This is a genomic window from Kosakonia sp. R1.Fl (assembly GCF_023516815.1).
GTDB lineage: Bacteria > Pseudomonadota > Gammaproteobacteria > Enterobacterales > Enterobacteriaceae > Kosakonia.
Genome location: NZ_JAMGSQ010000001.1, coordinates 3730610 through 3843578, shown reverse-complemented (window position 1 = coordinate 3843578; position 112969 = coordinate 3730610). Strand labels below are relative to the sequence as shown.

The window sequence follows — 112969 nt, the reverse complement described above, 5'->3', positions numbered from 1 at the left end:
CTTACCCTGCCCTCGGCGATGCCGAAGCAGGAGCGTGAAATTTTCCGTCGCCGCATGTTTGAGGCCATCGCGCTGGTGTGGAAAGCCATGGGCTGGCATCCACAGGATGAAGACTTTGCTAACCGCAAGCAGCAGGAAAAAAGCGTCGTACCTGTACCGCACATTCAGATGGAGTGGGACGAAGCCAGCTGTGGCCAACTGGTGTGGCTGTATAACGAAGCGATTTCCCGTTTTTCCGGGCAAACTGAAACGTTTTTCGCCTCGCTTGCCCGTCCGGATCGCGAAGAAGCACCGGGCGCGGTAAAAGGCCGTTCGCTGCGCGTGGCCTCCGTCGATATCGGCGGCGGCACGACAGATATGGCGATCACCCATTATCAACTGGATGATGGCACCGGCAGTAACGTCAAAATCACCCCGCAACTGCTGTTCCGCGAAGGGTTTAAAGTCGCCGGCGATGACATTTTGCTGGATGTGATTCAGCGCTGTGTGCTGCCGGCGTTGCAAACGCAGATGCAGAAAGCGGGCATTACCGATGCCGCGGCGATCATGGCGACGTTGTTTGGCGATTCCGGGCGTATTGATACTCAGGCCGTGCTGCGCCAGCAAACAACGCTGCAACTGTTTATGCCGATTGGTCACGCCATTCTTGCCGCGTGGGAAGAGAGCGACATTAACGATCCGCTCGCCGGGTTGCATGCCACATTCGGCGAACTGCTCACGCAACTGCCGACGCGCAATGTCATGAACTACCTGAAACAGGCAATCGACCATGCGCTGCCGTCTGGTTCGGCAGAATTCGATGTGCTGGCTGTCCCGTTGCAGGTGAATTTCCGTGAGTTGCAGGACGCGATGCTGGCCGGGCAATTTACCCTGACCGCTCCGCTGCATGCGGTTTGCGAAGCCATCAGCCACTACTGCTGCGATGTGCTGCTGATCACCGGCCGTCCTGGCTGCTTACCCGGCGTGCAGGCGTTGATTCGTCACCTGCAACCTGTGCCGGTTAACCGCATGATCTGGCTTGATAAATACCGCGTACATGAGTGGTATCCATTCAGCCAGCAGGGTAAGATCGGCAACCCGAAATCAACCGCCGCCGTTGGCGCGATGCTGTGCAGCCTGGCGCTTGATTTGCGTCTGCCGCGTTTTAACTTTAAAGCGGCGGACATCGGTGCCTATTCCACCGTGCGCTACCTCGGTGTGCTGGATAACGTCGTCAATACCTTGCGCGATGAGAATATCTGGTATCACGATATCGACCTTGATAAACCCGGTGCGAAACTGGACGCGCGTTTACACTTCCCGCTGCGCGGCAATGTTACGCTCGGTTTCCGCCAGCTCGCGAACGCCCGCTGGCCGGCTACGCCGCTCTACACGTTGAGTATCAACTCGCAGGAACTGGCGAAAACCATCGCGGGCGACGGCGTGTTGAATGTCCGTTTGCAGTTCAGCGGCGGCAATAAACAGCACGGGCCCGAATCGTTCACCTTGAGTGAGGCCTGGCTCCAGGACGGTACGCCGGTCGCCGCAGACGCGTTAACTTTTAAACTGAATACGCTGGCCGATCGCCGTCATAGCGGCAGCCATTACTGGATCGACAGCGGGAGTGTGTATCTGAAATGAGTGCGAGCGTAAAAACCACCCAGGCACTGGCGACATGGATCAACGAAAACCGCCAACACGCACCTTTGCTGGATGATGATGCCGACGCGCTGCTGTCGCGTCTGACGACTGCCGCCGCCGAGGAAAGCGCGCTGCGTGAAGCGGTCGACGCGCCCTGCACCGTTGGGTTGTATGGTCATTCACAAGCGGCGAAAGCGCATCTGCTGGCCGCCCTGTGCGGCAGCGGTAACGGGCGGCTTAATGTGCGTCCCGGCGAAAAAACACTGGATTACTTCACCCATATCAATCCCGGCCATGCCCTGACCAGCATGGCGTTGCGCTTTAGCCAGCATCTCGCGCCGATGGATGAGAGTTTCCCACTGTGCCTGCGCATTATCAGCGAAGCCGAGCTGGTGCAGATCTTTATTGCTCATGCCGTTCAGCAGCCGGAATTGCGCGCCGTTGATAAATCAGTGATCGAAGACCGCGTCGCGAAATGGCGCGCACTGCGCCAACCGAATGCGGTACCGGGGATCACAGCGGAAGATATCGGCGCGATTGCCCGCTTCTGGCGCGCGGCGGTGCCGTCGTCGCAGCAACAGATGGACGATGCGCTGTGGTATCAGTTTGCCTGCCTGTTGCCTTCCCTCGATCTCAGCGCCCGCGCCAGCGCCTGGTCGCTGTTATGGGGCGAGCAGCAGGAGCTCACGCAGCAGTGGTTGTCGCTGGCACACACCCTTCACCAGACCGGGAACGCGCAGGAACTGGCGGCACCACTGAGTATTCTGGTGGATACTTTTGCCCTGCCAACCGACGGTTTCTTAACACCCTCGGAACCCGGTAGCGGTGAGATCCATGACGAAGTGGTGGTGCATCCGTGGTCAAATGAGCAGTTGCACAACGCGGTCAGTATTCCGCTGGCAACCCTTGCGCTGATTACGCGCGAACTGGTTTTGCCGGTGGAAAACGCGGTGTTAACGGCTGTGGATATTCTCGATATTCCTGCACCGGGCCCGCAAGATGGCCAGCCATTGTGGCGTAGCAAATGCCGCTGGTTGCTGGAAAGCTACCGCCAGCGCCTGCAACCGGATGTATTGATGATTTGCAATGCGACGCTCGAGCGTTCAGCCACCGCGGCCACTGCGCGTGCATTATTAAACTGGGTCAAAGAGACACAATCCGGTCAGGAAACGGCGCTGCCAGGGCTGGTTTGGGCAATTACACCGCAGGATGCGCGCTTTACGCTGGCACAGAATCTGGACGAAGCCGTACAACAGCTCATCGGTAAACCGGGTCAGCACTGGGGAACGTTGCAGGCGCTGGATGCCAGCAGTTTGCAGCGTCTGCTGGAGTGGCTGGTGCAGGCGACAGCGCCAGGCCTGCGTCAGCAGCGTTTGAAAGCGCTGGCTGAGCGCCATCAGCGCGCCCTTCGCGATCTGCTGCAACCCTGGCTTGCCACCGCAGTAAAAGACGCGGCGGCGCAACGCGCGAGCGCGGAGTCCGTGGTGCGGGAACTGCAAGGCCAGGCTTCACGCCACGGTGAGTTGCTGGAAGGTTTACAGCCGGATATGCAGCAGTTCGATACGCTGTGGAAAGTTCAGCAGCCGCGCGAAGAGAAAGTCAGCGGCTTGTTTAATGAATCAATCGATCTGTTTGCTGAATCCGCAGAAAGCAGCGAACCGCAGGCAGTGTCGAAAGATATCGGTCAGCAGGCGCATGCGTTGTGGGTCAACCACGTACGCCAGTGGAGCCGCAACGATGATAACGCCGCGCGTTTGGGGCTCAGCCCTGCAGCGCTGCGCCAGATGGCGGAGATTGTTATCGTCAGCAGCTACCGGCTGAATTTACCCGATCAGTTGCAAAAAATTATGCAGCGCGATACCGCCTGCGCCGCGCAACTGTACGCCGCGATTGGTAACTTTGTCGCCTGGCTGGGTTATGCGGAGATCGCGCGGGCGGATCGCCCTGAAAGCCGTGTCAACAAAGGCAGCACCATTTTTTCCAGCGGTACGGATGGTGCCACTCAGGCGCGGTTAACCCGTCTGAGCGAGCAGCCGGTACACGCCGCCACCCGCTATGTTTATGACTGGCTGGTAGCGTTGTACCACCGGGCTATCGAAAACATTGGTTACAGCCACCCGCTGGATATCAGCCCGGCGGCGCGTAAAAAACTCAAATCCCTGCTTCCCTGAAAATCACCCGGCCATGCACATGTGCCGGGTTTCTTTTTACTCATGTTCCGCAATAAATGCCGCTAACGTCTGCGCCAGTAAGGCTGGCTGTTCGTCAGACATTGAATGACCGGCACGCGGAATAATGCGCAGTTCAATCCCTTGTTGCAGCACACTGTCGGCATCGTTATCCGGTAGTGACAGCTCGCCAAATATCAGCGTTTTGGGGCGCGGGAAATGGGCAAATAACGACATCCATGACGGTTCAATGCCATCGACCAGGCTTTTCGCGCCGCGCCATACTGCCCAGGGCGCGCTGCTTTGCAGGCTACCGGCCCAGGCGGTTTTTTCCTGCGCCAGCATTGCCGCGTAGCCGCAGATGACAAAATCGGCCTCATCCTGGGCCGCGATAACGCGGCTAAACGCCCCGCCACCGGCGTGAAAATTCGGTTCAGAGACGGCCAGCGCGTTGACACGCTGCGGGATACGCGAAGCGACTTCAATGGCGATACTGCCGCCCATGCTGTGGCCGTATAACCAGAATGCATCAAGCCCAAGATGATCCAGCAGTTCAATCACCACTTGCGCCTGATCGCTGGTGCGATAAGAGAAGCTCGCCGGGCGCTCACTGTAACCGTAGCCCGGCAAATCGATAAGAATGGCGCACCTGCCAGCAAACGCCGGATCGGCGACGATGCGCGGGTATTCGTACGAAGACGCGCAACCCAGACCATGAATAAAAACCACCGGATCGCCTTTGCCCGGTAACGCGTGCCAGCGCACCTGCGCCTGCGCGTGGAGTGAATAGAGACTGTTCATACCTGCCCTCTCTGCTGCAACACTGTTTTTATATACAGTATCACAGCATTATGGCAAGGACACGATTAAAAGAGAGAAAAAAGTAACGCGATGGGAAAACTGATGGGCCAGGTCGCACCGACTAACAACGCGCTAAGCAGGCGGATTTTGCGGCTATCTTTGGCGAGAAACCAGGTTGCCACGGCGCATAACACCGCCATGACAACGTAGAAAATAAGCAGTTTGGTGTAGAGTTCCAACGTCTGTCTCCTGTCCTTAGGTAAAACATCCGCCTAACATGTTGCACTAATTTTCAAGGCGTTATCGCTTTCGCCGTCACGCTTTGCTGGCAAAATTTAGAATATGGAAAATAACAGCGCAACCGGGAAGCTCATGGGCCATGTCGACCCCACTAAAAACGCGCTCAGCAGGCGAATACGTTTACGATCGTGAGAAAGAAACCAGGTTATCAGCGCGCAAATCAGCGCCATGACAAAGTAGAAAACCAACATTTTTTGGTATAACGACATAACAAACATTAACCCAGAAATAACAAAACGAACGCAATATGCTCTTTTTATTGATATATATCAAGTCGAATAAGGATTACTACGAAAGGTGTAGCCGCCAGCTTTGATTTAACTGGCTGTGAGAGCGAAAAAAACCACAACTGCTTTCTTTTCTGTGGTCGGATTTTTTCCTACTGATGTGTTTCACGCCACCGTGCAATATCCTCTTTGGTGACTTCTTCGGCGTAGCAAATGGGCGAATAACCGCCTGCACGGCTCCACGCGCTGCGTTTCCCACATGAACTGCCGTTCCGGGCATGGTTGTAGGGGCAGGCACATGGGCCGGGGTAGTTAGCAATAGATTCAGCAATGATCGCTTGTTTCACCTGCACATCCGACAGGCGCAGCGATTTGGCATAACTTTCAGATGTCGTGCATAAACCTGTGGCGGCGAGCGCAGCCCACAACAGCAATATATTTTTCATGTTTATTTTCCGGCGAATCCAGGCCAGGTTGATCATTATTTTGTGGCGGGTGAAAAATGATTAAACACAAACTCCGCGCGTAATGAAATGATATATCCATTAATTTAACTTAAGGATTAACTGATATGTTATTGCGGCCGATAATAACGTCGGGAAATTTGGCGAGCCGGGATCATCTCTGATATTGTCTACCGGCAAGGCAGACATCAGATGAAACAAGGTAAGGTTATGCAGAAATATGACGACCTGTGGCAAGCCATAGAAGTTCGGGTGCGTGAAAACAATGACATAACGCACGTCGATATGACCACTGATACCGCCCGGGGCAATGCGGCCCGGCAGCGCATCGCGCAGATATTCGTCCTCGAAGTGTTGCTCTCTCGTCATCGGGAAAAATATGCCAGCAGTTTCGTTCCGCTTGCCGGTGAAGAGGCGCTTTATCATTTAATATTCAAACGCACCGGCTGGAAACCCTTTGAAGTAAAACAACTCTCGTTTATTGACGCGATGTTCGTACTGGCGGAGTTATTCCGCGAGGAAACGCTGCCAGCGGAAGTGCGCGCCGTTCTGCGTTCGCAGGGCGTAAAAGATGAGCCCTTCTCGACATATGATTTTTCAGAGAAAGATTGGGCGCCGCGCGAAAATGAGGTGTTCCTGAAAAGGTAAGCCTGCAAATTAATTGCATTGTTAAATAAATAAGGGCTCATCTGAGCCCTTATTTTTTAATTCAGCATGGAGGGAATTGTTTCATTACTCGCGAGACTTTCAACGCGGGCAAAATAAAACTCTTCACCTTCGCAATAGTAGGTTTCGATAGGCATGCTGGCACTTGCCGCCCCGCCATCAAGCCCCGCTATCGCCCATTGTACCGAGGTTTCGCCATCTTCAACGGTCAAAAATTCAGACGCGCCCCCTGGTACGAGCACGACTACGATTTTACTCATTACTCTATTTTCCTTGCCTGATTTTTTTAAAAGCCAGACATTCTCACCCACGGCAATGACTGCCATTTTTCGCGTTGATGACATTCATATGACAACCAAACGGGCAATGTCTGTGTGCGGTTTTATTTAAATGTTTTTATTTCGCCACTCCGCTGATGGCTGGCTATTATTAAACCAGTTTTTCATTAATAACAACACACTTAATTTACTATGCGATTTACCTCATGTTTAATAAGGAAATAAACGCGATAAACGCCGTCCCTGGCGTTTATTTGTGGATTAATGTTTGATCATCACATGGCGTACGACGGTGTAATCTTCCAGGCCGTAGAGCGACATATCTTTGCCGTAGCCTGAGAGTTTTTGTCCGCCGTGTGGCATTTCGCTCACCAGCATAAAATGCGTATTTACCCAGGTGCAGCCATATTGCAGACGCGCACTCAGGCGATGCGCGCGCCCCACATCTTTAGTCCACACCGATGACGCCAGCCCATATTGCGAATCATTGGCCCAGCCCAGCACCTGCTCCTCATCATCAAACACCGTGACGCTCACCACCGGGCCGAACACCTCACGCTGTACAATGGCATCCTCTTGTTTTGCGCCTGCCAGCAGCGTTGGCGGATAATAATAGCCAGCGCCGTCATGCCTTTTACCACCAGTCACCACGCGAATATGGCTGAGCGCTTTGGCCTCATCGACTGCCTTGCTAACGCGCGCCAGATGCGCTGCGGAACTGAGCGGGCCAAGTTCTGTTGATTCATCGTCCGGCGCGCCCATTTTCAGGCTGGCGACCGCCGCACCCAGCTTTTCCACCAGCGCATCGTAAATGCCTTTTTGTGCGTAGATACGGCACGCGGCAGTGCAATCCTGCCCGGCATTGTAAAAACCGAAGGTACGAACGCCTTCCACCACCGCATCGAGATCCGCGTCATCAAACACGATCACCGGCGCTTTGCCGCCGAGCTCCATATGGGTACGCTTAATCGACGAGGCGGTATGGCCAATAATGTGCTCGCCAGTGGCAATCGAACCTGTCAGGGAAACCATGCGCACTTTTTCATGGCCAGTCAGCGGATCGCCGACGGTGCTGCCGCGCCCGAACAACACATTCAGCACACCTGCCGGGAAGATATCTTTCGCCAGTTCCGCCAGTTTTAACGCGGTGAGAGGCGTAATTTCCGACGGCTTGATCACCACGCAGTTGCCCGCCGCCAGCGCCGGGCCGAGCTTCCAGGCCGCCATCATCAGCGGGTAGTTCCACGGCGCAATAGAGGCGACGACGCCCAGCGGATCGCGGCGGATCATCGACGTGTGCCCTTCCAGATACTCGCCCGCCGCCAGCCCATTCAGGCAACGCGCAGCGCCGGCGAAGAAGCGGAACACATCCACTACCGCCGGAATTTCGTCATTCAGTACGCAATGAAAGGGTTTACCGCAGTTCAGGGACTCCAGCCGGGCGAAAGTTTCCGCATTGTCTTCAATCAGTTGCGCCAGTTGCAACAGGCATTCGGCGCGCGCCTTCGGCGTCGTTTGCCCCCAGCTGGCAAACGCGCGATCGGCTGCCTGCACGGCGGCGTCGACTTGCGCGGCAGACGCTTCGGCGATCTCCAGCAACACGTCACCGGTAGCCGGGTTATAAACGGGCTGCTTCTCGCCTTCGCCGTTAACCAGTACTCCATTGATAAATAGTTGATGTTGCATAGTTCTGTCCTTTCAGCGTGGTCAGTTATTTGCCGGTTCCGGCAATCGTGTCGGTATCTCGGGTCAGCCACCAGGCCCCCAGAATCGGAATCATCGTCACCAGCATTACCAGCAACGCCACAACGTTGGTAACGGGGACATCGCGCGGGCGTCCCAACTGGTTGAGCAACCACAGCGGCAGCGTACGCTCGTGACCTGCGGTAAAGGTGGTGACAATGATTTCGTCAAATGACAACGCAAACGCCAGCATGCCACCCGCCAGGAGCGCCGAACCCAGGTTGGGTAACACCACATAACGGAAGGTTTGCCAGCCGTTCGCGCCCAAATCCATCGATGCTTCGACCAGGCTCCAGGAGGTTCGCCGAAACCTGGCAATCACGTTGTTAAACACCACCACCACGCAGAACGTGGCATGCCCCACGACAATGGTGAAAAAGCCCGGCTCCAGATTGACCGTTTTAAACGCGGTCAACAGCGCAAGCCCGGTGATAATTCCCGGTAAGGCAATCGGCAACAGCAGTAGTAAGGAAATGGCGTTTTTACCGAAAAACTCGCTGCGCCATAAGGCCATTGCAGCAAGTGTGCCAAGAACCAGGGCAATTGCCGTCGCCAGCGCCGCGATTTGCAGTGACAGTGTCACCGCATCGAGAATATCTCCCCTCGTCGCCGCCACGCTAAACCAGCGCAGCGTAAAGCCCTGCGGCGGGAAGCTGAATGCGGCATCCTCAGTATTGAAAGCATAGATAGCGATGATCAAAAGCGGAAAGTGCAGAAAGATGACGCCGCCCCAGGTGGCGACTTTGAGCAAAAACGGTGCGCGTTCAGAGTGCATCAAACGCTCCCAGGCGTTTCACAAACGCCAGATAAAGGGCGATCAACACCATCGGCACAAGGGTAAACGCGGCGGCCATCGGCATATTACCAATCGCCCCTTGCTGCGAATAAACCATATTGCCGATGAAATATCCCGGCGGCCCGACGAGTTGCGGCACGATAAAATCCCCGAGCGTCAGCGAAAAGGTAAATATCGACCCCGCCGCCACGCCCGGTATCGCCAGCGGGAGCACCACATAGCGGAAAGTCTGACGCGGATGCGCGCCTAAATCGGCTGAAGCTTGCAGCAGCGACGGGGGCAAGCGTTCGAGCGCCGCCTGAATCGGCAAAATCATAAACGGCAGCCAGATATAGACGAACACCAGAAAGCGCCCCAGCCCGGAAGTGGAAAGCGTATTGCCGCCCACGGCGGGTAGCGTCAAAAACGCAGCAAGTAGCGGCTCCAGCCCAAGATGGCTTAAAAACCACTGCGCCACGCCATCTTTCGCCAGCAGCAACGTCCAGGCGTAGGCTTTAACGATGTAGCTCGCCCACATCGGCAACATCACCGCGATATAAAAGAACGCTTTCCATTTGCCCTGCGCATAACGTGCCATATACCACGCCATCGGAAAGGCGAGAATGGCGCTCGCTACCGTCACACATAGTGCCATCAGCAGGGTACGAAGAATGATGTCGTAATTGGCCGGATTAAACAGCGCCAGCAGATTGGCGAACGTTAAATCCGGCGTGACCGACATGGTGAAATCATCGAAGGTGTAAAACCCCTGCCATAACAACGTGAGCAGTGAACCTAAATAGACAATGCCAAACCACATCAGCGGGCCGAGCAGCAGCAAAAGCAGCCCGTACACCGGTTTGCGCCAGAAGATGGCGCTAAGATTGCCGCGGCGCGGCGAACGTTGCGCAATACTCATCACCCTTTCACCCCGCTCCCTGTAACGGCACCATCGCCTCGCGCGACCAGGAAACCCGCACCGATTGGCCCGGTGCCAGCGTTTGTGGCAGTAACGCATCGGAGAGATTCGCCTGGCTGACTAACAGTTTTTCTCCGTGCGGCAGCGCCAGTTCAAAGCGGGTGGCTGCGCCCTGATATTGCACTGCCTGCACCACCGCGCTGGCCTCGATCTCCCCTGGCGTATTCAGGCGAATATGTTCTGGTCGCAGCGAGTAAACCCCGTTCATGCCGCAGAGTTTTTCCGCAAGCGTCGCATCAAACACATTCGAGGTACCGACAAACCCGGCGACAAACGGCGTGCGCGGGCGCAGATAAAGCTCGCGTGGTGTATCGATTTGCTCGATACGGCCATTATTGAACACCGCCACGCGGTCGGACATCGACAAGGCTTCGCCCTGATCGTGGGTGACAAAAATAAAGGTGATGCCGAGATCCTGTTGCAGCTTTTTCAGCTCCAGTTGCATCTGTTCGCGCAGCTTCAGATCCAGCGCGCCCAGAGGTTCATCGAGCAATAACACTCTGGGTTCATTTACCAGCGCGCGGGCGATGGCGACGCGTTGCCGCTGGCCGCCGGAAAGCTGCGAGGGTTTACGCGCATGCACAAAACCGAGCGCCACTTTTTCCAGCGCCTCACGGGCGCGGGCATGGCGCTGTTTTTTGTCCATGCCTTTCACCATCAGCCCGTAGGCGACGTTATCGAGAACAGACATGTGCGGAAACAGCGCGTAATCCTGAAAGACGGTATTCACGTCCCGCTCCCAGGGCGGCAGCTCGCTGGCTTCGCGGCCAAAAATACGAATGGCACCGCCGCTGAGCTGTTCAAACCCGGCAATCAGCCGCAGGCAGGTGGTTTTGCCGGAGCCGGATGGCCCCAGCATGGAGAAAAACTCCCCGTCGTTGACGGCGAACGTTACGCCGTCAACCGCCCGGACATCACCAAAGACTCTGGCGACATCCAGGAATTCTACCGCATAGGTCATAGCGCGCTCCTGGCAGGTTAACGGCCGCCCATAATGGCGATGTAATCCTGCGTCCAGCGGCTGTAAGGCACATATTTGCCGCCTTGCGCTACCGGCGTTTTCCAGAAGGCGATTTTGTCAAAGAAGCTGTAACCGTTGGTTTCGCAGCCCTTTTCACCCAGCAAGGTACTGGCTTTGCACCCTTCCGGCACCACCGGCAACGAACCAAACCACGCCGCCACATCGCCCTGCACTTTTGGCGTCAGTGACCAGTTCATCCATTTATAGGCACAGTTCGGGTGTTTCGCGTCGGCATGCAGCATGGTGGTATCCGCCCAGCCGGTTACCCCTTCTTTGGGAAAGACTGTGGCAATCGGCTGATTTTCACCTTTCAGGGCATTCGCCTGATAAGGCCACGCGCTGGAAGCCACCACGCCTTCATTCTTGAAGTCGCTCATCTGTACCGTGGTGTCATGCCAGTAACGGTGAATGAGCAAATGCTGATCGCGCAGGGTTTTCAGCACCGCCTGATACTGCGCTTCGGTAAGCTGGTACGGATCGTCAATACCGAGTTGCGGTTGCGTAGCTTTCAGGAACAGTGCGGCATCGGCGATATAAATCGGCCCATCGTAGGCCTGCACGCGCCCTTTATTACTTTTGCCATCCGGCAGATTTTGCTGCACAAAGACCACCGCCCAGCTATCCGGCGGCGTCGGGAAGGTTTTGGTGTTATACATCAGCAGGTTGGGCCCCCACTGATACGGCGTGCCGTAAGTTTTCCCCGCAACGTTAAACCATTCGCCTTTCACCAGCTTCGGGTCGAGCGTTTTCCAGTTGGGGATAAGTGCGGTGTTTATTGGCTGGACGCGTTTCCCCATGATCAGGCGTAAAGAGGCATCGCCGGAGGCGGTTACCAGGTCGTAGCCGCCTTTCGCCATCAGGCTCACCATCTCATCGGACGTGGCGGCGGTTTTCACATTCACTGCGCAACCGGTCTCTTTTTCAAAGGCGGTCACCCAGTCATATTGCTTATCGGTCTGACCGCGCTCGATATAGCCAGGCCAGGCGATAATATCCAGCCGACCTTCTCCCTTTCCCACTTCGGTTGGTTCGGCGGCGTGTGCGGTCATGACGGTCAGACCCAGCGCACACAGGCTGCTGCGGGCAAATTTCTTGCTCATTATTTTCTACTCCTGTCGCAATGAAAAAAGTGCGGCAGCCTTGCCGTAAATATATCTCCCTTAATAAAAATAGACGGCGCGCTGACGGCATGAATGTGGCCCGTCGGAAATTTCGCAAGGATGTGACAGATGACGCATTGCGTTAACAATGAAAATGCTACTGCGCGCTCTTTTGGAGTATAGACAAGGGGTTAGCGAACGTCCGTTAATCTGTGTTGCTATTCACATTTCCTATGAATACCAGGTTCGGGAGCGCAGAAAATAATGACGGCGCACGTCATATTTACGCCGCCGTTATTTTTAACAGGAGAATAAGTTATTCAGAAAATAAGAAAGACGGGTGCGGTTAATTCATCATCTGGCGAATTAATTCACCCAATTGCATTGCCGCCCGCTCCTCTTTATCGCCCCAGACCCAGGCGCAATTAAAGCGGAAAAACGAACGCCAGTTGTCGGATGTCGAAAACATTTTCCCTGGCGCAATGCTGATATGGTGCGCCAGCGCCTGCTGGCTCAGTTCACCGGCATCCAGCCCGGCGGGCAACTCCAGCCATAAGAAATAGCCGCTCTCATTACGATAAATTTTCACTTCCGGCGGCAGATGCCGCAGCAGCGCCTGCCAGGCCAGATGTTTGCGCTCGGCAAGCTGTCGGCGCAGGCGGCGCAAATGGGCGTCGTAGTGATGCGTCGATAAGTAATCGACCAGCGCCAGTTGCAGCGGCGAACTGGTGGATAAGGTGCTCATCAATTGCAATTGCTGAATGCGCCTGGCGTGGCGTCCGGCCGCGACCCAGCCGACGCGAAACCCGGCGACCAGACATTTTGAAAAGGAGGAACAGTGCAACGTCATGTCTTGCGTGTCCCAGGCTTTCGCCGGTAACGGCTGTTCGCGCCCGTAGTAAAGCTCGCTGTAGACATCATCTTCAATCAGCGTGACGTTGTGTTGTGCCAGCAGCGCGACCAGTTGCGCCTTTTTCGCAGCACTTAAGGTAAACCCGAGCGGGTTCTGCGCATTGGTCATCAGCCAGCAGGCTTTGACCGGATAGTCGCTTAACGCCTGCGCCAGCGCATCAAGATCGATACCCTCTTTTACATCAGTCGGCACCGACAGCGCTTTTAACTTCAGTCGCTCCAGCGCCTGCAACGCGCCGTAAAAACAGGGGCTTTCAATAATCACCCAGTCACCCGGCTCTGTTACCGCCTGCAAACTGAGGTTCAGCGCTTCCAGCGCGCCCGCAGTGATAACAATTTCCTCCGGCGAAATGTTCATCCCCTGGCGGGCATAGCGTTTGGCAATGGCGTGGCGCAACTGGCTGTTTCCCGGCGGCAGATTTTCTATCACGCTCATGGCGGTGGCGCTTTTGCTCACCTTTGCCAGCGACCGGTTGAGCTGCGGCATCGGAAACAGTTTGGGGTCGGGAAAGGCGGAACCAAACGGCAGCACCGAGGCATCGCAGCTGGCCTGTAACACGTCAAAAATATAGGTATTAATGTCCACCGCTTCATCACGCGTGACCTTAGCCGCCGGCGCGCGCGGTAAGCCGGGCGCTGGCGCGACAAAATAGCCAGACTGTGGCCTGGCAATCACTCGCCCCTGGCTTTCCAGCAACTGATACGCATGACCGACGGTCATAAAACTCAGCCCGCTGCTGGTCACCTGCTCACGCAGCGACGGCAGCTTCTCTCCGGGGCGCCAGACGCCAAGATCAATTTGTTCTGCGATTTGCTGCGCCAGGCGCTGGTATTTTTTCATGATTTTTCACGTGTTAACAAAACGTCTACATCATGGCACGCGGTGCGCCATCTTGCTATATCAGTTTATACAAAACAGCCCATTATGCGCACTGTTATGGTTACGGGTTACCGCTTCGTCTGGACTAATCAGCAACCTGCCATACCCTTTACAGGGAACTGTTATACGAAAATTCCCTGTATCTGTTTCTGCAAGTTCACGCTTGCGCTCATTAACATTGACACCACAACATTGACATTGGGGTTGTGCATGTTTGGTTTAGACGCGTTTTACCTGGCGAGAATACAGTTCGCCTTCACCGTTTCTTTTCATATCATTTTTCCGGCAATCACCATCGGCCTTGCCAGTTACCTGGCGGTGCTTGAAGGTTTGTGGCTTAAAACCCGCAACCCGGACTGGCGCACGCTGTACCATTTCTGGTCGAAGATCTTCGCCGTTAACTTCGGTATGGGGGTAGTGTCCGGGCTGGTGATGGCGTATCAGTTCGGCACCAACTGGAGCGGTTTTTCCCAGTTTGCCGGCAGCATTACCGGGCCATTACTGACCTATGAAGTGCTGACCGCCTTCTTCCTTGAAGCGGGTTTTCTCGGCGTGATGCTGTTTGGCTGGAACAAAGTCGGGCCAGGCCTGCACTTTTTCGCCACCTGTATGGTCGCGCTGGGCACCATTATGTCCACCTTCTGGATCCTCGCGTCCAATAGCTGGATGCATACGCCGCAGGGCTTTATTGTCGAAAATGGCCAGGTGGTGCCGGTCGACTGGTTCAAGGTTATCTTTAATCCCTCCTTCCCGTACCGGCTGATACACATGACCATTGCGGCATTCTTAAGCAGTGCGTTGTTTGTCGGCGCGTCTGCCGCCTGGCATCTGTTACGCGGCAATAACACACCCGCTATCCGCAAGATGTTTTCCATGGCGATGTGGATGGCGCTGGTTGTGGCGCCGATTCAGGCGATGGTCGGCGATATGCACGGGCTGAATACGCTTGAACATCAACCGGCAAAAATTGCCGCCATTGAAGGCCACTGGGAGAACCCGCCCGGAGAAGCGACGCCGCTGCTGCTGTTTGGCCTGCCTGATATGGAGCAGGAGCGCACGCGTTACGCCGTGGCGATCCCGGCGCTCGGTAGCCTGATCCTGACGCACAGCCTCGATAAGCAAGTGCCGGCGCTAAAAGATTTCCCTAAAGATCAGCGCCCCTATTCCCCGATTGTTTTCTGGTCGTTTCGCATTATGGTCGGGCTCGGCGTGCTGATGATTGGCCTGGGCGTCGCGGCGCTATGGCTGCGTTTTCGCGACCGACTCTATCAGTCGCGACCGTTTTTACACTTCGCGCTATGGATGGGACCCGCGGGTTTGATTGCCATTCTTGCCGGTTGGGTCACGACAGAAGTGGGTCGCCAGCCGTGGGTGGTATACGGCTTGCTGCGTACGGCCGATGCGGTTTCCGCCCATGGCGATCTGCAAATGAGCCTCAGTTTGCTGGCGTTCTTTGTTGTGTATTGTTCCGTTTTTGGCGTGGGTTACAGCTACATGGTGCGGCTTATTACCAAAGGGCCGCAGGAGCGTGATGAGCGCGCCACGCAAGGCACGCCAGCACGACCGCTGTCTGCGGCAGGCGAACATCTCGACGCGGATGAGGATAAATAATGGGCATTGATCTTTCGTTAATCTGGTTTGTCATTATCGTCTTCGCCACTTTGATGTATATCGTGATGGACGGTTTTGACCTTGGTATCGGCATCCTGTTTCCCGTCACGCGTGACGCGCACGATCGCGACGTGATGGTCAACAGTGTCGCGCCGGTCTGGGATGGCAACGAGACCTGGCTGGTGCTCGGCGGCGCGGGGTTGTTCGGCGCGTTTCCGCTGGCCTATGCGGTGATTGTCGATGCGCTGACCATTCCGCTGACCTTAATGCTGATCGGTCTTATCTTTCGCGGCGTGGCCTTTGAGTTTCGCTTCAAAGCCACACCCGCGCACCGGCCGTTCTGGGACAAAGCGTTTCTCTCCGGCTCGCTGCTTGCCACCTTTACCCAGGGGGTGGTGGTGGGCGCGGTGCTTAACGGTTTTCCGGTGACGGGCCGCACATTTAGCGGCGGTGCGCTCGACTGGCTGACGCCGTTTAACCTGTTTTGCGGCGTCGGGCTGGTCATCACTTACGCCCTGCTCGGCGCGAGCTGGCTGGTGATGAAAAGCGAAGAGCCGTTGCAGGGGAAAATGCGCAAGGCCGCGAGAAAACTGTTGCTGGCGATGTTGGTGGTGATTGCCGTGATTAGCCTGTGGACGCCGCTGACGCATTCTGCGATTGCCGATCGCTGGTTCAGCTTGCCGAATCTCTACTTCTTCTCGCCGGTGCCGCTGTTAGTTGTGGTACTGAGTGCCTGGCTGTGGCGCAGTCTCGGCAACCCGGACTCCCACACGCTGCCATTTGTGCAGACTCTGGGGCTGATTTTCCTCGGGTTTAGCGGCCTTGGCATCAGTATCTGGCCGCACATTATTCCACCGGATATCACGTTGTGGCAGGCCGCAGCACCGCCGCAAAGCCAGGGCTTTATGCTGGTCGGCGCCCTGCTGATTATCCCGATTATTCTGGTTTATACCTTGTGGAGCTATTACGTGTTTCGCGGCAAGGTGCAACATGGCGAGGGGTATCATTGATGAAACACTCCTTCTTCAACCGCCTGATGTGGATGCTTTTAATCTGGGGCGGCAGCGTACTGGCACTGTTTGCGGTCAGTATGGTGTTCCGGCTTCTGATGTCGGCGGCGGGGTTTAAATCGCACTAATTGGCCATTCGCAACGAACGATCCTGGCTAGAAATTTCCGGGATCGTTCACTACGCTTTTTGTTGTCCAATTTACATTAGGGCTGCGATTTTTCATGCGTTTAGGGAGAAATAATGATTAACCTCGTTCAGACGCCTTACAACCTCAGATCGGGTTACCCGATTGTCCGCCGTACGCTGGAAGACAAAAAGAAGCTGGTTAAACAAGATGGTTTTGGCCCGGAATCGTGCTGCGCCACCGTCGAATACACGTTGCGCGGTAATTCCCGCTATGCCTTTGGTAATAGCCAGATGCGCATTGAGATGCCACCGGATATTTACACCAATAACTGGGTAAAATTGCATGGCGAAATGGCGGCACTGATTGCGGCGATACGACGCATTGAGAAATCGGGCAATGGTGATGAACAGTTGCCGATCACCAGCGTTTATATCGAATTACGCCCCTGCGAAGCCAACTGCATGCAGGCGTTGCAAAATATCCTTCCTGACAACACCACCGTTTATTTCTCCTTTCTGCACCCCGATCAGGTTGATGAGTGGAAACAAAGCGCCCGCGCGCTTTGTGCGGCGTAACACCGTCCAGAGACGCTCGCGATTAGCGTCTCTGGTCATCTGCGACGTTACCCGTGCATCACCACACTTTGCTCAACGGGAATGCGCGGCATGCGTGTTTTCGCAGACGGCGCAGACATATCGGCATAGCCAAACGAGATGCCGAACAGCAGACGATAATCAGCGGAAACACCGAGTTCTTCGCGGATCATATCCGCGTGAAAACCCAGTAAGGTTTGCGGAATTCCGGCAAAACCACGCGCCGTCAATGACAGCAAAAAGCTCTGCGCATACATGCCAATGTCGGAGGCAACGCGGATGTTGTCGCCAAAAGACGGCATAAACAGAAAAGCGGCGTGTGGCGCGTTAAAAAACTGATAATTTCGCAGATAAGCCTCCTGGCGCCGCGCTTTATCTTCACGCGCCACGCCTATCGCCTCGTAATAAATCCGCGCTTGCTCATGAGCGCGCTCGAAATAGTCGCCGTGAAAATCATCATAGGAAAAGGTGAAATCCGGCGTCTGGCGCCCCTGCAGATCGTTTTCCGTCATCCTTTTTCCAAGGCGGTTTTTCGTTTCACCGGAAACCACATGCACATGCCACGGCTGCGTGTTGCAGTTAGACGGGGAAAATTGCGCATCCTGCAACACGTCCCGAATTTGCTCGTCCGTTAACGGGGTTGGTAGAAATGCGCGGGCGGAAAAACGCTGGCGGACGGTTTCATCGAAGGCTTTCACTACAGTGCTCATGATTCTTCTCCGTATTAATTGTTCGCGTAGCTTAACGATGAAACCTGTTCGCAAAAACACTACAATGCGCCATGGACCTTTGCGGATTACGCACAGATGAATAAGCTCAGTCAAATTAGCGCCCGCTCAATGCAGCTGTTTCTTGCCATTGTTCGCGAGGGGAATTTATCCGAAGTCGCACGCAATGAAGGTCTGGCGGCCTCATCGCTATCGCGCGTGGTTCAGCAACTGGAGCAGGCGCTGGAAACCCAGTTGTTGTACCGCAACACGCGCGCGGTGATTGCCACCGAGGCGGGTCATATCTATGCCGACACGTTTCGCGCCATGTTACAGCAGCTTGCGGACGCGCAAACCCAGGTGGACGAGCGTCGCGATGAGCCTGGCGGGCGCATTCGTATTAATGCGCCGATCTCGTTTGGCCTGCGCCATATTGGCCCCAAAATCAGCGAACTGAGCGAGCGTTATCCGCGTCTGCATATCGAACTGAATCTGAACGATGACTATATCGACCCGTTTGCCGACGGTACCGATCTGCTGCTGCGTATTGCGGCGCTGCAGGATTCCGAGCTGCACGGTCGTCTGATTGCGCATCAGCAGTGCCATTTGGTGGCGACACCCGCCTACGTGCGCCGTTATGGTCAACCGAAAACACCCGAGGAGTTGCAGTCGCACCGGTTACTGGCGTATCGCGGGAAAAGTGGTTTGCAGCGCTGGCGTTTTCAGCGAGGGGAGAAATCCTGCCAGTTTTCGCCGCAGGCCAAAATCGTTTCCGATAACGCGGAATTGCTGTTACAGGCCGCTCTGAGCGATGCGGGAATATTGCTCTTCCCGGACTGGCAAGTGGGTGAAATGCTGAATCGCAACGAGCTTGTGGCGCTCATGCCCGATTTCACCGCCAGTTATTCGGCAACGCCGCAGTCGCTATGGTTGCTCTATCCTGGCGGGAAATACCCGTCGCTTAACACCCGCACAGTGATCGATTTTTTACTGGCGAGTTTCGGTTCACCGCCTTACTGGCGCTATCTTGCACCGCGCCGCCAGGAATAATCCCGAAGGCGTAACGCTCCATAATCCCTTCACTTTTTTATCGTCAAATCGTCGCCACGCAATAGAACGAGTAAGGATGTAAAAGATGAAAAAGATTGCACTGGTGTCTGCCATTCTGGCGGTGAGCTTCTCTTCGATGGTGTTTGCTGACGAACGTCCGCCGCTACCACCGGAACAGTACCAAAATGACCAGCACCATAAAGGTGATAAAAAACCGTCGCACGATGCGCCGCCGCCGAAACATAAGCAAGATAAGCCGCCGCGCCCGGATAATAAACACAACGACAAACACAACGGCAAGAAACCGCCACTGCCGGAAGAAAGTCGTCCGGGTGACGACCGCTAATCTATCCTGAAATGCAAACAGGCCTTTCGCTATCACGAAAGGCCTGTTTTTTATCTGGCAGACACGGTTTTTAAGGCAGTTTGCTTAAAAGATTACGAGCCCATCGCTTTGGATAACCAGGACTTACAGATGCCACGGCGTAAGTTCCACGGTTTCGCCGGTTTATCCTGATAGCGGTCATACACTTTATCCAGATCGTCCTGGCTGGTGATATTCAAATCTGCCGGAATTTCAACCGCACCACGGGAGCTGATCGCCACATAGTGTTTGCCTTTTTCAAGGAAAAATGCGGTCTCATGGATCCACATCCTGCCGCTGGAATTATCCTGTACGATTAATGTCCAGTATTGATCGCCTTTCAGTCGGCTGGTAAAAAGCCGGTCAACTACGCCCTCCAGCATATTATTGCTGATGTAAATCATCTCGGCGGAATTAAAGCAGTCACCCTTTTTGTTATAACGCTGGAAATAAAAAAGCCCCTGATGAGCCTTATTAGCCTGCGTGTAGACCACTGTCGCGTCGCTACCGGTATAGGCCTGATAACGCTGCGTTCCGAGCGGGCCTGGCGTACAGGCAGACAACAAAAATGCACCCGCGACAAGCAAGGCGCTTAACGTAAATTTACGCATTTCCTCTCCATGAATATCATCAATAAGCCATTTCTTATTATTTCCGCCCGACCAGATTAACGTATTACGGTTATTTACGCATGATTGTTCTTAGCGCGACGGGATAATTTATGGCTATTCAGGAGAATTGTTTTAGGGACAGTAAAAAAACAGGGTGGCAGAGTGCCACCCGTTGTTTATTTGCGTTTTGGCAACGTTTTTACTAAGTCGTCGGCGCTTATCGACGCCACGACGCTGCCCGGCAGAGGCATTTTCAGAATATGGTTCTTAATTTTGCCAATCACATGCATTTCACACGGACGGCAGTCAAACTTCAGCGTCAGCACTTCGTCGCCATGCACCAGTTGCATTGGCGTCGCGCGCCAGCTTTTGATGTTGCCTTTCGCCTGTTTCGGGCACAGGTTGAAGGCGAAGCGCAAACAGTGTTTGGTGATCATCACCGGCACATCGCCCTTCTCTTCATGCGCTTCGAAGGCGGCGTCAATCAGTTGCACACCGTAGCGATGATAAAATTCACGCGCTTTGTGGTTATAGACGTTTGCCAGGAACGATAAATGTGTTTCCGGGTAAATCGGCGCGGGTGTTGCCACCGGTTTGCGGCTGCCGCGCTGGTAATTCGCCAGCCGAGCCTCTTCCAGCATCTCTACCGTTTCGCGACGCAGCTGGTTGAGCAGGCTGTTGGGCACAAACAGCGCACCCGGCAGATTCACGGTGATTGCCTGCGCGTAATAGCGGGTTTGACCCAGTTTCGCCAGCCCGTCTTTCAGGCTTTCCAGCGCTTTTTGCGCATTATTGGCTTCGTCAAACTGCCCATCCAGCGTGTGCGTCACGCTGACACCATCTTCGCTGGTCAGCGTCAGCACCAGTTGCTCCTGCCAGCCGCCAAGCTCAATATCCACGCCGATGCGACGCTCGCTGGAGGTTTTCAGTAATGCCTGCTGCCAGTTATGGTCAAGGTTACGGTTCAGCGCATGGTGCGGGCGCAGCGTTCGCAGCGCGTCCGGCATTTCATTCGGGAACACGCGGTAACGGTTCTCGCCCGTTTTCTCGGCGACGTTGACACGAAAACCTACCACTTCACGCTTCACCAGTACGTTCAGGCCATCACCGTTGGCCAGCGGTTCGGTCACTTCAACATCGAGGTGATCTTTCGCCACTTTCAGCACTTCACCGACCGGCAGGCCGATAAATTTCGGTGAATCAAACGCGCCGATATCAATTTTGCGCGCATTGACAAAATAATCGGTGCTGCCGCGATGGAAAGTTTTGTCTGTCGACGGAATAAAGAAGTGCTCTGTACGCCCGGCAGACGCACGCGCCAGATCGCCGCGATCGTCAATAATGGCATCCAGCATCTGGCGGTAATGCGCAGTGATGTTCTTCACGTAGCTCATATCTTTGTAGCGCCCTTCAATTTTGAAGGAGCGCACACCGGCATCGATCAGCGCTGCCAGGTTGGCGGTCTGATCGTTATCTTTCATCGACAGCAGGTGTTTTTCATAAGCCACCACGCGGCCCTGATCGTCTTTTAGCGTATAAGGCAAGCGGCACGCCTGGGAGCAGTCGCCGCGGTTGGCGCTGCGCCCGGTCTGCGCATGAGAGATATTGCACTGCCCGGAGTACGCCACGCACAGTGCGCCGTGGATAAAGAACTCAATGGTGGCGTCGGTCGCGTTATGAATGGCGCGGATCTGCTCCAGGTTCAGCTCACGCGCCAGCACAATCTGGCTAAAACCGACATCGGAGAGGAATTTGGCTTTTTCCACGCTGCGAATGTCGCACTGCGTACTGGCGTGCAGCTCAATCGGCGGAATATCCAGCTCAAGTACGCCCATATCCTGCACGATCAGCGCATCAACCCCGGCCTGGTACAGGTCATGGATCAGGCTCTGCGCCGGTTCCAGCTCGTCATCATGAAGGATCGTGTTCAGAGTGATAAACACTTTCGCGCCATAGCGATGCGCGAACGGCACCAGTTCGGCGATATCGCGCAGGCTGTTACCGGCGTTGTGGCGCGCGCCAAAGCCAGGGCCGCCAATGTAGACCGCGTCAGCGCCATGAAGGATCGCTTCACGGGCGATGGCGGTGTCGCGGGCCGGGCTTAACAGTTCAAGATGATGGGGGTGCAGGCGCATACAATCGTCGTTATCCATTATGTACAAAATGGCGGCTATTGTAGTCACAACCGGGGCGTTTCACCACCTGCCGCAGGGGGAATTTGCGTCTGTCGGCAATGCAATGTCGAAATTGCTATTTCCGCTGCGTTTCATGCGGCGATAGAGTGGTGGCTCGGACATTCCTCGTCACGTTTTATCCACCGTACTGCCGGTTGCAGGTGAGGCTGAACTTTCCTGCAGCCCGAAGTATCGCGGGTCAACGTTGTCATGTTATTTATCGTCGTCGTTTTTAGCCGCAGGCGTGCTTGCGGCTTTTTCTTTTGGATAATGGATCAACGAGTGGAAATGCACGGTGTGTGCGGAACTGTTGCGATAGGCATGGGCCTCATCGCCCGCAAAGCGCACACCCATTCCGCTGGTAAATGTTTTCCACTGCCCGCCGAGACATAAATCCAGCGCGCCATTAATGACAATCACATGCTCAATCACCCCGCTTTCGTGCGGCGTCGATTCACTTATCGCCCCCGGCGCCAGCGCAATTGAGAAGAGATCAAAGTGCAGCTTTTCATCCCACGGGAAAATGGGCGTGATCACCATCGCCTGCTGTTCAGGATCGTAGGCGTGCGGGGTATCGCTCTCCGGTGGCGCAATAAAGGTAGAAAACGGCACATTCAGGCCGGTGGCGATTTTCCAGAGTGTCGCCACCGTCGGGCTTGATTCATTACGCTCAATTTGCCCGAGCATCGCTTTGGAAACGCCCGTCTCTTCTGCCAGCCTGGAAAGGCTCCAGCCACGGCCCTGACGGAGAAGTTTTAAGGTGCTTGCCAGGTAGTCTGCGATGTTCATTACGCCTCCGGGAAGAAAAATCCGGGGCAGTATAGCGCAGCGTTTCTTTTTTAGAGAGCGAAACTATAACCACGCTAAATACCTTATTGCACTGCCAGCTTGTGCGCTATAACGGCCAGTGATACTTTATGCGGATGCTATAACGCACAAGGATTATTTCATGTCACATGCCGCCTTTTCTCGCGCGTCTGCCCTGCCTTTTTCCAGCCTGCTGGCTGGCTTTGTCGCGGTGCTGGTCGGTTATGCCAGCTCCGCCGCCATTATCTGGCAAGCGGCCTCGGCGGCGGGCGCAACTGCAACGCAAATTGCCGGCTGGATGACCGCGCTCGGTCTGGGTATGGGCATCAGCACGCTGGTGTTAAGTCTTTGGTATCGCATGCCGGTGCTTACGGCCTGGTCAACACCAGGCGCCGCGCTGCTGGCGACCAGCTTACAAAGGGTTTCACTGAATGAAGTGGTGGGCGTATTTATCTTTGCCAATGCCTTAATTGTCCTGTGTGGCATTACCGGGCTGTTCGCCAGGCTGATGAAAATCATTCCCCACACGCTGGCGGCGGCCATGCTGGCGGGCATTTTGCTGCGCTTCGGTTTGCAGGCGTTTAGCAATATTCAGGGGCATTTCGTCTTGTGTGGCAGCATGCTGCTGGCCTGGCTTATCTGCAAATCGCTGGCACCGCGCTATGCCATTGTCGCCACACTTCTGGTCGGAGGGCTGGTGGCGTGGCTAAGCGGTGACGTTGTCACGAAAAATATCACTATCGCGTTGGTTGTACCGACGTATATCGCGCCGGAATTTCACTGGTCGTCGCTGGTGAGCATCGGTATTCCCTTCTTTCTGGTGACAATGGCCTCGCAGAATGCGCCCGGTTTTGCCACGATGCAGGCGGCGGGATACCACGTGCCGGTTTCACCGTTGATTATTTTTACCGGCGCGCTGGCACTGGTGTTCTCGCCGTTTGGTGTCTATTCCATCTGTATTGCCGCCATCACGGCGGCGATTTGCCAGAGCCCGGATGCTCACCCGCAGGCGGAAAAACGCTGGGTGGCCTCGGCAGCAGCCGGGGTGTTTTACCTGCTAGCCGGTCTGTTTGGCGGCTCGATAACCTCGCTGCTCACCGCCTTGCCATTAAGCTGGATCCAGACGCTGGCAGGGCTGGCACTGCTGGGCACGATGAGCGGCAGCCTGCACCAGGCGCTGATCACCGAACGCGATCGCGATGCCGCGATGGTCACCTTTCTGGTTACCGCAAGCGGCGTCACGCTGCTGGGGATTGGGTCTGCATTCTGGGGCTTAGCGATCGGCGGGATCTGCTACAGCGCATTACGCTTAGCGCGACGCGCGTAACTGCGAGGGCGTAATGCCTTTCGCCGCTTTGAAGCGGTTACTGAAGTGGCTGGCCGAGTTAAAACCGCAGGCCAGCGCAATGGTGGTCAGCGGCTGATCGCTATGAAGCAGCAGATCTTTCGCCCGCGCCATGCGCCGTTGCATCACGAACTGGTGCGGCGCCACGCCCATTGACTGGCGGAACATGCGGGCAAAATGGTATTCGCTCAGCGCGGCCTGCGCGGCCAGATCCGCCAGCAGCAGCGGTTCTGCCAGATGCGCATCGATATACTCCAGCACCGTGCGAAGCACCACGGGTGCTAAGCCGCCCGTTACCGTCGGCAGTTGCCACAGCACGTTGCTGTAGTGCTGCACCAGGTGCGTCAGTAACAGCGTCGATGCGGTACTCAGCGTTAACTGGTTGGCGTTTTGCTGCCAGTCGCAACCGAGCAAAAACTGGCGATAAAGCGCGGTAATACGCGCATCCTGGGAGAATGTTTTCTCATCCAGCGTGAACGATGCCGGGCTGCGATCCCACACCTGCTCACCCACTTCACGCAGATGCTCATCGGTGCAGTAAAGGTGGACAAAGGACAACGTATCGCGGATATCCCACACCGATTCGCTCTCTTTCGGCATCAGGCAAAAGCGATCCGGCCCGCCGCCATTTTTCCAGCCGTAGGCGGTTTTGTGATAGCTCTCATAGCCGTCGGCAACGTACAAACTCAGGGTATGGTGATTGCAATATTGGGTAATGTTGTCGCGTTTGTTCGACCAGGCCGCCAGTTGAATGCCAGAGTGCAGCGCCACCGAGTTGTGCAACACGGCGTTGTGTTTACTCAAGTTTTCAAAGGCTTCGTAGTGTTCAGACATTCACGGAAATTATCATAAATTCACCAGAACCCCAGTCTATGAATAGCTGGCGGCGGATACCAGCGTTGTGTAAAGAAAAGCGCAAGAATATGCAAGTCCGGCGCAAACCTGTGCAATCGCCTGCGTGCGTGTTTTGCCACACTCAGCATTCGTTTTACGCACTGGAACTCAACATGAACGCATTGCTGTACGGTTTGGTGGTAGTTATCTGGGGAACAACCTGGATTGCGATTTATCTACAACAAGGGCCGGTCGCCGCGCCGGTGTCGATCTTCTGGCGCTTTGCACTGGCCACAGTGGTAATGATGCTGGTGCTGCTGGCGCAGCGAAAATTGCGCGCCCTGCCGCTGCGCGATCATCTGTTTTGCCTGCTCCAGGGCTGCTGCGTGTTTGGTTTTAACTTCTGGTGCTTCTATACCGCTGCGGCGTGGATCAGCACCGGGCTGGAGTCGGTGATCTTCTCCATGGCGGTGTTATTTAACGCGGTAAACAGTTATCTCTTTTTTGGTCAAAAGCCCCCGGCGCGCTTTTTTGTTGCCGCGATCCTCGGCCTGACGGGGATTGTGACGCTGTTCTGGCAGGATCTGGTAAACAGCGGCTGGAGCATAACGCTACTGATGGGAATTGGTCTGTCGGCGCTGGGCACGCTGGGTTTCTCGTTTGGCAATATGATAAGCCTCCGCCATCAGCGCAAAGGGCTGGAAACCATCACCACCAACAGTTGGGCGATGCTCTACGGAACGTTGATTATGGGAGCGATTGGCCTGCTGCGCGGTGACGATTTCACCCCGCAATGGACGGCCAGTTACCTTGGCGCGCTGGTCTACCTGGCGCTGTTCGGATCGGTGATTGGCTTTGGCGCCTATTTTACGCTGGTCGGGCGCATTGGCCCCAGCAAAGCGGCTTACAGCACCCTGCTGTTTCCACTGGTCGCGCTGACCGTTTCGACATTCTTCGAAGGCTATATCTGGCACTTCAATGGCGTTGCCGGGTTGCTGCTGATCCTTACCGGCAATCTGGTGATGTTTGCCCGCCCGGAAACGTGGCTGGGCGGGCGCGGAATACGGCGAAAAGCTAACGCTTGCTGATATCAAACATCGTCGCGTCGGTCGCCATATCGTCAATGACTTGTTTCAGAGAGTCGACGGTGACCGGCGCATTTTCGTTATTCACATCTTTCCCTTGCCCCTGGCGCACCACTTTCAGCACCGGCGCATTGGTCTGCGCATCAATTAGCTCGCCTTCAAAATAGAGATGCGTGTTCATCGTGCGATGACCGGTTGCCATCTGCGTTCCCGCCACAACCATGGCCACCGGCACCACTTCATAGAACTGCAATCCCTGTTTGCTGGCGTCCACGCCGGTTATCGCCCCACGGAAAATCAGGCTGTGCTGGCCTGGCGATGTCACCAGCGGTTTACGCGCGGCGGCGGCAGCTTTCAATTTGCTGTTGGTGTAGTTGAGAACGCCATCCAGCACCTGTTGATTTACCTGGCTGGTAGGTTTCGCCACCGGATAATAGACCACCGGGTGGTAGACAATACTGTCGTATTTCGCCGGGTCAAAACCCGGCGCCACCCAGCGAAGCACCGGCTTGCCGGTGGCGGAGGTGGTTTCCTGCAGCCCTGAATAATCTTTTAGAAATCCGGAATATTTTTCCGGTTGCGTCACTTTTGACGCGCAGCCTGATAACACCAGCAGGCCGGAAAAGACGGCAACGCTAACCAACGCATGAGTACGCATGAGGATGTCCCTGTGAGTGCGGAATTGCTCTTAAGGTATAGCAAACGCAGCGGCGTTTTGTGGGGAAAAACGGCTGCGTTGACAACGCCGATAGCCTCAGCGTTAACGTGCAGTGAAATGGGCGAGCAAACCGCTTACGTCCAGGGTTTGCTCGCTTGTTAATGGCTATTTCTTCAGATCAACTTGCCAGAAAATATGTTTACCAAACGGATCGATTTCGTAGCCCTGCACCTCTTTGCGTACCGGTTCGAAAATCGTTGAATGGGCAATCATTACCGCCGGCATTTGATCATGCATCATTTGCTGCGCCTCCTTATACAGCGCGACGCGTTTTTCATGATCGGTCGTAGCTTTGGCTTCGGCGATAATTTTGTCAAATGGCGCGTAACACCATTTCGCCGAGTTAGAGCCGCCATTGGCTGAGGTACAGGTAAACAGCGGGCCAAAGAAGTTATCCGGATCGCCGGTCGCGGTAGTCCAGCCCATCAAGGCTGCCTGGTGTTCGCCACCTTTCACCCGTTTCAGGTATTCGCCCCACTCGTAAGTGACGATTTTGGTCTGCACGCCCACTTTCGCCCAGTCCGCCTGGATCATCTCGGCCATCCGTTTGGCGTTCGGGTTATAGGGGCGTTGCACCGGCATGGCCCATAAATCGATGGTTGTTCCCGGCGCAAATCCGGCCTCTTTCAGCAGCGCTTTGGCTTTTTCCGGATCGTAGTCGTAGTCCTTCAGTTCGCTATCCGCGCTCCAGACACCCGGCGGCAGCAAGTTTTTCGCTGCGGTGCCCGTTCCCTGGAACACGGCCTGAATGATCGCCGGTTTGTTGATCGCCATCGCCAGCGCCTGGCGAACTTTGACATTATCCAGCGGCGCTTTTTGTGTATTGAACGACAGGAACCCGGTGTTCAACCCGGCTTTGCTCATCAGCGTGATGTCTTTGTTCTCTTTCAGGCGCGGTAAATCGGCCGGATTGGGAAACGGCATGACCTGGCACTCGTTCTTCTCCAGTTTTGCCACCCGCACGGAGGCATCCGGCGTGATGCTGAAGACCAGGCGATCAATTTTGGCTTTGCCCTGCCAGTAGCCGTCGAACGCGGTAAACAGAATGCGCGAATCTTTCTGGTACTGCGCCAGGCGGAACGGACCGGTGCCAATCGGATCCATATCGACACGTTCCGGGGTTCCTGCCTTTAACATCGCATCGGCGTATTCCGCTGAGAGGATCGACGCAAAATACCAGCCAAGATCGGCGACAAACGGCGCTTCCGGGTGCGCCAGCGTAAAGCGCACCGTATGATCGTCGAGTTTATCAATCGCGGTGATCAGCGAACCGAACTCCAGGCTTTCAAAGTTCGAGTACGTGCCGTTAGAGACATTGTGATAGGGGTTATTGGCGTCTTTTTGCCGCATAAATGAGAAGATCACATCATCGGCATTGAAGTCGCGCGTTGGCGTGAAGTATTTATTGCTCTGGAATTTCACCCCCTTGCGCAGATGGAAGGTGTAAATCTTGCCGTCTTCACTGACATCCCAGCTTTCCGCGAGGCTGGGTTGCAGTTGCGTGGTGCCCACTTTGAAATCCACCAGCCGGTTATAGACCGGCACCGCGCTGGCATCCACGCTGGTGCCCGAGGTATAGAGTTGTGGGTTGAAGTTTTCCGGCGAGCCTTCCGAGCAATAGACCAGCGTTTTCGCTGCCACAGAAGAACTCACTATCATCGCGGCCAACGCCAGAGCAAGTGTTGTCGGTTTGCTAATCATAGTTTTTCCTGTTGTTTTATTGTAAAGGCTTGTTGTTTGCCCTCTCATAAATAACATTAAAGTGAATTTGCAAACACCTGATAATTCGAATAAAGAAGGAATCACTATGTCGTCGTCGCTCACCAGTCAATTAACGCATCGCTTCTTTCGCTATCTCAACATCACCAGCCAAAGCGATCCCACTGCCACCACCTTACCCACCACCGTCGGGCAATTTGATATGGCGCGCGAACTGGCTAATGAGTTGAAAACACTCGGTCTTGAAGAGATCGTAATTGACGATCACGCGACCGTCACCGCCGTGAAAAAAGGCAATGTTCCCGGGGCGCCGCGCATTGGTTTTATCACCCATATCGACACCGTGGACGTCGGTTTATCCCCGCATATTCATCCGCAGATCCTGCGCTTTGAGGGGCAAGATCTCTGCCTGAACAGTACGCAGGATATCTGGCTGCGCGTTGATGAGCATCCGGAGATCCTCGCTTACCCGAATGAGGAGATAATTTTCAGTGACGGCACCAGCGTACTCGGTGCGGATAACAAAGCCGCGGTTACCGTGGTGATGACGCTGCTGGAAAATCTGACGCCAGAACAGCGTCACGGCGATATCGTGGTGGCCTTTGTACCCGATGAAGAAGTGGGGCTGCGCGGTGCGAAAGCGCTGGATTTAGCACGTTTTGATGTTGATTTTGCCTGGACAATCGACTGCTGCGAACTGGGCGAAATCGTTTACGAGAACTTTAACGCCGCCAGCGCGCAAATTCAGTTTACCGGGGTGACCGCGCACCCGATGTCGGCGAAAGGCGTACTGGTAAACCCGCTGTTGATGGCGATGGATTACATCAGCCATTTCGATCGCCAGCAAACGCCAGAGCACACAGAAGGACGCGAAGGTTATATCTGGTTTAACGGCATCAATGCTGTGCAGAGTTACGCGACGCTGAACGCCAACATTCGTGATTTCGACCGCGAGAGTTTTGCTAAACGTAAACAGCAAATTGCTGATGTAGCGGCAAAAATCGCGGCTCAGTATCCCACCGCGAAAGTGGAGTACAGCATCAGCGATACCTACAGCAATATCAGTAACGCGATTGGCGAAGATCGCCGGGCGATTGATTTACTGTTTGCAGCCATGGACTCATTGGGTATCACGCCAAAACCGACACCAATGCGCGGCGGCACCGACGGTGCGGCGCTTTCGGCTAAAGGTTTGCTGACGCCGAATTTCTTCACCGGTGCGCATAACTTCCATTCGCGTTTTGAGTTCCTGCCGCTGCGTGCTTTCGAAGCCTCTTATAACGTTGCGTTGCAGCTCTGCCTGCTGGCGGCGCGTTAAATAAGCAGGCTGGTGTGGCTGCACCAGCCTTTTCACACCATAATGATGACCCGCTCTAACCTGCCGGATGGCCTTATAATCCGGCATTTGCTACCCATGCGATGACAATTTATCCCCGTCATCCTTCAACCGTTTGCAGGAGGCATTTACCCGGCGAATAGCGGAACAGGCGTGGTACAGCGAGTGTTCATAGAAAAAACGGCAGGCTGGCAGTAAAAGAACCGGTGGCCTCCCTTCCGGCTCTTTTACTGTCGCAACGGGAAAACTTACGCAGACTTGCGTGCCAGCATCGTGGCAAAGCGCAATTTGATGCGGTTACCGTTGGCATCGGTGCGATGAAGCTCACCCACTTCTTCGTTGTATTTCAGCAACTCCCAACCGGCGTAGTAATCGCGCAACTCCCCCTCTTTAAAGGCAAACGGGAAGCCGACCGTGCACGGGAAATCTGCCGTGTCCATTGCCGCGACAATCAGGTTATAGCCGCCGGGTTTGGTGCAGCGCTGCATATTGGCAATCAGCCCGGGAATGGTTTTCGCTTCCAGAAACATCAGCACTACGGTCGAGAGAATAAAATCGTACTCGCCATCAAAACTGAGATGGTTGAGATCAACCGCCTCAATATGTAAGTTTTCCAGCCCTTCTGTTTCACGAATATTTTGTAAGTTGCTCAGACTGTTCGGGTTTTTATCCCACGCGGTGACATCAAAACCCCGGTTGGCGAGAAACAAACTGTTGCGGCCATTACCGCAGCCGAGATCCAGCGCTTTACCCGGCTGGACATAATTCATGGCGTTAAGCACTTCTGAATGGGTCGGGGTCATGCTGTATTTTTCAGTAAAGTAGTTATCAGTGCGGGTGGTCATGCTGTTCCTCAATACGTCAATACGTCGCGAATTTATAAGTTGCATTTTGCCTGCATTTTATTGGTTTCGCTGGCGGATAGCCAGCGGCGTAAAATTTGCTACGTTTAACTCAGGCAGATGGGGGAAATGTAGCATGAATAAGTATCGGCTCAGTGATGAGCAACGGACAATGCATTACCAGATTGGCGGCGAGAAGCGATCCGTCGCCCTGCGCCAGATTATTGCCCTGCGCGATTTCAACGATGTTGTAGCGGGTAGCGCCGGTGGCTGGGTTGATAATGAAAACGTGCTCGATCAGCAAGGAAACTGCTGGATTTACGATGAAAACAGCATGGTTTTTCTTGGCAGCGCAGTGCGTGGCAATGCGCGGATCACCCAGCCGTGTGTGATTTGCCACGATGTCGTCATTGCGGATAACGCCTGGGTTGACGGCAGTGAGATAAGCCATGGCGCGCAATTAAGTGACAACGTCACCGTTCAGGCCTCTACGGTGCGCGGTGGATGTCATTTACGCGGCGATGCGCGTATTCTCAGCGGCTGCGACATCATTGCCGCTCAGGGCTTAACGCTGGATAACGAACAGATTTTGCAGATTTACGATCGCGCTACCGTCAGCCATTCGCGCGTGGTACATCAGGCGCAAATTTATGGTGATGCCATCGCTAATTACGCGTTTATTGAACATCGCGCCGAAGTCTTTGATTTTGCCCTGCTCGAAGGCAACGAACTCAATGATGTCTGGGTGTGCGACTGCGCCAAAGTGTATGGCTCCGCGCGCGTGGTCGCCGGGACGCTTGAGGATGAGATCCCGACCATTCGCTACAGTTCGCAGGTGGCAGAAAACGCGGTTGTAGAAGGCAACTGTATTTTAAAACACCACGTGCTGGTGGGCGGTCACGCCTGGTTACGCGGCGGGCCACTGCAGCTTGATGAAAAAGTGGTGATTCAGGGTAATGCACGCATTCATGGCAATGTGCTGATCGAGCATCAGATTGAAATTGGCGGCGATGCGGTCGTCGACGCGCAGGAAGGCGAAAGTATTCTGTTACGCGGGCCGAAAGTGATTAACGACACGCAGTACATTACCCGCACACCGCTGGTTGGCTCTTTATAATTCGCTTGTCTGTTATCAAAGCCGAAGTCGCTTATCCGGGACTTTTCATATTGTTGCAGGTGGCTTATGAGACGCCCGGCGGAGAAAACGAACCCCCTGATCTGTTCACTTTCCTCCTGTCAGGCTGCGGGATTTTCGCTGCAACAACCTTTGCGCAGTTTTTGTAAACCGTAGCGGCCGTCACCCGGCAGGCGGCAAAGACGGCACCTTTGCCACGCGCTTTGCGACGAGAAATCCCTGATAACAGCGAGCCTGCAACGAGAATTCCGTTGTAGTCTTTTTTCACAAAAATTTTTTTCTTCCGTGTGGAATAAACCCGCCGTTGCTTCGTCTTATCCGCTCATGATTAGCAGGTGAGCGACTATGACAAACACTCCTTTTACGACCGGCCAGATCCTTGCACGCCTTGCGGCAATCGCATTTGTTCCGCTGGTGTTGATTGTACTGTTCCTGTGGGGCGGCGGCTGGTTAACTCCTGCGCGTCTGAGCGCAGATAAACTGGTTAATGTCTTACAACAAGCGGGCGGCGAGCATCCGGGTTATCGGCGTAATCACGCCAAAGGGCTCTGCGTTACGGGCAATTTTATCTCGAACGGTAATGCCAGCACGCTATCGCGCGCTTCGGTATTTGCCGCAGGTGAAACGCCGGTAATCGGGCGTTTTGCCATCGCCGGAGGAAATCCCGCCGCGCCGGATTATGCTGTGCCTGTACGCAGCCTGGCGCTGGCGTTTCAGTTAGCAAACGGTGAACAGTGGCGCACCGGCATGAACGCAATGCCCTTCTTCCCGGTCTCCACCGTTGAGCAATTCTATGAATTACAGGTTGCCTCGCTGCCCGATGCGGCAACCGGCAAACCGGATGCCGGGAAATTCAAAGCCTTCGTGCAAAACAACCCGGAGATCATGCCGTTCCTGGCATGGGCAAAACAGAATGTGCCTTCGTCGAGCTGGGCCAGCGATCGCTTTAACAGCCTGAATGCCTTCCGGTTTATGGATAAAGCAGATATCGCGCATCTGGTGCGCTGGAGCATGGTGCCGCACACCGGTTATCAGCCCATCAGTGCCGAAGAAAAGAGCGATAAAAATTTCCTGCAAACGGATCTCAAACAGCGTCTGGCGCAGGGGCCGCTGAAATGGGATCTGCTGATCACCGTCGCCCGGCCGGGTGATGATGGCAGCAATGCGGCGAAAGTCTGGCCGGACGACCGGCAAACCATCAACGCCGGAACGCTGGTTCTCACCCGGGCAACAGAACAGCAAAACGGGCCATGCAATGACATTAATTACGACCCCCTGATCTTGCCGGATGGCATTGCCGCCTCCGACGATCCGTTACTCAATGCGCGTTCTGCGGCTTATGCTAAATCTTACAATGCGCGCACCCGTGAACAATCCGCCCAGGCAGGAGCTCATTTATGAAAAACGTTGCCTATTTCCACCCGGCGCTGCGCGTACTGCACTGGTTAATGGCGGCGGCAATCATCGCGATGCTGTTTATTGGCGTCGTGATGGTTTCCACCGTCTCATCCCTGCACAGTCTACTGGTGTCGATCCATAAGCCACTGGGTTTAATGATTTTTGTGCTGGTGCTGGTTCGTCTGTGGCTGCGGTTTTATACTGCCACGCCGGCGTTACCGGCGACCCTTGCGGGCTGGCAACGCGCCATGGCGCATCTTTCACACTGGGCGCTCTATGCCATGATGATTGCGCAACCGCTGATTGGCTGGGGAATGCTCTCGGCAGCGGGCTACCCGGTGACTGTCGGCGGTTGGGTGTTGCCACCTATCCTGCCGGTGAATAATGATACTTACGCGCTACTGCGGCCACTGCATTCCCTGGTGGCGCTGGCGCTGTTCGCAACGGTGATGCTGCATTTAGCCGCCGCGCTGTTTCATGCCCTCGTGCTCCGCGATGGCGTTTTTGAAAGTATGTCGGGAACCCGCAAGCAATGAAGGCAAGCTATGCAACTGACTGATGATGAGATTCGTCAGGTGATGCCACATTTGCAACGCTTTGCGCTGTGGCTAACCCGCAACCCGCACAGCGCGGAAGATTTGGTGCAAAGCTGCCTGATGAAAGCGCTGACGCGTAGCCCAAATAGTGATGGCGAACGGAGCCTGCGCGCCTGGCTGTTCGCCATTCTTTACCGTCAATTTATTGACGGCGAGCGGCGCAAGCGACGGTATATGAAAATCCTCGCTTTTTTTACCGGTGAGGAAGCCATCAGCGCATCTACCGAATCACTGGCCATGGCGGATGATACGCTGGCGGTGTTCGCCACGCTGCCGACCGATTATCGTGCCATTCTGTTGCTGGTGAGCATTGAAGGGCTGAGTTATAAAGAAGTCGCCCAGACGCTCGATATCCCGACCGGCACCGTGATGTCGCGCCTGTCGCGCGCGCGTAAATTGCTACATGAGAAATTAGACGGTACGGCAGCGCCGCTGCCGCTGAGGAGACTGAAATGACGTTGCCACCGGATGAACACGATCTGCATGCCTGGATGGATGGCGAAACCGATGAGGCGACCTCAGCGCGTATCGAGCGCTATCTGGCAGAAAACCCCGCTGCCGCCGCGCAGGTTGCAGGCTGGCGGCGTGACGCGCAGCAACTCCGCCAGGCCATGAGCCAGCAAACTATCGCCCTGGAAAAACCGGAGCCACACTATTTACGCCGCCAGGTACGCCAGCAGCGACAGTGGAAACTGGCCACCGCGTTCGCGCTGGTACTGGCGTTAAGCGTGGGCGGTTATACGGGCTGGGAGCTGAAAGAGTCGCAGATGTTAATGACTCATCAGCCGATGGAGGACGCGGTTCAGGCTTATAAACTTTTTGATAATGCCGCCGTCACGCCAATGGATGTGGTGGCAAGCCAGCAAACCGAACTCACCCGCTGGGTCGCCCGGTATTTTATTAACGGTAACCAGCCGCCGAATCTCGAACAGTATGGTTTCACCTTATCCGGTGCGCGGCTTATCGCCACCGCGCAAGGCCCGGCGGCGCTGATTATGTATCAGGACAGGAACGGAACGCGGGTCGGCTGGTATATCCGCCCGTTAAGCCCGGTCAAACTCCCTCACGGGGAACGCGAGGCCGAAGATGTGATGGCGCAGTACTGGAGTGATGATCACTACAACTACGCGCTGGTCACACCGATGAACTCACCGGCGGTAAACGGCCTGCGCAAAGCGGTGTCACAGGCCACCAGTTAGCGCGATCAGGCCTTATCGACGATCTTCGCCCAGATATTCTGATCGTCGTAGCTGCCGTTGAGAAATTCTGCCTGTTTAAGGCAGCCTTCGAGCGTAAAGCCGTTGCGCCCGGCAACCTGATTGCTGGCATGATTCGCCACCCGGCATTTGATGACAAAGCGGCGGATATCGCCGCGGCGGGCATAAAAATCGAGCATTGCCTGCATGGCCTGAGACAATATCCCCTGCCGCTGGCACTCTTCATCCAGCCAGTAGCCGATATAAGCCGTTTTGTTTAACGGCTCAATCGCGTTAAACGCCAGCACGCCCACCAGCACATCGTCGCGCACAATCATGAACATTTTGGCGTAGCCGCGCTGGTGCAACAGTATATTGCTCTGCACGGTTTTACGGGTGTCATCAACGGACGTGACCGACTGCGGCCAGTTGAGAAACTGCTGTAGCCAGTCGCGGTTTTTGATAATTAACTGGTGCAGATCGTGCACAAACCGCTCGTCGACGGCATGCAGCGTGAGATGGTCATTCACCGGTATAACGGTATCGTCCATTGCGGCTCCATAAAGCATTCGCCCCCTGACGGGGGCGAAGTGGGTTTAGCGCATGACGCGGTCATCAACGTAGTTACGTTTGTCCGGCGCGGGCGGGAAGTATTGATAAAGCCAGGTTTCGCTGATGGCGTTGCCCTGGCAGCGCAGGAACAGACGCATGTCTACCGGAACGGTGGAATCATTGGTCGGATACCAGTCGAACAGAATGCGATAACCGTCAAACGGTTCGACATAGAGGATCTCAACCTGTTTCGCTTCCCCGTTTGAAAGCGTGATGACCGGTTCAATGCCTTTCGGCGCGGCCGTTTTCAGGTCACCGCCAACAAAATCAATGGCGAAACGACGCGCCCATTTATCCGGATAGTGTTCGCCCGGCGCCCAGCCTTCCGGGAAGCCGCCCATGCCGGTACGGGTGGCGTAAACGCGGGCCAGCGGAGAACGCACCGGCGGCATTGCGCTCCAGTACAAGCGGTACTGGAAGGCAAAATCATCGCCCGCTTTGACCGGTTTTTCCGGCTGCCAGAAGCAAACAATGTTATCCAGCGTTTCGCCGGTGGTCGGGATCTCCATCAGACTGACCGCCCCTTTACCCCACTTGTTACGCGGCTCCACCCACAGACTCGGACGTTTGTTGTACCAGCCCATCACATCCTGGTAGTGGGAGAAATCACGATCGAGTTGCAGCAGGCCGAACCCTTTCGGGTTTTCATCCTGATAAGCGTTGAACTGCAATTTTTGCGGGTTGTTCAGCGGGCGGCAGATCCACTCGCCGTTACCGCGCCACATCGCCAGACGATCGGAGTCGTGGATTTGCGGATGAATGGTATCGCAGACGCGGCGCTCGTTATTACCGCAGCTGAACATACTGGTCATCGGCGCGATACCCAGTTGCTTAATGTCTTTGCGTGCATACAGGCGGTTATCGACATCCATGATCACCTGGCTCTCTTCGCAGTGGATCACGAACTTATACGCACCGGTAATGCTCGGGCTGTCGAGCAGCGCATAAACGGTAAAGGTGGTATCGGACGCTTTTGCCGTCTCAAACCAGAACGCGGTGAAATCCGGGAACTCTTCCGGCGTATCGGTAAAGGTATCAATCGCCACACCGCGCGCGGAAAGACCGTACTGGAAGGTGCTGTCTACCGCGCGGAAATAACTTGCGCCAAGGAACGAGACGATATCGCGGCGCGCCAGTTCAGGCGCTTTAAACGCGCGGAAACCGGCGAAACCGAGATCGCTTTGCCCTTCCAGCTGTTTGGTATCGACGCCCGCGTCGTGGTAGTTAAACAGCTCCGGGCGGAAGTGAATTTCACGCGCCTGGTGTGTCTCCTGGTCGAGGGAGAACATGCGAACGCGACGGCGAAACCCCATGCCGACGTGGAAAAACTGTACGTCCAGCAGGCGGCCATCAACGTTGTTCCACAGCGAGTGCTGCGCATCGTACTGAATGCTGTTGTAAGCCTGCGGCGTCAGGTTCGCCAGCGTGTTGGGAAGCGCTTTAGGCGCGCCGCCCCACTGCTGTTGCGCCAGATCGTGCGCCATGGACTGCAGCACGGAGAAATCAAAACGGCGGCTCTGGCCATCGGCGATGTCCGTTTCCGCCGCGAACGCCGCGCGGGAAAACAGCGATGCAACACCGGTGGTGCCGTAAGTTGCGGCAAGGGCCATGGATGCTTGAATAAATCGTCTGCGGTTCATGCCTGGTAACACGTCCTTCTGGTCGTCAAATGGCATTTCGCGATGGCGCGAAACAGCGGCAAAAGCGTTCATTAATGAACGCATCACTCTAGACAAAATTCATTGAGAATCCAATTGTTGGCTGGCGAATATATGAACGAAACATGAAATATTTTCTGTCGATAAGAGCAGCCCGAAAGCGGCGTAAAGATCTGTATAACGGTGGGCGTTTGCAACGGAAATAAAAAAGCGCCTGCCGGACATCAACGGCAGGCGCCAGAGTGGTCATGCGTTATTGTGCGCTGACACTAACATCAATGCCGGGGAAGTACTTCTCCGCCAGTTTTTTGATGGTGCCATCAGCGCGGATTTTATCGATGGCGGCATCAAGTTGCTTTTTGGTGGCCTCATCACCTTTACGCAGCCCGAAACCGATACCACTGCCGAGGATCGTATCGTCCGATACCGGTTTGCCAATAAAGCCAAACCCTTTCCCCTGCGGCTTACTGAGGAAACCTGCCTGCCCCGCCGCCGACATCACCAGTGAGGCGTCAATGCGACCGTTCAGCAAATCTCCCCACGCCATATTCTGATCTTTATACGACACCACCGTGACACCGTGCTTTTCCCAGTGCTCTTTCGCGTAGGTTTCCTGAATCGATCCCTGCAACACACCAATGGTTTTGCCTTTCAACCCCTCGGCGGTCGCTTCCATGCCGTCGCCACTTTTGCCGACCAGTTGTGATGGAATGCGATAAATCGGCTGGGTGAAATCGATGCTTTTACGCCGCTGTTCGGTAATGTTCATCGCCGAGTTGATGGCATCGAATTTCTTGGCAGTCAGCCCTGGGATCAAGGCGTCAAACGAGGTTTCCACCCAGCTACATTTCAGTTGCGCCGCTTTGCAGACAGCGTTCCCCAGTTCGATATCAAAACCTTCCAGTTCGCCTGACGCGTTGCGGCTTTCAAACGGGGGATATTCCGCTTCCACGCCGTAACGCAGCGCGTTTTCGGCAAACGAGGAGAATGAGCAGAGCAAACCCATGCCCAGACAGAGTGCTTTAAATTTCATCATTAACGCTCCTTAGCGTGGCTTAACACGACACAGGGCCTGCGCGCCTGCTCTTAATGTTGCCTCGTCTTTCGCAAAAGAGAGGCGGATCAACTTGTTATCTGTACCATCGGTATAAAACGCCGACAACGGAATGGTGGCGACCCCGCAGTCAATAATCAGCCTTTTTACCATCTCGCTGTCGCTTTCATCGCTGAAGTGGCTGTAATCCGCCAGCAGGAAAAACGATCCGGCGCTGGGTAGTAAACGAAACGGCGACTCAGCGAGTAATGTTTGCAGCAGGTCGCGCTTACGCTGGTAAAACGCTGCCAGCGACAGCCAACCCTGCGGGTCACGCATATGATCAGCAAAGGCATGCTGCATGGGGGTATCGGCGGAAAACATCAAAAACTGATGTACTTTGCAGATCTCATCCATCAGTTCCGCAGGCGCAACGCAGTATCCCACGCGCCAGCCCGTCACATGATAGGTCTTGCCAAACGACGAGATAATCACGCTGCGCTCCGCCAGTTGCGGATGGGTTGCCATGCCGTGATGCGGCTCGCCGTCGAACACCACATGTTCGTAAACTTCATCGGAGAGGATCACAATATCGGTGTGCCGGGTGATCGCCGCCAGTTGCTCAAGATCGGCGCGGGAAAACACCTGCCCGCTGGGGTTGTGCGGCGTGTTCACGATAATCATCCGCGTGCGCGGTGTGATTGCCGCGCGCACTTCGTTCCAGTTCACCGCGAAATCCGGCACCGTCAGTTTGATGGCTACAGGCGTTGCCCCCTGCAAACGGACAATGGGCGCGTAACTGTCGAACGAGGGTTCAAAGTAAATCACTTCATCACCCGGATGCACCAGCCCGCTGATAGCGGAGTACAACCCTTCGCTGGCGCTGGCGGTGATAAGAATTTCACTGTCCACGTCGTAATCCGTACGGTACAGCTCGCTGATTTTGTGCGCAATCCGCTCTTTTAACGGGCGCAGACCGGTCATTGATGCGTACTGGTTATGATTGGCCTGCATGGCGCGCGTCACCCCGGCAATCAGCTGCGGATCGCAAGGAAAGTTGGGCGCGCCCTGAGAAAGGTTTATCGCATTATGTTCGGCGGAAAGCTGGCCGATAACGGTAAAAATGGTGGTGCCGACATCGGGTAATTTGGAGCGAGTTTTCACCGGGGTACGCAGAGTCATGCCTGATCCTTTCACATAAAAAGTGCATAACCATTCAAACCAAACCCTGTTGAGCCGACAACCGAATTGTTGTCATAATAGCCATGAATAAATTGCATAGCTGGAGTTGTCATGTCGCCCCGATCTTTGCCGCTCAATGCCATCGACGCTTTTCTGGTCACCGCCCGCCATCTTAATTTGACGCACGCGGCGAAAGAGTTGTGCCTGACGCAGGGAGCGGTTAGCCGCAAAATCGCCGCGCTGGAAAACTGGTTCGGCTTTCCGCTTTTTGAGCGCCACGCGCGCGGTTTACATCTGTCGCCGCAGGGCAGCGCCCTGTTGCCGGAGCTGCGCGGCGCGTATGAACAACTGGTAACGGTCGCCTTTCAGGCACGCTCGCAACAAACGGTGGTGCGCCTGAAAGCGCCGACCTGTGCGATTCGCTGGCTGGTACCGCGATTGGTGAATCTGGAACAACGCTATCCGGAATTACAGGTGGCATTGACGACCACCACCGATCACACCATTAACTTCAAAACAGAACCTTATGACGCGGCGATTGTGTTTGGCACCCAATTAAGCGCCGGGGATCTGCTGTTTGAGGAGGCGTTAACGCCGGTGATTAGCCACGCGCTGGCGCAACGTAATGCGCTGGAAACCGCCACGTTATTGCACCCCACGCGGGATAAAACCGACTGGTCGCTGTGGCTGGCAAGGCAAAGCGCTTTTCAGCCCGTCATGAGTAAAAATCAACACTTCGACACCATGGATTTAGCCATTACCGCCGCCATTCAGGGACTGGGGATGGCTATTGCCGATGAGACACTGGTAGCCGAAGATATCGAGGCTGGACGCTTGCTACGCCCGTTTTCTCAGAGTGTCAGAACCGGTGCCAGTTACCGACTGGTGCTGCGGGAAACGGAGAATAAAGCCGCCGGTCTGGCGGCGTTCAGAGAGGGGTTACTGGGGGCTAATCGAGCTTCACATGGTGGCGCATAACCCGGCGAAAGAAGCTCAGACGGGCACGCATAAAGCGGTTAACCAGGCGAAATCCTGCATGTTTATTCAATCCCATGCGTAACAACCGATCGCGACCACGTACGCAGGCCAGCCAGTTGACCGGGCCGGGTAACGCTTCTGTACGGCGACTGGCCTGGAGGGCAAAACGGACCCAGTAATCGGCAATATGCGCGGCAAAAGCGAGATCGCGCGGGTTGACATAATGGCAGGACGGTTCCGAAAGCATAAGATTGTCGAATACATACGGCACTTCATTACCGTGCCACGCGCCGTTGATATAGGTGTCGTGTGCCGCTTCGGCAACATAATCAAACCAGTAACGCCAGCAGGGTTGCCCGACACGCTGCTGAGCCTGCATCACCACCAGGCCAAGCGTGGTAAAGGCCATATCGCGGCACACCTGGCGACCCAGTTCCGCATCCCCTTTCACCCCCGGATAAAGCAGGCGGATAAGCCCCAGTCCGAGCCGCTTTTCGCGGCGCATCTTTTCGATTTGCCCGGCGAGATCAACACCAAACTCGGCCATCACGCTGGCTTCATCACTGTTCGAACCGATAATGACCGGCATCGGGTGTTGTCGAGCGGCGAAAAAGGTATCGAGCATCGGTTCCGGTAACACGCAGTCACCCGCGATGGGCGCAGGCGCAATTTTCAATGGCGCTTCCAGCGGCCAGAACGTTTCTGCCGGCAGCGCGCGCAACTGTTCGGCGCTGGCATTTTCCAGCCCAAAGTGCACGGCAATCGCTTCACCTTTTGCCAGCGCGGCTTCGCGCGGCGTATCGGGCAAGGTATAACTGCTCTGAATAATGGCTTTGTGAAACAACCCTTCTGCCAGCGGCGAGGCCATCAGCGCCATCACGCTGCGCGCGCCCGCCGATTCGCCAAACAGCGTCACATTCGCCGCATCACCACCGAAAGCAGAAATATTCTCCTGCACCCAACGCAGCGCGGCTATCTGATCAAGCAAACCGAAGTTGTAAACGCGCTCACCGCTCTCTTGCTCAAGCGCCGGATGGGCGAAAAAGCCAAGATGGCCAAGGCGATAATTGATCGTCACCAGCACCACACCGCGTGCCGCAAGCGCTTTTCCGTCATACGGCGGCAAGCCGCCGGAGCCGATCGTGAACCCGCCGCCGTGCAGCCAGACCATCACCGGCAGCGGTTTTGTCCGCGAAGCCGGTGACCAGATATTGAGATAGAGACAATCTTCGGAGAAACGCCCCGGATCTCCGCCGCCGAGCTGCTGACAATACTCACTGTTTTGCCAGCTGGCGGCGGAAAACGTGTCGGCGATGCGCACGCCCTGCCAGGGTTGCGGCGGCTGTGGCGCGCGCCAGCGCAGCGCACCAGTGGGCGGCGCAGCAAACGGAATACCGCGCCAGACATGTAAGGCGTCTTCACTGCATCCCAGCACACTGCCCTGGCGGGTGTGTGCCAGCGGCGTTAATGGATTTTCCATAACAATATCCAGAAGTAACTGATTTCTGGCAGATTACCTGTTTTACAGCAGACCGCAACGCCGTTTGCTGCGCGCTTCGGCTTCCGCATAGAGTGTGAATTCATCGAACACCGGGCAACCCAGCGCGGCCTCAAACTGCGCCTGGCTGGCGTTGCCATGGCTACGCGCCTGGGTTTCGTTGCCGAGGTTAGACTGGAAGATCCCCGCCGCGCTGACCGGCAGAAAATCCTCATAAGTGATGGGTTGCGCCACCACCCAACCGCGCTCGATCAGCGGCTGGGGATCGTCGCCGGGATGAATCGCCTGGCGGTGCGCTTCGCCCGTTGGCGTCAGGCGATAGCGGAACCACGCCAGCCCCTGCTTGCGCAGCAGCATTTCGCTGTCCGGGAAGGCTTTAAACACCTCCTGCAAATGCAACTGGTGCGTCAGGTTATCTTTGCCGATTCCGGCGCTGGTCAGCAGTTGATCATAGAGTGCGCGCCCTTTCTGCGTTAACGCGACGCCGCGCTGTTCGATTTCGCCAAAACGCGCGGTATGTGTGCCCTGATGCTCACCGTTAAACAGCACCGGTTCATCCAGCGCTTTGAAACTGGTCTGGCGTAACAAAATTGGCACATCGCGACGCGGCGGCCCTTCAATGAGGATTTTCGGTTCTATGCCGTACTCCGGCATCAACGCCTGAACACGGTCAATATCCAGCGTGCGTGGCGTTAAGTGATTGATATGGCAGCCAGGGAAACAGACAACATCGGCAATCAGGCGGTGCTCATCATGCAGCGCCTGATAAGTTTGCGCATCCACCGTGGCATGGCGGTGCCAGCGGAAGGTTTCCAGCGCTTCCTCAACAAAGGCTTTGGCTTGTTGTGGGGTAAAACCGCCATTCAGTTCATGCAGCTCAATCAGCTGGCGGCATGCCGGGGTGAATATGTCGCGCTTCGCCAGAATGGCAGCGGCTTTATCACGCAGCGTGTCGTTCTCGATAAGCTCCAGGCGCAGCAGCGAGGTAAAAATACGAAACGGGTTACGCGCCAGCGCCGCGTCTTCGATCGGGCGAAAGGCGGTGGAGTGCACCGGAACGCCCGCCTGCGAGAGATCGTAATAGCTGACCGGAAACATCCCCATAATGGCAAACATGCGCCGCAAAGTAGAAAGCTCCTCGGCCGTCCCTACCCGGATGGCGCCGTGACGCTCGACATTGAGCCGTGCTAATTCATCGGCGTTGGCCAGGTGTTCATGCAGACGCGGGTTGTTCTCCAGCACCGCCAGATTCACATCCGCGACCAGCTCCAGCAGCGTGCCGTATTGTGGAACTTCCTGCTGGTACATGGCTGACATCGCCTGTGAAAATTGTTCCCGAATCTCATCAGCCGTGATGCTGTACGCCATAGTGTAATCCCTCCAGTGTGTTCTCTCTGGAGTGTAGAGAAGCCTTTTTACGTGCGTGATGGGAAATTTACAAAGTGTGATCGTGGCAGAAAACGCGCGTGCGCCGCGCGGTAACGAACATAACGAAAGATTATGGAACAGCGCCGCCAAAAACCCTTATCAACATGCAGGTTACGTCACATTGCGGGCAGAATCCGTTTGTAACTCAAAGAGATTAAATGTTAATAATATTTTGCTATCTGGTTATCAAAATTAAACAACTTAACTTGCCAGCGGTTCTGCACGGTTTTTAACATCATCTTATGGAAAAAAACGGTCTGTTTTCACAGCGCATTCGTCTGCGCCATTTGCATACATTCGTTGCCGTCGCTCAACAAGGAACTTTGGGGCGCGCGGCTGAAACCCTTAACTTAAGTCAGCCTGCGCTGTCGAAAACCCTCAACGAACTCGAGCAACTCACCGGTAAGCGCCTGTTTGAACGCGGTCGCATGGGCGCGCAACTCACCCTGGTGGGCGAACAATTTCTTACCCACGCCGTTCGCGTACTGGACGCGGTGAACATTGCCGGGCAGTCACTAAGCCACAAAACCGAACTGAAAAACGACCTGATCCGCATCGGCGCGCTGCCCACCGCCGCGCTGGGGATCTTACCGGCGGTCATCGGTCAACTACATAAACAGCAGCCGGATATCACCATTCAGGTTGCCACCGCCAATAACCCGATGATCCTCGCCGGGCTGAAATCCGGTGAACTGGATCTGGGCATTGGTCGCATGTCAGACCCGGATTTGATGAGCGGCTTGAGTTATGAACTGCTGTTTCTTGAGTCGCTAAAACTGGTGGTACGCCCGCGACATCCGTTGCTGCAAACCACCGTCACGCTAAGCAAAGTGCTGGAATGGCCAGTGGTGGTATTGCCGGAAGGCACCGTGCCACGGCAAAACACCGAGGATCTGCTCGCCAGCCAGAACTGCGCGCTGCCGTCTGGTTGCCTGGAGACGCTTTCCGCGTCGCTGTCACGCCAGCTCACGGTGGAATATGACTACGTGTGGTTTGTCCCTTCCGGTGCGGTAAAAGATGATTTGCGGCTGGGCTCGCTGGTCGCGCTGCCCATTACGCCGCCCGGTATTGGCGATCCGATTGGCATCATCACCCGCGTGGATAGCCCCCTGCCACCTGCCGCTCACGCGCTGATTGCGGCGATTCGCAAAACGATGCCGGGTTGATCCCGGCTGGCTTATTCTCTCTTCCGGTCGCGCAACAGGTAAACAACGCGTTAATTGTGTGATAAAAATAAGTTGTTGAATAAGGGTTGTTGTTACGCAACTTACACTAACGCTGTAACAATCCGCAGCCGGAAGACGAGATGAAATTCAAAACCGCTATTAAACCCTACCACGCTGCTGCCGGTGGTCTGGGCTCGCTGGAAGCCACAACGCGCTTCGTTATTGACAGTAAAAACGCGCTGAAAAATATGCGCAACTTGCTGCGCATGAACAAAGCGCGCGGCTTCGACTGCCCCGGCTGCGCCTGGGGTGATGACAATAAAAGCACCTTCAGTTTTTGCGAAAACGGCGCGAAAGCCGTGACCTGGGAAGCGACCCGCCGCCAGATTGACGCCACCTTTTTTGCGCAACACAGCGTGACAGCGCTTAACCGCCAGAGCGACTATTTCCTTGAATACCAGGGCCGGCTGACCGAACCGCTGCGTTACAACCCGCAAACCGATCACTACGAACCGATTTCCTGGGACGATGCGCTGGCGATGATTGGCGAGCATATTAAGGCGATGGATAACCCCAATCAGCTCGAACTGTATACTTCTGGTCGTGCCAGCAATGAATCGTCCTGGCTTTATCAGCTGTTTGGTCGCATGGTCGGCACCAACAACTTCCCGGATTGCTCCAACATGTGCCACGAAGCGAGCGGCGCGGGGCTGAAACGCAGCATTGGCGTGGGTAAAGGCACCATTCACCTGGCCGATTTTGAGAAAGCAGACGCCATTTTTGTCTTCGGGCAAAACCCCGGCACCAACCACCCGCGTATGCTGCACAGCCTGCGGCACGCCGCCGATCGCGGGGCGTGCATTGTCACCTTTAACACCCTGCGCGAACGCGGTCTTGAGCGATTTGCCGATCCGCAAAAACCGCTGGAAGTGGTTACGCCGATGGCGGGTGCGATCAGCTCGTCTTATTATCAGCCCAATCTCGGCGGTGATATGGCGGCGGTACGCGGCATGGCGAAAGCGTTGCTGGAAACGCAGCGCCAGCGGCTGGCTAACGGTGAAGCGAGCATTTTTGACGATGCCTTTATTGCGCAGCACACCCACGGCATTGCCGCGTGGTTTGCGCAAATCGATGCCACCGACTGGCAGACCATTGAGCAACAGTCCGGTCTCACTCAGCAACAGTTGCGCGATGCAGCCGCCATCTGGCAGAACGCAAAACGGGTGATTTGTACCTGGGCGATGGGTATTACCCAGCATAAACACTCGCTGGACACGGTACGGGAAATCACCAACCTGCAACTGCTTGGCGGTCACTTAGGCAAACCGGGCGCGGGGTTGTGTCCGGTGCGCGGGCACAGCAATGTGCAGGGCAACCGCACGATGGGGATTGACGAAAAACCACCGGTCGCCCTGCTCGACAGCCTTGCCCGCCATTTCAGTTTCGAGCCGCCGCGCGAGCACGGGCATCATACGGTAGAGGCCATTTCGGCAATGCTACGTGACGAAGTGAAAGTGCTGCTTGCCCTCGGTGGCAATCTGGCCGCTGCCGCGCCGGATACGCCACTCACCTGCGAAGCGCTGCGCCGTTGCGGGCTGACGGTCTACATCAGCACCAAACTGAACCGCAGCCATTTAATGCCGGGTAAACAGTCGCTGATCCTGCCGACGCTTGGCCGTACCGAAGAAGATATGCAGGCAAGCGGGCGTCAGTTCGTCACCGTGGAAGACTCTTTCAGCATGGTGCATGCCTCTGAAGGTATCGGTAAACCGCTGGCGGCGACACAGCGTTCGGAAACGGCGATTGTCGCCGGCATCGCCCATGCCACGCTGGGCAGTGAAAAAGTCGACTGGCTGGCGCTAGCCAGTGATTACAACCTGATCCGCGATCATATCGCCGCCACTATTCCCGGCTTTCAGAACTTTAATGCTCGTTGCGAAGAACCAGGTGGTTTCTGGCTGGGGAATGCTGCCGCAGAGTTGCGTTTTAATACGCCTTCCGGCAAAGCGGAATTCAGCGCCGCCGCCCTGCCGCTGTCGGTCTGCCCGGAGACGCAAGCGCCGTTTGTCCTGCAGACATTACGCTCACATGATCAGTACAACACCACCATTTACGGGCTCGATGACCGTTACCGTGGGGTTTATGGGCAGCGCGACGTGCTGTTTATGCATCCGCAAGATATTCGCGCGCTCGGGTTGAATGATGGCGACCGGGTGGATATTGAAACCCAGTCGACTGATGGCGTGCAGCGCCGCGTTGAGCATTTCCGTCTTGTCGCTTATGACATCCCGCGCGGCAACCTGGCGGCCTATTATCCGGAAACGAATCCACTGGTTCCGCTGACGCGTTTTGGCGACGGCACCGGTACGCCAACCTCGAAATCTATCCCTGTCATTATCACGCCGGCAAAAACACGCGAAACGCTGCGTATTGCCTGATCGCAACGCCCGCGTTCTGCGGGCGTTTTCCTGTTTACTCGGTTTACGGATGGTTTACGGCGCGATCCGCTTGCCGTTGCAATCAACAACCTGCTCCCCATCCTCTTTCGTAAACGCGCCTTTCTGCGCTTCAGGCAGGATCTCCAGCACCACTTCCGACGGGCGGCAAAGGCGCGTACCACGTGAGGTAACAACAATCGGGCGGTTAATCAAAATCGGATGCTCAAGCATAAAATCGATCAGCTGCGCGTCCGTAAAGCGATCTTCTGCCAGCTCCAGTTGTTCGTAAGGCGCAACATTTTTGCGCAACAACTCACGCACTGAAATGCCCATAGCGCCAATCAGTGTTGTTAGTTCATCACGCGAAGGCGGTGTCTCAAGGTAGTGAATAATCGTCGGCTCCACGCCGCTGTTGCGAATAAGCGCCAGCGTGTTGCGCGAGGTGCCGCAGTCCGGGTTGTGATAAATCGTAATGTTGCTCATAAGTACTCTCACGACAAAGGAAAAGAGAGGCGCAATGCCAGCGCCACCAGCGTGACAAAAAGAACCGGCAGTGTCATCACGATGCCGGTTCGGAAGTAATACCCCCAGCTCACCGCGATCTTCTTCTGCGCCAGCACATGCAACCAGAGCAGTGTCGCCAGGCTGCCAATAGGCGTGATTTTCGGCCCCAGATCGCAGCCAATCACATTGGCAAAAATCATCGCCTCTTTAAGCACGCCCGTTGCGTTGCTGCCATCAATCGACAGCGCACCAATCAGCACTGTTGGCATATTGTTCATTACCGACGAGAGGAATGCGGTAATAAAACCTGTGCCGATGGTGGTCGCCCATAAGCCCTTATTGGCCAGCATATTCAGAACCCCGGAAAGGTATTCGGTGAGCCCCGCGTTTCGCAGCCCATAGACCACCAAATACATGCCCAGCGAAAAGACAACGATTTGCCATGGTGCACCGCGCAGCACTTTGCTTGTATCAATCGCTGCCCCTTTTTTGGCGACGGCAAACAGAATAAGCGCACCAACAGCCGCAATCGCACTCACCGGAATACCGAGCGGTTCCAGCACAAAAAAGCCTGTCAGTAGCAGGATCAGCACTACCCAGCCGGTGCGAAATGTCGCAGGGTCTTTAATTGCGCTTGTCGGTGCTGCCAGTTTATCTGCGGCATAATTTTGCGGAATGTCGCGGCGAAAAAAGAGGTGGAGCATGGTAAGTGTCGCCGCGATTGCCGCGATGTCCACCGGCACCATGATGGAAGCGTAGGCGGTGAATCCCAGGTGGAAAAAGTCTGCCGATACGATATTAACCAGATTCGAGACAATCAGCGGCAGACTGGCGGTATCGGCAATAAAGCCTGCGGCCATCACGAACGCCAGTGTGGCTCGCGGGCTGAAACCAAGCGCCAGCAACATGGCAATGACAATCGGTGTCAGGATCAGCGCGGCACCATCGTTGGCAAACAGGGCTGCGACCGCCGCTCCTAACAACACAATATAGGTGAACAGCAACCGCCCGCGCCCGTTGCCCCAACGTGCAACATGCAGCGCTGCCCATTCGAAAAAACCGGACTCATCTAACAGTAAGCTGATGATAATGACGGCAATAAACGTCGCCGTTGCGTTCCAGACAATATTCCACACCACCGGAATATCGCTCATATGAATCACACCGCAGGCCAGCGCCAGCACCGCGCCAAGCGTTGCGCTCCAGCCAATACTCAACCCTTTGGGCTGCCAGATAACCAGCACGAGAGTGAAAATAAATATGCTTCCAGCCAGTAACATTTCAGACTCCATGATATACGGATTTATGCATATGTTTTGTTATCTACACGAGCCCAAAGACACCGATTGCAGTTTGGCTCGCGTCTCTTCACGCAAGCAATCCCATGCTGTATCGATGGTTGCCGCCGCCCAGGCGGGCATATGAGGTGACAGCCGATAATGGATCCATTTCCCTGCCCGTCGATCAACGACCAGGCCATATTCACGTAACATCGCAATGTGCCTGGAAATTTTAGGTTGCGACTCCCCCGCCGCAGCGCAAATATCACATACGCAAAGTTCGCCGGACTCTCTGAGCAACAGCAGGATGGTTAATCGCGTTTCATCGGCGAGAATTTTAAAAAGCTGAACGGGTTGCAGCATGCCTTTACCTTAATGACGCCAAAGAACAGATATGGTAATTCATATGTATTGCTTTTTGAAGAGACAACGAGAATCACCGGAACATCTGGCCTTTCACATCATTTTTTTGCCCAGCTGCAACCAATGTTAAACAAACATTTCACTCATCGGACACGTATTCATGGCACTGATAAACTCAACAGTATCTATCACAGCGATCGGAAGGTTATTGCCATGCAATATGAAGAACAGCAGCTTATCAACGGCCTTTTCCAGCGCCTGAAACAGACCGAGCAACAGAACGGCCAGCGCGACGCCGAGGCTGAGCGTCAGATAGCGGAATTTGTGCGTCAGCAACCTGCCGCGCCGTACTATATGGCGCAATCGATCCTGATTCAGGAAGCGGCGCTAAAACAGCTCCAGAGCAAAGTCCAGCAACTGGAAAGCGAGCTGGCGGCGCAAAAAAGCAAACCGCAAACCGGCGGTGGCAGTTTCCTCGGCGGCCTGTTTGGCGGCGGGAGAAGCCTGAGTCCACAGCCGGAAAATAACTGGAATGCACCTCAGCAGCCGCAGCGAGACTATTCCCGTTCGGCGGCACCTGCGCCACGCGGGAGCGGTTTTATGGCCGGGGCTTTACAAACCGCGGCGGGCGTTGCAGGTGGTGTGGTGCTGGCCGAAATGCTGACCAGCATGTTCCATCAGTCCCGCCCGGAAGAGATTGTGAATATTATTGAAGAACCGGTGACGGCGGCGGGTAATTCGTCGTTTGAAAACGCGCAGAACGACAACTTTAGTAATGCCTCCGACACCCGTTTTCTCGATCAGAACGATTCTTTCGGCAGTGACTCTTACCAGAACGATGATTTTGATGACACCGATTACAGCAACGATGACGACAGCTTTATTTAACGCTGCCCACGCCTGAACCTGGCCCGGTGGCGCTGTCTGCCGGGCAATCTCTCCCCCTTTTTAAAACCTACCAATTCAGGTGGCATGCCCCTTGCCTGTCGGGCATTGATGCTAACCTGTGCGGCGCTCAGCAAAAATGAGTCGGTTTTTTCTTTTTTCGGACAAGGAGAATGGGATGTTCATCGCCAAACCTGTCGCACGTACGCTGGCGGTTGCCGCCTGCCTGCTGGCACTGTCAGCCTGTGACGACAAAGCCACCAAAACGCAAGAAGCGCAGCCGTCAGCCGAACAGGCCGAAGTGCTGAAGTACAACGAATATATTGCCGCAGCCAACATGACCTCGGCCAACTTCGGTAAACAACTTGCGGAATACCAGAAGTACACACAGCCCGCTTTCGATGGCAAAAAGAAAATGGATGATCTGTTTTTTACTGAACCGCTCTCTATGGGGCGTATTAAAGAACATCTGGATAAAGCGCACAGCATGAAGCCGGATATGCCGGAACTGGATGAACCGGGGCGTCTTTACAGCGAAGCGCTGGCAAAAGCTGAACCGGTAAGCCGCGATATGTACAACTACATCAGCGCAAAAACATACAAAAGCGATAATGGCGCTCACGGTCGCGAGATCCAGCCCGCGTTGTTGAGCAGCATGCAGATGCTGGTCGTTGCGCAGGCGAATTTCTTTGAAGGTATCGAGGCAAAAGATCGTGCGCGCATTAAAGCGGAATTCGAACGTACGCAAAAAGGCACGCTTGAGCACGCGCAAATGGGGATGGTCTACTACCTGAAAGAGAGCCTGGATGCCGCCGGTGGCGTGCTGGATGGCAAAGGACTGGGCGATAAGAAGGCGGCATTCAAAGAGGCGCTCGATCAGTTCAACAGCATGGCTACCGCTTACGATGCCAAAGTACGCGAAAGCAACAAAACGGGCTGTTCGAGTCTTCTGTCTAAAGCCAATGACTATCTCTCCACCGGCCGTGACATTATTGAGCGCACCGAGAATGGCGAGTACGAAAAAGATGCCAAACAGTCAACGCAGTTTCAGCTGATGCAATCGCAGCAGACACAGGACGCCCAGTCCCTGCTGCAAAACTACAACAATATGGTCAGCGCCTTAAACACCAACCAGTGTTAAGATTTTGCGCATAAAAAAGAGGCCTTTCGGCCTCTTTTTTGTTTCTGACGACTCAGAACGTTTCCCAGTTATCACCCTGCGCCAGCGCCGGGCGCTGTGGCTTGAAGGTTTTGCTGGTTGGCGACGCAGCATTACTCGGACGCTCCGGCGCTGCACCCGTTAAACGGAACGCACCCACAGCTTCGGTCAGGCGAGCCGCCTGCTCTTCCAGCGAGGCTGCCGCCGCCGAGGCTTCTTCAACCAGCGAGGCGTTCTGCTGTGTAACGTTATCCATTTCTGTTATCGCCTGGCTCACCTGGGTGATGCCTTTGCTCTGCTCATCAGAAGCGGCGGCGATCTCCAGCATGATATCGGTCACGCGCTTAACAGCAGTGACGATTTCACCCATGGTTTCACCAGCGGAAACCACTTCTCCGGAACCTTGTTCAATTAAGCTCACGGATTCGCTGATCAGCGCTTCAATCTCTTTCGCCGCCTGCGCACTGCGGCTTGCCAGCGTACGAACCTCGCTTGCCACCACCGCAAAACCACGCCCCTGTTCGCCCGCGCGCGCCGCTTCTACCGCCGCGTTAAGCGCCAGGATATTAGTCTGGAAGGCGATGCTGTTGATAACCGCTGTGATTTCGGAAATTTTGCGCGAACTGTTGGTGATATTGCCCATCGTTTGCACGACGCCAGAAACAATCTGCCCACCTTTGGTCGCCTTGCCGGAGGCATCGCGTGCCAGCCCACTGGCATGGTGTGCGTTGTCGGCGTTCTGCTTCACGGTCGCGGTTAACTGCTCCATGCTGGCAGCCGTTTGTTCAATGGCCGCAGCCTGTTGCTCAGTTCGGGAAGAGAGATCGGTGTTACCGGCAGAGATCTCGCTGGTGCCGCGATAGATCTCTTCCGCACCCTGACGCACCGTCGCGACCGTGGTGACCAGCGAATGCTGCATCGCTTGCAGATCGCTACTCAAACGACCAATTTCGCTACGCCCGGCAGGCTCATCGGCTACCGTTAAATCCCCGGTCGCGATGCGAGAAATGCGCTGAGCCGCACGTTGCAGCGGGTTAATCACTACGCTGCGCAATACGGTAAAGGTGATAACCGTCAGCACCAGCGCTAACGCAAAGGCGGCAGCCATAAACATCAGCCCAAGCTGGGTGCGGCTATGAGCCTCTTCGGTCAGGCGCTGCGCACGTGCGGTACGGATATCAATGGCTTTTAACAACACTTCGTTATAAGACGCATCCAGCTGGCGCGCCTGCTCACTTTCGTGGTTAATGATCGCTTCAAACATGCCGTTTTTGGCATATTTCAGCATCGGTTGCATGCCCGCGATGTAGGCATTAAAACGGGTGGTGAGATCGCCATCCAGGGCGAGATCCGCCGGGGTTTTGACCGGGCGTTCCATATATTGATTAAAACCATCCTGCGACTGCTTAATGCGTTTTTCTGCTTCAGCCACGTTGTTTTTCATGTCTTCCATTTCGGCGATGCGACTGGCCGCGCCGGCGTGGATCAGACTGATACGCGCAACGCGTAAGTTGTTTGAACTGTTGGATAATCCCATGCGCACCTGGATTTCCTGTGTGACATCCTGCTGATCGCGATCCGCTTGCATCAGGAAGTAACCCGCCAGACCGGAACTTAATGCAAATAGCATTAAGATGCCGCCGAGAATGGAAGAAAACAGGGGAACCAATCGAATATTGTGCATAAATCCAATGCCTTGTGTTCTTTGCATCGCTGCTTTTTTATCCATGGCTATCGACTCTCATATATGTCTGATACGTACAACAGGAATGATATATAGGCATCGGCAATAATTGGATTATTCTTATGGCGAAAAGCGCGTCAGCGGTCACAGATTTGGAGTTTGGTTGCGCCAGCGGTGACACCGCTGGCGTGAGGGAGGGCTACTTTTCGCCGAAATGGATGACAGTGCGGATAGATTTACCCTGATGCATCAACTCAAACGCATCATTGATCTGCTCCAGTGGCATACGATGAGTAATGAAGGGATCGAGGCGAATTTTGCCCGCCATCGCGTCTTCTACCATGCCTGGCAGCTGTGTACGACCTTTCACACCGCCGAAGGCAGAACCGCGCCATACACGCCCCGTCACCAGCTGGAATGGACGGGTGCTAATTTCCTGCCCTGCGCCCGCCACGCCGATGATGACGCTTTCGCCCCACCCTTTGTGGCAGCACTCAAGCGCGGCACGCATGACGTTCACATTGCCGATGCACTCAAAACTGAAGTCCACGCCGCCGTCCGTCATTTCGACAATCACGTCCTGGATTGGGCGGTCGTGATCTTTCGGGTTGATAAAGTCGGTTGCGCCCATCTCTTTGGCGAGAGGGAATTTATCCGGATTGGTATCGATCGCCAGAATGCGTCCCGCTTTCGCCTGAACTGCGCCCTGGATAGCCGCCAGACCGATACCGCCAAGGCCAAAGATAGCGACCGTATCGCCCTCTTTGACTTTCGCCGTGTTATGCACCGCGCCAATGCCGGTAGTCACGCCGCAACCCAACAGGCAGACTTTATCCAGCGGCGCTTGTTCGTTAACTTTCGCCAGCGAGATTTCCGCGCAAACGGTGTATTCGCTGAACGTGCTGGTGCCCATGTAGTGATAAATCGGTTCGCCGTTGTAGGAGAAACGGGTTGTGCCATCCGGCATCAGGCCTTTACCCTGCGTGGCGCGAACGGCCTGACAGAGGTTGGTTTTCCCCGATTTGCAGAACTTACACTCGCCGCACTCTGCCGTGTAGAGCGGAATAACGTGGTCGCCCGGTTTCAGGCTGGTCACCCCTTCGCCGACTTCCACAACGATGCCGCCGCCTTCATGGCCGAGTACCGCCGGGAACACGCCTTCCGGATCGTCGCCCGAAAGCGTAAATGCGTCGGTGTGACAAACGCCGGTGTGGGTGATGCGCACCAGCACTTCACCTTTTTTTGGCGGCGCTACGTCAATGTCGACGATTTTGAGCGGTTGACCCGGCCCAAAGGCCACAGCTGCACGTGATTTCATAAGTCGCTTCCTTTTTGTGTATGGCTTATTGCTTATTTTAGATAAGAGCGCAGAAGATGACCGACTTCCGCCATGCGCACCGCGCGTTGATCGGCCGTGGTTTCACCGGTAACCAGCTCATCTTTGAGGTGAATTTCAACCATTTCGCCCATCAGGCCATTGGCGGCACCGCGCACAGCGGCGATTTGCTGCAAAATCGCGATGCAGGGCTCGCCGCTTTCCAGCGCGCGCTCAAGCGCATCAACCTGGCCACGAATGCGACGAACCCGCGTAAGCACGCGTTTTTTATCTTCTGGTGAATGGGGCATGCGACCTCCTTGATACTATAGGGGGGTATGGTAACTTTTATTTTAGTACGATGTAAACATTAGGTTTTGTATGGGTATCAGAAGGTTAGGCGTTTCAATACACCGACCTGCGAAGCATAAAAGGGTTTTCGCCGTCCCTATTCGCCCCGGTTCCAAATATGAACCAGCCGAATCAGGAATAACCGCTTTCCTTTTTCACGTCGAAAAAAAGCCCCGGCGAATGCCGAGGCTTGTGATAAGACCTGGGTAGTATTACCACTTCAAATCTTGTTTTGATGCCTTTTGATTCTCTTTGTACATCATTTCAATAGTCGTGTAGTTACACATATCCAATGCCGAATGGCAGTATGTCTTAATGACGTTATCCATTATTTTTCGGTCTTTCGCTTGTGAGGCCTCTTTGAATGCGCGCAGATTTTCCTGCTCCATCATTCTTAAAGTCGTTTCCTGACACATATTGAGTTTGCTATTGCAATAATCTTTCTGAACGCGATCTTTAATGTACTTAATAACATCCGCCTTCTGCGCCTCGGAACCATCAAAATCCATAGGATGAATGAATTTTGCGAAAGATAAAGAAGGCAGGAAACAGACCAAAAGCAACAGTGATTTTTTCATAAACATCCTTTTATTATTAATCAGAAACATGTCGTAACATTACATCAAATGAGTGTGTTTGGCACTGCCTTTTCTTCGTTGAACCGCCGGGGTACGCCCTACACGTTATCGACTTCCAGCCCGTGGCTGGCTGTCATGGATTGGGTTTATTACCTGCTAATGAGTTTTCATTAATGGCCTGCAACAGGCCTTTCGTTTATCGACCAACGCAGTTCGATGCACATATAATTCTTTTATCGCTTGATGGGTCCCTCGCAACACAGATTTCTTGTATTCGATTATCGGCGTATGGTCGTGTCGATGTTATGGGAGAGAGTCAATTTGCCGAATACGTTAAAACGCGAGACTGTTTTTTTACCAGCCTCGTGGCTGCATTTTGTCTATCACTCTATGGAATACCGCTCAATCGTTAAACCGTTACCGTTTCTATGCAACCTTTCGCACGCTGATCTCCACGACTGATGAAGCTGATGCCAACCCAATCTCATTCTTTGCGTTTGTCGTTATGCTATGTGTTTATACACCAATCATGTTTGCGATCGTTAAATTAATTCTGCGTAAAAAGAGAAAGTAACTTATTTTCTTAGACATGCAGATATTATCGGTCAACTGATTTGACCGATAATATTTCCCGCTACTGTCGTCATTTTTTCTGAATATTTCCTTCCGCTGATGTAATAAATATCAATTCCTTAGCAGAATAGACCACAGAGTTTGCCGGCAGATCTTTATTGACAAAGGTCATTGCCCCAATTGTTACGTTATCGCCAATATTTATATTTCCGAGAATGCAACAATTTGCGCCAATATTGACATTGTCGCCGATAATCATCATCCCTTCTTCGTTCTGTTTCCTTCCGAGAGTGGTATTTTGCCTAATCAGTAGATTTTTGCCTATTATGCAATCAGGTCGAATGACAATCCCGGGGAAATGACTGATATGCAAACCAGCGCCGATGACTACGTCTGGATCGATGTCAACGTTATATTGCGCGTTTAGTTTATTTAAACGTTCTTTCGCAATACGGGACAAATTGAATTTATTGGTACGATAGAAATACTGGCTAAGGCGAAAAATAAAATAAAAACGGCGATCATAACACCGAAAAGCACGCCACGCGGCACGGCGCCAGGTAAAAGGTTTGTGGTTACCGCGTAATACCTCTATTTTTAAACACTCAACCAGTTCGCGGTACATAGAATAATTATCATTCGGTTTCATCAATAAATTTCACACTATTATATTTATAATTAATAAAGACGCTTGTTAAGCATGCAAAAAAACGAAAGATTTTTAGCATTTTTTTTCATATAAAACAAGTAATACAGTAACAATCTATTACTGGGTAATAAATTAGAGCGCGTACAAAATTCATTCGAATGATTCTTCTTAAATGTATGTTTTTAGTTTTTTATTTTTCACTAACCAAAATCAACACGTTTTTACGACTCATCCGAACGCACTTTGTCAATGATTGCTGCGGTCTGTCTAAAGTGAGCCCCTGGAAGGCTCAGCATCGGTATTACTTCACCAGCGATGAATAAATCAGCTTGATCCCCAAAATACTCAGTACCGTGGCCGATGTTCTGTCCACCGCCGTTTTGATGCGCAAATACACGCGGCGCGGTTTCTCGGCTGAGAGTAGCAACGCCACCAGCGAATACCAGCCCGCATCTATCACAAAGCTCATCAGCGGGATCACATAATAGAAGATCGTTGGAATAGTGACTGGCAGCAGTGCGGTGAAAATAGACGCGAAAACGATCGCCGTTTTCGGGTTGCTTAACTGAATAAACAAACCATCGCGAAACGTCTTCCATAACCCTTTGGGTGCATCGTTATGGTTCACAGAGAGCGTCAATGGCTGCGATGCACCACGAAAAATCTTCACTGCCATCCAGATAAGATATGCGCCCCCTGCTATCTTTAGCGCCATATAGAGCTCGGGCACCGCATTCAGTACCCTTTGCAGTCCCAGCATGGCCATTAGTGCAAAAGTCGCCGCACCAATCCCCATTCCCAGCGAGGTGACTAAACCATGCGCGCGTGAATGCGCCAGTGAATTACGCGCAACGTAAATAAAACTCGGACCAGGGCTCATTACCCCCATCATTAGCACGGCGGCGATCGCAATCAGACTGGACAACAGCACGGGAAACCTCCTGACAAGGCGAGACTAAAGTGACATGATGACTCTAGCAGAGAGAAAACATAATGTATTCACCGGGAAAGGATAACAATCGTAAAAATATATTGTACAAAACCCCACCATTTTTGTCTGACATCAAAATCCTAAGTAAATTTAATTAAATATATCGTAGGTTAATCAGTGCAATATTAAATATAAAATTTAACTTAGGTCTGGCGAGAATTATTTGGTAAGATTTTTCTTAGTGAGACATTATGCTATTAGCAAGGAGAACTTATGCGCTGGGATATTACGGATATGCTGCTTTCCCCAACGACCGGCACGGCGTTTGCTGTCGCCAGGAATAGTGAGCATCTGTCGGTTATTGTCTGGTATCGCGGCAACTATTTTTTGCGACCAAACAACTACTTACATACTGATGGCACACGTGTATCCATTGATGGAAAACCACAGAACTTTCGCGTTATTCATACCATGCCTTTTTTCCCTGCTATCTGGCGGACTTTAAAAAATAGTTGTCATTGTCCCGGTAATGATAACGTTTCATTGAGAAATTGTGAAAAGCAGCAGACGTGTTTATTCGAACTTTGTCCCTATGGAATAAAAATGATTTCCTAGGTTAATATCACATTGATATTTATTCCCTGGCCGGACAAATAAATATTCCTCTATTGATGAAAAGCGAAAGAAAATCATCGGCCGTTGCGCGCGCCCGCCACGTCCTGCTCCGTAACGGGTACGCGCAATATCCTGTTTAAGATTTACCTGATAGCCCGGAGGGCTCCTCCGGGCAAACGTCAGCGTTTTAACGGCTGCCCTGCGGTTTCGCGGGCGCGCAGCACTGTCAGGAAGGTGATGAGCGCCGCGCCCATCACATAGAATGCTGGCGAAAATTTATCGCCGGTGCTGGTAATGAGCCAGGCGGAAAACCAGGGTGTGATGCCGCCAAAGAAGGCGACGGCAAAGTTATAGGCGATAGACAAGCCGCCATAGCGCACGCTGGTGGGGAAAAGTTCCGCCATTGCGGCGGTACACGCGCCATCAAACGCGGCGATAAACGCCCCCAGCATCACCATCGCCAGTACAGCAGAGAGCACATCGCCGTTCGCCATTACCATCATGGCCGGGTAACTCAGCAGTATAAACCCGGCGCACCCGGTCAGCATTAACGGTTTACGGCCATATTTATCCGACAGATAGCCCATAAACGGCACCAGCACCGCCACGGAAAAGAGACCAATCGTGGTGATGGCGTAAGCGTTAAGTTTCGAGAAGTGCAACTCGGTGGAGAGATAGCTCGGCATAAAGGTTTGCAGCGTCCAGTGCCCGACCGCTTTGATCACCACAAAACCGACGCAGAACAGCAACGCGCCCCACGCGGTGGTTACCGCTTTACGCAGCGGCGCGGATTCGGTTTGCCCGTTCTTCATGGCGTCGAGAAATTCTGGCGAATCTTCCAGATGTTTTCGTAAATACAGACCGACCCAGCCCAGCGGCCCGGCAATCAAAAAAGGAATGCGCCAGCCCCAGTCGCTCATTGTGCTTTCACCGAGCGTTGCCGTCAGCAGAAACACCAGCCCGGAGCCGACGACAAACGCCATAAAACCAAAGTTATCGATCCAGCAGGTGAAGTAGCCACGGCGCTCCGTGGGGGCATATTCCGCCAGGTAGGTTGTCGCGCCCGAGCTTTCGCCCCCGGCGGCAAACCCCTGAACCAGGCGCGTTATCACCAGCAGCACCGTCGCGGTAATACCAATCTGATGATAAGTCGGTAGCAGCCCCATCACAAAAGTGGCACCGGAGGTGAGCAGGATCACCGTTGCCAGCACTTTTTGTCGCCCTTTTCTGTCGCCCAGTGAACCAAAAAACAGCCCGCCAAGGGGGCGCATAATAAAACCCGCGCCAAAGACCGCGAACGACGAAAGCAGTGCGGCGCTCGGATCGCCCGCCTGGAAAAACTGCAGGCCGATAATGGCGGCGAGCGTGCCATAAAGACCAAAGTCAAACCATTCGACAAAATGACCAATGCCGGTGGCGAGCAGCACTTTGCGTAATTTGCGCGATCCGGCAGCGTGTTCTTGTGTTGCCATCCGATCAAGAGACTCCTGTACTGGCTGTGTCATATCCCCTCCGCCCGATAGTGTTTCTATAATAGATATACTATCTACACTGCTTGTACGAATTGCGCACAGCACGGATGGCGTAAAATGTGATTTCCGCCCTGCTTTTCAATGTGGAAAGCCCGACAGGATCACATTTTAGACGCGCAGAAATGAAAAAGCCCCGCAGGATGCGGGGCCAGGTAACGAGAGACAATTAGCCGCGTTTTTTTGGCATCATGCGCAGCAGCGTGTTGTCTTTAAAATAGTAATGATGCGCCAGCGCCGCACCGGCATGTAACGCAATGACAAAATAACCGACGTTAGCCAACAGCTCGTGGAACGCTTTGAGTGTATCCACCAAATCATAATTCGCTTCGGCGGCATACGGCATCGTAATCCCGAAAGCAATCCATGGGCCACCGCGGTTATACATCATCAGCAGGCCAATAACGGGCAAGGCAATAAACAGCAGGTAAATGACCAGATGCCCAAGGTGCGCCAGCCCGGTCATCATCGCTGACGGTTTCGGCTCAATCGGCGGCGTCGGGCTTTTTAGCCGCACCAGCAGACGCGCCACCATCAGCACCAGGATCGAAATGCCGCATGAAACGTGTACGAGATTGAAATACGGACGATAGCTGCGCGGGAAGAATCCGCGTAGTTCCATGGCGCAATAAGCACCAATAACCAGCAGGAACACCAGCCAGTGAATGGCGATTTGTAATCCGGAATATTTGCTACGCATAAGGAACCCCAAAACGAACGAACCGGCGTTCAACATACCGGGCTTTCCTTAAAAATTCATTAACTTTTCCTTATCATTTTTCAGGGACTTACCACAGCCTGAATGGGATTCATTTGCCCAATAACGCCCGCCAGGTTATCACTAAATAAGTGCAAAACGGTGATTCATTACATTCTGATGGAGAAGATCGATGAGCAAAATTGGCATTAATGGATTCGGGCGCATTGGGCGCCTGGTGTTACGTCGCCTGCTGGAAACCAACAGCGGCGCAGAGGTGGTGGCGATCAACGATCTGACCTCACCCAAAGTGCTGGCCTATTTGTTAAAGCATGACTCCAACTACGGTCCGTTCGGCTGGAGCGTGGATTTTACCGAAGACGCGCTGATCGTTAACGGCAAAACCATCACGGTATATGCGGAAAAAGAGGCGAAAAATATTCCGTGGCGCAGCGCCGGTGCGGAGATCATCGTTGAGTGTACCGGTTTTTATACATCGAGCGAAAAATCGCAGGCGCACATCGAGGCTGGAGCCAAAAAAGTGCTTATTTCCGCTCCGGCAGGCGAGATGAAAACTATCGTCTACAACGTTAACGACGACACGATTAATGCACAGGACACCATTATTTCTGTGGCTTCCTGCACCACCAACTGTCTCGCGCCGATGGCCAAGGCATTGCAGGATAATTTCGGCATTAAAGTCGGTACCATGACCACCATACACGCCTACACCGGTACGCAGGCGCTGGTCGATGGCCCGCGCGGGAAAGATCTGCGCGCCTCCCGCGCTGCCGCGGAAAACATCATTCCGCACACTACCGGTGCGGCGAAAGCCATCGGTCTGGTGATCCCGGCATTGAGCGGCAAGCTGAAAGGCCACGCGCAGCGCGTACCAGTGAAAACCGGCTCCGTTACCGAACTGGTATCCATATTAGAGAAGAAAGTGACGGTCGATGAGATCCATCAGGCGCTGAAAAAAGCCACCGAAAATAACGAATCTTTCGGTTATACCGATGATGAGATCGTCTCTTCTGATGTTATCGGCAGCCATTTCGGTTCCGTTTTTGACGCCACGCAAACTGAGATCACCGAAGCTGGCGGTGTGCAACTGGTCAAAACCGTATCCTGGTATGACAACGAATACGGTTTTGTCACTCAGCTGGTTCGCGTACTGGAAAAATATCGCGCACTGTAATCTCTCCATCCACGCCGGGTAACAACCCGGCGTATTCAAACCAGGCAGCACATGAGAAATATCAGCCCGGAAGATTTACTCACCCTGATGAACGTGGCGGTACAACACGCCACGACGTTCCCCGTCTGGCCGACCGGCGAAGCCCCTGGGGCTGCGGTAAGCCCGGTGAAGTTTCAGCTTGAAGAGCATCATACCGGCCCCTCGCCTTTTGACCGTTCCGTCACCGGCGTACGCGCACCGCACATTACTGTCTACGCGCCACAAAACCCGAACGGTGTCGGTATTCTGGTCACGCCCGGCGGCTCTTATCGCCGCGTGGTGCTGGATAAAGAAGGCAGCGCGCTGGCGCCCTGCTTTAACGCCAAAGGTTACACCCTGTTTGTCATGACCTACCGCCTGCCGGGCGATGGGCATGAGGAAGGCGCGGACGCGCCGCTGGCCGATGTGCAACGTGCGATACGCGTCATTCGCGCTCGTGCGCAGGAGTGGCGACTCGATCCTGAACGTATTGGCATTATGGGTTTTTCCGCTGGCGGCCACGCCGCAGCCAGCCTTGGCACTCGCTACAACGAAAACGTCTATTACCCCGTTGATGAGATGGATAAGCAACACGCCCGCCCGGCGTTTATGGCGCTGGTCTATCCGGTTATTACCATGCACCAGGAGATTGACCACCCGATGTCGCGCCAGCAACTGATTGGCGATACGCCGAGCGACGAACAGATCCGCCGCTACTCTGCAGAGCAAATGGCCGATGAAAACACGCCGCCCACCTTTCTGTTGCATGCGGTCGATGACCCGGCAGTGAAAGTGGAAAACAGCGTGGTCATGTTCAGCGCCCTGCGCCGCCTTGGCGTGCCGGTTGAGATGCATCTGTTCGAACAGGGGAAACACGGTTTTGGCATTCGCGATGCGCTGGGCTTACCGGCGGCAATATGGCCGGAACTGATGATGGCGTGGATAGCAACCAAAGTATGAAACGCGCCCCCGCCATGCGCGGGGGCGACGTATATCAGGACTGCAGATAAACCATTTGCGTTTGCAGATACTCGTTCAGGCCGTGGCGTCCATCCGCCCCACCAATGCCCGATTTGCGCCAACCCGCATGGAAACCCTGCATCGCTTCGAAATTCTCGCGGTTAATGTAGGTTTCACCAAACTTCAGCCCCCGCACGGCTTTCATGGCTGTCGTCAGATCGCGGGTATATACCGACGACGTGAGGCCATAATCGCTGTCGTTGGCCATCGCCAGCGCCTCTTCCAGCGTGTCGAACGCAACCACAGGCAGCACCGGGCCAAACGTCTCTTCATGCATGATGGCCATCTCCTGGCGCACATCGAGCAGCAGTGTCGGCGGGTAAAAATAGCCTTTGCCGGCGACCGCCTTGCCGCCGAGTACCACGCGCGCGCCTTCAGACACGGCGCGCTCGACCTTCTCTGCAACGCGTTGCAGTGCCGCCGCATTGATAAGCGGCCCCATCGCAATATCATTGCGCTGCGCCGGATCGCCAAACTGTACCGCTTTCATGGCTTCGCCAAGTCGATTGACAAAACGGTCATAAATCCCTTTTTGTACATACACGCGTTCGGCGCAGTTACATACCTGCCCGGTGTTGATGACGCGGGAATCAACAATCGCTTTCACGGCCAGCTCAAGATCGGCATCATCAAAAACAATTGCCGGCGCTTTGCCGCCCAGTTCCAGGCACACTTTGGTGATGTTTTTCGCCGCTGCCGCCATGATTTTCTCACCCGCGCCAACGCTGCCGGTCATGCTGACCATCGCCACGTTTGGATTCCCCGCCAGCTCCTGCCCAACGGTTTCCCCGCGCCCGAGCACCAGGTTAAAAACGCCTTTTGGTAAGCCGACATCATGGACGATTTTCGCGAAGGCGATCGCGTTGCTCGGTGTGAATTCGCTCGGTTTAATCACGATGGTGTTGCCGGTAATCAACGCAGGTGCCATTTTGCGGGCAATCAGGAAGAACGGGAAATTCCACGGCAAAATGCCAGTGGTGACACCCAACGGGCGTTTAAACACGAAGATATTTTCGCCCGGACGGTCGCTTTGCAGAATTTCGCCCTCATAGCGCCGAGCCCACTCGGCCATATAGTCGATGTAATCGGCGGTAAAGGAGACTTCCACCTCCGCCAGTTGCTGAATTTTTCCCCCTTCGGCGACAATCAGCGCGCTAATCTCAGACGCTTTTTCACGAATACCCGCCGCGATTTTGCGTAACCAGCCTGCGCGCTCAATAGCGGGCAGCGCTTCCCAGCCTGGCTGCGCCCGTTCGGCGGCATCAATGGCTTTGCGCGCGTCTTCGGCGGTGCCATCAGGGATACGCGCCAGGATCGCTTCGGTTGCCGGGTTGATGACATCCAACCACGTATCGCCTTGCCAGCTCACAAATTGACCATCGATAAACATAGGGTGCTGTACCGGTGCTGTCATGCCTCGCTCCTGTAATAACATTGTTTTTAACAAGTGAATTCGTTGTTAAAAATCTATCCGCGCACGACATTTTTCCTACAGACAGGGGCAACTTTTGTGAGAGAACGCATAAAAGAGGCGTGAAAAAGCAACAAAACCGTGACAAGTACAGCGGCGGAAATGCCCGTTTGCGGCAACGTCTGCGCAAACGGGCATTGAGGTTACAAAGCGCGGCTGCCGAGCGCAGCAGTAAGCGTGGTATCGGCCATTAAAACCTGCCAGGCAGCGTCGACTTCCTCCGGGAAATCAACATGAACGATAAAATCATGTCCGTTTGGCCCGTAACCACTGGCGTCATCGCGCAGACGCGGCACTTCCCCCAGCAGCAACGACAAATAACGCTCAACCGACCATAAACCTCGCTGCTGCGGCTGGAATGCCAGCCCCTCAGCCGTGTTGGTTAACTGCGGAGTAAAACCGGGCCAGCTCAGCCAGTGCGGCGCATCGTGACATTGCTGACTGAAGCGGGCAAACGTCGCCATTGTGCGGCGCTGCATGGTGGGATCCTGCACCACCATCACGGTTTTCGGTTTTACCCCCTGCGACGTCAGCATATCGATGCTGAACCTGGCGTTTTCACCGCAGTTAGTGGATTTGTCCTCAATAAGGATCTGTTTCGCATCAATCTGCCAGAACTGGCGCGCGATATCGGCCAGAATTGCCGCTTCACCGCGCCCGGTGGTACGCACGACGTTATAGCGAGGATGCCGTGCGATAGCGGAATAAAGAAAGGTGGTGGAGTGCCCGACGCCACCGCTTATCAGAAGTGGCGTTTGTTGCGCCGCCGCCAGCGCGCAGGCGGCATCAATGGTTGGAATGACAGCATTACCCGCAAGAATGACCACATCAGCCCGCACGGGTGTGGGCTTACCGACAAAATCATTTTGCGCCAGCCACGCGCCCAACGTATTTGCCGCCGCCAGCGTGCGCTCTGCTACGGCAGGAAAAGTCGTCATCAGCATAGAACCTCCTTCGCGTTAACTTACAGCCTACCGCGTCAACACACGCTGAACAGGGGATCACTCCGAATCCTGTTCGCAGCGGTTCAGGTAAGTTTCTGTAACCTTGTTAGAAACGTGCGCAATAACCCGCAATGTGCGGGGTATCGCTGTATTTGCTCCCATTGAAAGCAGCGCCTGTGATCCGGCGTTACGTTGGCAAAAACAGCATACGTTTTATCTGTTGCCGCCCATGCTAACGACACTGCGCATCTTCACCACGCCCCGGTCACAACGCTTTTTCGAAACATACCGCTTCCGGCCTGCCGATATAGTTGCCGTAGTTTTCACGGATCCGAAAGCCGTTGCGCTGATAGAAATCAACAGCACGCTGGTTGATTTTGCGCGTCTCCAGCCACAGCGCCTGAAATCCGCGTTCCCGCGCATGCTGCTCAAGCGTGCGGAGCAACTGCGCGCCTACGCCGCGCGTGCCGGGACGTGCATACATGCGCTTGATTTCGCCGATCCCGGCGAACAATTCACGAACCGCAACGCAGCCCACCGCCACCGCGTTTTCTTGCGCCAGTAAAAAGAAGCCCCGCTCACCTAAGCGTGAGGCGTCAAACGAGGCTCTGCCGCTGCTGCCAGTGAGGTGTTGCAGGTAATCAGAAAGCGCGTCCTGAAGTTGCAGGCACGCGGGATCGCTTGCCCCGGTAAGCGTAATGGTTATCGCACTCATTGTGACGTTGTCACCTTTGATCGTTTATTTTTATTAATAAAGCAGATCACTTAACGTCAGTAACCTATATTTTTCTTATGCGCTTGCATTGCCTTTGACGGCACAAGTAGAATCATTAGCCCGCTAACCATTCACATTAACAACCTTTGTTTTATATGGATAACTGCTGTTTCCGACACCTTGATGCGCGCACAACTTACCGTCGCGAACGATCCCCATTAGCCCCGGTCAGGAAAATGTAATGCGTTTGCCGAAAAGCGACCCCTATAGCCCACGCGAATGGCAGCCGCATGAAAAACCGATGCTGCTGGGTTCGCCTTCCACGCCCTATCACAGCACTCCGCGCCGTATCGCCTATGGTGTCGTTGGCCTGCTGGTTTGCATGACCGGCGCACTCGGCAACGCGATGGTGACCGCTAATCTGCAAAACCTGCAAGGCACGTTTGCCGCCTGGTCGACGGAGATCGCATGGCTGCCCGCCGTGTATGTGATGACCAATGTGTCAATTAATCTGCTGCTGGTAAAGTTTCGCCAGCAATACGGCCTGCGCGCGTTTACCGAAGGGTTTCTGGTGCTGTATGTACTGGTGACCTTCTTCCATCTGTTTATCAACGATCTCAGTTCTGCCCTGTTTGTCCGCGCCGCGCACGGCATGGTGGCGGCGGCACTCAGTTCGCTCGGCATTTACTATCAGATTCAGGCCTGGCCGGCGAAACATCGCTTAAAAGCGCTGACCATTGGTATTACCGGTTCGACGCTGGCCATTCCGATTGCCCGCCTTTTTTCTACCGAGCTGCTGCAGCTGGATGAATGGCGCGGGCTGTATCTGTTCGAACTTGGGCTGGCGCTGCTCTCGCTTGGCTGCGTGATCGCCTTAAAATTGCCGCCGGGCGATCGTAAAAAAGTGTTTGAAAAGAAAGATTTCATCACTTTCTTTCTGCTCGCACCAGGCATGGCGCTGCTGTGCGCGGTGCTGTCGCTGGGTCGGCTGGACTGGTGGTTTGAAGCGCCCTGGATCGGCTGGGCGCTGGCAGGTGCCGTAGTGCTGATCGTCTCGGCGATAGCCTTTGAACACAACCGCAGTAACCCGCTGCTCAACACCCGCTGGCTCTCCAGCGGCAGCATTGTGCGTCTCGGGTTGATTATGCTGCTGATCCGCGTTGTGCTCGCCGAGCAGAACACCGGCGTGTTTGGCTGGCTGCAATATGTCGGCCTGCAAAACGAGCAAATGACCAGCCTGGCGTGGTCGATCCTGGCGGGTATCATCTGCGGTATTACCGCCAGTTGCCTGACGATTAAACCCCAGCGACTGGCATGGCCGATTGTCACCTCGCTGGCATTGATGATTATCGCTTCGCTCCTTGATAGCCAGTCCACCAGTTTGACGCGCCCCAATCAGTTGATGGTAAGCCAGTTTTTACTCGGTTTTGCCAGTGCGTTTTTTATCGCACCGGCGATGCTGGCAGGGATTGGCGGCGTGGTGGCGGAGCCGCGCAACCTGGTCAGTTTCTCGGTGCTGTTTGGCATGAGCCAGAATATTGGCGGGCTGCTGGGTTCGGCGATCCTCGGCACGTTTCAGACCTGGCGGGAAAAGTATCACTCCAGCCTGTTAGCGGACCAGCTCACCACCTTAAACCCACTGGTCAATGAGCGTTTGCAATATTACAGCCAGATGTTTCAAAGCCAGCTTGGCGACAGCACATTGCTTAGTGCGCAGGCGGTGACGCAACTGCAAACGGCGTCGACGCTGGAAGCGAATATTCTGGCTTACAACGATACTTATCTGCTGACGGCGAGCATCGCCGCCGCCACGCTGATTTGGATTTTATGGCGCTTATTGCGCCTGCGCATTACTGCCCGCCTTGTGTTGAAGCGGGCCACTGGGAGCAAATAATAATGTTACTGGAGTGTCTATGAGCCAGCAGGATGCCGCCAAAGAGCGGGCCAATACCCGCAGCAACTTACGTGTGGTTTCTCTTTTTTCCGCCGCCGCGATTGGCCTGGTGGGCGTACTGGTGATCCTTTACGCCTGGCAGTTGCCGCCGTTTACGCGCCATACCCAGTTTACTGATAACGCCTATGTACGTGGCCAGACAACATTTATCAGCCCGCAGGTGAACGGCTACATCACCGACGTGCCGGTACAGGATTTCGCCGTTGTGAAAAAAGGCGATCTGATTATGCAGATCGATGACCGAATCTACCGCCAGCGCGTGGATCAGGCGAAAGCCACGCTGGCGATGAAGCTGGCTGCGCTGGATAACAACCTCCAGCAGCGAAAAAGCGCGCAGGCCGTCATTGCCCGCAACGAAGCCGCGCTCGCCAGTGCGAAAGCGCAGGATTTGAAATCGCAGGCGGATTTAAAACGCGTGAAAGCGCTGACCGCAGACGGGTCGCTCTCCATCCGCGAACGCGACGCTGCACTCGCCACCGCCGCGCAGAACACCGCCAGTATTGCCCAGGCACAAGCGACGCTTGAAATGTCGCGCCAGGATCTGCAAACCACCATCGTTAATCGCGGGTCGCTACAGGCGGATGTGGAAAATGCCAAAGCGGCGCTTGAACTGGCGCAAATCGATCTGCAAAACACTCGTATCGTCGCTCCTCGCGATGGGCAACTGGGGCAAATCAGCGTGCGCCTTGGCGCGTATGTCGCCGCCGGAACGCACCTGACCTCGCTGGTGCCGTCGCAACGCTGGGTGATCGCCAACCTGAAAGAGACGCAACTGGCAAATGTGGTTGTCGGGCAGCCAGTGCGCTTTACTGTCGATGCGCTGGACGGGCGCAGCTACCACGGGCGCGTGGAGAGCATCTCACCGGCCACCGGCGTGGAATTTAGCGCTATCAGTCCGGATAACGCCACTGGTAATTTTGTCAAAATCGCCCAACGTATTCCGGTGCGTATCCAGGTGGAGGCGAAACCCGACGAACTGGCAAGGCTGCGCCCTGGAATGTCGGTGCAGGTACATATTGACACGCGGGAGGCAGAGCAATGAAGCGGCGTTTCACCGTTGTCGCGTTGAGTCTCATCCTTGCCGCTTGCCAGTCTGCCGATGTTCAGCAAGCCCAACCGTCGCTGCAGATCCCGGCAGCCTGGCGCAGCGAGGCGGGTCCGGTCAGCAAAACGGATAGCGTCTGGTGGCGCAACTTTCACGACAGCCAGCTAAACCGCTATGTCGACCAGGCACTACGCCACAACAGCGACGTGCTGATCGCCCGCGAGCGGATCAATGAATACCAGGCGCGGGTTTACGCCGCCGACAGCGCCCTGTTCCCCGAACTGGACGCCGGAATTTCCGGCACCCGCGCCCGGTCGCAATCTGCCGCGACGGGTTTACCCGTTTACAGCACCTTGTACAAAGGCAATCTGACGGCCAGTTATAACGTCGATATCTGGGGAGCCAGCCGCAGCGCCTCTCGCGCGGCTGACGCCTCGCTGGAAGCCCAGAAAGCAGCGGCAGCGGCGGCTGATTTGACGGTGGCGACCAATGTCGCTTCCGGTTATCTCACGCTGCTGTCGCTGGATGCGCAATTACAGGTCACGCAATCCACGCTGGCAGCGCGGGAAGATGCACTCAAACTTGCCCGCCGCCAGTTTGAAACCGGCTATACTTCGCGGCTGGAGCTGATGCAAGCGGATTCCGAGTTGCGCAGCACGCGCGCGCAGATCCCGGTGCTGCAACATCAGATAAGCCAGCAGGAAAATGCGTTGAGTGTGCTACTGGGTAATAATCCGGGGACGGTGAATCGTGGCGAATTTGCAACCTTAACGCCGCTGACATTGCCCTCGCAGTTACCGTCAAGTTTGCTCAATCGTCGGCCGGACATTGTGCAGGCGCAACGCCAGTTGGTTGCCGCCGACGCGACACTCGCCGCGTCGCAGGCGAAATTACTGCCGTCGATTAACCTGACGGCAACCGGCAGTATGCAGGACGATACGCTGCCCGGTTTGCTGGATAATCCGCTACGGTTGTGGAGCATTGGCGGCAGCATTCTTGCCCCGTTGCTCAACCGCCAGGCGCTGAATGCGCAGGTCGATGTCTCGATGTCGCAGCGTAATCAGGCGCTTTATACCTATGAAAAAACCGTGCGCAACGCGTTCAAAGAGGTGAACGATAGCCTTGATGCCATCACCCGTCTGGGCGAGCAGCTCACCGAGCTTGCCGGGCAAGTCGATGTCGCGCAGGAGACGTTACGCATTGCGCAAAACCGTTATCACAACGGTTATTCCTCTTATCTGGACGTACTGGACGCCCAGCGCACGCTGTTTTCCGCTCAACTGAGCGCGGTGCAGGGTAAAAACAATCTGTTACTGGCGCAGGTGGATCTCTATCGCGCACTGGGAGGTGGCTGGTCCGGGCTGAATTAAGTTTCTAATAAACCAGGAGTAATGCTATGCAGCAGAAGTGGTCCGCGGTTGACGAATACTTAGTAAAACAGTTGATTCCGGAAGATGAGATCCTGACGCAGGTGCTGGCAAATAACCAGCGCGCAGGGCTTCCGGCCATTGATGTTTCGCCCGCTCAGGGGCAATTACTGGCGCTGTTTGTGCGCATGGTGCGGGCGAAGCGCATTCTTGAAATCGGTACGCTCGGCGGCTACAGCACGGTGTGGATGGCGCGTGAGCTGCCAACCGGCGGCGAACTGCTGACGCTGGAAGCCGATCCGCTACACGCAGCGATAGCGCGTGAAAACCTGCAGCTTGCCGGGGTGGCGCATCAGGTCACCGTTGCCGAAGGCCCGGCGCTGCAGACGCTGGAAAACCTCGGCGAACGCCCGCCGTTCGATCTGATTTTTATCGACGCCGACAAACCCAATAACCCGAACTACCTGAAATGGGCAATGCACTATGCCCGTCCGGGTACGCTGATTATTGGCGATAACGTCGTGCGCGACGGTGAAGTGACTAACCCGACGACCACCGATGCCAGCGTGCAGGGCGTGCGTAAATTCATTGAGATGATTGGCGCCGACCCGCGCCTGACGGCCACCGCCATGCAAACGGTCGGCGTCAAGGGATGGGACGGCTTTACGCTTGCCTGGGTGAATGCATAAGGTTACCGGTGCAAATCATTGCCGGATGGGAAACTCGCTTAGCTGGCAACGCGCTAAAGCGATGATAGTTGCCCGGTAAGCATCGCAACCGGGCTGCTATCTGTTCAGGCGCTAATCTGCTCCATTGCCTGCAGGATACGCTTATCGGAGATGGGATACGGTGTCCCCAGTTGCTGCGCAAAGTAGCTGACGCGCAGCTCTTCGATCATCCAGCGGATCGCTTTGACATCCTCATCTTCCCGGCGTGCCGGCGGCAGTTTATTCAGCCACTGCTGCCAGGCTTGCTGCGTCTGCTCCACTTTCAGCATCTGCGCGCGGTCGCGGTGTGGATCGACGGCCAGTTTTTCCAGCCGCTTCTCGATGGCTTGCAGGTAACGCAACGTGTCGCCCAGACGGCGGAAACCGTTGCCGGTCACAAACCCGCGATACACCAGCCCGCTCATTTGCGTTTTGATATCCGACAGCCCGAGCGCCATGGTCATATCCACGCGCCCTTTCAGCCGCTTGTTGATATTGAACACCGCCGTCAGGATCTGTTCGACCTGTTTGGCGATCTCCACCACCGTTTCGTTCAGTTCGGCGCGCACTTTTTCATGCAGCGCGGCGAAGCTCTCTTCCGTCCACACCGGGCCGCCCGCGTCATCAATCAGTTTGTCCACGCCGCAGGAAATGCAGTCATCAATCAAATCCAGCACTTTGCCGTACGGGTTGAAATAGAGCCCCAGCTTGGCTTTGTTGGGCAATTTTTCGTGCAGGTATTTAATCGGCGACGGAATATTCAGCAGCAGCAGGCGGCGAATGCCGCGCCACATCGCCTGTTGCTGCTCCTGCGGGTTATCGAACAGCTTGATCGCGACACTGTCACGTTCATCGACCAGCGCAGGCCAGGCTTTTACCTTGTAGTTACCGCGTTTTTGCTCGTAACTTTCCGGCAACTGGCCGAAACTCCAGATATGCAAACCGCTCTGCTCGATGCCGTCATCGGCCACCGCAGAAAGGGTTTCCTGCACTTTGCCTTTCAGGCGCTCTTTCAGTTCGGCCAGCGAGCGCCCTTCCAGCAGCTTCTTGTTCTTGTCATCCACTACGCGGAAGCTGATTTTCAGGTGATCGGGCACCTGATCCCAGTGCCAGTCGTCGCGGTCGACGGTCACGCCGGTCATCCGGCGCAGTTCGCGCTCCAGCGCATCCAGCAACGGCAGTTCCAGCGGCGTGACGCGCCCCAGAAACGCTTCGGCATAGTTCGGCGCGGGAACGAAGTTGCGCCGCGTCGGTTTCGGCAGTGATTTAATCAGCGCAATCACCAGTTCGCGGCGCAGGCCGGGAATTTGCCACTCAAACCCGCTCTCTTCGACCTGGTTTAATAACGGCAGCGGGATATGTACCGTGACGCCGTCGGCATCCGCGCCCGGTTCAAACTGATAACTCAGACGCAGCTTCAGGTTGCCCTGATGCCAGAAGTTGGGGTAATCGAGCTTACTGACGCCCTCTGCGCCCTCTTTAATCAGCATGCTCTTTTCGAAGTTGAGCAGATCGGGGGCTTCACGGCTGGCCTTTTTCCACCAGCTATCGAAATGGCGGGCGGAAATCACCTCGTGGCTGATGCGCTGGTCATAAAACTCAAACAGCGTTTCGTCGTCCACCAGAATGTCGCGGCGGCGGGATTTGTGCTCCAGTTCTTCCACTTCCGCGCGCAGTTTCAGGTTGTCGCGAAAGAAAGCATGCCGGGTTTGCCAGTCACCCTCGACCAGCGCGTGGCGAATAAAGAGCTCACGACACAGCATCGGGTCAATCTGGCTGTAGTTAACTTTGCGCGCCGCAACGATTGGCAGACCATAAACCGTCACTTTTTCCGTTGCCATTACCGCACCCTGCGCCCGCTCCCAGTGCGGTTCACTGTACGAACGTTTAATCAGGTGCTGCGCTACCGGTTCAACCCATTCCGGATCGATGCGCGCGGCGATGCGCCCCCACAAACGGCTGGTTTCCACCAGTTCCGCAACCATTGTCCATTTCGGCGGTTTTTTGAATAAACCCGAGCCGGGGAAGATGGAAAAACGGGCATTCCGCGCGCCGGTAAATTCCTGTTTGTCGGCATCTTTCATACCAATGTGCGACAGCAAACCGGTTAACAGCGCGATATGAATTTCGCGATATTCCGCAGGCTCGCTGTTGACCGGAATGCCTAACTCTTTCACCACCTGGCGCAGTTGGGTGTAGATATCCTGCCATTCGCGCACGCGCAGATAGTTCAGGTAATCCACCCGGCACTGACGACGGAACTGGTTTGACGAGAGCGCTTTTTGCTGCTCGCCCAGGTAGTTCCACAGGTTCACAAACGCGAGGAAGTCAGACTCTTTATCATGAAAGCGCTGGTGCTTCTCGTCTGAAGCCTGCTTTTTATCCAGCGGTCGTTCGCGCGGATCCTGAATCGACAGCGCCGAGGTAATGATCATCGCTTCGCGCACACAGCCATGTTTTTGCGCTTCCAGCACCATACGCGCTAAGCGCGGATCGACCGGCAGTTGCGATAGCTGGCGGCCCAGCGGCGTCAGTTTATATGCCGTCTGCTGTTCGTCGGTAGTGATCGCGCCTAACTCTTCCAGCAGACGAACACCGTCCTGGATATTGCGTTTATCCGGCGCTTCAACAAACGGGAAGGCAGCGATATCACCGAGCCCTAAAGCCGTCATTTGCAGAATGACCGACGCCAGGTTGGTGCGCAGAATTTCCGGATCGGTAAATTCCGGGCGTGACAGGAAATCATCTTCTGAATAGAGACGAATACAGATCCCTTCCGACACGCGACCGCAGCGCCCTTTACGCTGGTTGGCGGAAGCCTGAGAAACCGGCTCAATCGGCAAACGCTGCACTTTGGTGCGATAGCTGTAGCGGCTGATGCGCGCCGTACCCGGATCAATGACATATTTGATGCCCGGTACAGTCAGCGACGTTTCCGCTACGTTGGTCGCCAGCACGATGCGCCGCCCGCTGTGCGGCTGGAATACGCGGTTTTGCTCACTGTTTGATAAACGCGCATACAGCGGCAGGATCTCCGTGTGGCGCAGATCGCGCTTGCTCAGGGCATCGGCGGTATCGCGGATTTCCCGCTCGCCGCTCATAAAGATCAGAATATCGCCTGCACTTTCGCGCCCAAGCTCATCCACCGCATCGAAAATCGCCTGAAGCTGGTCGCGTTCCGTGTTATCCGCTTCTTCGACAATCGGCCGGTAGCGCACTTCCACCGGGTAAGTGCGCCCGGACACTTCGATAATCGGCGCGTTATTGAAATGGCGCGAGAAACGTTGCGGATCGATGGTGGCGGAGGTGATGATAATTTTCAGATCCGGGCGGCGCGGCAGTAATTCACGCAGGTAACCCAGCAGAAAATCGATGTTCAGACTGCGTTCGTGCGCCTCATCGATAATGATGGTGTCGTACTGCATTAGCAGGCGATCCTGCTGGATTTCCGCCAGCAGAATACCGTCGGTCATCAGCTTGACCATGGTGTTGTCGCTAACGTGATCGCTGAAACGCACTTTATAACCGATGCAGCCGCCCGGCTCAGTTTTCAGCTCTTCGGCAATACGGTTGGCAACGGTGCGCGCCGCCAGACGACGCGGCTGGGTATGACCAATCAGCCCTTTAATGCCGCGTCCCAGCTCCATGCAAATTTTCGGTAACTGCGTGGTTTTACCGGAGCCGGTTTCGCCGGCCACAATCACCACCTGGTTATCGCGGATAGCTTCGAGGATCGCCTGTTTTTTCTGGCTGACCGGCAGGTTATCCGGGTAATCAATCGTCGGGCGCGCGGCTTCACGCTGCGCCACTTTTCCGGCGGCTTCGCTTATCTCTTGCGCCAGCGTCTGCAGCAGTGCTTGCTGAGATTCAGGATTTTTAACTTTCTTGCTGCCATGCAGGCGGCGGGCGAAGCGCTGCTGGTCGCGAAGCATCAGGGTGCTGAGCTGCGCGCTGAGATCGGTAATCGTCAATTTCTGTTGTTCTGTCATAGCGTTATTGGGCAGAGCACTGCCGGGAAACATCTTAAGTTCGCAATCGCAGTAGGATAGCACATCGCCGCAATCCTTTTCTTGTTCAAGAAATTCGAACATAGGATTCGATATATTGCGCTATTCATGTAGAGATTTTGTGAATAGAGTGTCATGACGTCACGGGGCAACCCATTGCAAATACAATAAAGGAAACACCCAATGAGCAAAGTTTTAGTTCTTAAATCCAGTATTCTGGCAGGGTACTCACAGTCTGGTCAGTTAGCCGATTATTTCGTTGAACAGTGGCGTGAAAAACACGCAGCGGATCACATTACCGTGCGTGACCTGGCCGCTAATCCGATCCCGGTGCTGGATGGCGAGCTGGTTGGTGCGCTGCGCCCGAGCGATGCCCCGCTGACACCGCGTCAGCAGGAAGCACTGGCGCTCTCCGACGAGCTGATTGCTGAGCTGCAAGCGCATGACGTGATTGTCATTAACGCCCCGATGTACAACTTCAACATCCCGACGCAGCTGAAAAACTACTTCGATCTGGTGGCGCGTGCTGGCGTGACGTTCCGTTATACCGAAGCGGGCCCGGAAGGTCTGGTGAAAGGTAAACGTGTCATCGTGGTTTCCAGCCGTGGTGGTATCCATAAAGACACCCCGTCCGATCTGGTTGCGCCGTACCTGAAATTGTTCCTCGGCTTTATCGGCATTACCGATGTGAACTTTGTCTTCGCAGAAGGCATTGCTTACGGTCCGGAAGTGGCGACCAAAGCGCAGACCGACGCCAAAGCCGCCATCGACAGCCTGGTGGCTGCCTAAGATTTTCCCCTCTCACCTCCTGGTGGGAGGGTGCCTTCTCCCGCTTTTCCGGCTATTCACCTTCCGCAATGTACTCTTTGGTGGTCAGCAGAATGGTGGTAAGCGCCTTCTGCAGATGTGATAAATCCAGAGCATTAAACACATCCCCCAGCACCGGCATTAACACCTGCTGAACGGCATCATAGGTTGCCACTCCTGGCGCGGTGATTTTGATGGCATATTTACGACGATCACGCACATCCACGGCTCTGGCCAGGTATTTACGTTTCATTAATTGCTTAATAAGCTCGCCGACGCTCGGCTCTTTTAGCCCCAGCCGCGCGGCGATTTCCCGCTGGGTTAATAGGGCTGGCTCGTTGCGGATGAAAACAAGGACCATCCAGCTATTAAAGCCGAGCTCGTACTCTTTTACTTTCTCATCGATCAGCAGACGTAAGTTATGCGAAGCCAGATACAGCAAATGTACACTCGATAAGAGTCCCGGGTTGTCCATAATCGATCCTGGAAATACAGCATAAGAGGCGTGGTGCCGGGTGCCTCCCGGTAGGCTACGTTTGATCCCATAGCCTGCGCAGCAATGTAAAACCGACCAAAGCGCCCCGCCGCATAGGGAGATTCACCACGTTAATCAGCGTCGTTGGTTAAGACGCGTCGACAAGCCTATACCGGGCTAATTATAATGAAAATAGCCAATCACTTATCATTTCTATAAATATTCATTATGTTTAATCCGCATCTGTTACGTTCTTTTTCGGCGCTGATCCAGGCGGGATCTTTCACCCGCGCCGCCGACAGGCTTGGTATTACACAGGCGGCGGTGAGCCAGCATATACGCCAACTGGAGCAGCAAACCGGCACGCTGATGCTACGCGGCAAACGCACGCTGGAATTAACCCCGCAGGGTATTGCGTTACGTGAATATTGCCTGGAACTGGAGCAGGCCAACAAACGCCTGATGCACCGGCTGGATGATAAAGCGCATCACGGTGGAGAGATAAGCGTGATAAGCCCAGGCAGCATTGGCCTGCGTATCTACCCGTTATTGCTCAATTTGCAGCAAGCCCGCCCGGAGTTAAGTATTCGCTATCGCTTTGCTCCCGATCACACGGTGATCACGGCGATTGTAGAGAATCGTTTTGAATTAGGTCTGGTGACTCAGCAACCGGATGACGCCCGTCTGGTGGCAAATAAATTTACCGAAGAACCGCTGGAGTTATTGTTGCCAGCAGGATTTTCGCTGAATAGCTGGCAGGATTTGCACACGCTCGGGTTTATTAACCACCCGGATGGCAATGCGATGGCAACACGTCTGTTAAGCCGACGCTTTCCCGGCAATCCGGGCATTCATACGTTGCCAGTGAGCGGGTTTATTAATCATATCGGGTTGATTGCCGAACCGGTGGCGCGCGGGCTGGGGTTTACCGTGCTCCCCCGCTACGCGCGGCTGGCTTATCCTCGCCAGGCGTTGTTGCAGGTCGACAGCGATCCGGTTCATGTGGTGGATACTCTGTGGCTGATTCACCGTGCCGAGTGGCCATTAACCCGCCGGGCCGAGGAGGCGCTGGCGTGGTTGCGCCAGCATCTTGTCCAGGAAGGTAACGCGCCGCTTACGGTTTCTTCAGCCATTTACCGTTGATGCCCTGCACATAGTCGCCGGGCTTCGCGCGCTCCACCAGTTTCTGCCCGGCCATTCTGGCCACGTCATCTACCGCGATGTTGTTACGATCGGCCAGTTGCTGGTAGCTCTCAGTGCGCGCTTTGTTAATGCGCTCCACCAGCGCTAGTGTCTCTTTATCCTGGCTTATCGGCGCGACATAGCCATTGAGCGTTTCACCGACGCGCCCCTGGGTGCGGGCTTCATCGAGCGTCAGCGCCTGAGCGGTTGCGCTAAATAGGCCAACGGCCAGCAGCGCGCTTATGACACGTTTTTTCATCATCGCCTCAGAATAAGTCGCTACGGGTTTTCAGCAGGGTTTCCACGTCTTTATCCACTTTGATGTGAATTTCATGCTCGATCTTCACATTCATATTGATGGTGATCGGCTCTTTTGGCGCTGCTACCTCAATGCGCGGCGTGCAGGCGGCCAGCAGCATTATCACCATCAATACGGGCACGGCTTTCAGGGTTCTCATTTTTTATCCTCACACTCTTCGCCCTTCGCGCAGCGGGCTTGTGGTAGCGCCGCGTGTTGCTCAAGCCATGACTGCAAATTGTCGCCAAAACGTAAACTGCGCCATAAGGTGAATACATTCTCCTCATGGGTATAGTTCAAATTCACGGTACTGCTTTTGCCATCGACAAAACTGGTGCCGCGCAGGGTGGCCTGCAGCGTCAGCAGCCCCAAATTATCCAGATTGATCTTCGTCCATGAGCGGGAAATTTCCATATAGCGCAGCCAGTTAATCGCCGCGCCCGCCGCCATGTTGTCCTTCACCACCGCGTCAGCGGTATCTTTATCGATCCGCAGCGTCATCGGGCCGGGGTTATGCAGCCAGCCATCTTTAATGATCCATTGCGGGTTATCCAGCCACAGCGGCAACGCGCCGTCAAACGGCCCGGAAAGCGCAAACTGCTTCGGATTCACTGCGCTTATCAACTCGCTGGCAGAAATGTGCTTCAGACGCAACAGCGCCGGGTCGTGCTGCGGCATACGTAGCTGCTGCATAGTCACTTTCCCGCCCAGCACATCGACGCTGACATCGCTTAATACGAGCGGATTATCCTCGCTCCACGGCCACGCGCCCTGCAAATCAGCGGTGATATTTTTCGCCGTCACCTGGTTGGTTATCTCCCCGATGCGCAGCGAAACCGGTCTGCGGGTTCCCAGTTGCCAGCGCCCTTCGCGGTAGCGGAATGGCAGCACAAAATCGACGCCGCTGATTTGGTTGTCCGGCGTCCAGACACTGCCGCTTTTTAGCACGCCGTGACCGCCTGCTTCAAAGCCTTGATCCGCTGCGGCGGAAAAGGCGACCTGCGCATACAGTGCGCCATCCAGCAGTTTCATTTTCCAGTCCGGGGGAATAAGCGGCTGGAATACCGAGAGCGCCTGGCGCGGCCACCATGCCTGCCCACGCAAACGCTCGCCATCCCAGCGGCCATTAACCTGCACCGGGCCAATCGTGTCGGCCTGCAACGCGCCTTTAAACTGAAACATGGTCGGATCATCGCCTTCAACGCTGAATGTCAATGTCGAGGGCGGTAAGACACTTCCCGCGCTGAAGCTGGTTTGCCCGGCATCCAGCGTCAGTGCGCCGGTAAACTGCGGGTTTGTCGCATCACGCACCCACTTCACTGGCGCCTCCAGCACTAACCGGGGCGTAGCCATGTGCATCGCGCCATACTGTAACTGGTCAAAGCCGGTCGAGAGATCGTTAAGCGTAATCGTGTTGTTATTCCATTCGCCGCGACCGGCGACATCCCAGCGTGCGTTCATCGGCGTGAAATTGCCGTCGCCCCAGTAGCGCCAGCGCCACAGGCCGTTATCAGGCAGAAAATCCTGCGCCTGACCATCAAGATGCAGACGGAAATCCCCCATCGCATTTTCATGCGCGCGAAGGATCGCCTGTAAACGCCCGTCAATACCATGCTGAGTCAACTTAACGCCCGCCAGCGGCCAGCGCACTTCATCTATATTTAACGAATCAATCACCCGCCCGCGCGAGCGCAGCAGCGCGCCAGGCGTAAAAGCCAGTTGCGGATCGTCAGCGCTGCCGCTCAGATGGGCGGGAAGTACCGCATAAAACACCAGATCGCCCTGCTTTGCTTCGCCGGTCAGCTGCAGCGGCATATCATTCTTGTCGATACCAAGACGACCAGGGCCAATGGTCAGCACCGCATTGCCTTTCCCGGCGTCGCCCTGCGTCAGCACGTTTAACCGGCCACTGAACTGCGCCTTTTCCAGCCCCTGCTGCCAGTTATCCACTTTCAAGCCAACACGACCGCTTAGCGGAAAACCCTGATAAGGCCAGTTCCAGCGCCCATCGCTGATGGTCAATTGTTCGGGCGTAAGCTGCCACGGCAGATCGAGCAGCGGATCGCCCTGATCGCGCGCCATGACCACCAGTTGCCCTTCGTTATCGCGCCAGTCGAGATCGACATCCACCACGCCCGGTTGCTGCGACAGGGTTAAGGTGCTTTCCATATGTCCGTTAACGGGAACACTATCTGGAACGTCCGGCAGGGTAAATTCACCACCGAGCGTAAACGGCGGCTGACCATCGACAAGACGCAGCGCCATGCGGCTAATCGTTAACACCTGCCCCTTTAAGCGGGCATTGAGTTCAACGCGCTCGCCAGAATAAGTGAGTTGCTGCACATCCGGTGTCAACGACGCGGATAATTTGCCTGCCCATGTTTTCCAGGGAGAAACGGTAAAACGCTCCACCGTCAGCCAGCTATACGGGAGCAAGGCTTGCCATTCGGCCAGCGTACGCGGCGCGTCAGAAACAGTTTCACTTTGTGGCAGTTTATTCAGGCAGGCGGTGTTAATATCCAGCGCGCCAATATGAAGCTGCCAGCGGCTGGGGTGTGTCAGTTCGGCGTCCTGTAACGACGCCAGTTGACAATCACCAGCCAGATAGCGCAGATCGGGGATTTTTAACGCATGTCGGGTGAAGCGCGGGCTCTCTTCCATGGCGATACGCGTGCCGGCTGGCAACCAGATCCCGACCAGCGTCGGCACCCATTGCGCAAGCGTCAGTAGCAGCGTAAGCGGCAACAGAATGAACAGTAACACCAGGGCGATGGCGGCTTTGTATTTACCCTTCATGGGTAGCTAATATCCTGATTTTGCATGTGATTAAGCCGATTCTGGCGGTTATTGTGGCATGTTTGACCGCCCCTTTGAAGGCGCGAGTCGTTTTAATCATAGTCTGGCGATTGCATTTTCAGTAGTTACAGAAAATAGTGTTTTAATATCATTAATTTATGGATTCAACGTATGTTCACCAAAGGCTCTTTAATTCGCGGCTGGTTTATCGGTGCCACCGTTTTCACCTGCTTTACCTTCAGCGATTATCTCAGTGCTAACTACTTTCACGACTCCAAAATTCCATGGCTTATCGGCGTATTCACCGCTCTGGCGATCAACTGGAGCGCCATTGGCTCGTTGAAACAATTGCGCTAGCAGCGGATATACTGAAACTGAACACATTCACCGCACCCATGGTTGTCAATAAATTTTGAACGTTTACATAATAATTTTAAAACGTGATAATGTGGGTAGAAAACCATTGGAGAAAGTCTTATGAAACTCGCGATATACAGCACAAAGCAATACGATAAAAAGTATTTGCAGCAGGTAAACGAGAAATATGGCTACGATCTTGAATTTTTCGACTTTCTGTTAACCGAAAAGACTGCCAAAACCGCGAACGGCTGTGATGGGGTCTGCATTTTTGTTAACGACGATGGCAGCCGCCCGGTGCTGGAAGAGCTGAAAAAGCTCGGCGTGAAGTTTATCGCCCTGCGCTGTGCCGGGTTCAACAACGTTGATCTCGACGCGGCAAAAGAGCTGGGGTTGCAGGTCGTGCGTGTTCCGGCCTACTCACCGGAAGCGGTGGCGGAGCATGCCATTGGCATGATGATGACCCTGAACCGCCGCATTCACCGCGCGTATCAGCGTACCCGCGATGCTAACTTTTCCCTGGAAGGGCTGACCGGTTTCACCATGTACGGTAAAACGGCGGGTGTTATCGGCACCGGTAAAATTGGCGTTGCCGCCCTGCGCATTCTGAAAGGGTTTGGCATGCGCCTGCTGGCGTTCGATCCGTATCCGAGCGCAGCGGCGCTGGAGCTTGGTGTGGAGTATGTTGATCTGCCGACGCTGTTTTCGCAGGCGGATGTTATCTCCCTGCACTGCCCGCTCACGCCAGAAAACTTCCACCTGCTTAACCGCGACGCCTTTGCTCAGATGAAAGATGGCGTGATGATCATCAATACCAGCCGCGGCGGATTAGTGGATTCGCAAGCGGCAATAGAAGCGCTGAAAACGCAAAAAATCGGCGCGCTGGGAATGGATGTGTATGAAAACGAACGCGATCTGTTCTTTGAAGATAAATCCAACGATGTTATTCAGGACGACGTGTTCCGTCGCTTATCAGCCTGCCACAACGTGCTGTTTACCGGCCACCAGGCATTCCTGACGGCCGAGGCGTTGATTAGCATTTCCGAAACAACGCTGGAAAACCTGCGCCAGTTACGCGACGGCGAAACCTGCCCGAACGCGCTGGCCTGATTGTCCGGGGTTCCCCTGCCTGCACGGGAACCCTTTCGGACAAACCCCGATGACGCCCAGGCTAAGCCTGTTAGAATCCCCCACGTGATGGATAACCCCTTAGAGGACGAGATGAAGAAAATTATGACTTTGGTTGCGTTGAGCGTAGTGCTTTCTGGCTGCGTGAGTTCCCGCACCGACACATTGAAGCCACAGCAACTGGCAGACCAACGATTTGTGCTGACCACTGTAAACGGTCAGGCCGTGCAGGGTAATGACCCGGCACCGGAAATCCGTTTTGATAAAGACCTGCGCGTATCCGGCAAAATGTGCAACGGCTTTATGGGCCAGGGAAAACTCTCTGAAGGCAAATTGACCGTCAAACAGATGGGCATGACCATGATGCTTTGCCCTGACCAGCAGCGTAATGAACTGGACCACACCATTAATGCGATGCTCAGCGAAGGCGCGCAGGTTGATCTTACTGACAACCAGCTGACGCTGGCGACGGCGACGCAAACCCTGATTTACACGCGCGCGGCGAAGGCTCAGTAACTGCCGCAGCTCCCGGTGGCAAGCGACTGCTCACTGCAGCGTTTGCCATTTGGTAAAGCGCACATTCCCACCATTGAACCATCGAGTTGCCGGGCAACTGACAACGAACCACCAATCATCGCGCAATTCGCCTGACCACCATTTGACATCGCGGCTTTAAGCCCTGGCGCAACGTGTGCTGCGGTCGCTTTCTGAACGGGTTCACTGCTGCATGCCGATAATAATAAAGCGGCACATCCTACTAAAAACGCTGCGCGCATTTCTCTCCCCCTGCCCCTGTGTCCTCAGGATAATTAAAAAAAGCGAAACCCAAGCATCATAGGCAGCAAGACGCAATACGTCGAGAGCTGAAAAGCATCTTTATGCGACCTGGAAACATTTTTTTGCGCTTTTTGGGACGGGTGAACACAATTCGTCGCAAACAGGGATTCAGCGGGTTCGTCAACTCAGGTTCAGTGGCAGGCGTTCAACAGGCTACGTCGCCACAAATGGCACGCTTTGTGCTCATCACGCAATTTGGCGGTTTGAGGTGACCACACGGTCACGTCCTGAAGATTTCGCCGCATAAAGCGCCTCATCCGCGAATTCGATGAGCGTCGCTTCGTTACCCTTTAGTGCAGCGGCAAACCCGGCGGCAACACCAATGCTCACACTCACGACGCCAAGCGGGCTTTGCGGGTGGGGAATATTCCCGGCCTTAATATTACGGCCTATTTTTCTGGCCATATTCTCTGCGAAGCGCGCATCCGTTTCAGGCAGAATAACCACAAACTCTTCCCCGCCATATCTGGCGGCCAGAAAAGGCGTTTCGCTAATGGTCTTTTTCAACGTTTCGGCGACTGCTTGTAAACAGCTATCACCAGCAATATGCCCGTAATTGTCGTTATATTTTTTAAAGTAATCGACATCAATTAATAGCAGTGCAATCTGCCGTTTGTTACTGGCACATTTCGCCACTTCGGCGACTAAAGCCTCATCGAATTTGCGCCGATTCGCAAGCCCAGTTAAACCATCTTCTGTCGCCATCACTTGCAGCTCGGCATTCTCAGACGCCAGAGATTCTTTTGCTGCCGACAGTTCTTTACCGATGCGGATACGATTGCGAACATCCAGAATAAGGTAATAGCTGGAAAAACTGACGCAGCCGATTAGAAACAAGATGATTGCAGCAAGGATTTCAGACTGACGACGCCACGAGGCCATGGCTTCATCCACGCTAACGGCAACGGTGGTAACCAAACCATAGCGTTTATTTTTTTGAAATGAATAAATACGTTCTATTTTATCGAAGCGCGAAACAGACGTTGCGATCCCGGAATTCCCTCTTTTTAAATAATCCGTAAATAATGGCGAGTCCGAAATTTCCCTGCCCATATATTTAGCATCAAAAGGATAACGTAAAAGCACGATTCCAGAGTCACTGGTCAACGCAATCGCGCCCTGTTTTCCAATGTCCAGTTTTCCATAGGTTTGCAAAAAAGTGGCGATGTTCAGCGTTAATACAGCAACCCCTTTAAAATTCCCTTCGTTATCTTCCAGCCGTCGGCTAACGGTGATCACCCACTGACCATTCGTTCTGCTCACCACTGGCGGGCCGATAAAGATCTCCTTTGAATTATTATCCCGATGGTGGATGAAGAAAAATCGGTCAGCGCTGTTACTCCTGCCCATAAAGTTCTCCTGCAAAGCGATAACTTTATTTCCTTTGTCATCATAAATAATAATGTTATTCAACTGGGTGAGAAGCTGATTCTGGTCGGCGAGTATTTTCTTAATATTCAATAACTGTCCGGGATCCATGCCATATATTTCCGTTATGTCAGAAATGTTTTTTATCAACATCTCGCTTTGCCGAATAATCCCCTCCGAATAGGTATCAAGGGTATGACTCAGGTTGGATATATTCGTATTAAGTTCGTTCCGCGTATGGGTTTTGGTACTCAGGATCTGAACAACTAACGTGATGGATATCGCGAAAAAGACAACAGTAATGAAACTTGCCGCAAAAAAGGTCTCTTTTTTCATCTTATTTTTACCCGCTACGACTCCTTCACAAGAACCACTGTAACTGTAAATCTCAATTAGCAAGAAACATACATTTGAAGATTTAATTCGATAAGCTATTTACCGCGCTCAAACGCAACGGCCGATAATAGCAGTATTGCAAGTCACTGTTGGTTAAGAAAAGATGATCATCTCTTTCTTATACAGCGCGCTTTTACCAACCTCCATCATTTACCGTACATGGCCATTGGGATGATTCCATGTTCTATTATCGTGCAGCGCAGCCATCGCTGCGCCGTTATGTTGGGAATTGTCGACGATACGCTTTTTTAGCGTCATTAAGACTCTGCGCATTCGCCCCACCCGCCAAATCAGGGTTTTCTGCCTGCAGCGGATCATCCTCCCAGTGGCAAACAGGGCAGATCTCCCACGCACCGCTTTCTGTTAGCGTTTCGCCACCGCAGCAAGGGCAGCGCAAAAGTTGTTTTGCCATTGATTGTCTCCCTCTTTTAATGCATTCCGGCGCGAGAGTAACAGGCAACGCCTGCACACGTGTCACCAGGTCTCGCCATCACCTGCCATTAAATCGCAATTCATTGATTCCCGTTATACCTCAGGACACAAAAGCGAAAATTGCGCGCGCATTGGTTTGCTAAAATAACAGGATAATTACAGGGCTTGTTGCCGTTTCACAAGCCCCTTTCTATTGAGCAATGCAAGGGTGCCATATGATTACTATTGACGGTAATGGCGCGGTCGCGTCAGTCGCTTTCCGCACCAGTGAAGTTATCGCCATATACCCCATTACTCCCAGCTCGACGATGGCTGAACAGGCAGATGCCTGGGCCGGAAACGGCCTGAAAAATATCTGGGGCGACACGCCGCGCGTCGTGGAAATGCAGTCGGAAGCGGGGGCGATTGCCGCCGTACACGGAGCTTTGCAGACCGGTGCGCTATCGACCTCGTTTACCTCATCGCAGGGTTTGCTGCTGATGATCCCCACTCTTTACAAGCTGGCGGGCCAGTTAACGCCGTTTGTTCTGCACGTCGCCGCGCGCACCGTTGCCACCCACGCGCTCTCCATTTTTGGCGATCATTCCGACGTGATGGCGGTTCGCCAGACCGGTTGTGCGATGCTCGCTGCCAGTAGCGTGCAGGAAGCACAAGATTTCGCGCTCATTTCGCACATGGCGACACTGAAAAGCCGGGTGCCATTCATTCATTTCTTTGATGGTTTTCGCACCTCGCACGAAATCAATAAAATCGTGCCGCTGGCAGATGACACGATCCGCAACCTGCTTCCTCAAGCGGAAATTGATGCGCATCGTGCCCGCGCGCTCAACCCGGAGCATCCGGTGATCCGTGGTACGTCTGCCAATCCGGACACCTATTTCCAGTCTCGCGAAGCGACCAACCCGTGGTACAACGCGGTGTACGCGCACGTTGCGCAGGCGATGGACGATTTCGCTACCGCCACCGGGCGGCAGTACAAACCTTTTGAATATTATGGTCACCCGCAAGCCGATCGCGTGATCGTGCTGATGGGCTCGGCGATCGGTACCTGCGAAGAGGTGGTCGATGAGCTGCTGACGCGCGGGGAAAAAGTCGGCGTGTTGAAAGTGCGCCTCTATCGCCCGTTCAGCGCCGCGCATCTGTTGTCCGTGTTGCCGGAAAGCGCGAAAACCGTTGCCGTGCTGGATCGCACCAAAGAACCGGGCGCCCTGGCCGAACCGCTGTATCTGGATGTGATGACCGCGCTGGCAGAAGCGTTTAATAACGGTGAGCGGGAAACCCTGCCGCGGGTGATTGGCGGGCGTTACGGTCTTTCGTCAAAAGAGTTTGGCCCCGAATGCGTGCTGGCCATTTTTAACGAGCTGCGTGCGGCGAAGCCCAAACCGCGTTTTACCGTCGGTATTTACGACGATGTGACCAACCTTTCTCTGCCGCTACCGGAAAACACCCTGCCGTCGCATGCGAAATTAGAAGCGCTGTTCTATGGGCTTGGCAGTGACGGTAGCGTGTCGGCGACCAAGAACAATATCAAGATTATCGGTAACTCTACGCCGTGGTATGCGCAGGGTTATTTTGTCTATGACTCGAAAAAGGCTGGCGGCCTGACAGTTTCGCACCTGCGCGTCAGTGAAAAACCGATCAACTCGGCTTATCTGGTGTCACAGGCGGATTTTGTTGGTTGCCACCAGTTGCAGTTTATCGATAAATACCTGATGGCCGAGCGCCTGAAACCGGGCGGTATTTTCCTGCTCAACACGCCTTACAGCGCCGATGAAGTCTGGTCACGTTTGCCGCAGGAAGTGCAGGCGGTGCTCAACCAGAAAAAAGCGCGTCTCTATGTGATTAACGCCGCAAAAATCGCCCGTGAATGTGGACTTGCCGCCCGCATTAACACCGTCATGCAAATGGCGTTCTTCCATCTCACCAATATTCTGCCGGGCGACAGCGCGCTGGCTGAATTGCAGGGTGCGATTGCCAAAAGCTACAGCAGTAAAGGTCAGGAGCTGGTGGAGCGAAACTGGCAGGCGTTGGCAATGGCCCGCGAATCGTTATTTGAAGTACCGCTGGAAGCGGTTAATCCGCAAAGTGCCCATCGCCCGCCGGTGGTCTCTGATTCGGCACCCGATTTCGTGAAAACCGTGACGGCGGCCATGCTGGCCGGTCTTGGCGATGCATTGCCCGTTTCCGCGCTGCCGCCGGACGGTACCTGGCCGGTTGGCACCACGCGCTGGGAGAAACGCAATATCGCCGAAGAGATCCCAGTCTGGAAAGAGGAGCTTTGCACCCAGTGTAACCACTGCGTTGCCGCCTGCCCGCACTCGGCGATCCGCGCCAAAGTGGTCTCGCCGCAGGCGATGGAAAATGCCCCGTCGAGCCTGCATTCACTGGATGTAAAATCCCGCGATATGCGCGGGCAGAAATATGTGCTGCAAGTCGCGCCGGAAGATTGCACCGGCTGTAACCTGTGCGTGGAAGTTTGCCCGGCAAAAGATCGCCAGGACCCGGACATCAAAGCCATCAATATGATGTCGCGCCTTGAACATGTCGAAGAAGAGAAAGTGAATTATGACTTCTTCCTCGATCTGCCGGAGATCGACCGCAGCAAACTGGAGCGCATCGATATTCGTACCTCACAGCTGATTACCCCGCTGTTTGAATATTCCGGGGCGTGCTCAGGCTGCGGCGAAACGCCGTATATCAAACTGCTGACGCAGTTGTATGGCGACCGGATGATGATCGCCAATGCCACTGGTTGTTCATCGATTTATGGCGGTAACCTGCCCTCGACGCCCTACACCACCGATGAAAACGGGCGCGGGCCAGCATGGGCGAACTCGCTGTTTGAAGATAACGCCGAGTTCGGTCTTGGGTTCCGCTTAAGTGTGGATCAACACCGCCTGCGCGTTATGCGGTTGGTTGATCAATTTGCGGAGCATATTCCGGCGGAACTGAACGCGGCCTTGCACGCGGAAGCGACCCCGGAAGCGCGCCGCGTACAAGTGGCAGAGCTGCGTACCGCGCTGGCGTCAGTGGAAGGCGCGCAACAACTGTTGACCGATGCCGATGCGCTGGTCGAAAAATCGATTTGGCTGATTGGCGGCGACGGCTGGGCGTACGATATCGGCTTTGGCGGCCTCGATCATGTACTGAGCCTGACCGAGAACGTCAATATTCTGGTGCTCGATACCCAGTGTTACTCCAACACCGGCGGCCAGGCCTCAAAAGCCACGCCGCTGGGCGCCGTGACCAAATTTGGCGAGCATGGCAAACGCAAGGCGCGCAAAGATTTGGGCGTCAGCATGATGATGTACGGTCACGTTTACGTCGCGCAGATTTCGCTCGGCGCGCAACTCAACCAGACGGTGAAAGCCATTCAGGAAGCAGAAGCCTACCCCGGCCCGTCGCTGATTATCGCTTACAGCCCCTGTGAAGAGCACGGCTATGACTTGGCGCTGAGCCACGATCAAATGCGACAGCTCACAGCAACCGGCTTCTGGCCGCTGTACCGCTACGATCCGCGCCGCGAAAAGGAAGGAAAAATTCCACTGGCGCTGGATTCTCGGCCGCCGTCAGATGCACTGGCAGAGACCCTGCTTAATGAGCAGCGCTTCCGTCGCCTGAACGCGCAGCAACCGGAGGTGGCAGAACAGCTATGGAAAGATGCCGCAGCCGACCTGCAAAAACGCTACGACTTCCTGGCTCAGCTGGCAGGTAAAGCGGAGAAAAACGCGGCAGAATAAGGCTAGCCGCCGAAAAGCCACCGGTTGATGCCGGTGGCTTTTTTAACGCACCGATTTTGCATGACACCCGCAGGAAGCTCGCTGATAATCACCGTTTCAGCCCGCACGGCAAGGAGCGATTTTATGCAGCATCACGCAGTTACCTCATCACGCATCGCTTCTGTCGGTTATGACCAACGCACCCGCACACTGGAAATCTGTTTTCACGATAAAAGCGTCTACCAGTATCTGGGCGTGCCGGAACGTATCTTTTCCCTGTTTCTTACCGTGGTTTCCAAAGGCCGTTTTTATGATGGCGTGGTAAAAGGCAAATATCCGGAAAGAAAAGTCGCCTGAACAGGTAGCTACCGCTGCGTAAAATTCCTGTCAGGATGGAGATCAGACAACCTGTATCAGGAACCGCTATGTCAGCATTCAACCACCCCACACCCTATTACGCAGTGATTTTCACCTCCGTGCGCACCGCTGTTGATGATGGCTACGGCGCCATGTCCGATCGCATGATGGAACTGGCGGTGAATCAACCCGGCTTCCTGGGCGTGGATTCTGCCCGTGAAGAGGTCGGCATTACCGTCTCTTACTGGGCATCGCTTGACGCCATCAAAAACTGGAAGATGAACGCCGGGCATCTCATTGCGCAGAAAACCGGGCGTGAAAAGTGGTATCACTCGTTCACGACCCGCATCTGCCTGGTGGAAAAAGAGTATTCTTTTCAGGCGCTGGACGAGTAACTGTGTGCTCGAGCACCACGCACAATGAGCGCAAAACGCACCGCATTGAACAAATAAGCGCACGCTTTTTCGTTACGCTGTATTCGACATTCAACGGAGTGTGATGAAAACAAAGCGAGGATTATGATGACATCCCGGACGCTTGAGCCAACGCCCGCAATCAAACGCCTGCAGTTGCAGGACATCACCGTCACGATACTCAGTGACGGTTACCTTGAAGGGGATTTTGCGCTGTTAAACGGTATTGAAACCGACCATGCCGAAGCGTTACTGAACGCGAGTAGCGTTTCGCCCCTGCCGCGCATGAATATTAATGCCTGCGTGGTCGAAACCGCCGGACACACCATTCTTATCGATAGCGGAACCGGTACGCCTGACGGCGCAAGCGGTGAGTTACCTGCAGCTCTTGCCGCAGCGGGCATTGACCCACTGCGTATCGACACCATCCTGTTAACCCACGGTCACCGCGATCATATTGGCGGTCTTGCCGGCCCGCAGCAGACTCCTCTGTTCAGTAACGTGCAACGCCTGTTCGTGCATGAGAAAGAGCTCGCCTTCTGGCGGGATGAAACGCTGTATGCCAGCGCACCGGAGGGGCTCAAGCGCTCATATGACATCGCAAGGAATGCATTCAGCGCGTACGACGACCGGCTGGTGACCTTTAAGCAAGAGGATATTCTGCCCGATATTCAGGCGGTGCCGCTTTTTGGTCATACCCCAGGGCACAGCGGTTTTCTGCTTGGCAATGAAAAAGACTCTTTGCTTATCTGGGGGGATATTGTCCATTTTCCGCATATCCAGATAGCCCGACCTGACGTCTCCATTGCCTATGATCGCGACCCGGTGTTAGCAGAAAAAACGCGCTGCGCTCTGCTGGATCGCGTCGCGACAGAGAATATTGCCGTTTGCGGTATGCACTTTAACCTCCCGACCATGGCAAAACTTAGCCGTAGCGGTAAAAGCTACGCGTTAAATTACGCGATGTAAGTTTCTCCGGCAGGAAAACCTGCCGGAACCGGCCTTGCAGAGAAGATCGAATGATAAGCCCCGCTTTACACGCCGATGCGCGCGAAACAGAAATATTGCTCAATGCGCTGCTGGATCTGGTCCGTTCCGAACACGCCTTTCCCTGCTGTTGCCTGCGTGCCATGCAAAGCTGGCAGGTTAATAAGTTTCAGGTCGACGGTGCGACATTCTCCTTTCCCCTGCGCGGCACATTTCGTTACCGCGAGCAGAATCAGTGGCTCTGCGTATCACCCGGCGAGATGCTGGTATTCCCCAACGCCCGTAGCATCGATATTGAATGTACGCCCGATCCCGACAGCGGCGAGTTTCTCGCGCTGACGGTGTTAATGGCCGAGGAGCAACTTGAGGCTGCCCGGCTCTTACTGCGCGTCTTACCCCCCGGCAGAGCCCGGGAACATCGCTGCTGAACCGCTGGCACAATTTATCGCCCCGATGACCCGCTGGATCGCCGCGCTGCGGGCCGGAAACCGGGCACTATCAATACATACAATGCTTGAGATTGTGATCAGATTGTTTGAGATGGGACATCACGGTTTGTTGCGTCTTCAGCCGCCGGGGATAGCTATGACGATACGCAACATGGTAAGCAGTGATCCGGCGCATCACTGGTCTACCGGTGAGATTGAAGAGCGGCTCAATATTAGCGGCGCCACACTTCGCCGCCGTCTTGCGGCTGAAAATACCACGCTCAGCGCGGTGATCACCGATGCACGCATTGCCGGTGCGCTTCAGTTACTGATGACAACCCGCATACCGATAAAAACAGTTGCCGCGCGTGTTGGCTACGCGTCGGTCGCCAGTTTCAGCCGTCAGTTCAGTAAACGCTACGGCGCTGAACCTTCAGTTTTTCGCTAATACGAACAGGCTCAATGGCGTATTAAGCACGCATCGCCTGTGCCCTGTTTCTCTATCAATATTCAGGGCACAGGATTTCGCAGCACACTTCCTGGCGAAAAGCCGTGTTTCATAAGCCGCAATCAGCGACGCGCACTGATTCAATCAGCTTTGCAAAACTGTTTAAGGAACACATGCCCTGCGCATTCTTCTCACTGCACGCCTTGAGCGCAAGATCCACCCGCCCCGGCGGGTTATCCCGCGAGAAAGCGCGCCTCTCTCTCATCTCCTGCAGGGTCTGATAAACGAACGACACCTGAACCCAGTTCGTGTTGTCGCTTACCCGTTTCCAGCGTTCGAAAACCAACTCTCCGCCCGGCGGGGTATTATCGGGTTGTGATGGCAGCGACCAGTTAAGATCTAACGCACCGCTGAGATTGGCGAGGTTGGTATCATGTCCGGCAATAAACAACACAGAAACAGGAAACGTGATGCCGTAATGATTCTGATCAGCGCCGTTGGTGGTTAATGCCGTGCGTATTAAATCAAGTAAGGGGGTCGCCCGGTTCCGCGCCACTTCAGGTGTTCTTTGTAACAGATCAAACTGGGCATTATGCAGGCTTAATAACGATTGCCATTCTTTGTCTCCAGCGATCCTTCCCCACGCCACGTCCGCCATCCCCTGAGCTTGCTGCAGGAGAAAGATTTCCGTGAGCGTTGAAGAAAGCCCCCACGCGCCAGGCAAGGAGACGTTATCAGGCTTGATGTTGAGTCTGGTGGGGATATTTTTGGTGAATGAACACACTCGGTTATCCCCGGCGGTTTTGCATTTCTCTGAGGCAGGGAAATTTAAAACGTGCTCCAGAGTCTGAAAAGCTGGCTGATATTGCTGCGTGAATTGCTCAATATTTCCTCCCGCTTTCGTTAAAATCGCCGCTTTCACCGCCGCTGTGTTAAATGCACATTTACCCGTTTTTATCGGGTTAAAGAGCGGGTCTGTCTTCGATTTGTCTTGCTGATAATGCACAGGAACAGGACATCCAGGCGCCAGCCCCGCCAGGAATGCTTCACCTGTTTTGCGGGTTCGTTGATCGGTATCGGCAATCACTGCCACATGCCGCTCATCCGGGCAGGTTTTATCTGTCAGTAACCCCGTATCTGCCAGCCGCAAACGCTGATAATGCCCCAGTGCAGAAATAAGTTGCCCTCCGCGCGGCGTGAGCCATCCCAGCGGCACATCCCACTTGGGCCACTGAAAAGGTGTCACTTCGCGCATTTGTGGCGTGAACTTGGTTGGCGCGCGCACCCCGTGACGACTAACGATCACCACGCGCTCCAGCGTCATTCCGGTGTCGTCTTTGGCCTGCAATTGAAATGAAAAAAAGAAAAGTAGTAACACTCCTGCGCGAACAATCATTGCTCTTATCACGTTGACCTCCCTTCGATGAGTAGATAACCGCTTGTTTCTTCGCAAACTGATTACACATCCTGGCGAAATAATTCTACTCCTGTATTGATGAATAGGTTTTATCCCGCACCTGAAAAAAGATGAGCGACGCCCCTTTCATTTATTGCCTGCGCCTGCTGCCAGCCGTAAAACGTGCTGGTATTCGTCGCCGGAATCCGTACCATACGCGACATACTTTTGCCTGCTGGTTTTTGACTGCCGGCACAAGCCCGTTTTCATCGCCAGTTGACAGGCATGAAAGGGGCAAAGGGTTTACGAAATTTACGGTGCATGGCGAGAGGAAATGAACCAGGATCAAAGAGGCATGCTAAACAACAGTTGCCGTTTTATGATGTGGTTTGCCCCTGCGGTGCCCCTGCTTCCAGAGACAAAATAATGATTGAAAAGCAAGAGATTACCAAGAAAGAACAGTACAACCTCAACAAATTGCAAAAGCGTCTGCGCCGTAACGTGGGCGAGGCCATTGCCGACTTCAACATGATTGAAGAAGGCGATCGCATTATGGTTTGCCTTTCTGGCGGTAAAGACAGTTACACCATGCTGGAAATTTTGCGCAACCTGCAACAGAGCGCCCCGGTAAACTTTTCGCTGGTGGCCGTTAACCTCGACCAGAAGCAGCCGGGTTTCCCGGAACATATTCTGCCGCAGTATCTGGATACGCTGGGTGTGGAATACAAAATTGTTGAAGAAAACACGTACGGTATCGTTAAAGAGAAGATCCCGGAAGGCAAAACCACCTGTTCGCTCTGCTCACGCTTACGTCGCGGCATTCTTTACCGCACAGCGACGGAGCTGGGTGCGACAAAGATCGCCCTTGGTCACCACCGCGATGACATCCTGCAAACGCTGTTTTTGAACATGTTCTACGGCGGAAAAATGAAAGGGATGCCGCCAAAACTGATGAGCGATGACGGTAAACACATTGTGATTCGCCCGCTGGCGTACTGCCGCGAAAAAGATATTGAGCGCTTCTCAGAAGCCAAAGGGTTCCCCATTATTCCGTGCAACCTGTGTGGCTCCCAGCCGAACCTGCAACGCCAGGTCATTGCCGATATGCTGCGTGACTGGGACAAACGCTATCCTGGACGCATCGAAACCATGTTCAGCGCGATGCAAAACGTGGTGCCTTCACACCTGAGCGACATTAATTTGTTCGACTTTAAAGGCATCACCCACGGTTCTGAAGTGGTGAACGGCGGCGATCTGGCTTTTGATCGGGAAGAGATCCCACTGCAACCGGCGGGCTGGCAGCCGGAAGAGGATGATTCGCAACTCGATGAGCTGCGCCTCAACGTCATTGAAGTGAAATAACGTTGTGCCTCTCTGGTTCGCCAGAGAGGCTTTTTGCTTCATTTCAGCAACCGCACACGGCAGGGCTTGCCCTTAATTTTCCCGTTCTGCAATTGCTTCCACGCCTGACGCGCCACGCTTTGACGCACAGCGACATAAACGTGCGCCGGGTGGAGGGTGATTTTGCCGATATCCGCGCCATCCAGCCCCATTTCTCCCGTTAACGCCCCGAGCACATCACCGGCGCGCATTTTGGCTTTCTTGCCACCATCAATGCACAACGTTGCCATTTCGGCTTCCAGCGGAACGACTTTGACGTTAGCCGGTGGATTGAGCCAGTTCAGCTTCAGTTGCAGCATCTCGGCCAGAATATTCGCGCGCTGCGCTTCTTCCGGCGCACAGAAACTGATGGCCAGACCGCTGTTACCCGCACGCGCGGTACGCCCGATACGGTGTACGTGAACTTCCGGGTCCCACGCCAGCTCGTAATTCACTACCAGCTCCAGTGATTTGATATCCAGCCCACGCGCGGCAACATCGGTGGCGACCAGCACACGGGCGCTGCCATTGGCGAAGCGCACCAGCGTCTGATCGCGATCTCGCTGCTCCAGATCGCCATGCAGCGCCAGTGCATCCTGCCCGGCAGCGTTCAGTGCATCGCACACTTCCTGGCAATCTTTTTTGGTGTTGCAGAACACGACACAGGATGCCGGGCGGTGTTCGCTGAGCAGCTTTTGCAGCAAACTGGCTTTGCCGCTGCGGGAAACTTCGAAAAATTGCTGTTCTACTGCCGGCAGCGCGTCAACGGTGTCGATTTCAATCGTCTCCGGATTGCGCTGCACACGACCGCTAATGGCGGCAATAGCTTCCGGCCAGGTCGCAGAAAAGAGTAACGTCTGGCGTGAAGCCGGGGCAAAAGCGATAACCTCATTAATGGCGTCGCTAAAACCCATGTCCAGCATACGATCCGCTTCATCCATCACCAGCGTTTGCAGGTTATCGAGAGAAACGGTGCTTTTTTGCAGGTGATCCAGCAGGCGGCCCGGCGTGGCAACAATAATGTGTGGCGCGTGCTGTAACGAGTCGCGCTGCGCCCCGAAAGGTTGCCCACCGCACAGCGTCAATATTTTGATGTTCGGCATATAACGCGCCAGGCGACGCAGCTCGTTTGCCACCTGATCCGCCAGTTCACGCGTTGGGCATAAAATGAGGGACTGCGTTTGAAAACGGCTGGCGTCGATGTGCTGCAACAGCCCTAAGCCAAACGCCGCTGTTTTACCGCTGCCGGTTTTCGCCTGTACCCGGACATCCTTACCAGCAAGAATAGCAGGCAGCGCCGCAGCCTGGACGGGCGTCATGGTGAGATAGCCCAGTTCGTTGAGGTTTTCGATCTGGGCTGCGGGCAAAGTATTCAGGGTTGAAAAAGCGGTCACAATGTTTTCTCGCGATAAAAAGGCTTACGTTTAGCAGGCGCGTATCCTCTCAGATCTGCCTTTATAACGCGACATTTTAATCGGCTCTTCATCCGGCGGCGGGTCCGGCATTGGTTGCGGGCGTGGAATCGGGTCGGGGATTGGAACCGGATCGGTTGGCACCGGATCGCTCACCTGTGGGGAAGAAAAATAGAGTGCGTTCATCATTGCCTCCTTTTTATGGGCTTCTCGTTAAGGGTAGACGGCGAGAACGCAGAGGCAAAAAAAAGCCGACTATTAAGTCGGCGTCGTACGAATCAATTGTGCTATGCAGTAATTCAAAAAAGGAAGTAAGACAATATGGAGCGCAACGCCCATCGCTTGACGTTGCATTCACCTGCGAGATGAATATTGCCCTGAACAGGTGTTTCGTTTATTGACCTCGCTCAATTAATGCGGCGTTTTTATGTTCAATTTTTGTTAAAAAAGTGAAATTTTACAGCCAGTTACTACGATGCAGCCACCAGGTAACACCACCGATCAGCACCACCAACATCATGCAAAACAGCGCAAAGCCAAAATGCCAGCCACCGCCGGGGATACCGCCAAGGTTGACGCCAAACAACCCGGTTAAAAATGTACTCGGCAGAAAAACCATTGCCATCAAAGACATCGTATAAGTGCGCCGCGCCAGCGACTCCTGCATCACCTGGGTAATTTCATCGGTCATCACGCCGGTACGGGCGATGCAGGCATCAATCTCATCGAGCCCGCGACCAAGACGATCGGCAATATCCTGCATCCGTCGGCGCTGATCGTCACTCATCCACGGCAAACGTTCGCTGGCCAGCCGGGCAAACACATCGCGCTGCGGCGCCATATAGCGGCGCATCACAATCAGTTGTTTACGCAACAGCGCCAGGATGCCGCGCGGCGGAATTTGCTGATCGAGCAGATTATCTTCAAGGTCGATAATCCGGTCGTGCAGCGATTCGATAAACTCGCTGGCGTGATCGGTCAGCGCATCGCACACATCCACCAGCCAGCCGCCACAATCCGTCGGGCCGGTTCCCTCCTCCAGATCGCTGACCACATCGTCCAGCGCCAGCACTTTGCGCTGGCGTGTTGACACAATCATGCGCTCATCCATATAAACGCGTACCGCCACCAGTTGATCCGGCCGCTCGTCCGTGCTGCCATTAATGCAGCGCAAGGTAATTAACGTCCCCTCGCCCATGCGACTTACCCGCGGGCGCATGCTCTCCCCGGAAAGCGCCGTGCGTACGCTGTTCGGTAACACCGGCGTGGTTTCCAGCCACTGGGCGCTCTCCGGGTTGGTATAATTCAGATGCACCCAGCACGGTGTGCTTGCAGTGATAACATCATTATCTTCCAGCGGTTTCACGCCGCCTTTTCCGTCCAACAGCCAGGCAAATACCGCATCCGGAACGTTCACATCAGTTCCTTTAATTGCTTCCACAGGACCTCCACAATCCGCATGGTGTTTTGGCAAGTCTAGCCATATGGCAACGTTAAGCAATCATCACGCTGAATTTATTAACAAATTAACAAACAATGCAAAAAATAAGGCCCGGTTTCCCGGGCCTTTACGGCTATCACCGCAATTAGAACGAGTGCCAGTAATTTTCCTGCTTACCCAGCAGCGGAGCACTGACGCGTGGAGGGGAGACTTTTTCTGGCAGTACCGCATTCTGTGCTTTTACCGTCGCCAGGCGGAATTTGCCAATGCGTTGCAGCAAGCCTTCTACCTGGTGTTGTAAAACGTCCGACGAGCCCGCCAGTTCATCCACCATGGTGACGTTGCTTTGCGTCACTTTTTCCAGCTCCGCCAGCGCAAGCGTGATTTGCGAGATCCCCTTTTCCTGCTGCAGCGTCGTGACGGCGATTTCATCCATTAATTTACTCACCACGCTCGCACCAGAAACAATCTCGTGCATGTTCTGCTCGGCTTCACCAACGACGGTCGCGCCCTGATTAACGTTATCGGTGGTAACAGCAATCAGCGATTTAATGTTTTTCGCCGCTTCCGCACTGCGATGCGCGAGACTGCGCACTTCGCCCGCCACGACGGAAAAACCTTTGCCATGATCCCCGGCGCGCGCCGCTTCTACTGCCGCGTTCAGCGCCAGAATATTTGTCTGGAAAGCAATACCATCAATGATGGAGATAATTTCGGTCATCTGACCGGCACAATCGGTTATCGATTGCATATTTTTCGCCACCTGCCCCATTAACTTGCCCCCTTTTTGCGCGCAGGTTGTGGCATCTTTTGCCCGGGTACTTGCGAGGCGGGTATTGTCAGCGTTGTTCTTCGTGCTGGAAGCCATCTGCTCCATACTGGACGCCGTTTGCACCAGCGCGGCAGATTGCTCTTCCGTTTTAACAGACAGATCGGCACTGCGTGAGGCCAGTTGCGCCGAAAGCTCCAGCGCGGTATCGGAAGAGGCGCGAATTTCTTTCACCAGGCTCGCGATACTGGCAGAAAGGCTGTTAATGCCCGGAATTAACCGACCCGCGCAATTATTACCAAACTCAGGAATAACGATAGAAAGGTTTCCCGATGTGACTTCTTCTATGCTTTTTTTTACCGTGTTTATCGGCGTCACCAAATATTGCGTCATATAAAACCAGAGAAGCGTCAATGATGTGAGGGAAACAACACTTGTTATGGCAAATAGAACGATATTTTTTGAGACAACGATCACTAATACATCAAGAATAAAAAAAGAGACCAGAAGATATAAAATAATAAATGTTCTTACGCTAATATTTCGCAACATAGGGAAACCCACCTGAACACCGGGGACGGTAAGATCCTTATAGCATCCGCAATGTATTTTTACACGGCGAAATTGATGCCAAATAATGTTCACCTTTAAATAATTTCAATTTCACTTAAGTCGATTTAAATGAGAAGTTTAACTTCCACTCAGCAGATACTGATATAACAATATATTGAGCAAGCAGAATTGCTCGTTAACATATATCATATAAGAAATGATGCATCCCATACTAATGAGAAATAATATTCGCGACTTAAGATAATTTTATCATATGTTAAATCATTCACTTTATTTAAGTTATTGCCATAACAGCCGATGAATAAATAAAGAGCTATTATTAGTTTATTCGCCCCTGCAATAATAAAATTAGCGTAGCCATTAAATTCATTAGGTTAGCTGCTAAAATTAGTGCCAGGATTACATATCATCTTTTTTTGCCTGTGTGGATTGCATGATGCTCTACGTTTCGTGGGACCCCATTCTGATTGGCATCTCTTTTCTGGTCGCTTTCATTGCTTCATTTGTCGCACTGGATAGCGCAGGCAAAGTTGCGACGTCTGAACCGCGCAGCGCAATATTCTGGCGTTTTTCGGGTGGCGCCACCCTGGGGATCGGTATCTGGTCGATGCATTATGTCGGCATGCTGGCAATGAAAATGCCGGTGATGATGCATTACGATTTAGAACTTACCCTCCTCTCATTTATTATCGCGATGTTGACATCCATACTTGCTATCAATATTGCCGTAGCGGGTAAAACACTGCCGACAAAACGTTTACTTTTCGCTTCCTTACTGCTCGGTACCGGCGTGGTATCCATGCATTATCTGGGTATGGCGTCGATGATGGGTTTCCTCACGATTTACTGGAACGCTGCGCTGATTGCGCTTTCGGTAGCCATTGCATTTTTCAGTGCCTGGGTTGCCCTTTGGCTGGCCTTTAGCCTGCGGCAAAATACCCATGGCGTCTTTATTAATCGCGTCTTTGCAGCCCTGGTAATGGGTGGTTCTATCAGTGCGATGCATTATACCGCCATGAGTGCCGCCACATTCAGCAACGATGGCACAGGCATTGTGATCCGCGGCCATGCAACAACGCTGATGAGCCATGACGTCGGCGAATTGGGGCTTTCATTATGGGTCGCCACGACGACACTGGTGATTTTCGGCATCATGCTGTTCATTTCGATGATTGATTCCCAACTGCGGACATCACGTTTGACGGACAGCCTGCGCCAGCTTAATCAGCAACTTGAAAAACAAGCCTATTATGACCCACTAACGGGGCTGGCAAACCGATCCCAGCTCGACAATCTTCTTGACACTTGCCTTAGCAAGGCATCGGAGACACGCAGCACTTTCGCACTGATTTATATGGATTTAGATCGCTTTAAACTGGTTAATGATGCCTGGGGACATCACATTGGAGACCAACTGCTGGTGGCGGTTGCCGGGCGGTTATCTGCCTGTATCAGCGAAAAAATGTCGCTGGCGCGCCTGGGCGGGGATGAATTTACCCTGCTGGTGCCGGACACCCACGAAGACGAAGTTGTGGCGCTGGTAAAACACCTTGTCGCCACCATTCAACAGCCCTTTTGCGAGCTGAACCATGTCATTAATGTTTCACTCAGCGCCGGGATCAGTTACTACCCGCAGCATGGCGATACCGCCCATGAGCTGAAACTGAAGGCCGACACGGCAATGTACAGCGTAAAACAGGAAGGCCGTAACAGTTGGGCTGTGTTTCATGCTGGCATGGCACAGAAAACCGTCGACGATCCGCTGTTTTTGCAGGACTTATCGCAGGCGTTGTCACGCGATCAGTTTGAACTCTGGTATCAACCGCAGTACCACGCACCGGAGCATGCATTGGCAGGTTTCGAAGCATTGCTGCGCTGGCGTCACCCGACACGGGGAGTTTTGCTGCCCGCAACCTTTTTACCGATGCTGGAAAAAACGGGGTTAATCATCTCTGTCGGGCGCTGGGTGATTGATGCAGCATGCAGGCAACTGCAGCACTGGAACAACCAGGGGTTTCGTCATCTGACGCTTGCTATCAACCTCTCACCCAGCCAGTTTGAGCAGCACGATATTTACGACCAAATCACCGATTCACTGCAACGCTACCATATCGATCCCATGCAGTTGACGCTTGAAATCACGGAGAACACTGCGCTGAAAAACATCGAGCGCAGTGTGCAGTTGCTTAACCAGTTTGCGCAAATGGGTATCACGGTCGCCATTGATGATTTTGGCACGGGCTACTCCAATATGCTGATGCTGAAACGGTTACCGGCAACAGAGCTTAAAATCGACAGAAGTTTTGTGAAGGACATTCGCGATAACAGCCGCAACGTTAAGATTGTCTCAACGATTATTGATATTGCGCATTCCATGAACATGCATGTCGTCGCGGAAGGTATCGAAACGGCCGAGCAGCAGGCGTTGCTGACCAATCTGGGCTGCGCTTACCTGCAAGGGTTTCTTTTTGCCCGTCCTTTACCGGTCGAGAAAGTGGCGGTGCTGCTACAGCAAAAAAGATTCACTTTATCGCTGGAATGTTCAGATTCGTCACAAAAAAAGCCCGCATAAACCCCTAATTTTCAGGTATGTTGCAAGAAAGTCATTAAATTGCCGCTGATGTGTCACTCGTGATCGCGTTGCAACATACATGATTAAGGGGAGTCGCCATGCTTAAACATCACCTGGATGCGTTGAATGTGCTCTCCACCCCGGTTTGGGTGGTTGCTCCTGACACAGAAGCGTTACTGTTCGCGAATGCGCAAGCGCTGAAAATCGCGGCAGGACGCTCACTCACTGAGATGCGAAACGGAAAATACTCTGCTTATGCGCAACTCAGCCTGGCTATGTACCTGCCAAGCTTACAAAATCATGAGGATGTGGTCGAAATCTGGAGTGTTTGTCCGGATGGTGAAGAGACCACCATCAGTTGCCGTGTCGTGTTACGCACACTCGAAAACGCCGGTGAAGTGCTGCTGTTTGAAGGCGTTTCAGGTGCTGCTGCGGCGGCGCTAAAAGCGCACCACTCGCCAACGTATCGCCCGCATAAGCAAGGTTTTTACGCCCGCTTCTTTTACACCACATCCGCGCCAATGCTGCTTATCGATCCCATTCGTGATGGGTTGATTGTCGATGCCAACCTCGCTGCGCTGCGTTTTTATGGTTATGACCACGAAGAGATGTGCCAGAAACATACCTGGGAGATCAATACGCTTGGGCGCAGCGTATTACCGATTATGCAGGAAGTGTCGAATCTGCCCGGCGGGCATAAGCCGTTGAATTTTATTCATCAACTCGCGGATGGTTCCACCCGCCATGTGCAAACTTACGCCGGACCGGTTGAGATCTATGGCAAGCGTTTAATGTTGTGCATTATTCACGATATCACCGAACAAAAACGCCTTGAGCAGGAACTGGAATACGCCGCGCATCGCGATGCGCTCACCGGCCTGCTGAATCGCCGCCAGTTTTATCATCTGACGGAACACATTCTGCCGACGGGGCTGGATTTCAGTTTGCTGCTGGTCGACGCCGATCATTTCAAAAATATCAATGATCAGTTTGGTCATCAGAAAGGTGACCAGGTGCTGGTTGAACTGGCGCGAATGCTTGAGGCGAACTGCCGCTCAGGCGATTATGTTTTCCGCTGGGGTGGTGAAGAGTTCCTGTTATTGTTGCCGCATACCACCACGGATATGGCACTAAACGTAGCGGAACGGATACGTCAGGCCGTTGCCAGTATCAACATCGCGGATCTGCCTGGTTTTACGGTGAGCATTGGTGTGGCGCACCATCTGCCTGATGAAGACATGGATGCGCTCTTCAAACGTGTGGATGAGGCTTTATACCTGGCGAAAAATAACGGGCGAAACCGGGTGCTGGCCGCATGATAGCAAGCAAAAAAAAGCGCCCGTCTGACGGGCGCATTGCAGTGATGTTGCTGAGTTAGTGGATACCCAGACGCCAGGCAAAATCAATCTCTTCTTTCAGCTCGCTGTGCGACAGCGTTAGCAAATCCGCAAACTCCAGGCGCAATTGTTTGAGTTTTTTTAAGTATTCCGCCGGTGTCAGCGTGCTTTTGTCGCGACGCAGATATTCAATTGCCAGTTGGGTTGGGTCTAATTCAGTCTCCATAGCATCCTCTTTCGTGGTGAAAACCTGACCACTATAGCACACTGCACTGTCTGTTTTTTGACCAAAATCGTATAAAGGCGGCATTTCGCGAGGGGAAGAGAATTTTAAGCAACCCTCGTTTTAAAAGGGGGGCGCACGTGAACGATAAGATTATCTTCCTCAATAACGAAAGGTGGAGTAAACGGCTCAAGTATTCTGCTCACATTGCTTCGCGCATTTTCGTCCACTCAACAAAACGGGCTTTTTATTGAAAAGTCAGGGAAAAGAGTAATAATACGTCTCCTTATTTCCTCCATTGTCCCTTCACATTCCCTAAGTAAAATTTTCACCACTCCTGCTTAGACAGGAACCATTCCGTAATCAATGAGTTTCCCCTTACTTCCCGTGACGTAAGGGGATTTTTTTATCAGTGCTTCAAAATATAAAGCGTGCGGCTATACGCCACATCTTCGGGGTTATTGATTGGATAACCTTTCAGCCACGGTTTTATCAAACGCCCGTTGGTGTACTGATAAATCGGTGCGATTGGCGCTTTTTCCGCCAGAATATGTTCCGCCTCGTTATAATCAGCGTTTCGCGCCTGGGCGTTGGTTTCCAGCGCCGCCTGCGCCAGCACTTTGTCGTACGCCGCATCGTTGAAACGTGGAATGTTGCCGCTGTTCGTCGAGTTCAGCACCGACAGGAAAGTGGAAGGTTCATTATAATCCCCTACCCACGACGCGCGGATAACATCAAAGTTGCCGCTGTTACGGCTGTCGATATAGGTTTTCCACTCCTGATTCTGCAATTTGACGTCCGCGCCAAGGCTCTTTTTCCACATTGACGCCACCGCAATCGCGATTTTCTGATGGTTTTCCGAAGAGTTATACAGCAGCGTCAGTTTCAGCGGACGTTGCGGGCCGTAGCCTGCCGCCTGTAATAACGTTTTTGCCTGCGCATTCAACTCGGCCTGGCTCATCTGTTCAATTTGCGAGGGCTGCGGCGTAAATCCGGCGGTAACATCCGGCGTGAAGCGCCAGGCCGGTTTTTCACCGGTGCCCAGTACTTTCTGCGCGATCACCCGCCGATCAATCGTCATGCTCAGCGCAAGCCGCACACGCGCATCGGCAGTAGGCCCTTTCTGGGTGTTAAACGCATAGTAATAGGTGCCAAGCTGCGGCGGCGTATAAACCTGTCCGGGGATATCTTTAAGTAACTTTTGATAGAGGTTTTTCGGGAAAGATTCCGTAATGTCGATACCGTTCGCCAGATAGCGTTTGGTGGCCGCAGACTCCTGATTGATCGGTACAAACGTGACCTGCTGAATAACCGTTTTCGCATCGTCCCAGTAATGCTTGTTACGTTCGAGCACCAGCTTTTCATTCACCACGCGATCGGCAAGTACATAAGCGCCATTACCCACCAGGTTGCCAGGGCGCGTCCACTCCGCACCGCTTTGCACATTGGCTTTTTGCACCGGGTAAAAAGCAAAGCTGGCGGCTAAACTCGGGAACCATGGCAATGGCCGCTCCAGTTGTACCCGCAACGTGCGTGCATCAACGGCGCTGACGCCGAGTTTATCCACTGCCTCTTTACCCTCGGTAATGCTTTTCGCATTCGCAATGCCCGCGAGCGCAGCAAAACTGGCGAAGGGGGAAGTGGTTTTCGGATCAACCAGCCGCTGCCAGCTGTAGACAAAATCCTCTGCCGTCACCGGTGAACCATCTGACCAGCGCGCATCATCCCGCAACGTAAATACCCAGCTGCGGTTATCGCTACTTTGCCATTTACTGGCAACGCCCGGAACGATTTCGCCCTTCTCGTTCTGATTCACCAGCCCTTCAAAGAGATCGCGGATGACCTGGATTTCCGGCAAACCAACGGCTTTCGCCGGATCTAACGTGGCGGGTTCATCTTTAATATGGCGAACGACTTCTTGTTTCTCGGCGAGTTGGGTACCCGGCGGCACATCGGCAGCCAGTGCACTTGCAGAAAAACCGCACAGCCAGAGCGCGCAGCTCAGCGTTGAAACTCGATGCTTCATGGGATCCCCTCATTGGTATGCTTTCCCGGCAAAAGATGAGGTAATTATTTGTTTTAACTTGGGAGAATGCAAACAGCGGACAGCGGAAAATTGAGGCTGGACGCCAAATTAACCCTCATGGCATGATTTGCGTCGCATCGCTTTATGCTCAACACTTGCTGTAAGTAAACGACAATAAAAAGGACGCCTATGCCAGCCACACGCCCGCGTGCTCAACGAGGCGCATTTGCCCCCGGCAGTGAAGAGTTTGGTCGCTCGCTGTTAGGCGCGCCGCTGATCTGGTTTCCCGCGCCCATTGCCACGCGTGAAAGCGGGCTCATCATCGCCGGAACGCACGGCGACGAAAACTCCTCCGTGGTGACACTCTCCTGCGCGTTGCGCACACTTAATACCGATTTACGTCACCATCACGTAGTGCTGGCAGTCAACCCGGATGGCTGCCAGCTTGGGCTGCGCGCAAATGCGAACGGCGTTGATCTCAATCGTAATTTCCCCGCCGCCAACTGGAAAGCCGGTGAAACAGTGTATCGCTGGAACAGTGCGGCTGAAGATCGTGATGTCGTGCTGCTGACCGGCGATGCACCCGGTTCAGAACCGGAAACGCAGGCGCTGTGCCAGCTTATCCATCGCATTCACCCGGCGTGGGTCGTGACATTCCACGATCCGCTGGCCTGCGTTGAAGATCCGCGCCAGAGCGCGCTTGGGAAATGGCTCGCGGATGAATTTTCCCTGCCGCTGGTCACCAGCGTCGGTTACGAAACGCCGGGATCGTTTGGCAGCTGGTGTGCAGATATCAATTTGCACTGTATCACCGTCGAATTCCCGCCGATCTCTTCTGATGAAGCCAGCGAGAAATACCTTGCGGCAATGACGGCGCTACTGCACTGGGATCCTCAAAGGTGAAGCTTACCAGTGCTGAAATGCAGCGCCGGTTCAACATCCACCGCCAGCCAGGTCGGGCCATCAAGATCGGCAAAACGCACCTGGCTGGCAAGCGGCAGCGCCGCCGCGATGGCGCGCGACGTACAGATCATACAACCAAGCATCAGCGTAAATCCTTGTTGAGACGCCTCATGTGCCAGCGCCAGCGCTTCGGTTAAGCCACCGGCTTTATCCAGCTTGATATTCACCATTTCATAGCGGCCATGCAGGTGAGCGAGGCTTTCTCGGGTGTGGCAGCTTTCATCCGCGCAAATCGGCAACGGATGGATGAAATTCGCCAGTGCATCGTCCTCATCGGCTGGCAGCGGCTGTTCCAGCATGGCAACACCGAGATCCGCCAGTAACTGGCATCGTGCGGCAAGCCCTTCACTGTGCCAGGCCTCATTAGCATCCACAATTAATGTCGCTTCTGGCGCGGCAGCGCGAATTGCCACCAGCCTTTCGCTGATCAAATGGTCATCCAGCTTAATTTTCAGCAGCTGAGCGCCCTTTTCGCTGAGCGCGGCGGCGCTGGCCGCCATCTGTTCCGGTGTGCCAATCACCACTGTTTGAGCGGTGACAATGGTTTGCGGCAAACTGACACCAGCGGACTGCGCCAGCGTGATAGCCGCTTTGCGCGCTTGCAGATCCCACAAGGCGCAGTCAACAGCGTTTCGCGCAGCGCCCGGCGGCAGGAGGGTTTGCAACTCTTCGCGCGTCAGGCGGTTTTCCAGTTGCGGCACAATCGTCATAATTTGTGCCACGACGGAGGCCTCACTTTCACCATAACGCGGGTACGGCGTACATTCACCGGCGGCTTTTACGCCATCCTCTTCCAGCTCGACCACCACCACGCGCGCTTCGTTGCGCGCACCGCGCGAAATTACAAATGGCGTATGCAGCGGCCAGGTTTCCTCATACACTTTGACGGTTCTCATTCCTCACTCCTCTGCCGCAGGTCTAAACCAGTATAGATATGAAAATTGGTTTGCCGTGCTCTTCGCGGATGGCATAAACTAGCGCCGACGTTAACTATATGTAAACAGGAAGATATTATGTCACAACTCGTTCATTTTCAGGGCAACCCGGTTCCCGTTGCAGGCGCTATCCCGCAGGCTGGCGCGAAAGCCAAGCCGTTTACGCTCGTGGCTAAGGATCTGTCTGACGTCGCACTGAGCCAGTTCGCTGGCAAACGTAAAGTGCTGAACATTTTCCCAAGCATCGATACCGGCGTTTGCGCGGCTTCTGTGCGTAAATTTAACCAGTTAGCAACCGAGATGAACAACACCGTGGTGCTGTGCATTTCTGCTGACCTGCCGTTTGCCCAATCCCGTTTTTGCGGTGCTGAAGGTCTGAGCAATGTCATTACCCTTTCGACGCTGCGCAGTGCTGACTTCCTCGAAAATTACGGTGTTGGCATCTCTGATGGCGCGCTGAAAGGCCTTGCGGCGCGTGCTGTGGTGGTGATTGATGAAAACGATACTGTTGTTTTCAGCCAGCTGGTGAATGAGATCACCAACGAGCCGGATTACACCGCCGCGCTGGACGTGCTGAAAGGTTAATTAACCTGACGCCAACAAAAAAGCCTCCGCAATGGAGGCTTTTTCTTTTCTACTCGTCACCCTTCTTTTGGCTCAAGCCATATTCCCGCAGTTTATTGGCAATCGCGGTGTGCGAAACGCCGAGCCGCTTTGCCAGTTTACGCGTGCTGGGATAGTTGCGATAAAGCTGGATCAGCACCGAGCGCTCAAAACGGCTGGTGATCTCATCCAGCGAGCCCTCCATGGCATCTTCGCCCACCGGCACCGTGGCGGCGTCATAATCCGGCAGTTGAATATCCTGAGCGCGCAGCTCGTAGCCTTCCAACTGCGTTAGCGCCCGGTAAATCGCGTTTTTCAACTGGCGCACGTTACCCGGCCAGCCATAGCGGTTGAGCAACTGATGCACATCCTGCGACAATTTTGGTCGTGGAACGCCCTGTTCGTCGGCAAAACGGGCCACAAAAAGCTCAGTCAGCGGCATGATATCCTGCGGACGATCGCGCAGCGGCGGTAAGTTCAGCGTCAGTACATTCAGGCGATAGTAGAGATCTTCCCGGAACAGCCCTTTTTGCACCAGCTCAACCAGGTTGCGCTGTGTTGCGCAGATCACCCGCACATCGACATGCACTTCATGGTCTTCGCCGACACGCCGGAACGTACCGTCGTTAAGAAAACGCAGCAGCTTCACCTGCATACGCGGCGACATTTCGCCAATCTCATCAAGCAACACCGAACCGCCGTTTGCCTGCTCGAAAAAGCCCTTTTTTCCTTCCGGTGCGTGACCAAACAACTCACTTTCGACGGACTCTTCCGGAATGGAGGCGCAATTGAGCGCCAGATAAGGTTTCGCCGCGCGCGGGCTGGCAAGATGGCAGGCATGCGCCAGCAAATCTTTACCGGTGCCGGTATCGCCGGTGATCAGCAACGGTGCGGTGAGCATCGCCAGTTTCCGCGCCTGCTCCACCACCTGACGCATTTTCTGGCTCACGGCGACGATCTGACTGAACGCGCTGAGATCCTGTTGGCTCAGGTTTTGTAACTGGCGACCCATACGAATAGTCGAACGCAGCATCACCACCGCACCGGTCAACACCGGTTCGCCGGTTTCGCCTTCCAGGTGCACTGGCGTTATCTCCATCAGGAAATTTTGTCCGGCGATAACGACATGCTCGTTGTGAGAATTTTGCGGGTTACCATCGAGCCAGCGCTGGAAATTAAACCCTGCAATTAGCTGTACCGCGTTGTGGTTACGAAGTTTATCGGCATCCAGGGCAAAAAGCTGGCAACTGGCCGGGTTCGCCAGTTCCACTTTGCTTTTCATATCCAGCGACAATACTGGCTCTGGCAGCGCTTCGAGCAGCGCGCTCATCGCGCGGTGTTCGCGTTCGGAGGGCATCCACAGCACGGTACGCACATCCGTCACGCCGGGGATGCGGCGAATTTCAGCCATCAGGCTGCTGAAAGTGTTAAATTCGAGCGCGGCGAAATTCAGGTAGATTCGCCCGACAGGGTCAATTTCTATCCCGCGTAAGTCGATACCGCGCAGCACCAGTAAATCCAGTAATTCGCGAGTCAGACCAAGCCGGTCTTCACAAAAAACTTCAAGACGCATGGGAGTTCGCCCTTATTCATTCACGTAATGAAAGGATGATAAGCCAGTTCGCGGTTGGCAGGAAGATATCTGTCAACAAATATTGACAGCTTGCGGAGAAAAGCGGCACTGCGGCGTAAAGGTAAGCGCGCAGCGCCGGTTTTTTAGTCGGAGGGTCGTTTCTGGAGCGTCTCTTTTAACTGGCTAATCAACTGGCGACGAAAATCACCAAGGCGCGGTTTATCATCGTCAAGCCACGGCAGCGGACGACACAGTTCCATCGCTTTAATCCCCAGCCGCGCCGTCAACAACCCGGCGCCAATCCCCTGCGCTGCGCGCGCAGAAAGCCGGGCTGCCAGATCCTGCGATACCCAGTCCATGCCAATTTCACGCACCAGTTCGCTGGCACCCGCGAAGGCGATATTCAGCAGTACCAGACGGAACAAACGCAGGCGGCTGTAGTAACCGAGCTCAATGCCGTACAGCGTAGCGATACGGTTGATGAGCCGCAGATTGCGCCAGGCGATAAAAGCCATATCGACCATCGCCAGCGGGCTGACGGCGATCATCAGCGCAGATTCCGCCGCCGAGCGGCTGATTTCACGCCGAGCCTGAGTATCCAGCACGGGCTGAACCAGATGCGCATACAGGCTGACAATTTCGTGATCGTTGTGCGTTTCGTGGATCGCCGCATACCAGCGCTGTAGCGCCGGGTGTGCCTGATCGATACCTGCCTGCCGCGCCAGTTTTTCGCAAAAAGCCCGCCCTTTCCCGGTGGCGTGGCTGTGCAATAAATCACGCGCTTCATCGCGTTCCTGCGCACGCTGGCGTAAACGCCAAAGCCGTCGCCATTCGCTGGCAACCGAACCGACACCTGCGCCAACGATCAACGCACCAGCGGCACAGCCTCCCAGTGCCACCCAGTCCTGAGTCTGCCAGGCATTCATTGCCCACTGCACACCTTGCCCGACCACGCTTACGCCAAACAACGTCAACCCGGCGGTCACCATTTTGCGCCACAGGCTGCGTTTTGGTCGTAGCGCGGCTTCGACTACCGCCTCGGCTTGCCCCTCTTCCGACAGTTCATCAACCAGGGCGGGAGCAAAGTTTTCCGCTTGCTTATCGTTAAAGGTCTGCGCACGTTTAAACTGCGCGCTGCTTTCCGTTTCCAGCGGGCCTGCGAAATCGATTCTCGGTTTTAGCGGCTCGGTCATCGCAATTTATCTCCAATCAAAAACTCCAGCGCCGCATCCAGGCGGATATGCGGCAGCGGCGTATCAACATCCATCACTGGCGGGCGGAACGCCTCAAAATTAAAACCTTGCTTGTCCCAGAATGCCTGCCCCGGCAACCGCGCGGGCACTTCACCGGGGTAAACGGTTAGCGGCGCGCCATCGCTCAGACGATGCCCGCGCAGCGCCGGGATCTTTTCGCCATTCACATCAATGATGCCACTTTGCGTCGCCTGCACAGAAGCCAGCCCCAGACAATCCATACTGATGCCTTCAAACGCCGCGTTTTGCCAGGCGTCCTGGATCAGTTGCTGTAACAGCGACACCATATTGGCGTGCTGATCGACGGTAATATGATCGGCTTTGGTGGCGGCAAATAAGAGTTTGTCGATAACTGGCGCAAACAGGCGGCGAAACAGCGTGCGCTGACCGTAGTGGAAACTTTGCATCAGTTGTGTCAGCGCAAGCCGCATATCGTTAAACGCTTGTGGCCCGTTGTTCAGCGGTTGCAGGCAATCGACCAGCACAATCTGGCGATCAAACTTGAGGAAATGGTGTTTATAGAAACCTTTGACGACATGCTCACAATAGTAGTTGTAACGTTCACGCAGCATTCCGGCGTTGGTGTGTTTACCCGCCTGCGCCAGTTTCGCTTCTCCGGTGCCGTCAACGTCCGGCCACGGGAAGAATTGCAGCGCAGGCGCGCCTGCCATATCCCCAGGCAGAACAAAACGGCCAGGCTGAATAAAGTGCAGACCTTCGCGTTTGCACTGATGTAAATAGTCCGTCCACGCCGCAGCAATTTCTGCCAGCCGGTTTTCATCCGCTGGAGCCAGCGGATCAAGCCCCGCGCACAGGGCGCGCCATTGTGCCGACCACGCCTGACGCTGCCCTTGCAATAAGCCGGTCATTTGCCGCGACCAGCTCAGGTAATCCTGCGCCAGCATCGGTAAATCCAGCAGCCATTCGCCGGGATAGTCGACAATTTCCAGATAAAGCGTGGAGGTCTCTTTGAAATGGCGCAGCAGCGAATCGTTAGAGCGAAAACGCAGCGCAAGGCGGATTTCACTGACGCCGCGCGTCGGCGTCGGCCAGACCGGCGGCCATCCATATAACTGCGCCAGCCCTTCGTCGTAGGTAAAACGGGGAATACCAAAATCGCGCTGCGGCACGCGTTTTACGCCAAGCAGCCGCTCTTCGCGCACGGCGCTTAGCAGCGGCAGACGTGAACCTGCGTGAATATTCAGTAATTGATTAACCAGTGCGGTAATAAATGCGGTTTTGCCACTGCGGCTCAGGCCGGTCACCGCCAGACGCAAATGCCTGTCCATTCCGCGGTTAACCAGCGCATTCAATTCGTTACGAAATCGATCCATCGCCATTGCGTTTTGCCTTAGAGCTTTAGCCGTAATTCCTTATTTTATCTCGTTTTGGGACAGGAAGCGGCGAGAAAATTTATTCGCAGCTCGCTTCAATAACGGCTCCAGCGCGAACGCCAGGAGCAACTTAACCGGGCGTCGGGCGACGGATTTCACCGCCCAGCCCGCAACACCTGCCGGGCCGAAGCGCAGCGCGCTCAGCAACGCCAGCTTTCCGACAATCTGTAAACCGGGTTTGACGTTACGGTGAACCTGTTGCCAGCGTTGATTCATATTTTTCTCCTACAACTGACGGAAACGGCTGCGCAGCGAGAACGTGTCTGAGGTGACATAACGTTCCATCTGGCGCAAACGGGTTTCTCCGGCGGCGAGCTGTGCGTCTACCGCGTCCAGCAATTCGCTGCTGCCCGGTACGTTTTCGCTCTCGGCATAATTGTCCGGCAGCGGATCCAGCACAAAAAACAGCACGATGTACGCCGCCACGACAAAGAAAAACAGCCCGAAAAACATCGCCAGAATGGCAAGAATACGCACGACTTTGACGCGAATATCCAGATACTGCGCGATGCCCGCACAGACACCACCGATTTTTCCGCGCTGCGGGATGCGCCATAACTTTTTATTAAGATCGAGGGTTGCCATTAGCGGTCTCTCCAGTTCGGGTGCTCAGCATCAAGAATATCTTCCAGCGCCTGAATACGTTCGCGCATCCTCGTGGCCTCTTCGGAAAGCTGGAGTAAGCGCTGCTGCTCGTTCTGGTTAAGTTCGCCGCGTGAAGTGCGATTGTTGTAATGCAGCCATAACCAGACCGGCAACACAAACAGGATGAAAAGTGTCAGGGGTATAGCCAGAAACAGCGTGCTCATGTGTACTCCTTACAGCGGATGAGGAGCGGCATCTTCTGATGCCGCCGTTATTATTATTCGTTGTCTTGTTTCATTTTGGCTTTCAACTGCGCCAGTTGCTCGCTGATTTCGTCATCGGCACGCAGTTCTGCAAATTGCTGATCCAGCGATTTCTGCTTTCCAAAACCATGGCTTTCCGCTTCGGCTTCCATCTGGTCGATACGACGTTCGAACGATTCAAAGCGCGCCATCGCTTCATCCAGTTTGCCGCTGTCGAGCTGACGGCGAACATCGCGCGATGAGCTGGCCGCCTGATGGCGTAACGTTAATGCCTGCTGGCGGGCACGGGTTTCGCTGAGTTTATTTTCCAGCTCGCCGATCTCTTTTTTCATCCGCGTCAGGCTTTCATCCACCAGCGTCACTTCCTGCTCAAGCGTTTCAATCAGCGTGGTGAGTTTTTGCTTTTCAATCAGCGCCGCACGCGCCAGATCGTCTTTATCTTTACGCAGCGCCAGCTCGGCTTTCTCCTGCCACTCGGCCTGCTGCGCGCTCGCTTGTTCAATGCGACGCGTCAGCTGTTTTTTCTCCGCCAGCGCACGCGCTGAAGTTGAACGAACCTCCACCAGCGTATCTTCCATCTCCTGAATCATCAGGCGCACCAGCTTTTGCGGATCTTCGGCTTTTTCCAGCAGTGAATTGATGTTGGCATTCACGATGTCGGCAAAACGAGAAAAAATACCCATAATCTGTTCCTCTTGATTTCTGTAATCGGGCTCAGCCCTGCTGCTGGACTATTACAAACTCCGTGCCAACTTTTTATCCCTTTGAATATAAAGCAGATGAATAGTTTTACCGCAACGATAACTTAGGCTAGAGTAGTTAATATCACTAACTAGTGGCGAATTTCATCATGTCGGAACAAAAGGATAACTTGCTCGGCGAGGCCAACAGCTTTATCGAGGTGCTGGAACAAGTTTCGCGCCTCGCGCCGATCGATAAGCCGGTGCTGATCATCGGTGAGCGCGGTACCGGTAAGGAGCTGATCGCAAACCGTTTGCACTTTCTCTCTTCGCGCTGGCAAGGACCGTTCATTTCGCTTAACTGCGCGGCGCTGAATGAAAACCTGCTTGATACCGAGCTCTTTGGCCATGAAGCGGGCGC

Annotated in this window: 108 protein-coding genes and 1 pseudogene (2 of these 109 cut by a window edge); 47 read left to right on the top strand and 62 right to left on the bottom strand. The window is 54.4% G+C overall.

Annotation, left to right across the window (positions count from 1 at the left end; all coding sequences use genetic code 11):
* Positions 1-1620 carry the 3' portion of a virulence factor SrfB gene (locus tag M8Q36_RS18220; protein WP_249881823.1) on the top strand. 1362 nt of this gene lie to the left of the window's left edge, so the window shows 1620 of its 2982 coding nt (coding positions 1363-2982); the start codon falls outside the window, past its left edge; it ends in the stop codon at positions 1618-1620.
* The gene (locus M8Q36_RS18215; RefSeq protein ID WP_249881822.1) at positions 1617-3791 is read left to right on the top strand and encodes a virulence factor SrfC family protein; all 2175 of its coding nucleotides are present in this window, start codon (positions 1617-1619) and stop codon (positions 3789-3791) included. The genes M8Q36_RS18220 and M8Q36_RS18215 overlap by 4 nt, the downstream gene beginning before the upstream one ends.
* 36 nt (positions 3792-3827) lie before the next feature.
* Here the strand turns inward: M8Q36_RS18215 and M8Q36_RS18210 are convergent, their stop codons facing one another.
* From M8Q36_RS18210 to M8Q36_RS18195, 4 genes are all read right to left on the bottom strand, one after another.
* Complete coding sequence (locus M8Q36_RS18210; protein ID WP_249881821.1) at positions 3828-4589, bottom strand: alpha/beta fold hydrolase; 762 nt, start codon at positions 4587-4589, stop codon at positions 3828-3830.
* A gap of 65 nt (positions 4590-4654) precedes the next feature.
* The gene (locus M8Q36_RS18205) at positions 4655-4828 is read right to left on the bottom strand and encodes a GhoT/OrtT family toxin (RefSeq protein WP_249881820.1); all 174 of its coding nucleotides are present in this window, start codon (positions 4826-4828) and stop codon (positions 4655-4657) included.
* 96 nt (positions 4829-4924) lie between these two features.
* Entirely contained in the window at positions 4925-5098 is a 174-nt protein-coding gene (locus tag M8Q36_RS18200) for a GhoT/OrtT family toxin (RefSeq protein ID WP_071925283.1), read from the bottom strand.
* Between the two features lie 170 nt (positions 5099-5268).
* Positions 5269-5562, bottom strand: coding sequence for a hypothetical protein (locus M8Q36_RS18195; protein ID WP_249881819.1), 294 nt, complete (start codon positions 5560-5562; stop codon positions 5269-5271).
* Positions 5563-5772: 210 nt separating this feature from the next.
* Here M8Q36_RS18195 and M8Q36_RS18190 point away from each other — a divergent pair, with 210 nt between their 5' ends.
* The gene (locus M8Q36_RS18190) at positions 5773-6228 is read left to right on the top strand and encodes an ECs1072 family phage-associated protein (RefSeq protein ID WP_017456860.1); all 456 of its coding nucleotides are present in this window, start codon (positions 5773-5775) and stop codon (positions 6226-6228) included.
* A gap of 56 nt (positions 6229-6284) precedes the next feature.
* On the opposite strand, the gene M8Q36_RS18185 is transcribed toward M8Q36_RS18190, so the two are convergent.
* The 7 genes from M8Q36_RS18185 to M8Q36_RS18155 form a co-directional block, all read right to left on the bottom strand.
* Positions 6285-6506 carry a hypothetical protein gene (locus M8Q36_RS18185; protein WP_249881818.1) on the bottom strand — a complete coding sequence of 74 codons (222 nt, stop codon included), beginning with the start codon at positions 6504-6506 and terminating at the stop codon, positions 6285-6287.
* A gap of 279 nt (positions 6507-6785) precedes the next feature.
* Positions 6786-8210 carry an aminobutyraldehyde dehydrogenase gene (gene patD, locus M8Q36_RS18180; RefSeq protein ID WP_249881817.1) on the bottom strand — a complete coding sequence of 475 codons (1425 nt, stop codon included), beginning with the start codon at positions 8208-8210 and terminating at the stop codon, positions 6786-6788.
* A gap of 25 nt (positions 8211-8235) precedes the next feature.
* Entirely contained in the window at positions 8236-9042 is an 807-nt protein-coding gene (locus M8Q36_RS18175) for an ABC transporter permease (RefSeq protein ID WP_249881816.1), read from the bottom strand.
* Positions 9032-9961, bottom strand: a complete 930-nt coding sequence (locus tag M8Q36_RS18170) for an ABC transporter permease (protein WP_249881815.1) — start codon at positions 9959-9961, stop codon at positions 9032-9034. Before M8Q36_RS18170 ends, M8Q36_RS18175 begins: the two co-directional genes overlap by 11 nt.
* A gap of 7 nt (positions 9962-9968) precedes the next feature.
* Positions 9969-10982 (bottom strand): ABC transporter ATP-binding protein, encoded by a 1014-nt coding sequence (locus tag M8Q36_RS18165; RefSeq protein ID WP_249881814.1) that lies wholly within the window; start codon positions 10980-10982, stop codon positions 9969-9971.
* 17 nt (positions 10983-10999) lie between these two features.
* Positions 11000-12142: a putative ABC transporter substrate-binding protein YdcS gene (ydcS, locus tag M8Q36_RS18160; protein WP_249881813.1), complete on the bottom strand. Its 1143-nt coding sequence runs from the start codon at positions 12140-12142 to the stop codon at positions 11000-11002.
* Positions 12143-12488: 346 nt separating this feature from the next.
* Positions 12489-13895, bottom strand: coding sequence for an aminotransferase-like domain-containing protein (locus tag M8Q36_RS18155; RefSeq protein WP_249881812.1), 1407 nt, complete (start codon positions 13893-13895; stop codon positions 12489-12491).
* A 249-nt stretch (positions 13896-14144) separates the two neighbouring features.
* On the opposite strand from M8Q36_RS18155, the gene M8Q36_RS18150 reads away from it, so the two are divergent.
* The 4 genes from M8Q36_RS18150 to M8Q36_RS18135 all read left to right on the top strand — a co-directional run bounded on the left by M8Q36_RS18150 (position 14145) and on the right by M8Q36_RS18135 (position 17258).
* The gene (locus tag M8Q36_RS18150) at positions 14145-15545 is read left to right on the top strand and encodes a cytochrome ubiquinol oxidase subunit I (RefSeq protein WP_249881811.1); all 1401 of its coding nucleotides are present in this window, start codon (positions 14145-14147) and stop codon (positions 15543-15545) included.
* The gene (gene cydB / locus M8Q36_RS18145) at positions 15545-16555 is read left to right on the top strand and encodes a cytochrome d ubiquinol oxidase subunit II (protein ID WP_249881810.1); all 1011 of its coding nucleotides are present in this window, start codon (positions 15545-15547) and stop codon (positions 16553-16555) included. The genes M8Q36_RS18150 and cydB overlap by 1 nt, the downstream gene beginning before the upstream one ends.
* Positions 16555-16683 (top strand): DUF2474 domain-containing protein, encoded by a 129-nt coding sequence (locus M8Q36_RS18140; protein WP_086868873.1) that lies wholly within the window; start codon positions 16555-16557, stop codon positions 16681-16683. The genes cydB and M8Q36_RS18140 overlap by 1 nt, the downstream gene beginning before the upstream one ends.
* 113 nt (positions 16684-16796) lie before the next feature.
* Positions 16797-17258, top strand: a complete 462-nt coding sequence (locus tag M8Q36_RS18135; RefSeq protein WP_065368453.1) for a PH domain-containing protein — start codon at positions 16797-16799, stop codon at positions 17256-17258.
* A gap of 47 nt (positions 17259-17305) precedes the next feature.
* On the opposite strand, the gene M8Q36_RS18130 is transcribed toward M8Q36_RS18135, so the two are convergent.
* Entirely contained in the window at positions 17306-17986 is a 681-nt protein-coding gene (locus M8Q36_RS18130; RefSeq protein WP_249881809.1) for a nitroreductase, read from the bottom strand.
* A 96-nt stretch (positions 17987-18082) separates the two neighbouring features.
* Between M8Q36_RS18130 and M8Q36_RS18125 the strand changes: the two genes are divergently transcribed.
* Positions 18083-19033 carry a LysR family transcriptional regulator gene (locus tag M8Q36_RS18125; protein WP_249881808.1) on the top strand — a complete coding sequence of 317 codons (951 nt, stop codon included), beginning with the start codon at positions 18083-18085 and terminating at the stop codon, positions 19031-19033.
* Positions 19034-19118: 85 nt separating this feature from the next.
* A complete protein-coding gene (locus M8Q36_RS18120) occupies positions 19119-19379 on the top strand; it encodes a hypothetical protein (protein ID WP_249881807.1) in 261 nt (86 codons plus the stop codon).
* A 92-nt stretch (positions 19380-19471) separates the two neighbouring features.
* Here the strand turns inward: M8Q36_RS18120 and M8Q36_RS18115 are convergent, their stop codons facing one another.
* The 3 genes from M8Q36_RS18115 to M8Q36_RS18105 all read right to left on the bottom strand — a co-directional run bounded on the left by M8Q36_RS18115 (position 19472) and on the right by M8Q36_RS18105 (position 22971).
* On the bottom strand, positions 19472-20008 hold the full coding sequence (locus tag M8Q36_RS18115; RefSeq protein ID WP_249881806.1) for a hypothetical protein: 537 nt from the start codon (positions 20006-20008) through the stop codon (positions 19472-19474).
* A 176-nt stretch (positions 20009-20184) separates the two neighbouring features.
* Positions 20185-22143: a peptidase U32 family protein gene (locus tag M8Q36_RS18110; protein ID WP_249881805.1), complete on the bottom strand. Its 1959-nt coding sequence runs from the start codon at positions 22141-22143 to the stop codon at positions 20185-20187.
* A gap of 252 nt (positions 22144-22395) precedes the next feature.
* A complete protein-coding gene (locus tag M8Q36_RS18105) occupies positions 22396-22971 on the bottom strand; it encodes a helix-turn-helix domain-containing protein (protein WP_016495974.1) in 576 nt (191 codons plus the stop codon).
* Between the two features lie 160 nt (positions 22972-23131).
* Here M8Q36_RS18105 and M8Q36_RS18100 point away from each other — a divergent pair, with 160 nt between their 5' ends.
* Positions 23132-24316, top strand: a complete 1185-nt coding sequence (locus M8Q36_RS18100; RefSeq protein WP_249881804.1) for a benzoate/H(+) symporter BenE family transporter — start codon at positions 23132-23134, stop codon at positions 24314-24316.
* On the opposite strand, the gene M8Q36_RS18095 is transcribed toward M8Q36_RS18100, so the two are convergent.
* Positions 24299-25168, bottom strand: a complete 870-nt coding sequence (locus M8Q36_RS18095; RefSeq protein ID WP_249881803.1) for a helix-turn-helix transcriptional regulator — start codon at positions 25166-25168, stop codon at positions 24299-24301. The two genes, M8Q36_RS18100 and M8Q36_RS18095, sit on opposite strands and share 18 nt — an antisense overlap.
* A 173-nt stretch (positions 25169-25341) precedes the next feature.
* Between M8Q36_RS18095 and M8Q36_RS18090 the strand changes: the two genes are divergently transcribed.
* Positions 25342-26256 (top strand): DMT family transporter, encoded by a 915-nt coding sequence (locus tag M8Q36_RS18090; protein ID WP_249881802.1) that lies wholly within the window; start codon positions 25342-25344, stop codon positions 26254-26256.
* Here M8Q36_RS18090 and M8Q36_RS18085 read toward each other — a convergent pair.
* On the bottom strand, positions 26243-26911 hold the full coding sequence (locus tag M8Q36_RS18085) for a DUF3313 domain-containing protein (protein WP_249881801.1): 669 nt from the start codon (positions 26909-26911) through the stop codon (positions 26243-26245). The two genes, M8Q36_RS18090 and M8Q36_RS18085, sit on opposite strands and share 14 nt — an antisense overlap.
* 165 nt (positions 26912-27076) lie before the next feature.
* A complete protein-coding gene (locus tag M8Q36_RS18080; protein WP_249881800.1) occupies positions 27077-28672 on the bottom strand; it encodes an ABC transporter substrate-binding protein in 1596 nt (531 codons plus the stop codon).
* 106 nt (positions 28673-28778) lie between these two features.
* On the opposite strand from M8Q36_RS18080, the gene pepT reads away from it, so the two are divergent.
* Entirely contained in the window at positions 28779-30008 is a 1230-nt protein-coding gene (pepT, locus tag M8Q36_RS18075) for a peptidase T (protein WP_249881799.1), read from the top strand.
* Positions 30009-30274: 266 nt separating this feature from the next.
* Here the strand turns inward: pepT and tehB are convergent, their stop codons facing one another.
* Positions 30275-30871 carry a tellurite resistance methyltransferase TehB gene (gene tehB, locus M8Q36_RS18070; RefSeq protein ID WP_097406674.1) on the bottom strand — a complete coding sequence of 199 codons (597 nt, stop codon included), beginning with the start codon at positions 30869-30871 and terminating at the stop codon, positions 30275-30277.
* 133 nt (positions 30872-31004) lie between these two features.
* On the opposite strand from tehB, the gene ydcK reads away from it, so the two are divergent.
* The 5 genes from ydcK to M8Q36_RS18045 all read left to right on the top strand — a co-directional run bounded on the left by ydcK (position 31005) and on the right by M8Q36_RS18045 (position 35196).
* Complete coding sequence (ydcK, locus tag M8Q36_RS18065; RefSeq protein ID WP_249881798.1) at positions 31005-31985, top strand: YdcK family protein; 981 nt, start codon at positions 31005-31007, stop codon at positions 31983-31985.
* A gap of 363 nt (positions 31986-32348) precedes the next feature.
* Entirely contained in the window at positions 32349-33404 is a 1056-nt protein-coding gene (locus M8Q36_RS18060) for a catalase family peroxidase (protein WP_249881797.1), read from the top strand.
* Positions 33401-33937, top strand: a complete 537-nt coding sequence (locus tag M8Q36_RS18055) for a cytochrome b (RefSeq protein WP_249881796.1) — start codon at positions 33401-33403, stop codon at positions 33935-33937. The genes M8Q36_RS18060 and M8Q36_RS18055 overlap by 4 nt, the downstream gene beginning before the upstream one ends.
* 9 nt (positions 33938-33946) lie before the next feature.
* Positions 33947-34453 (top strand): RNA polymerase sigma factor, encoded by a 507-nt coding sequence (locus M8Q36_RS18050; protein WP_017456832.1) that lies wholly within the window; start codon positions 33947-33949, stop codon positions 34451-34453.
* Positions 34450-35196: an anti-sigma factor family protein gene (locus M8Q36_RS18045; RefSeq protein WP_249881795.1), complete on the top strand. Its 747-nt coding sequence runs from the start codon at positions 34450-34452 to the stop codon at positions 35194-35196. The genes M8Q36_RS18050 and M8Q36_RS18045 overlap by 4 nt, the downstream gene beginning before the upstream one ends.
* A gap of 5 nt (positions 35197-35201) precedes the next feature.
* Here the strand turns inward: M8Q36_RS18045 and rimL are convergent, their stop codons facing one another.
* From rimL to M8Q36_RS18025, 4 genes are all read right to left on the bottom strand, one after another.
* Positions 35202-35744 (bottom strand): 50S ribosomal protein L7/L12-serine acetyltransferase, encoded by a 543-nt coding sequence (rimL, locus tag M8Q36_RS18040; protein WP_249881794.1) that lies wholly within the window; start codon positions 35742-35744, stop codon positions 35202-35204.
* Positions 35745-35789: 45 nt separating this feature from the next.
* Positions 35790-37445, bottom strand: coding sequence for a glucan biosynthesis protein D (locus M8Q36_RS18035; RefSeq protein WP_249882806.1), 1656 nt, complete (start codon positions 37443-37445; stop codon positions 35790-35792).
* A 271-nt stretch (positions 37446-37716) separates the two neighbouring features.
* On the bottom strand, positions 37717-38496 hold the full coding sequence (locus M8Q36_RS18030) for an ABC transporter substrate-binding protein (RefSeq protein WP_097406822.1): 780 nt from the start codon (positions 38494-38496) through the stop codon (positions 37717-37719).
* A 12-nt stretch (positions 38497-38508) separates the two neighbouring features.
* The gene (locus M8Q36_RS18025; protein ID WP_249881793.1) at positions 38509-39678 is read right to left on the bottom strand and encodes a pyridoxal phosphate-dependent aminotransferase; all 1170 of its coding nucleotides are present in this window, start codon (positions 39676-39678) and stop codon (positions 38509-38511) included.
* Between the two features lie 111 nt (positions 39679-39789).
* Between M8Q36_RS18025 and M8Q36_RS18020 the strand changes: the two genes are divergently transcribed.
* Positions 39790-40656, top strand: coding sequence for a LysR family transcriptional regulator (locus tag M8Q36_RS18020; RefSeq protein WP_249881792.1), 867 nt, complete (start codon positions 39790-39792; stop codon positions 40654-40656).
* Here the strand turns inward: M8Q36_RS18020 and M8Q36_RS18015 are convergent.
* Both M8Q36_RS18015 and hglS read right to left on the bottom strand, forming a co-directional pair.
* Positions 40628-42136, bottom strand: coding sequence for a carboxylesterase/lipase family protein (locus tag M8Q36_RS18015; RefSeq protein WP_249881791.1), 1509 nt, complete (start codon positions 42134-42136; stop codon positions 40628-40630). The two genes, M8Q36_RS18020 and M8Q36_RS18015, sit on opposite strands and share 29 nt — an antisense overlap.
* 42 nt (positions 42137-42178) lie before the next feature.
* Entirely contained in the window at positions 42179-43522 is a 1344-nt protein-coding gene (hglS, locus tag M8Q36_RS18010; protein WP_249881790.1) for a 2-oxoadipate dioxygenase/decarboxylase HglS, read from the bottom strand.
* Between the two features lie 302 nt (positions 43523-43824).
* On the opposite strand from hglS, the gene M8Q36_RS18005 reads away from it, so the two are divergent.
* Together M8Q36_RS18005 and M8Q36_RS18000 are read left to right on the top strand one after the other, a co-directional pair.
* On the top strand, positions 43825-44748 hold the full coding sequence (locus M8Q36_RS18005; RefSeq protein ID WP_016495954.1) for a LysR substrate-binding domain-containing protein: 924 nt from the start codon (positions 43825-43827) through the stop codon (positions 44746-44748).
* A gap of 140 nt (positions 44749-44888) precedes the next feature.
* Positions 44889-47186, top strand: a complete 2298-nt coding sequence (locus tag M8Q36_RS18000; RefSeq protein ID WP_249881789.1) for an FdhF/YdeP family oxidoreductase — start codon at positions 44889-44891, stop codon at positions 47184-47186.
* Between the two features lie 54 nt (positions 47187-47240).
* On the opposite strand, the gene arsC is transcribed toward M8Q36_RS18000, so the two are convergent.
* The 3 genes from arsC to M8Q36_RS17985 are packed head-to-tail and all read right to left on the bottom strand — an operon-like array spanning position 47241 to position 49333.
* The gene (gene arsC, locus M8Q36_RS17995) at positions 47241-47669 is read right to left on the bottom strand and encodes a glutaredoxin-dependent arsenate reductase (protein WP_249881788.1); all 429 of its coding nucleotides are present in this window, start codon (positions 47667-47669) and stop codon (positions 47241-47243) included.
* An 8-nt stretch (positions 47670-47677) separates the two neighbouring features.
* The gene (locus M8Q36_RS17990) at positions 47678-48970 is read right to left on the bottom strand and encodes an arsenic transporter (protein WP_249881787.1); all 1293 of its coding nucleotides are present in this window, start codon (positions 48968-48970) and stop codon (positions 47678-47680) included.
* A 39-nt stretch (positions 48971-49009) separates the two neighbouring features.
* Positions 49010-49333 (bottom strand): metalloregulator ArsR/SmtB family transcription factor, encoded by a 324-nt coding sequence (locus tag M8Q36_RS17985; RefSeq protein ID WP_249881786.1) that lies wholly within the window; start codon positions 49331-49333, stop codon positions 49010-49012.
* Between the two features lie 213 nt (positions 49334-49546).
* Here M8Q36_RS17985 and M8Q36_RS17980 point away from each other — a divergent pair, with 213 nt between their 5' ends.
* Both M8Q36_RS17980 and M8Q36_RS17975 read left to right on the top strand, forming a co-directional pair.
* Positions 49547-50221, top strand: coding sequence for a DUF2076 domain-containing protein (locus M8Q36_RS17980; RefSeq protein WP_249881785.1), 675 nt, complete (start codon positions 49547-49549; stop codon positions 50219-50221).
* A gap of 175 nt (positions 50222-50396) precedes the next feature.
* Positions 50397-51359: a DUF3829 domain-containing protein gene (locus M8Q36_RS17975; RefSeq protein WP_249881784.1), complete on the top strand. Its 963-nt coding sequence runs from the start codon at positions 50397-50399 to the stop codon at positions 51357-51359.
* A gap of 52 nt (positions 51360-51411) precedes the next feature.
* On the opposite strand, the gene M8Q36_RS17970 is transcribed toward M8Q36_RS17975, so the two are convergent.
* The 6 genes from M8Q36_RS17970 to M8Q36_RS17945 form a co-directional block, all read right to left on the bottom strand.
* Positions 51412-53106, bottom strand: coding sequence for a methyl-accepting chemotaxis protein (locus M8Q36_RS17970; protein WP_283945967.1), 1695 nt, complete (start codon positions 53104-53106; stop codon positions 51412-51414).
* Between the two features lie 154 nt (positions 53107-53260).
* Positions 53261-54379, bottom strand: coding sequence for an S-(hydroxymethyl)glutathione dehydrogenase/class III alcohol dehydrogenase (locus tag M8Q36_RS17965; RefSeq protein ID WP_017457260.1), 1119 nt, complete (start codon positions 54377-54379; stop codon positions 53261-53263).
* Positions 54380-54411: 32 nt separating this feature from the next.
* Positions 54412-54687 (bottom strand): metal/formaldehyde-sensitive transcriptional repressor, encoded by a 276-nt coding sequence (locus tag M8Q36_RS17960; RefSeq protein WP_016495945.1) that lies wholly within the window; start codon positions 54685-54687, stop codon positions 54412-54414.
* Positions 54688-54939: 252 nt separating this feature from the next.
* The gene (locus tag M8Q36_RS17955) at positions 54940-55305 is read right to left on the bottom strand and encodes a hypothetical protein (protein ID WP_025263610.1); all 366 of its coding nucleotides are present in this window, start codon (positions 55303-55305) and stop codon (positions 54940-54942) included.
* Positions 55306-55948: 643 nt separating this feature from the next.
* A complete protein-coding gene (locus M8Q36_RS17950; protein WP_249881783.1) occupies positions 55949-56527 on the bottom strand; it encodes a serine acetyltransferase in 579 nt (192 codons plus the stop codon).
* A 301-nt stretch (positions 56528-56828) separates the two neighbouring features.
* Positions 56829-57458, bottom strand: a complete 630-nt coding sequence (locus M8Q36_RS17945) for a LysE family translocator (RefSeq protein WP_249881782.1) — start codon at positions 57456-57458, stop codon at positions 56829-56831.
* Positions 57459-57731: 273 nt separating this feature from the next.
* On the opposite strand from M8Q36_RS17945, the gene M8Q36_RS17940 reads away from it, so the two are divergent.
* The gene (locus tag M8Q36_RS17940; protein ID WP_249881781.1) at positions 57732-58073 is read left to right on the top strand and encodes an anti-adapter protein iraM; all 342 of its coding nucleotides are present in this window, start codon (positions 57732-57734) and stop codon (positions 58071-58073) included.
* A gap of 179 nt (positions 58074-58252) precedes the next feature.
* Here the strand turns inward: M8Q36_RS17940 and M8Q36_RS17935 are convergent, their stop codons facing one another.
* Both M8Q36_RS17935 and cybB read right to left on the bottom strand, forming a co-directional pair.
* Positions 58253-59578 (bottom strand): MFS transporter, encoded by a 1326-nt coding sequence (locus tag M8Q36_RS17935; protein WP_502825477.1) that lies wholly within the window; start codon positions 59576-59578, stop codon positions 58253-58255.
* Between the two features lie 193 nt (positions 59579-59771).
* A complete protein-coding gene (cybB, locus tag M8Q36_RS17930) occupies positions 59772-60302 on the bottom strand; it encodes a cytochrome b561 (RefSeq protein ID WP_249881780.1) in 531 nt (176 codons plus the stop codon).
* A gap of 190 nt (positions 60303-60492) precedes the next feature.
* On the opposite strand from cybB, the gene gap reads away from it, so the two are divergent.
* Together gap and M8Q36_RS17920 are read left to right on the top strand one after the other, a co-directional pair.
* Entirely contained in the window at positions 60493-61494 is a 1002-nt protein-coding gene (gene gap / locus M8Q36_RS17925) for a type I glyceraldehyde-3-phosphate dehydrogenase (RefSeq protein WP_249881779.1), read from the top strand.
* A gap of 51 nt (positions 61495-61545) precedes the next feature.
* On the top strand, positions 61546-62472 hold the full coding sequence (locus M8Q36_RS17920; RefSeq protein ID WP_249881778.1) for an alpha/beta hydrolase: 927 nt from the start codon (positions 61546-61548) through the stop codon (positions 62470-62472).
* 34 nt (positions 62473-62506) lie between these two features.
* Here M8Q36_RS17920 and aldA read toward each other — a convergent pair whose 3' ends face one another.
* The 3 genes from aldA to M8Q36_RS17905 form a co-directional block, all read right to left on the bottom strand.
* The gene (aldA, locus tag M8Q36_RS17915; RefSeq protein ID WP_249881777.1) at positions 62507-63946 is read right to left on the bottom strand and encodes an aldehyde dehydrogenase; all 1440 of its coding nucleotides are present in this window, start codon (positions 63944-63946) and stop codon (positions 62507-62509) included.
* Between the two features lie 200 nt (positions 63947-64146).
* Positions 64147-64947 (bottom strand): YdcF family protein, encoded by an 801-nt coding sequence (locus tag M8Q36_RS17910; RefSeq protein WP_249881776.1) that lies wholly within the window; start codon positions 64945-64947, stop codon positions 64147-64149.
* A 265-nt stretch (positions 64948-65212) separates the two neighbouring features.
* Positions 65213-65662, bottom strand: a complete 450-nt coding sequence (locus M8Q36_RS17905; protein ID WP_249881775.1) for a GNAT family N-acetyltransferase — start codon at positions 65660-65662, stop codon at positions 65213-65215.
* 241 nt (positions 65663-65903) lie between these two features.
* Between M8Q36_RS17905 and M8Q36_RS17900 the strand changes: the two genes are divergently transcribed.
* The 4 genes from M8Q36_RS17900 to M8Q36_RS17885 are packed head-to-tail and all read left to right on the top strand — an operon-like array spanning position 65904 to position 70717.
* Positions 65904-67556: an MFS transporter gene (locus M8Q36_RS17900; protein WP_249881774.1), complete on the top strand. Its 1653-nt coding sequence runs from the start codon at positions 65904-65906 to the stop codon at positions 67554-67556.
* 19 nt (positions 67557-67575) lie between these two features.
* Positions 67576-68658 (top strand): HlyD family secretion protein, encoded by a 1083-nt coding sequence (locus M8Q36_RS17895; RefSeq protein WP_249881773.1) that lies wholly within the window; start codon positions 67576-67578, stop codon positions 68656-68658.
* Positions 68655-70031: an efflux transporter outer membrane subunit gene (locus tag M8Q36_RS17890; protein ID WP_249881772.1), complete on the top strand. Its 1377-nt coding sequence runs from the start codon at positions 68655-68657 to the stop codon at positions 70029-70031. The genes M8Q36_RS17895 and M8Q36_RS17890 overlap by 4 nt, the downstream gene beginning before the upstream one ends.
* Positions 70032-70057: 26 nt before the next feature.
* A complete protein-coding gene (locus M8Q36_RS17885) occupies positions 70058-70717 on the top strand; it encodes an O-methyltransferase (RefSeq protein ID WP_249881771.1) in 660 nt (219 codons plus the stop codon).
* Positions 70718-70821: 104 nt separating this feature from the next.
* On the opposite strand, the gene hrpA is transcribed toward M8Q36_RS17885, so the two are convergent.
* On the bottom strand, positions 70822-74724 hold the full coding sequence (gene hrpA / locus M8Q36_RS17880; RefSeq protein WP_249881770.1) for an ATP-dependent RNA helicase HrpA: 3903 nt from the start codon (positions 74722-74724) through the stop codon (positions 70822-70824).
* A gap of 201 nt (positions 74725-74925) precedes the next feature.
* Between hrpA and azoR the strand changes: the two genes are divergently transcribed.
* Positions 74926-75531, top strand: a complete 606-nt coding sequence (azoR, locus tag M8Q36_RS17875; RefSeq protein WP_016495929.1) for an FMN-dependent NADH-azoreductase — start codon at positions 74926-74928, stop codon at positions 75529-75531.
* A 52-nt stretch (positions 75532-75583) separates the two neighbouring features.
* On the opposite strand, the gene M8Q36_RS17870 is transcribed toward azoR, so the two are convergent.
* Positions 75584-76024 (bottom strand): MarR family winged helix-turn-helix transcriptional regulator, encoded by a 441-nt coding sequence (locus tag M8Q36_RS17870; RefSeq protein ID WP_249881769.1) that lies wholly within the window; start codon positions 76022-76024, stop codon positions 75584-75586.
* Between the two features lie 228 nt (positions 76025-76252).
* Between M8Q36_RS17870 and M8Q36_RS17865 the strand changes: the two genes are divergently transcribed.
* Positions 76253-77167, top strand: coding sequence for a LysR family transcriptional regulator (locus tag M8Q36_RS17865; RefSeq protein ID WP_249881768.1), 915 nt, complete (start codon positions 76253-76255; stop codon positions 77165-77167).
* Here the strand turns inward: M8Q36_RS17865 and M8Q36_RS17860 are convergent.
* The 3 genes from M8Q36_RS17860 to M8Q36_RS17850 are packed head-to-tail and all read right to left on the bottom strand — an operon-like array spanning position 77139 to position 80300.
* On the bottom strand, positions 77139-77465 hold the full coding sequence (locus tag M8Q36_RS17860; protein ID WP_017457242.1) for a YdbL family probable chaperone protein: 327 nt from the start codon (positions 77463-77465) through the stop codon (positions 77139-77141). The two genes, M8Q36_RS17865 and M8Q36_RS17860, sit on opposite strands and share 29 nt — an antisense overlap.
* Before the next feature lie 7 nt (positions 77466-77472).
* On the bottom strand, positions 77473-77664 hold the full coding sequence (locus M8Q36_RS17855) for a YnbE family lipoprotein (RefSeq protein WP_249881767.1): 192 nt from the start codon (positions 77662-77664) through the stop codon (positions 77473-77475).
* Entirely contained in the window at positions 77661-80300 is a 2640-nt protein-coding gene (locus M8Q36_RS17850) for a YdbH family protein (protein WP_249881766.1), read from the bottom strand. Before M8Q36_RS17850 ends, M8Q36_RS17855 begins: the two co-directional genes overlap by 4 nt.
* A 171-nt stretch (positions 80301-80471) precedes the next feature.
* Here M8Q36_RS17850 and M8Q36_RS17845 point away from each other — a divergent pair, with 171 nt between their 5' ends.
* The 3 genes from M8Q36_RS17845 (at position 80472) to hslJ (ending at position 82301) form a co-directional block, all read left to right on the top strand.
* Positions 80472-80657: a hypothetical protein gene (locus tag M8Q36_RS17845; RefSeq protein WP_249881765.1), complete on the top strand. Its 186-nt coding sequence runs from the start codon at positions 80472-80474 to the stop codon at positions 80655-80657.
* A 120-nt stretch (positions 80658-80777) separates the two neighbouring features.
* Complete coding sequence (locus tag M8Q36_RS17840; protein WP_017457238.1) at positions 80778-81767, top strand: 2-hydroxyacid dehydrogenase; 990 nt, start codon at positions 80778-80780, stop codon at positions 81765-81767.
* Between the two features lie 111 nt (positions 81768-81878).
* Positions 81879-82301 carry a heat shock protein HslJ gene (gene hslJ / locus M8Q36_RS17835; protein WP_097405954.1) on the top strand — a complete coding sequence of 141 codons (423 nt, stop codon included), beginning with the start codon at positions 81879-81881 and terminating at the stop codon, positions 82299-82301.
* Here the strand turns inward: hslJ and M8Q36_RS17830 are convergent.
* The 3 genes from M8Q36_RS17830 to M8Q36_RS17820 all read right to left on the bottom strand — a co-directional run bounded on the left by M8Q36_RS17830 (position 82295) and on the right by M8Q36_RS17820 (position 84798).
* Positions 82295-82561, bottom strand: coding sequence for a putative hemolysin (locus M8Q36_RS17830; RefSeq protein ID WP_249881764.1), 267 nt, complete (start codon positions 82559-82561; stop codon positions 82295-82297). The two genes, hslJ and M8Q36_RS17830, sit on opposite strands and share 7 nt — an antisense overlap.
* A 247-nt stretch (positions 82562-82808) precedes the next feature.
* Positions 82809-84326, bottom strand: a complete 1518-nt coding sequence (locus M8Q36_RS17825) for a sensor domain-containing diguanylate cyclase (protein WP_249881763.1) — start codon at positions 84324-84326, stop codon at positions 82809-82811.
* 277 nt (positions 84327-84603) lie between these two features.
* Positions 84604-84798, bottom strand: coding sequence for a CPCC family cysteine-rich protein (locus tag M8Q36_RS17820; protein ID WP_249881762.1), 195 nt, complete (start codon positions 84796-84798; stop codon positions 84604-84606).
* Positions 84799-85033: 235 nt separating this feature from the next.
* Between M8Q36_RS17820 and nifJ the strand changes: the two genes are divergently transcribed.
* The 6 genes from nifJ to M8Q36_RS17790 all read left to right on the top strand — a co-directional run bounded on the left by nifJ (position 85034) and on the right by M8Q36_RS17790 (position 91170).
* A complete protein-coding gene (nifJ, locus tag M8Q36_RS17815) occupies positions 85034-88558 on the top strand; it encodes a pyruvate:ferredoxin (flavodoxin) oxidoreductase (protein ID WP_249881761.1) in 3525 nt (1174 codons plus the stop codon).
* A gap of 123 nt (positions 88559-88681) precedes the next feature.
* A complete protein-coding gene (locus M8Q36_RS17810; RefSeq protein ID WP_249881760.1) occupies positions 88682-88894 on the top strand; it encodes a KTSC domain-containing protein in 213 nt (70 codons plus the stop codon).
* Positions 88895-88962: 68 nt separating this feature from the next.
* Positions 88963-89289 carry an antibiotic biosynthesis monooxygenase family protein gene (locus M8Q36_RS17805; RefSeq protein ID WP_249881759.1) on the top strand — a complete coding sequence of 109 codons (327 nt, stop codon included), beginning with the start codon at positions 88963-88965 and terminating at the stop codon, positions 89287-89289.
* Between the two features lie 123 nt (positions 89290-89412).
* Positions 89413-90276 carry an MBL fold metallo-hydrolase gene (locus M8Q36_RS17800; RefSeq protein WP_249881758.1) on the top strand — a complete coding sequence of 288 codons (864 nt, stop codon included), beginning with the start codon at positions 89413-89415 and terminating at the stop codon, positions 90274-90276.
* 50 nt (positions 90277-90326) lie between these two features.
* Complete coding sequence (locus M8Q36_RS17795) at positions 90327-90722, top strand: hypothetical protein (protein WP_249881757.1); 396 nt, start codon at positions 90327-90329, stop codon at positions 90720-90722.
* 157 nt (positions 90723-90879) lie between these two features.
* On the top strand, positions 90880-91170 hold the full coding sequence (locus tag M8Q36_RS17790; RefSeq protein ID WP_249881756.1) for a helix-turn-helix transcriptional regulator: 291 nt from the start codon (positions 90880-90882) through the stop codon (positions 91168-91170).
* Positions 91171-91279: 109 nt separating this feature from the next.
* Here M8Q36_RS17790 and M8Q36_RS17785 read toward each other — a convergent pair whose 3' ends face one another.
* Entirely contained in the window at positions 91280-92566 is a 1287-nt protein-coding gene (locus tag M8Q36_RS17785) for an AppA family phytase/histidine-type acid phosphatase (RefSeq protein WP_249881755.1), read from the bottom strand.
* Positions 92567-92739: 173 nt separating this feature from the next.
* On the opposite strand from M8Q36_RS17785, the pseudogene M8Q36_RS25520 reads away from it, so the two are divergent.
* Both M8Q36_RS25520 and ttcA read left to right on the top strand, forming a co-directional pair.
* A pseudogene (locus M8Q36_RS25520) lies at positions 92740-92993 on the top strand (hypothetical protein); the annotation flags it as partial.
* Positions 92993-93928, top strand: coding sequence for a tRNA 2-thiocytidine(32) synthetase TtcA (gene ttcA / locus M8Q36_RS17780; protein WP_016495912.1), 936 nt, complete (start codon positions 92993-92995; stop codon positions 93926-93928). The pseudogene M8Q36_RS25520 and the gene ttcA, both read left to right, overlap by 1 nt.
* Before the next feature lie 38 nt (positions 93929-93966).
* Here the strand turns inward: ttcA and dbpA are convergent, their stop codons facing one another.
* The 4 genes from dbpA to M8Q36_RS17760 all read right to left on the bottom strand — a co-directional run bounded on the left by dbpA (position 93967) and on the right by M8Q36_RS17760 (position 98120).
* The gene (gene dbpA / locus M8Q36_RS17775) at positions 93967-95340 is read right to left on the bottom strand and encodes an ATP-dependent RNA helicase DbpA (protein ID WP_249881754.1); all 1374 of its coding nucleotides are present in this window, start codon (positions 95338-95340) and stop codon (positions 93967-93969) included.
* A 30-nt stretch (positions 95341-95370) separates the two neighbouring features.
* Positions 95371-95544, bottom strand: a complete 174-nt coding sequence (gene ynaL, locus M8Q36_RS17770) for a proline-rich small protein YnaL (protein WP_502825495.1) — start codon at positions 95542-95544, stop codon at positions 95371-95373.
* A 271-nt stretch (positions 95545-95815) separates the two neighbouring features.
* Positions 95816-96799 (bottom strand): zinc transporter ZntB, encoded by a 984-nt coding sequence (zntB, locus tag M8Q36_RS17765; protein WP_016495909.1) that lies wholly within the window; start codon positions 96797-96799, stop codon positions 95816-95818.
* 145 nt (positions 96800-96944) lie between these two features.
* Positions 96945-98120 carry a methyl-accepting chemotaxis protein gene (locus M8Q36_RS17760; protein ID WP_249881752.1) on the bottom strand — a complete coding sequence of 392 codons (1176 nt, stop codon included), beginning with the start codon at positions 98118-98120 and terminating at the stop codon, positions 96945-96947.
* 457 nt (positions 98121-98577) lie between these two features.
* Between M8Q36_RS17760 and M8Q36_RS17755 the strand changes: the two genes are divergently transcribed.
* Both M8Q36_RS17755 and M8Q36_RS17750 read left to right on the top strand, forming a co-directional pair.
* On the top strand, positions 98578-100713 hold the full coding sequence (locus M8Q36_RS17755; protein WP_249882803.1) for a putative bifunctional diguanylate cyclase/phosphodiesterase: 2136 nt from the start codon (positions 98578-98580) through the stop codon (positions 100711-100713).
* Positions 100714-100811: 98 nt separating this feature from the next.
* On the top strand, positions 100812-102032 hold the full coding sequence (locus M8Q36_RS17750; protein WP_249881751.1) for a sensor domain-containing diguanylate cyclase: 1221 nt from the start codon (positions 100812-100814) through the stop codon (positions 102030-102032).
* Positions 102033-102087: 55 nt separating this feature from the next.
* Here M8Q36_RS17750 and M8Q36_RS17745 read toward each other — a convergent pair whose 3' ends face one another.
* Together M8Q36_RS17745 and M8Q36_RS17740 are read right to left on the bottom strand one after the other, a co-directional pair.
* Positions 102088-102276, bottom strand: a complete 189-nt coding sequence (locus M8Q36_RS17745; RefSeq protein ID WP_025263605.1) for a YdiH family protein — start codon at positions 102274-102276, stop codon at positions 102088-102090.
* Between the two features lie 406 nt (positions 102277-102682).
* The gene (locus tag M8Q36_RS17740) at positions 102683-104299 is read right to left on the bottom strand and encodes a peptide ABC transporter substrate-binding protein (RefSeq protein WP_249881750.1); all 1617 of its coding nucleotides are present in this window, start codon (positions 104297-104299) and stop codon (positions 102683-102685) included.
* A 189-nt stretch (positions 104300-104488) separates the two neighbouring features.
* Between M8Q36_RS17740 and mpaA the strand changes: the two genes are divergently transcribed.
* The gene (gene mpaA / locus M8Q36_RS17735; RefSeq protein WP_200550864.1) at positions 104489-105202 is read left to right on the top strand and encodes a murein tripeptide amidase MpaA; all 714 of its coding nucleotides are present in this window, start codon (positions 104489-104491) and stop codon (positions 105200-105202) included.
* On the opposite strand, the gene ycjG is transcribed toward mpaA, so the two are convergent.
* Complete coding sequence (gene ycjG, locus M8Q36_RS17730) at positions 105193-106158, bottom strand: L-Ala-D/L-Glu epimerase (RefSeq protein WP_249881749.1); 966 nt, start codon at positions 106156-106158, stop codon at positions 105193-105195. The genes mpaA and ycjG overlap by 10 nt on opposite strands.
* Before the next feature lie 117 nt (positions 106159-106275).
* On the opposite strand from ycjG, the gene tpx reads away from it, so the two are divergent.
* Positions 106276-106782: a thiol peroxidase gene (gene tpx / locus M8Q36_RS17725; protein WP_017457215.1), complete on the top strand. Its 507-nt coding sequence runs from the start codon at positions 106276-106278 to the stop codon at positions 106780-106782.
* Positions 106783-106831: 49 nt separating this feature from the next.
* Here tpx and tyrR read toward each other — a convergent pair whose 3' ends face one another.
* From tyrR to pspA, 7 genes are all read right to left on the bottom strand, one after another.
* A complete protein-coding gene (gene tyrR / locus M8Q36_RS17720; RefSeq protein WP_016495900.1) occupies positions 106832-108373 on the bottom strand; it encodes a transcriptional regulator TyrR in 1542 nt (513 codons plus the stop codon).
* A gap of 143 nt (positions 108374-108516) precedes the next feature.
* Positions 108517-109566, bottom strand: coding sequence for a YcjF family protein (locus tag M8Q36_RS17715; protein ID WP_249881748.1), 1050 nt, complete (start codon positions 109564-109566; stop codon positions 108517-108519).
* Entirely contained in the window at positions 109563-110960 is a 1398-nt protein-coding gene (locus M8Q36_RS17710; protein WP_249882802.1) for a YcjX family GTP-binding protein, read from the bottom strand. Before M8Q36_RS17710 ends, M8Q36_RS17715 begins: the two co-directional genes overlap by 4 nt.
* Before the next feature lie 39 nt (positions 110961-110999).
* Positions 111000-111236 carry a phage shock protein PspD gene (gene pspD, locus M8Q36_RS17705; protein ID WP_249881747.1) on the bottom strand — a complete coding sequence of 79 codons (237 nt, stop codon included), beginning with the start codon at positions 111234-111236 and terminating at the stop codon, positions 111000-111002.
* 9 nt (positions 111237-111245) lie between these two features.
* On the bottom strand, positions 111246-111605 hold the full coding sequence (gene pspC / locus M8Q36_RS17700) for an envelope stress response membrane protein PspC (protein WP_045508091.1): 360 nt from the start codon (positions 111603-111605) through the stop codon (positions 111246-111248).
* Positions 111605-111829, bottom strand: coding sequence for an envelope stress response membrane protein PspB (gene pspB / locus M8Q36_RS17695; protein ID WP_016495895.1), 225 nt, complete (start codon positions 111827-111829; stop codon positions 111605-111607). Before pspB ends, pspC begins: the two co-directional genes overlap by 1 nt.
* A gap of 53 nt (positions 111830-111882) precedes the next feature.
* Positions 111883-112551 carry a phage shock protein PspA gene (gene pspA / locus M8Q36_RS17690; protein ID WP_249881746.1) on the bottom strand — a complete coding sequence of 223 codons (669 nt, stop codon included), beginning with the start codon at positions 112549-112551 and terminating at the stop codon, positions 111883-111885.
* 167 nt (positions 112552-112718) lie between these two features.
* Between pspA and pspF the strand changes: the two genes are divergently transcribed.
* A protein-coding gene (gene pspF / locus M8Q36_RS17685; RefSeq protein WP_249881745.1) for a phage shock protein operon transcriptional activator crosses the window boundary here: on the top strand, positions 112719-112969 show its start. 730 nt of this gene lie beyond the right edge of the window; the window shows 251 of its 981 coding nt (coding positions 1-251); its start codon is at positions 112719-112721; its stop codon lies off the right edge, out of view.

Excerpts from the sequence above, each read along its gene's own strand:
- M8Q36_RS18215 (WP_249881822.1), top strand. The coding sequence starts at position 1,617 with ATGAGTGCGAGCGTAAAAACCACCCAGGCACTGGCGACATGGATCAAC.
- M8Q36_RS18210 (WP_249881821.1), bottom strand. The coding sequence starts at position 4,589 with ATGAACAGTCTCTATTCACTCCACGCGCAGGCGCAGGTGCGCTGGCAC.
- M8Q36_RS18200 (WP_071925283.1), bottom strand. The coding sequence starts at position 5,098 with ATGTCGTTATACCAAAAAATGTTGGTTTTCTACTTTGTCATGGCGCTG.
- M8Q36_RS18195 (WP_249881819.1), bottom strand. The coding sequence starts at position 5,562 with ATGAAAAATATATTGCTGTTGTGGGCTGCGCTCGCCGCCACAGGTTTA.
- M8Q36_RS18190 (WP_017456860.1), top strand. The coding sequence starts at position 5,773 with ATGAAACAAGGTAAGGTTATGCAGAAATATGACGACCTGTGGCAAGCC.
- M8Q36_RS18185 (WP_249881818.1), bottom strand. The coding sequence starts at position 6,506 with ATGAGTAAAATCGTAGTCGTGCTCGTACCAGGGGGCGCGTCTGAATTT.
- patD (WP_249881817.1), bottom strand. The coding sequence starts at position 8,210 with ATGCAACATCAACTATTTATCAATGGAGTACTGGTTAACGGCGAAGGC.
- M8Q36_RS18175 (WP_249881816.1), bottom strand. The coding sequence starts at position 9,042 with ATGCACTCTGAACGCGCACCGTTTTTGCTCAAAGTCGCCACCTGGGGC.
- M8Q36_RS18170 (WP_249881815.1), bottom strand. The coding sequence starts at position 9,961 with ATGAGTATTGCGCAACGTTCGCCGCGCCGCGGCAATCTTAGCGCCATC.
- M8Q36_RS18165 (WP_249881814.1), bottom strand. The coding sequence starts at position 10,982 with ATGACCTATGCGGTAGAATTCCTGGATGTCGCCAGAGTCTTTGGTGAT.
- ydcS (WP_249881813.1), bottom strand. The coding sequence starts at position 12,142 with ATGAGCAAGAAATTTGCCCGCAGCAGCCTGTGTGCGCTGGGTCTGACC.
- M8Q36_RS18155 (WP_249881812.1), bottom strand. The coding sequence starts at position 13,895 with ATGAAAAAATACCAGCGCCTGGCGCAGCAAATCGCAGAACAAATTGAT.
- M8Q36_RS18150 (WP_249881811.1), top strand. The coding sequence starts at position 14,145 with ATGTTTGGTTTAGACGCGTTTTACCTGGCGAGAATACAGTTCGCCTTC.
- cydB (WP_249881810.1), top strand. The coding sequence starts at position 15,545 with ATGGGCATTGATCTTTCGTTAATCTGGTTTGTCATTATCGTCTTCGCC.
- M8Q36_RS18140 (WP_086868873.1), top strand. The coding sequence starts at position 16,555 with ATGAAACACTCCTTCTTCAACCGCCTGATGTGGATGCTTTTAATCTGG.
- M8Q36_RS18135 (WP_065368453.1), top strand. The coding sequence starts at position 16,797 with ATGATTAACCTCGTTCAGACGCCTTACAACCTCAGATCGGGTTACCCG.
- M8Q36_RS18130 (WP_249881809.1), bottom strand. The coding sequence starts at position 17,986 with ATGAGCACTGTAGTGAAAGCCTTCGATGAAACCGTCCGCCAGCGTTTT.
- M8Q36_RS18125 (WP_249881808.1), top strand. The coding sequence starts at position 18,083 with ATGAATAAGCTCAGTCAAATTAGCGCCCGCTCAATGCAGCTGTTTCTT.
- M8Q36_RS18120 (WP_249881807.1), top strand. The coding sequence starts at position 19,119 with ATGAAAAAGATTGCACTGGTGTCTGCCATTCTGGCGGTGAGCTTCTCT.
- M8Q36_RS18115 (WP_249881806.1), bottom strand. The coding sequence starts at position 20,008 with ATGCGTAAATTTACGTTAAGCGCCTTGCTTGTCGCGGGTGCATTTTTG.
- M8Q36_RS18110 (WP_249881805.1), bottom strand. The coding sequence starts at position 22,143 with ATGCGCCTGCACCCCCATCATCTTGAACTGTTAAGCCCGGCCCGCGAC.
- M8Q36_RS18105 (WP_016495974.1), bottom strand. The coding sequence starts at position 22,971 with ATGAACATCGCAGACTACCTGGCAAGCACCTTAAAACTTCTCCGTCAG.
- M8Q36_RS18100 (WP_249881804.1), top strand. The coding sequence starts at position 23,132 with ATGTCACATGCCGCCTTTTCTCGCGCGTCTGCCCTGCCTTTTTCCAGC.
- M8Q36_RS18095 (WP_249881803.1), bottom strand. The coding sequence starts at position 25,168 with ATGTCTGAACACTACGAAGCCTTTGAAAACTTGAGTAAACACAACGCC.
- M8Q36_RS18090 (WP_249881802.1), top strand. The coding sequence starts at position 25,342 with ATGAACGCATTGCTGTACGGTTTGGTGGTAGTTATCTGGGGAACAACC.
- M8Q36_RS18085 (WP_249881801.1), bottom strand. The coding sequence starts at position 26,911 with ATGCGTACTCATGCGTTGGTTAGCGTTGCCGTCTTTTCCGGCCTGCTG.
- M8Q36_RS18080 (WP_249881800.1), bottom strand. The coding sequence starts at position 28,672 with ATGATTAGCAAACCGACAACACTTGCTCTGGCGTTGGCCGCGATGATA.
- pepT (WP_249881799.1), top strand. The coding sequence starts at position 28,779 with ATGTCGTCGTCGCTCACCAGTCAATTAACGCATCGCTTCTTTCGCTAT.
- tehB (WP_097406674.1), bottom strand. The coding sequence starts at position 30,871 with ATGACCACCCGCACTGATAACTACTTTACTGAAAAATACAGCATGACC.
- ydcK (WP_249881798.1), top strand. The coding sequence starts at position 31,005 with ATGAATAAGTATCGGCTCAGTGATGAGCAACGGACAATGCATTACCAG.
- M8Q36_RS18060 (WP_249881797.1), top strand. The coding sequence starts at position 32,349 with ATGACAAACACTCCTTTTACGACCGGCCAGATCCTTGCACGCCTTGCG.
- M8Q36_RS18055 (WP_249881796.1), top strand. The coding sequence starts at position 33,401 with ATGAAAAACGTTGCCTATTTCCACCCGGCGCTGCGCGTACTGCACTGG.
- M8Q36_RS18050 (WP_017456832.1), top strand. The coding sequence starts at position 33,947 with ATGCAACTGACTGATGATGAGATTCGTCAGGTGATGCCACATTTGCAA.
- M8Q36_RS18045 (WP_249881795.1), top strand. The coding sequence starts at position 34,450 with ATGACGTTGCCACCGGATGAACACGATCTGCATGCCTGGATGGATGGC.
- rimL (WP_249881794.1), bottom strand. The coding sequence starts at position 35,744 with ATGGACGATACCGTTATACCGGTGAATGACCATCTCACGCTGCATGCC.
- M8Q36_RS18035 (WP_249882806.1), bottom strand. The coding sequence starts at position 37,445 with ATGAACCGCAGACGATTTATTCAAGCATCCATGGCCCTTGCCGCAACT.
- M8Q36_RS18030 (WP_097406822.1), bottom strand. The coding sequence starts at position 38,496 with ATGAAATTTAAAGCACTCTGTCTGGGCATGGGTTTGCTCTGCTCATTC.
- M8Q36_RS18025 (WP_249881793.1), bottom strand. The coding sequence starts at position 39,678 with ATGACTCTGCGTACCCCGGTGAAAACTCGCTCCAAATTACCCGATGTC.
- M8Q36_RS18020 (WP_249881792.1), top strand. The coding sequence starts at position 39,790 with ATGTCGCCCCGATCTTTGCCGCTCAATGCCATCGACGCTTTTCTGGTC.
- M8Q36_RS18015 (WP_249881791.1), bottom strand. The coding sequence starts at position 42,136 with ATGGAAAATCCATTAACGCCGCTGGCACACACCCGCCAGGGCAGTGTG.
- hglS (WP_249881790.1), bottom strand. The coding sequence starts at position 43,522 with ATGGCGTACAGCATCACGGCTGATGAGATTCGGGAACAATTTTCACAG.
- M8Q36_RS18005 (WP_016495954.1), top strand. The coding sequence starts at position 43,825 with ATGGAAAAAAACGGTCTGTTTTCACAGCGCATTCGTCTGCGCCATTTG.
- M8Q36_RS18000 (WP_249881789.1), top strand. The coding sequence starts at position 44,889 with ATGAAATTCAAAACCGCTATTAAACCCTACCACGCTGCTGCCGGTGGT.
- arsC (WP_249881788.1), bottom strand. The coding sequence starts at position 47,669 with ATGAGCAACATTACGATTTATCACAACCCGGACTGCGGCACCTCGCGC.
- M8Q36_RS17990 (WP_249881787.1), bottom strand. The coding sequence starts at position 48,970 with ATGTTACTGGCTGGAAGCATATTTATTTTCACTCTCGTGCTGGTTATC.
- M8Q36_RS17985 (WP_249881786.1), bottom strand. The coding sequence starts at position 49,333 with ATGCTGCAACCCGTTCAGCTTTTTAAAATTCTCGCCGATGAAACGCGA.
- M8Q36_RS17980 (WP_249881785.1), top strand. The coding sequence starts at position 49,547 with ATGCAATATGAAGAACAGCAGCTTATCAACGGCCTTTTCCAGCGCCTG.
- M8Q36_RS17975 (WP_249881784.1), top strand. The coding sequence starts at position 50,397 with ATGTTCATCGCCAAACCTGTCGCACGTACGCTGGCGGTTGCCGCCTGC.
- M8Q36_RS17970 (WP_283945967.1), bottom strand. The coding sequence starts at position 53,106 with ATGGATAAAAAAGCAGCGATGCAAAGAACACAAGGCATTGGATTTATG.
- M8Q36_RS17965 (WP_017457260.1), bottom strand. The coding sequence starts at position 54,379 with ATGAAATCACGTGCAGCTGTGGCCTTTGGGCCGGGTCAACCGCTCAAA.
- M8Q36_RS17960 (WP_016495945.1), bottom strand. The coding sequence starts at position 54,687 with ATGCCCCATTCACCAGAAGATAAAAAACGCGTGCTTACGCGGGTTCGT.
- M8Q36_RS17955 (WP_025263610.1), bottom strand. The coding sequence starts at position 55,305 with ATGAAAAAATCACTGTTGCTTTTGGTCTGTTTCCTGCCTTCTTTATCT.
- M8Q36_RS17950 (WP_249881783.1), bottom strand. The coding sequence starts at position 56,527 with ATGAAACCGAATGATAATTATTCTATGTACCGCGAACTGGTTGAGTGT.
- M8Q36_RS17940 (WP_249881781.1), top strand. The coding sequence starts at position 57,732 with ATGCGCTGGGATATTACGGATATGCTGCTTTCCCCAACGACCGGCACG.
- M8Q36_RS17935 (WP_502825477.1), bottom strand. The coding sequence starts at position 59,578 with ATGACACAGCCAGTACAGGAGTCTCTTGATCGGATGGCAACACAAGAA.
- cybB (WP_249881780.1), bottom strand. The coding sequence starts at position 60,302 with ATGCGTAGCAAATATTCCGGATTACAAATCGCCATTCACTGGCTGGTG.
- gap (WP_249881779.1), top strand. The coding sequence starts at position 60,493 with ATGAGCAAAATTGGCATTAATGGATTCGGGCGCATTGGGCGCCTGGTG.
- M8Q36_RS17920 (WP_249881778.1), top strand. The coding sequence starts at position 61,546 with ATGAGAAATATCAGCCCGGAAGATTTACTCACCCTGATGAACGTGGCG.
- aldA (WP_249881777.1), bottom strand. The coding sequence starts at position 63,946 with ATGACAGCACCGGTACAGCACCCTATGTTTATCGATGGTCAATTTGTG.
- M8Q36_RS17910 (WP_249881776.1), bottom strand. The coding sequence starts at position 64,947 with ATGCTGATGACGACTTTTCCTGCCGTAGCAGAGCGCACGCTGGCGGCG.
- M8Q36_RS17905 (WP_249881775.1), bottom strand. The coding sequence starts at position 65,662 with ATGAGTGCGATAACCATTACGCTTACCGGGGCAAGCGATCCCGCGTGC.
- M8Q36_RS17900 (WP_249881774.1), top strand. The coding sequence starts at position 65,904 with ATGCGTTTGCCGAAAAGCGACCCCTATAGCCCACGCGAATGGCAGCCG.
- M8Q36_RS17895 (WP_249881773.1), top strand. The coding sequence starts at position 67,576 with ATGAGCCAGCAGGATGCCGCCAAAGAGCGGGCCAATACCCGCAGCAAC.
- M8Q36_RS17890 (WP_249881772.1), top strand. The coding sequence starts at position 68,655 with ATGAAGCGGCGTTTCACCGTTGTCGCGTTGAGTCTCATCCTTGCCGCT.
- M8Q36_RS17885 (WP_249881771.1), top strand. The coding sequence starts at position 70,058 with ATGCAGCAGAAGTGGTCCGCGGTTGACGAATACTTAGTAAAACAGTTG.
- hrpA (WP_249881770.1), bottom strand. The coding sequence starts at position 74,724 with ATGACAGAACAACAGAAATTGACGATTACCGATCTCAGCGCGCAGCTC.
- azoR (WP_016495929.1), top strand. The coding sequence starts at position 74,926 with ATGAGCAAAGTTTTAGTTCTTAAATCCAGTATTCTGGCAGGGTACTCA.
- M8Q36_RS17870 (WP_249881769.1), bottom strand. The coding sequence starts at position 76,024 with ATGGACAACCCGGGACTCTTATCGAGTGTACATTTGCTGTATCTGGCT.
- M8Q36_RS17865 (WP_249881768.1), top strand. The coding sequence starts at position 76,253 with ATGTTTAATCCGCATCTGTTACGTTCTTTTTCGGCGCTGATCCAGGCG.
- M8Q36_RS17860 (WP_017457242.1), bottom strand. The coding sequence starts at position 77,465 with ATGAAAAAACGTGTCATAAGCGCGCTGCTGGCCGTTGGCCTATTTAGC.
- M8Q36_RS17855 (WP_249881767.1), bottom strand. The coding sequence starts at position 77,664 with ATGAGAACCCTGAAAGCCGTGCCCGTATTGATGGTGATAATGCTGCTG.
- M8Q36_RS17850 (WP_249881766.1), bottom strand. The coding sequence starts at position 80,300 with ATGAAGGGTAAATACAAAGCCGCCATCGCCCTGGTGTTACTGTTCATT.
- M8Q36_RS17845 (WP_249881765.1), top strand. The coding sequence starts at position 80,472 with ATGTTCACCAAAGGCTCTTTAATTCGCGGCTGGTTTATCGGTGCCACC.
- M8Q36_RS17840 (WP_017457238.1), top strand. The coding sequence starts at position 80,778 with ATGAAACTCGCGATATACAGCACAAAGCAATACGATAAAAAGTATTTG.
- hslJ (WP_097405954.1), top strand. The coding sequence starts at position 81,879 with ATGAAGAAAATTATGACTTTGGTTGCGTTGAGCGTAGTGCTTTCTGGC.
- M8Q36_RS17830 (WP_249881764.1), bottom strand. The coding sequence starts at position 82,561 with ATGCGCGCAGCGTTTTTAGTAGGATGTGCCGCTTTATTATTATCGGCA.
- M8Q36_RS17825 (WP_249881763.1), bottom strand. The coding sequence starts at position 84,326 with ATGAAAAAAGAGACCTTTTTTGCGGCAAGTTTCATTACTGTTGTCTTT.
- M8Q36_RS17820 (WP_249881762.1), bottom strand. The coding sequence starts at position 84,798 with ATGGCAAAACAACTTTTGCGCTGCCCTTGCTGCGGTGGCGAAACGCTA.
- nifJ (WP_249881761.1), top strand. The coding sequence starts at position 85,034 with ATGATTACTATTGACGGTAATGGCGCGGTCGCGTCAGTCGCTTTCCGC.
- M8Q36_RS17810 (WP_249881760.1), top strand. The coding sequence starts at position 88,682 with ATGCAGCATCACGCAGTTACCTCATCACGCATCGCTTCTGTCGGTTAT.
- M8Q36_RS17805 (WP_249881759.1), top strand. The coding sequence starts at position 88,963 with ATGTCAGCATTCAACCACCCCACACCCTATTACGCAGTGATTTTCACC.
- M8Q36_RS17800 (WP_249881758.1), top strand. The coding sequence starts at position 89,413 with ATGATGACATCCCGGACGCTTGAGCCAACGCCCGCAATCAAACGCCTG.
- M8Q36_RS17795 (WP_249881757.1), top strand. The coding sequence starts at position 90,327 with ATGATAAGCCCCGCTTTACACGCCGATGCGCGCGAAACAGAAATATTG.
- M8Q36_RS17790 (WP_249881756.1), top strand. The coding sequence starts at position 90,880 with ATGACGATACGCAACATGGTAAGCAGTGATCCGGCGCATCACTGGTCT.
- M8Q36_RS17785 (WP_249881755.1), bottom strand. The coding sequence starts at position 92,566 with ATGATTGTTCGCGCAGGAGTGTTACTACTTTTCTTTTTTTCATTTCAA.
- ttcA (WP_016495912.1), top strand. The coding sequence starts at position 92,993 with ATGATTGAAAAGCAAGAGATTACCAAGAAAGAACAGTACAACCTCAAC.
- ynaL (WP_502825495.1), bottom strand. The coding sequence starts at position 95,544 with ATGAACGCACTCTATTTTTCTTCCCCACAGGTGAGCGATCCGGTGCCA.
- M8Q36_RS17760 (WP_249881752.1), bottom strand. The coding sequence starts at position 98,120 with ATGTTGCGAAATATTAGCGTAAGAACATTTATTATTTTATATCTTCTG.
- M8Q36_RS17755 (WP_249882803.1), top strand. The coding sequence starts at position 98,578 with ATGCTCTACGTTTCGTGGGACCCCATTCTGATTGGCATCTCTTTTCTG.
- M8Q36_RS17750 (WP_249881751.1), top strand. The coding sequence starts at position 100,812 with ATGCTTAAACATCACCTGGATGCGTTGAATGTGCTCTCCACCCCGGTT.
- M8Q36_RS17745 (WP_025263605.1), bottom strand. The coding sequence starts at position 102,276 with ATGGAGACTGAATTAGACCCAACCCAACTGGCAATTGAATATCTGCGT.
- M8Q36_RS17740 (WP_249881750.1), bottom strand. The coding sequence starts at position 104,299 with ATGAAGCATCGAGTTTCAACGCTGAGCTGCGCGCTCTGGCTGTGCGGT.
- mpaA (WP_200550864.1), top strand. The coding sequence starts at position 104,489 with ATGCCAGCCACACGCCCGCGTGCTCAACGAGGCGCATTTGCCCCCGGC.
- ycjG (WP_249881749.1), bottom strand. The coding sequence starts at position 106,158 with ATGAGAACCGTCAAAGTGTATGAGGAAACCTGGCCGCTGCATACGCCA.
- tpx (WP_017457215.1), top strand. The coding sequence starts at position 106,276 with ATGTCACAACTCGTTCATTTTCAGGGCAACCCGGTTCCCGTTGCAGGC.
- tyrR (WP_016495900.1), bottom strand. The coding sequence starts at position 108,373 with ATGCGTCTTGAAGTTTTTTGTGAAGACCGGCTTGGTCTGACTCGCGAA.
- M8Q36_RS17715 (WP_249881748.1), bottom strand. The coding sequence starts at position 109,566 with ATGACCGAGCCGCTAAAACCGAGAATCGATTTCGCAGGCCCGCTGGAA.
- M8Q36_RS17710 (WP_249882802.1), bottom strand. The coding sequence starts at position 110,960 with ATGGATCGATTTCGTAACGAATTGAATGCGCTGGTTAACCGCGGAATG.
- pspD (WP_249881747.1), bottom strand. The coding sequence starts at position 111,236 with ATGAATCAACGCTGGCAACAGGTTCACCGTAACGTCAAACCCGGTTTA.
- pspC (WP_045508091.1), bottom strand. The coding sequence starts at position 111,605 with ATGGCAACCCTCGATCTTAATAAAAAGTTATGGCGCATCCCGCAGCGC.
- pspB (WP_016495895.1), bottom strand. The coding sequence starts at position 111,829 with ATGAGCACGCTGTTTCTGGCTATACCCCTGACACTTTTCATCCTGTTT.
- pspA (WP_249881746.1), bottom strand. The coding sequence starts at position 112,551 with ATGGGTATTTTTTCTCGTTTTGCCGACATCGTGAATGCCAACATCAAT.